The sequence below is a fragment of the Brevundimonas aurantiaca genome (assembly GCF_904830995.1).
GTDB classification, from domain to species: Bacteria; Pseudomonadota; Alphaproteobacteria; order Caulobacterales; family Caulobacteraceae; genus Brevundimonas; species Brevundimonas aurantiaca.
On record NZ_CAJGVD010000001.1, the window covers coordinates 1,007,756 to 1,118,663 of the forward strand.

At 66.8% G+C, this 110,908-nt stretch carries 112 protein-coding genes, 2 tRNA genes and 1 riboswitch (2 of these 115 cut by a window edge); of the genes, 65 read left to right on the forward strand and 49 right to left on the reverse strand.

What is annotated here, in order from left to right; all coding sequences use genetic code 11:
• A protein-coding gene (locus JMT67_RS05005; protein WP_182713536.1) for a TonB-dependent receptor crosses the window boundary here: on the reverse strand, positions 1-263 show its start. The gene continues 2,998 nt to the left of window position 1, outside the view; the window shows 263 of its 3,261 coding nt (coding positions 1-263); its start codon is at positions 261-263; its stop codon lies beyond the left edge, outside the window.
• 500 nt (positions 264-763) lie between these two features.
• Between JMT67_RS05005 and JMT67_RS05010 the strand changes: the two genes are divergently transcribed.
• Positions 764-1,666, forward strand: a complete 903-nt coding sequence (locus tag JMT67_RS05010) for an MBL fold metallo-hydrolase (RefSeq protein ID WP_201462855.1) — start codon at positions 764-766, stop codon at positions 1,664-1,666.
• 55 nt (positions 1,667-1,721) lie between these two features.
• Here the strand turns inward: JMT67_RS05010 and JMT67_RS05015 are convergent, their stop codons facing one another.
• Complete coding sequence (locus tag JMT67_RS05015) at positions 1,722-2,408, reverse strand: DUF1499 domain-containing protein (RefSeq protein WP_201462856.1); 687 nt, start codon at positions 2,406-2,408, stop codon at positions 1,722-1,724.
• 15 nt (positions 2,409-2,423) lie between these two features.
• The gene (locus JMT67_RS05020) at positions 2,424-4,058 is read right to left on the reverse strand and encodes a long-chain-fatty-acid--CoA ligase (protein WP_201462857.1); all 1,635 of its coding nucleotides are present in this window, start codon (positions 4,056-4,058) and stop codon (positions 2,424-2,426) included.
• 168 nt (positions 4,059-4,226) lie between these two features.
• Between JMT67_RS05020 and udk the strand changes: the two genes are divergently transcribed.
• The 8 genes from udk (at position 4,227) to JMT67_RS05060 (ending at position 9,219) form a co-directional block, all read left to right on the forward strand.
• Positions 4,227-4,874, forward strand: a complete 648-nt coding sequence (gene udk, locus JMT67_RS05025; RefSeq protein ID WP_054766158.1) for a uridine kinase — start codon at positions 4,227-4,229, stop codon at positions 4,872-4,874.
• Positions 4,875-4,958: 84 nt separating this feature from the next.
• Entirely contained in the window at positions 4,959-5,891 is a 933-nt protein-coding gene (locus JMT67_RS05030; protein ID WP_201462858.1) for an NAD(P)H-dependent flavin oxidoreductase, read from the forward strand.
• Positions 5,892-5,927: 36 nt separating this feature from the next.
• Positions 5,928-6,644, forward strand: a complete 717-nt coding sequence (locus tag JMT67_RS05035; protein ID WP_183214768.1) for a TorF family putative porin — start codon at positions 5,928-5,930, stop codon at positions 6,642-6,644.
• Positions 6,645-6,723: 79 nt separating this feature from the next.
• Positions 6,724-7,188 (forward strand): hypothetical protein, encoded by a 465-nt coding sequence (locus JMT67_RS05040; protein WP_183214769.1) that lies wholly within the window; start codon positions 6,724-6,726, stop codon positions 7,186-7,188.
• Between the two features lie 96 nt (positions 7,189-7,284).
• Positions 7,285-8,298 (forward strand): cupin-like domain-containing protein, encoded by a 1,014-nt coding sequence (locus tag JMT67_RS05045; protein ID WP_183214770.1) that lies wholly within the window; start codon positions 7,285-7,287, stop codon positions 8,296-8,298.
• Between the two features lie 208 nt (positions 8,299-8,506).
• On the forward strand, positions 8,507-8,719 hold the full coding sequence (locus JMT67_RS05050; protein WP_183214771.1) for a cold-shock protein: 213 nt from the start codon (positions 8,507-8,509) through the stop codon (positions 8,717-8,719).
• A gap of 42 nt (positions 8,720-8,761) precedes the next feature.
• Positions 8,762-8,935: a hypothetical protein gene (locus JMT67_RS05055; protein WP_152950636.1), complete on the forward strand. Its 174-nt coding sequence runs from the start codon at positions 8,762-8,764 to the stop codon at positions 8,933-8,935.
• Positions 8,936-8,958: 23 nt separating this feature from the next.
• Complete coding sequence (locus JMT67_RS05060) at positions 8,959-9,219, forward strand: hypothetical protein (RefSeq protein ID WP_201462859.1); 261 nt, start codon at positions 8,959-8,961, stop codon at positions 9,217-9,219.
• Between the two features lie 2 nt (positions 9,220-9,221).
• Here JMT67_RS05060 and JMT67_RS05065 read toward each other — a convergent pair whose 3' ends face one another.
• Together JMT67_RS05065 and JMT67_RS05070 are read right to left on the reverse strand one after the other, a co-directional pair.
• The gene (locus JMT67_RS05065) at positions 9,222-10,385 is read right to left on the reverse strand and encodes a cystathionine gamma-synthase (protein WP_201462860.1); all 1,164 of its coding nucleotides are present in this window, start codon (positions 10,383-10,385) and stop codon (positions 9,222-9,224) included.
• Between the two features lie 5 nt (positions 10,386-10,390).
• On the reverse strand, positions 10,391-11,791 hold the full coding sequence (locus JMT67_RS05070) for a pyridoxal-phosphate dependent enzyme (protein ID WP_152950640.1): 1,401 nt from the start codon (positions 11,789-11,791) through the stop codon (positions 10,391-10,393).
• 105 nt (positions 11,792-11,896) lie between these two features.
• Between JMT67_RS05070 and rnr the strand changes: the two genes are divergently transcribed.
• The 4 genes from rnr to rpmG all read left to right on the forward strand — a co-directional run bounded on the left by rnr (position 11,897) and on the right by rpmG (position 15,586).
• On the forward strand, positions 11,897-14,212 hold the full coding sequence (rnr, locus tag JMT67_RS05075) for a ribonuclease R (RefSeq protein WP_201462861.1): 2,316 nt from the start codon (positions 11,897-11,899) through the stop codon (positions 14,210-14,212).
• Entirely contained in the window at positions 14,209-14,922 is a 714-nt protein-coding gene (locus JMT67_RS05080; RefSeq protein WP_201462862.1) for an NUDIX hydrolase, read from the forward strand. The genes rnr and JMT67_RS05080 overlap by 4 nt, the downstream gene beginning before the upstream one ends.
• A 2-nt stretch (positions 14,923-14,924) precedes the next feature.
• Positions 14,925-15,332, forward strand: a complete 408-nt coding sequence (locus JMT67_RS05085; protein WP_191554245.1) for a DUF5990 family protein — start codon at positions 14,925-14,927, stop codon at positions 15,330-15,332.
• An 86-nt stretch (positions 15,333-15,418) separates the two neighbouring features.
• Positions 15,419-15,586 carry a 50S ribosomal protein L33 gene (gene rpmG / locus JMT67_RS05090; protein ID WP_003164451.1) on the forward strand — a complete coding sequence of 56 codons (168 nt, stop codon included), beginning with the start codon at positions 15,419-15,421 and terminating at the stop codon, positions 15,584-15,586.
• 79 nt (positions 15,587-15,665) lie between these two features.
• On the opposite strand, the gene JMT67_RS05095 is transcribed toward rpmG, so the two are convergent.
• Both JMT67_RS05095 and JMT67_RS05100 read right to left on the reverse strand, forming a co-directional pair.
• Entirely contained in the window at positions 15,666-17,027 is a 1,362-nt protein-coding gene (locus tag JMT67_RS05095; RefSeq protein ID WP_191554246.1) for a PleD family two-component system response regulator, read from the reverse strand.
• Positions 17,024-17,389 (reverse strand): response regulator, encoded by a 366-nt coding sequence (locus tag JMT67_RS05100; RefSeq protein ID WP_182713570.1) that lies wholly within the window; start codon positions 17,387-17,389, stop codon positions 17,024-17,026. Before JMT67_RS05100 ends, JMT67_RS05095 begins: the two co-directional genes overlap by 4 nt.
• A gap of 106 nt (positions 17,390-17,495) precedes the next feature.
• On the opposite strand from JMT67_RS05100, the gene JMT67_RS05105 reads away from it, so the two are divergent.
• From JMT67_RS05105 to JMT67_RS05115, 3 genes are read left to right on the forward strand one after another with little or no spacing between them, the layout of a single operon-like run.
• Positions 17,496-18,764, forward strand: coding sequence for a DNA polymerase IV (locus JMT67_RS05105; protein ID WP_201462863.1), 1,269 nt, complete (start codon positions 17,496-17,498; stop codon positions 18,762-18,764).
• Between the two features lie 8 nt (positions 18,765-18,772).
• Positions 18,773-20,068: a nicotinate phosphoribosyltransferase gene (gene pncB / locus JMT67_RS05110; RefSeq protein WP_201462864.1), complete on the forward strand. Its 1,296-nt coding sequence runs from the start codon at positions 18,773-18,775 to the stop codon at positions 20,066-20,068.
• Between the two features lie 36 nt (positions 20,069-20,104).
• Entirely contained in the window at positions 20,105-20,845 is a 741-nt protein-coding gene (locus JMT67_RS05115; RefSeq protein ID WP_201462865.1) for a polysaccharide deacetylase family protein, read from the forward strand.
• Positions 20,846-20,851: 6 nt separating this feature from the next.
• On the opposite strand, the gene JMT67_RS05120 is transcribed toward JMT67_RS05115, so the two are convergent.
• Positions 20,852-21,142 (reverse strand): hypothetical protein, encoded by a 291-nt coding sequence (locus JMT67_RS05120; protein ID WP_201462866.1) that lies wholly within the window; start codon positions 21,140-21,142, stop codon positions 20,852-20,854.
• A gap of 67 nt (positions 21,143-21,209) precedes the next feature.
• Positions 21,210-22,115 (reverse strand): hypothetical protein, encoded by a 906-nt coding sequence (locus JMT67_RS05125; RefSeq protein WP_201462867.1) that lies wholly within the window; start codon positions 22,113-22,115, stop codon positions 21,210-21,212.
• A gap of 103 nt (positions 22,116-22,218) precedes the next feature.
• Between JMT67_RS05125 and JMT67_RS05130 the strand changes: the two genes are divergently transcribed.
• Positions 22,219-22,677, forward strand: a complete 459-nt coding sequence (locus JMT67_RS05130) for a RidA family protein (protein WP_182713552.1) — start codon at positions 22,219-22,221, stop codon at positions 22,675-22,677.
• The gene (locus JMT67_RS05135) at positions 22,674-23,822 is read left to right on the forward strand and encodes a GNAT family N-acetyltransferase (protein ID WP_201462868.1); all 1,149 of its coding nucleotides are present in this window, start codon (positions 22,674-22,676) and stop codon (positions 23,820-23,822) included. The genes JMT67_RS05130 and JMT67_RS05135 overlap by 4 nt, the downstream gene beginning before the upstream one ends.
• 111 nt (positions 23,823-23,933) lie before the next feature.
• Here JMT67_RS05135 and JMT67_RS05140 read toward each other — a convergent pair whose 3' ends face one another.
• The 3 genes from JMT67_RS05140 to clpS all read right to left on the reverse strand — a co-directional run bounded on the left by JMT67_RS05140 (position 23,934) and on the right by clpS (position 28,396).
• Positions 23,934-25,658 (reverse strand): class I SAM-dependent methyltransferase, encoded by a 1,725-nt coding sequence (locus JMT67_RS05140; RefSeq protein ID WP_201462869.1) that lies wholly within the window; start codon positions 25,656-25,658, stop codon positions 23,934-23,936.
• Positions 25,659-25,749: 91 nt separating this feature from the next.
• Entirely contained in the window at positions 25,750-28,053 is a 2,304-nt protein-coding gene (gene clpA, locus JMT67_RS05145; RefSeq protein ID WP_152950651.1) for an ATP-dependent Clp protease ATP-binding subunit ClpA, read from the reverse strand.
• Positions 28,054-28,066: 13 nt separating this feature from the next.
• Positions 28,067-28,396, reverse strand: a complete 330-nt coding sequence (clpS, locus tag JMT67_RS05150) for an ATP-dependent Clp protease adapter ClpS (protein WP_054766176.1) — start codon at positions 28,394-28,396, stop codon at positions 28,067-28,069.
• A gap of 167 nt (positions 28,397-28,563) precedes the next feature.
• On the opposite strand from clpS, the gene JMT67_RS05155 reads away from it, so the two are divergent.
• A complete protein-coding gene (locus tag JMT67_RS05155) occupies positions 28,564-29,052 on the forward strand; it encodes a nuclear transport factor 2 family protein (protein ID WP_233455804.1) in 489 nt (162 codons plus the stop codon).
• Positions 29,053-29,111: 59 nt separating this feature from the next.
• Here the strand turns inward: JMT67_RS05155 and JMT67_RS05160 are convergent, their stop codons facing one another.
• Complete coding sequence (locus JMT67_RS05160) at positions 29,112-29,591, reverse strand: phasin family protein (protein ID WP_054766995.1); 480 nt, start codon at positions 29,589-29,591, stop codon at positions 29,112-29,114.
• Positions 29,592-29,834: 243 nt separating this feature from the next.
• Between JMT67_RS05160 and JMT67_RS05165 the strand changes: the two genes are divergently transcribed.
• Positions 29,835-31,265 carry a D-alanyl-D-alanine carboxypeptidase gene (locus JMT67_RS05165; protein ID WP_152950654.1) on the forward strand — a complete coding sequence of 477 codons (1,431 nt, stop codon included), beginning with the start codon at positions 29,835-29,837 and terminating at the stop codon, positions 31,263-31,265.
• A gap of 21 nt (positions 31,266-31,286) precedes the next feature.
• Here JMT67_RS05165 and JMT67_RS05170 read toward each other — a convergent pair whose 3' ends face one another.
• From JMT67_RS05170 to JMT67_RS05180, 3 genes are all read right to left on the reverse strand, one after another.
• Positions 31,287-32,975 (reverse strand): cisplatin damage response ATP-dependent DNA ligase, encoded by a 1,689-nt coding sequence (locus JMT67_RS05170; protein ID WP_054766179.1) that lies wholly within the window; start codon positions 32,973-32,975, stop codon positions 31,287-31,289.
• Between the two features lie 105 nt (positions 32,976-33,080).
• A complete protein-coding gene (locus tag JMT67_RS05175) occupies positions 33,081-34,898 on the reverse strand; it encodes an ATP-binding protein (RefSeq protein ID WP_183214786.1) in 1,818 nt (605 codons plus the stop codon).
• A gap of 83 nt (positions 34,899-34,981) precedes the next feature.
• Positions 34,982-35,287 carry a BolA family protein gene (locus JMT67_RS05180; RefSeq protein ID WP_054766996.1) on the reverse strand — a complete coding sequence of 102 codons (306 nt, stop codon included), beginning with the start codon at positions 35,285-35,287 and terminating at the stop codon, positions 34,982-34,984.
• 45 nt (positions 35,288-35,332) lie between these two features.
• Between JMT67_RS05180 and JMT67_RS05185 the strand changes: the two genes are divergently transcribed.
• Positions 35,333-36,001 (forward strand): J domain-containing protein, encoded by a 669-nt coding sequence (locus JMT67_RS05185; protein WP_054766181.1) that lies wholly within the window; start codon positions 35,333-35,335, stop codon positions 35,999-36,001.
• 12 nt (positions 36,002-36,013) lie between these two features.
• Here the strand turns inward: JMT67_RS05185 and JMT67_RS05190 are convergent, their stop codons facing one another.
• Together JMT67_RS05190 and JMT67_RS05195 are read right to left on the reverse strand one after the other, a co-directional pair.
• A complete protein-coding gene (locus JMT67_RS05190; RefSeq protein ID WP_191554256.1) occupies positions 36,014-36,691 on the reverse strand; it encodes an SDR family oxidoreductase in 678 nt (225 codons plus the stop codon).
• 40 nt (positions 36,692-36,731) lie between these two features.
• Positions 36,732-37,904 (reverse strand): N-acetylmuramoyl-L-alanine amidase family protein, encoded by a 1,173-nt coding sequence (locus JMT67_RS05195; protein WP_183214788.1) that lies wholly within the window; start codon positions 37,902-37,904, stop codon positions 36,732-36,734.
• Positions 37,905-38,414: 510 nt separating this feature from the next.
• Here JMT67_RS05195 and JMT67_RS05200 point away from each other — a divergent pair.
• From JMT67_RS05200 to JMT67_RS05210, 3 genes are read left to right on the forward strand one after another with little or no spacing between them, the layout of a single operon-like run.
• A complete protein-coding gene (locus tag JMT67_RS05200; RefSeq protein WP_201462870.1) occupies positions 38,415-41,081 on the forward strand; it encodes an Rne/Rng family ribonuclease in 2,667 nt (888 codons plus the stop codon).
• A gap of 58 nt (positions 41,082-41,139) precedes the next feature.
• Positions 41,140-42,540, forward strand: a complete 1,401-nt coding sequence (locus tag JMT67_RS05205) for a M48 family metalloprotease (RefSeq protein ID WP_152950658.1) — start codon at positions 41,140-41,142, stop codon at positions 42,538-42,540.
• Positions 42,541-42,568: 28 nt separating this feature from the next.
• Positions 42,569-43,354: a DsbA family protein gene (locus JMT67_RS05210; RefSeq protein ID WP_201462871.1), complete on the forward strand. Its 786-nt coding sequence runs from the start codon at positions 42,569-42,571 to the stop codon at positions 43,352-43,354.
• 44 nt (positions 43,355-43,398) lie between these two features.
• On the opposite strand, the gene JMT67_RS05215 is transcribed toward JMT67_RS05210, so the two are convergent.
• The 4 genes from JMT67_RS05215 to JMT67_RS05230 all read right to left on the reverse strand — a co-directional run bounded on the left by JMT67_RS05215 (position 43,399) and on the right by JMT67_RS05230 (position 47,003).
• Positions 43,399-45,420 (reverse strand): DUF3857 domain-containing transglutaminase family protein, encoded by a 2,022-nt coding sequence (locus JMT67_RS05215; RefSeq protein WP_201462872.1) that lies wholly within the window; start codon positions 45,418-45,420, stop codon positions 43,399-43,401.
• 104 nt (positions 45,421-45,524) lie between these two features.
• A complete protein-coding gene (gene tuf / locus JMT67_RS05220; protein WP_183217189.1) occupies positions 45,525-46,715 on the reverse strand; it encodes an elongation factor Tu in 1,191 nt (396 codons plus the stop codon).
• A gap of 52 nt (positions 46,716-46,767) precedes the next feature.
• Positions 46,768-46,841, reverse strand: a tRNA-Gly gene (locus JMT67_RS05225).
• Positions 46,842-46,919: 78 nt separating this feature from the next.
• A tRNA-Tyr gene (locus tag JMT67_RS05230) sits at positions 46,920-47,003 on the reverse strand.
• Positions 47,004-47,151: 148 nt separating this feature from the next.
• Between JMT67_RS05230 and rlmB the strand changes: the two genes are divergently transcribed.
• The 3 genes from rlmB to JMT67_RS05245 are packed head-to-tail and all read left to right on the forward strand — an operon-like array spanning position 47,152 to position 49,203.
• A complete protein-coding gene (rlmB, locus tag JMT67_RS05235; protein ID WP_183214794.1) occupies positions 47,152-48,036 on the forward strand; it encodes a 23S rRNA (guanosine(2251)-2'-O)-methyltransferase RlmB in 885 nt (294 codons plus the stop codon).
• Between the two features lie 31 nt (positions 48,037-48,067).
• Positions 48,068-48,877, forward strand: a complete 810-nt coding sequence (locus tag JMT67_RS05240; RefSeq protein WP_183214795.1) for a TerC family protein — start codon at positions 48,068-48,070, stop codon at positions 48,875-48,877.
• Positions 48,874-49,203: a rhodanese-like domain-containing protein gene (locus JMT67_RS05245; protein WP_183214796.1), complete on the forward strand. Its 330-nt coding sequence runs from the start codon at positions 48,874-48,876 to the stop codon at positions 49,201-49,203. The genes JMT67_RS05240 and JMT67_RS05245 overlap by 4 nt, the downstream gene beginning before the upstream one ends.
• Here JMT67_RS05245 and JMT67_RS05250 read toward each other — a convergent pair.
• Complete coding sequence (locus JMT67_RS05250; RefSeq protein WP_054766191.1) at positions 49,200-49,547, reverse strand: carboxymuconolactone decarboxylase family protein; 348 nt, start codon at positions 49,545-49,547, stop codon at positions 49,200-49,202. The genes JMT67_RS05245 and JMT67_RS05250 overlap by 4 nt on opposite strands.
• Before the next feature lie 65 nt (positions 49,548-49,612).
• On the opposite strand from JMT67_RS05250, the gene JMT67_RS05255 reads away from it, so the two are divergent.
• Entirely contained in the window at positions 49,613-49,927 is a 315-nt protein-coding gene (locus tag JMT67_RS05255) for an ArsR/SmtB family transcription factor (RefSeq protein ID WP_152950662.1), read from the forward strand.
• Positions 49,928-49,937: 10 nt separating this feature from the next.
• Here JMT67_RS05255 and metG read toward each other — a convergent pair whose 3' ends face one another.
• The 3 genes from metG to JMT67_RS05270 all read right to left on the reverse strand — a co-directional run bounded on the left by metG (position 49,938) and on the right by JMT67_RS05270 (position 53,500).
• Complete coding sequence (gene metG / locus JMT67_RS05260; RefSeq protein ID WP_054766193.1) at positions 49,938-51,638, reverse strand: methionine--tRNA ligase; 1,701 nt, start codon at positions 51,636-51,638, stop codon at positions 49,938-49,940.
• A gap of 54 nt (positions 51,639-51,692) precedes the next feature.
• Positions 51,693-53,039, reverse strand: coding sequence for an MATE family efflux transporter (locus JMT67_RS05265; RefSeq protein WP_201462873.1), 1,347 nt, complete (start codon positions 53,037-53,039; stop codon positions 51,693-51,695).
• Positions 53,040-53,101: 62 nt separating this feature from the next.
• A complete protein-coding gene (locus tag JMT67_RS05270; RefSeq protein WP_201462874.1) occupies positions 53,102-53,500 on the reverse strand; it encodes a DUF1489 family protein in 399 nt (132 codons plus the stop codon).
• A 103-nt stretch (positions 53,501-53,603) separates the two neighbouring features.
• Here JMT67_RS05270 and JMT67_RS05275 point away from each other — a divergent pair, with 103 nt between their 5' ends.
• A complete protein-coding gene (locus JMT67_RS05275) occupies positions 53,604-53,894 on the forward strand; it encodes a putative quinol monooxygenase (protein ID WP_201462875.1) in 291 nt (96 codons plus the stop codon).
• 7 nt (positions 53,895-53,901) lie between these two features.
• Here JMT67_RS05275 and JMT67_RS05280 read toward each other — a convergent pair whose 3' ends face one another.
• Positions 53,902-55,911, reverse strand: a complete 2,010-nt coding sequence (locus tag JMT67_RS05280) for an acetyl/propionyl/methylcrotonyl-CoA carboxylase subunit alpha (protein WP_201462876.1) — start codon at positions 55,909-55,911, stop codon at positions 53,902-53,904.
• Between the two features lie 99 nt (positions 55,912-56,010).
• On the opposite strand from JMT67_RS05280, the gene JMT67_RS05285 reads away from it, so the two are divergent.
• Entirely contained in the window at positions 56,011-56,622 is a 612-nt protein-coding gene (locus JMT67_RS05285) for a TIGR02466 family protein (protein ID WP_201462877.1), read from the forward strand.
• A 7-nt stretch (positions 56,623-56,629) separates the two neighbouring features.
• Here JMT67_RS05285 and JMT67_RS05290 read toward each other — a convergent pair whose 3' ends face one another.
• A complete protein-coding gene (locus tag JMT67_RS05290; RefSeq protein WP_201462878.1) occupies positions 56,630-56,968 on the reverse strand; it encodes a GIY-YIG nuclease family protein in 339 nt (112 codons plus the stop codon).
• A 9-nt stretch (positions 56,969-56,977) separates the two neighbouring features.
• Entirely contained in the window at positions 56,978-57,142 is a 165-nt protein-coding gene (locus tag JMT67_RS05295; protein WP_233455805.1) for a GIY-YIG nuclease family protein, read from the reverse strand.
• A 325-nt stretch (positions 57,143-57,467) separates the two neighbouring features.
• On the opposite strand from JMT67_RS05295, the gene JMT67_RS05300 reads away from it, so the two are divergent.
• Positions 57,468-58,193 (forward strand): hypothetical protein, encoded by a 726-nt coding sequence (locus JMT67_RS05300; protein ID WP_201462879.1) that lies wholly within the window; start codon positions 57,468-57,470, stop codon positions 58,191-58,193.
• Positions 58,194-58,196: 3 nt separating this feature from the next.
• Here the strand turns inward: JMT67_RS05300 and clpB are convergent, their stop codons facing one another.
• Both clpB and JMT67_RS05310 read right to left on the reverse strand, forming a co-directional pair.
• Complete coding sequence (gene clpB, locus JMT67_RS05305) at positions 58,197-60,785, reverse strand: ATP-dependent chaperone ClpB (protein WP_201462880.1); 2,589 nt, start codon at positions 60,783-60,785, stop codon at positions 58,197-58,199.
• Between the two features lie 149 nt (positions 60,786-60,934).
• Positions 60,935-63,223 (reverse strand): TonB-dependent receptor domain-containing protein, encoded by a 2,289-nt coding sequence (locus tag JMT67_RS05310; RefSeq protein ID WP_201462881.1) that lies wholly within the window; start codon positions 63,221-63,223, stop codon positions 60,935-60,937.
• 198 nt (positions 63,224-63,421) lie between these two features.
• Here JMT67_RS05310 and JMT67_RS05315 point away from each other — a divergent pair, with 198 nt between their 5' ends.
• On the forward strand, positions 63,422-65,059 hold the full coding sequence (locus tag JMT67_RS05315) for a serine hydrolase (protein ID WP_201462882.1): 1,638 nt from the start codon (positions 63,422-63,424) through the stop codon (positions 65,057-65,059).
• An 87-nt stretch (positions 65,060-65,146) separates the two neighbouring features.
• The gene (locus tag JMT67_RS05320) at positions 65,147-65,632 is read left to right on the forward strand and encodes a hypothetical protein (RefSeq protein WP_191559000.1); all 486 of its coding nucleotides are present in this window, start codon (positions 65,147-65,149) and stop codon (positions 65,630-65,632) included.
• 31 nt (positions 65,633-65,663) lie between these two features.
• Here JMT67_RS05320 and JMT67_RS05325 read toward each other — a convergent pair whose 3' ends face one another.
• The 3 genes from JMT67_RS05325 to JMT67_RS05335 form a co-directional block, all read right to left on the reverse strand.
• A complete protein-coding gene (locus tag JMT67_RS05325) occupies positions 65,664-66,410 on the reverse strand; it encodes a DUF4893 domain-containing protein (protein WP_201462883.1) in 747 nt (248 codons plus the stop codon).
• Positions 66,411-66,461: 51 nt separating this feature from the next.
• Positions 66,462-67,004 (reverse strand): DUF4893 domain-containing protein, encoded by a 543-nt coding sequence (locus tag JMT67_RS05330; RefSeq protein WP_224760981.1) that lies wholly within the window; start codon positions 67,002-67,004, stop codon positions 66,462-66,464.
• A 287-nt stretch (positions 67,005-67,291) separates the two neighbouring features.
• Positions 67,292-68,227, reverse strand: coding sequence for a DUF4167 domain-containing protein (locus tag JMT67_RS05335; RefSeq protein WP_201462884.1), 936 nt, complete (start codon positions 68,225-68,227; stop codon positions 67,292-67,294).
• A gap of 339 nt (positions 68,228-68,566) precedes the next feature.
• Between JMT67_RS05335 and JMT67_RS05340 the strand changes: the two genes are divergently transcribed.
• The gene (locus JMT67_RS05340; protein ID WP_233455806.1) at positions 68,567-69,817 is read left to right on the forward strand and encodes an NAD-dependent epimerase/dehydratase family protein; all 1,251 of its coding nucleotides are present in this window, start codon (positions 68,567-68,569) and stop codon (positions 69,815-69,817) included.
• 8 nt (positions 69,818-69,825) lie between these two features.
• Positions 69,826-70,719 carry an SDR family oxidoreductase gene (locus JMT67_RS05345; RefSeq protein WP_183214809.1) on the forward strand — a complete coding sequence of 298 codons (894 nt, stop codon included), beginning with the start codon at positions 69,826-69,828 and terminating at the stop codon, positions 70,717-70,719.
• Between the two features lie 9 nt (positions 70,720-70,728).
• Here JMT67_RS05345 and JMT67_RS05350 read toward each other — a convergent pair whose 3' ends face one another.
• From JMT67_RS05350 to JMT67_RS05360, 3 genes are all read right to left on the reverse strand, one after another.
• Positions 70,729-71,157 (reverse strand): J domain-containing protein, encoded by a 429-nt coding sequence (locus tag JMT67_RS05350; RefSeq protein ID WP_082382722.1) that lies wholly within the window; start codon positions 71,155-71,157, stop codon positions 70,729-70,731.
• A gap of 16 nt (positions 71,158-71,173) precedes the next feature.
• On the reverse strand, positions 71,174-72,010 hold the full coding sequence (locus tag JMT67_RS05355; RefSeq protein ID WP_054766206.1) for a division plane positioning ATPase MipZ: 837 nt from the start codon (positions 72,008-72,010) through the stop codon (positions 71,174-71,176).
• A 143-nt stretch (positions 72,011-72,153) separates the two neighbouring features.
• The gene (locus JMT67_RS05360) at positions 72,154-72,654 is read right to left on the reverse strand and encodes an SPOR domain-containing protein (protein WP_201462885.1); all 501 of its coding nucleotides are present in this window, start codon (positions 72,652-72,654) and stop codon (positions 72,154-72,156) included.
• 291 nt (positions 72,655-72,945) lie between these two features.
• Here JMT67_RS05360 and panC point away from each other — a divergent pair, with 291 nt between their 5' ends.
• Positions 72,946-73,806, forward strand: a complete 861-nt coding sequence (panC, locus tag JMT67_RS05365; RefSeq protein ID WP_182714817.1) for a pantoate--beta-alanine ligase — start codon at positions 72,946-72,948, stop codon at positions 73,804-73,806.
• A gap of 104 nt (positions 73,807-73,910) precedes the next feature.
• Here panC and JMT67_RS05370 read toward each other — a convergent pair whose 3' ends face one another.
• A complete protein-coding gene (locus JMT67_RS05370) occupies positions 73,911-74,666 on the reverse strand; it encodes a hypothetical protein (protein ID WP_183214812.1) in 756 nt (251 codons plus the stop codon).
• Between the two features lie 108 nt (positions 74,667-74,774).
• Between JMT67_RS05370 and JMT67_RS05375 the strand changes: the two genes are divergently transcribed.
• Both JMT67_RS05375 and JMT67_RS05380 read left to right on the forward strand, forming a co-directional pair.
• Positions 74,775-75,380 carry an LOG family protein gene (locus JMT67_RS05375; RefSeq protein ID WP_054766210.1) on the forward strand — a complete coding sequence of 202 codons (606 nt, stop codon included), beginning with the start codon at positions 74,775-74,777 and terminating at the stop codon, positions 75,378-75,380.
• A 253-nt stretch (positions 75,381-75,633) separates the two neighbouring features.
• Entirely contained in the window at positions 75,634-75,903 is a 270-nt protein-coding gene (locus JMT67_RS05380) for a CC_3452 family protein (protein ID WP_233455807.1), read from the forward strand.
• A gap of 17 nt (positions 75,904-75,920) precedes the next feature.
• Here JMT67_RS05380 and gltX read toward each other — a convergent pair whose 3' ends face one another.
• From gltX to JMT67_RS05395, 3 genes are all read right to left on the reverse strand, one after another.
• Positions 75,921-77,255 (reverse strand): glutamate--tRNA ligase, encoded by a 1,335-nt coding sequence (gene gltX, locus JMT67_RS05385; protein ID WP_201462886.1) that lies wholly within the window; start codon positions 77,253-77,255, stop codon positions 75,921-75,923.
• A 77-nt stretch (positions 77,256-77,332) separates the two neighbouring features.
• Positions 77,333-77,767, reverse strand: coding sequence for an RNA polymerase-binding protein DksA (gene dksA / locus JMT67_RS05390; RefSeq protein ID WP_054766213.1), 435 nt, complete (start codon positions 77,765-77,767; stop codon positions 77,333-77,335).
• Positions 77,768-77,941: 174 nt separating this feature from the next.
• Positions 77,942-78,367 (reverse strand): flagellar assembly protein FliX, encoded by a 426-nt coding sequence (locus JMT67_RS05395; RefSeq protein ID WP_054766214.1) that lies wholly within the window; start codon positions 78,365-78,367, stop codon positions 77,942-77,944.
• Between the two features lie 183 nt (positions 78,368-78,550).
• Between JMT67_RS05395 and JMT67_RS05400 the strand changes: the two genes are divergently transcribed.
• From JMT67_RS05400 to JMT67_RS05415, 4 genes are all read left to right on the forward strand, one after another.
• Positions 78,551-79,663 carry a flagellar basal body P-ring protein FlgI gene (locus JMT67_RS05400; protein WP_054766215.1) on the forward strand — a complete coding sequence of 371 codons (1,113 nt, stop codon included), beginning with the start codon at positions 78,551-78,553 and terminating at the stop codon, positions 79,661-79,663.
• A 2-nt stretch (positions 79,664-79,665) separates the two neighbouring features.
• Positions 79,666-79,977, forward strand: a complete 312-nt coding sequence (locus JMT67_RS05405) for a rod-binding protein (RefSeq protein WP_054766216.1) — start codon at positions 79,666-79,668, stop codon at positions 79,975-79,977.
• Positions 79,974-80,411, forward strand: a complete 438-nt coding sequence (locus JMT67_RS05410; protein ID WP_201462887.1) for a flagellar basal-body protein FlbY — start codon at positions 79,974-79,976, stop codon at positions 80,409-80,411. Before JMT67_RS05405 ends, JMT67_RS05410 begins: the two co-directional genes overlap by 4 nt.
• 78 nt (positions 80,412-80,489) lie before the next feature.
• A complete protein-coding gene (locus JMT67_RS05415) occupies positions 80,490-82,064 on the forward strand; it encodes an EAL domain-containing protein (RefSeq protein WP_201462888.1) in 1,575 nt (524 codons plus the stop codon).
• A gap of 4 nt (positions 82,065-82,068) precedes the next feature.
• On the opposite strand, the gene JMT67_RS05420 is transcribed toward JMT67_RS05415, so the two are convergent.
• Positions 82,069-83,313 (reverse strand): dipeptidase, encoded by a 1,245-nt coding sequence (locus JMT67_RS05420; RefSeq protein WP_201462889.1) that lies wholly within the window; start codon positions 83,311-83,313, stop codon positions 82,069-82,071.
• 220 nt (positions 83,314-83,533) lie between these two features.
• On the opposite strand from JMT67_RS05420, the gene hemF reads away from it, so the two are divergent.
• The gene (hemF, locus tag JMT67_RS05425) at positions 83,534-84,415 is read left to right on the forward strand and encodes an oxygen-dependent coproporphyrinogen oxidase (RefSeq protein WP_183214818.1); all 882 of its coding nucleotides are present in this window, start codon (positions 83,534-83,536) and stop codon (positions 84,413-84,415) included.
• Complete coding sequence (locus JMT67_RS05430; RefSeq protein ID WP_201462890.1) at positions 84,412-84,603, forward strand: hypothetical protein; 192 nt, start codon at positions 84,412-84,414, stop codon at positions 84,601-84,603. Before hemF ends, JMT67_RS05430 begins: the two co-directional genes overlap by 4 nt.
• A gap of 172 nt (positions 84,604-84,775) precedes the next feature.
• Here the strand turns inward: JMT67_RS05430 and JMT67_RS05435 are convergent, their stop codons facing one another.
• Positions 84,776-85,651, reverse strand: a complete 876-nt coding sequence (locus tag JMT67_RS05435; RefSeq protein WP_233455808.1) for a LysR family transcriptional regulator — start codon at positions 85,649-85,651, stop codon at positions 84,776-84,778.
• 79 nt (positions 85,652-85,730) lie between these two features.
• Between JMT67_RS05435 and JMT67_RS05440 the strand changes: the two genes are divergently transcribed.
• Positions 85,731-86,807 (forward strand): YeiH family protein, encoded by a 1,077-nt coding sequence (locus JMT67_RS05440; RefSeq protein WP_201462892.1) that lies wholly within the window; start codon positions 85,731-85,733, stop codon positions 86,805-86,807.
• Positions 86,808-86,997: 190 nt separating this feature from the next.
• On the opposite strand, the gene JMT67_RS05445 is transcribed toward JMT67_RS05440, so the two are convergent.
• Positions 86,998-87,729, reverse strand: coding sequence for a type 1 glutamine amidotransferase (locus JMT67_RS05445; protein WP_201462893.1), 732 nt, complete (start codon positions 87,727-87,729; stop codon positions 86,998-87,000).
• A 29-nt stretch (positions 87,730-87,758) separates the two neighbouring features.
• Positions 87,759-88,574 carry a 23S rRNA (adenine(2030)-N(6))-methyltransferase RlmJ gene (rlmJ, locus tag JMT67_RS05450; RefSeq protein ID WP_201462894.1) on the reverse strand — a complete coding sequence of 272 codons (816 nt, stop codon included), beginning with the start codon at positions 88,572-88,574 and terminating at the stop codon, positions 87,759-87,761.
• Between the two features lie 115 nt (positions 88,575-88,689).
• Here rlmJ and JMT67_RS05455 point away from each other — a divergent pair, with 115 nt between their 5' ends.
• Positions 88,690-89,712, forward strand: coding sequence for a DNA topoisomerase IB (locus JMT67_RS05455; protein ID WP_201462895.1), 1,023 nt, complete (start codon positions 88,690-88,692; stop codon positions 89,710-89,712).
• Positions 89,713-89,812: 100 nt separating this feature from the next.
• On the forward strand, positions 89,813-92,203 hold the full coding sequence (locus tag JMT67_RS05460; protein WP_201462896.1) for a TonB-dependent receptor: 2,391 nt from the start codon (positions 89,813-89,815) through the stop codon (positions 92,201-92,203).
• A 160-nt stretch (positions 92,204-92,363) separates the two neighbouring features.
• On the opposite strand, the gene cysS is transcribed toward JMT67_RS05460, so the two are convergent.
• Positions 92,364-93,815 carry a cysteine--tRNA ligase gene (gene cysS, locus JMT67_RS05465; protein ID WP_201462897.1) on the reverse strand — a complete coding sequence of 484 codons (1,452 nt, stop codon included), beginning with the start codon at positions 93,813-93,815 and terminating at the stop codon, positions 92,364-92,366.
• 105 nt (positions 93,816-93,920) lie between these two features.
• Between cysS and folE the strand changes: the two genes are divergently transcribed.
• The 14 genes from folE to JMT67_RS05535 all read left to right on the forward strand — a co-directional run bounded on the left by folE (position 93,921) and on the right by JMT67_RS05535 (position 107,339).
• Complete coding sequence (gene folE / locus JMT67_RS05470; protein ID WP_201462898.1) at positions 93,921-94,535, forward strand: GTP cyclohydrolase I FolE; 615 nt, start codon at positions 93,921-93,923, stop codon at positions 94,533-94,535.
• Positions 94,536-94,707: 172 nt separating this feature from the next.
• On the forward strand, positions 94,708-95,142 hold the full coding sequence (locus tag JMT67_RS05475) for a biopolymer transporter ExbD (RefSeq protein WP_054766227.1): 435 nt from the start codon (positions 94,708-94,710) through the stop codon (positions 95,140-95,142).
• A gap of 125 nt (positions 95,143-95,267) precedes the next feature.
• Positions 95,268-97,094: a gamma-glutamyltransferase family protein gene (locus tag JMT67_RS05480; RefSeq protein WP_201462899.1), complete on the forward strand. Its 1,827-nt coding sequence runs from the start codon at positions 95,268-95,270 to the stop codon at positions 97,092-97,094.
• Between the two features lie 30 nt (positions 97,095-97,124).
• On the forward strand, positions 97,125-97,466 hold the full coding sequence (locus tag JMT67_RS05485) for an MmcQ/YjbR family DNA-binding protein (protein ID WP_182714860.1): 342 nt from the start codon (positions 97,125-97,127) through the stop codon (positions 97,464-97,466).
• 57 nt (positions 97,467-97,523) lie between these two features.
• A complete protein-coding gene (locus JMT67_RS05490; protein WP_201462900.1) occupies positions 97,524-98,408 on the forward strand; it encodes an alpha/beta hydrolase family protein in 885 nt (294 codons plus the stop codon).
• 35 nt (positions 98,409-98,443) lie between these two features.
• Positions 98,444-99,286, forward strand: a complete 843-nt coding sequence (locus JMT67_RS05495; protein ID WP_201462901.1) for an aldo/keto reductase — start codon at positions 98,444-98,446, stop codon at positions 99,284-99,286.
• Between the two features lie 15 nt (positions 99,287-99,301).
• Complete coding sequence (locus JMT67_RS05500) at positions 99,302-99,964, forward strand: Pr6Pr family membrane protein (protein ID WP_201462902.1); 663 nt, start codon at positions 99,302-99,304, stop codon at positions 99,962-99,964.
• 8 nt (positions 99,965-99,972) lie between these two features.
• The gene (locus JMT67_RS05505) at positions 99,973-101,502 is read left to right on the forward strand and encodes a UbiD family decarboxylase (RefSeq protein WP_201462903.1); all 1,530 of its coding nucleotides are present in this window, start codon (positions 99,973-99,975) and stop codon (positions 101,500-101,502) included.
• A 33-nt stretch (positions 101,503-101,535) separates the two neighbouring features.
• The gene (locus tag JMT67_RS05510; RefSeq protein WP_152950700.1) at positions 101,536-102,150 is read left to right on the forward strand and encodes a hypothetical protein; all 615 of its coding nucleotides are present in this window, start codon (positions 101,536-101,538) and stop codon (positions 102,148-102,150) included.
• A gap of 90 nt (positions 102,151-102,240) precedes the next feature.
• Positions 102,241-102,849 carry a hypothetical protein gene (locus JMT67_RS05515; RefSeq protein WP_201462904.1) on the forward strand — a complete coding sequence of 203 codons (609 nt, stop codon included), beginning with the start codon at positions 102,241-102,243 and terminating at the stop codon, positions 102,847-102,849.
• 47 nt (positions 102,850-102,896) lie between these two features.
• A complete protein-coding gene (locus tag JMT67_RS05520; RefSeq protein ID WP_407645719.1) occupies positions 102,897-104,738 on the forward strand; it encodes a M14 family metallopeptidase in 1,842 nt (613 codons plus the stop codon).
• A gap of 3 nt (positions 104,739-104,741) precedes the next feature.
• Positions 104,742-105,149 (forward strand): MAPEG family protein, encoded by a 408-nt coding sequence (locus tag JMT67_RS05525; protein WP_054766237.1) that lies wholly within the window; start codon positions 104,742-104,744, stop codon positions 105,147-105,149.
• Between the two features lie 43 nt (positions 105,150-105,192).
• Positions 105,193-106,548 carry a TldD/PmbA family protein gene (locus JMT67_RS05530; protein WP_201462905.1) on the forward strand — a complete coding sequence of 452 codons (1,356 nt, stop codon included), beginning with the start codon at positions 105,193-105,195 and terminating at the stop codon, positions 106,546-106,548.
• Positions 106,545-107,339, forward strand: a complete 795-nt coding sequence (locus tag JMT67_RS05535; RefSeq protein ID WP_201462906.1) for a 3'(2'),5'-bisphosphate nucleotidase CysQ — start codon at positions 106,545-106,547, stop codon at positions 107,337-107,339. The genes JMT67_RS05530 and JMT67_RS05535 overlap by 4 nt, the downstream gene beginning before the upstream one ends.
• Before the next feature lie 3 nt (positions 107,340-107,342).
• Here JMT67_RS05535 and JMT67_RS05540 read toward each other — a convergent pair whose 3' ends face one another.
• Positions 107,343-107,696, reverse strand: a complete 354-nt coding sequence (locus JMT67_RS05540) for a hypothetical protein (RefSeq protein ID WP_201462907.1) — start codon at positions 107,694-107,696, stop codon at positions 107,343-107,345.
• Positions 107,697-107,766: 70 nt separating this feature from the next.
• Between JMT67_RS05540 and JMT67_RS05545 the strand changes: the two genes are divergently transcribed.
• Together JMT67_RS05545 and JMT67_RS05550 are read left to right on the forward strand one after the other, a co-directional pair.
• Positions 107,767-108,012 (forward strand): DUF4170 domain-containing protein, encoded by a 246-nt coding sequence (locus JMT67_RS05545; RefSeq protein WP_152950705.1) that lies wholly within the window; start codon positions 107,767-107,769, stop codon positions 108,010-108,012.
• 52 nt (positions 108,013-108,064) lie between these two features.
• Positions 108,065-108,280: a hypothetical protein gene (locus tag JMT67_RS05550; RefSeq protein WP_054766242.1), complete on the forward strand. Its 216-nt coding sequence runs from the start codon at positions 108,065-108,067 to the stop codon at positions 108,278-108,280.
• 12 nt (positions 108,281-108,292) lie between these two features.
• On the opposite strand, the gene JMT67_RS05555 is transcribed toward JMT67_RS05550, so the two are convergent.
• The gene (locus JMT67_RS05555; protein ID WP_201462908.1) at positions 108,293-108,958 is read right to left on the reverse strand and encodes a fused DSP-PTPase phosphatase/NAD kinase-like protein; all 666 of its coding nucleotides are present in this window, start codon (positions 108,956-108,958) and stop codon (positions 108,293-108,295) included.
• Positions 108,959-108,989: 31 nt separating this feature from the next.
• Positions 108,990-109,961, reverse strand: a complete 972-nt coding sequence (locus JMT67_RS05560; RefSeq protein WP_201462909.1) for a DMT family transporter — start codon at positions 109,959-109,961, stop codon at positions 108,990-108,992.
• 97 nt (positions 109,962-110,058) lie between these two features.
• A riboswitch (FMN riboswitch) is annotated at positions 110,059-110,202 on the reverse strand.
• A gap of 95 nt (positions 110,203-110,297) precedes the next feature.
• Between JMT67_RS05560 and JMT67_RS05565 the strand changes: the two genes are divergently transcribed.
• Together JMT67_RS05565 and JMT67_RS05570 are read left to right on the forward strand one after the other, a co-directional pair.
• On the forward strand, positions 110,298-110,810 hold the full coding sequence (locus JMT67_RS05565; protein WP_183214836.1) for a hypothetical protein: 513 nt from the start codon (positions 110,298-110,300) through the stop codon (positions 110,808-110,810).
• A gap of 32 nt (positions 110,811-110,842) precedes the next feature.
• Positions 110,843-110,908, forward strand: the 5' end (the start) of a protein-coding gene (locus JMT67_RS05570) for an ABC transporter ATP-binding protein (RefSeq protein WP_201462910.1). It continues 1,758 nt past the right edge of the window; the window shows 66 of its 1,824 coding nt (coding positions 1-66); its start codon is at positions 110,843-110,845; the stop codon falls past the right edge of the window.

A 110,908-nucleotide genomic window follows, 5' to 3' on the forward strand; every position in this document is an offset into this window, starting at 1 on the left:
CCCTGATCCGTCGATGTCACCGTGACGGTCGCGCCCGCGACAGCGGCGCCAGAGGTATCCCTAACATTGGCCGCGATGGCGCCCTGCGTGGCGGAAGCCTGCGCAAGAGCGTTCGTGGGCGCAACCAAAACGGTGGCGGCCGGGACGATGGCGGCCGCGAACATCGCCACGCCTCCAATCATCGTGCCCGTCAGCAGACGCTCTCGAATTGTTTGGGTTTTCAAATCAAGTCCTCCAAAACGCAACTCGCGGCGACGGCTCACGAGTTGCTCGATATGCCGCGCCCCCATGCGCGCGGATCGAAGGAGACCTTAGTCAGTGAACCCATCGAAGCTACGACTATTACGCCTCCGTAACCTATTAGTCGTGAGATTGTCTCAATAAGGCCACACCATGACCGTGAGCGCCACTAAGAAGCCATTTTGCACCTCGTAGCGTTCTTTGGGCATGGATTATCCTCTCATCCCAAAATTGCAGAACAATAATGGCTTCCAAATGAGCTAAGTGCAAAACTCCACGACGTTGAGATGGCACCTCTGGGTGTACGCTACCGCTCCACCGCCACCCTCGACGCATAAGGCGCCGGCTCGGGCGTGCACGACGCTGTGACGAGTTGCGCCGCCATGAGACACAGCAGCGCCGCCGCGATAGGCTGGAGCCGATTTGAGACAGCGAAGGCGATCGAACGAGCCATGATGGGCGCTCCGGCGAAGGTTACCGAGGAGTTAAGGCAAGGGTCGCGCCAGAGGACGGGGGCGGCGGCGTGATTCCCTTCGTTCGCGATTTCGACTTCGCCTATGGGCGGCGCGATCAGGTCTCGCCGCTGATTCAGCGGGTGATCGCCGACAATCCGGGCCCCTTCACCTTTACGGGGACGGGGACCTATATCGTCGGGCGGGCGGAGCCGGAGGCGCAGGTGGCGGTGATCGACCCCGGCCCTGTGGACGAGGCGCATCTCGCCGCCCTGCTGACGGCGGTGGCGGGACGTGTAGTGAGCCACGTCCTCGTCACCCACACCCACCGCGACCACGCCCCCCTCGCCCGCCCCTTCGCCGATCGTACGGGGGCGACGATTCTCGCGGCGCGGCCCCCGCTGCGAGAAACCCACGCCTCGGGCGCGCTGGATGAGGATGAGGATGCGGACTTCGCCCCCGACAGGGTGCTGACGGGCGGCGAACGGATCGAGGGCGACGGCTGGACGCTGGAGGCCCTGTTCACGCCCGGCCACGCCTCAAACCATATGGCGTTCGCTCTACGGGAGGAGAACGCCCTGTTCAGCGGCGACCACGTCATGGGCTGGTCCACCACGGTGGTGGCGCCGCCGGATGGAAACATGCGCGACTATATGGCCAGCTTGGACGCCGTGATCGCGCGGAACTTCACCACTCTCTGGCCCACGCACGGCGCCCCTGTGACGAACCCTGGGCCCTTTCTGTCAGCCTATCGCGCCCACAGGCTGGAGCGCGAGGCCCAGGTGGCGGCGCGGTTGAGGGCGGGCGACCGAACGGCGGCGGAGATGACGCCGATTCTCTACGCCGCCGTGGATCAGCGGCTGTGGCCGGCCGCCGCCCTGTCGGTCCTGGCCCATCTGATCAAATTGGTCGAAGACGGGACGGCGACCGTTTCGGGCCCGCCCAGCGTGACGGCGGAGTTTCGTCCGGCCTAGAGCCTGATCCGTTGAGGAGGAACCGCTGCGCGGTTCCGTCCGAAACGATCATGCTCTAGCGGACTTCCTCCTCCAGGGCCGCGACGATCTTGCCCATCAGACGGCAGGTTGCGCCGCCGTCGGGGCGCGGATCGCGCGCTGCAACTCGAATGTCGGTCCGTCCGGGCCGGATGCGGATCACCGCGTCATAGGCGAAGCCGAACCAGGCGCCCTCATGCACCCCCTCGACCTCGAAGGTCGCGGCGCGAACCACTGGAAAACCAGCGTCCACCAGGGCCGATACCGCCTGCTGCGCCAAGATCTGCGAGGGAATGGAGCGGGCGGCGGGACAGGCCTGCATCCCCTGAACGTCATTCGCGCGAGGATGAAGGGCGGCCAAACGGCTGAAGGCCGGTGGTTCTTCCACACTGGTGCTGACGTCACGCGGCGTAGGCTGGGCCAGCCGTGCGCCTTGATAGAGGAAGACGCCCAGGACGCCTCCCGCCAGGACCAGAGCCGTGACGGCATAGACCCAACGGCGACCGAGGTCCCGCAGAGCCAGGACCGTCACGGTCAAGGCTGCGCCCAGACCGACCCAGGCCATGCCCCGCCCCACCGTCCAGGTCAGCAGATCATAGGTGACCGCCCGATCGACCCCGCCGAACAGGGTCGCCGCCATGGCCGCCACCGCCAGGACCGGGGCCGCCGCCGTTACGGCGGTCAGGACAGGGATCAAGGCGGGGACGGGCTTGGTCGATCGCATCGGCGCTCCGGCAGGTCAGGCGGGCTGAACGTCGGGCAGACGATAGTCCTTCATCCGCTCGCGCAGAAGCTTCTTGTCGATCTTGCCTGTGGCGCCCAGGGGGATCTCGTCCAGCGCCACCACGTCGTCGGGCATCCACCATTTGGCGATCTTGCCCTTCAGGAAGTCGAGATGCTCCTGCTTGTTCAGGATCTCTCCCGCCTTCAGCTTGACCAGCAGGACCGGGCGCTCGTCCCATTTGGCATGAGGGGCGCCGATCACCGCCGCCAGTTCGACCTTGGGATGGCCGACGGCGATGTTCTCGATCTCAATGGAGCTGATCCACTCCCCACCCGACTTGATCACGTCCTTTGACCGGTCGGTGATCTGCATGAAGCCCAGCTCGTCGACGGTCGCGACGTCGCCCGTATCGAAGAAGCCGTCTGAGTCCAGAATCGAGCTCTCCTCACGGAAATAGGCGCGGGCGACCGTCGGCCCCTTGACCATCAAATGGCCGAAGGTGGCCCCGTCATGCGGCAGGCTCTGACCCGCGTCGTCCTTCAGCGCCAGTTCTATGCCCAGTGGGGGCGTACCCTGTTTGGTGCGGTATTTCAGCTGTTCCTCGAACGGCAGGGCCGCCGTCTCCGGCGTCATGTTCGACAGGGTGCCGATCGGCGAAGTCTCGGTCATGCCCCAGCCCTGGAGCACTTCGACGCCATAATCGTCGTGGAAGGCTCGGATCAGGCTTTCCGGCACGGCCGAACCGCCGATCAGCACGCGCTTGACCGTAGAAAGCTTCAATCCGTTCTGCCGCATATGGGCCAGAAGCCCCTGCCACACGGTGGGCACGGCGGCCGAGAAGGTGACGCCCTCGGTCTCGAGCAGCTCATACAGAGCCTCCCCGTCCATCCGGGCGCCCGGCATCACCAGCTTGCAGCCCGATGCGGGACCGACGAAGGCGATGCCCCAGGCGTTGGCGTGGAACATGGGCACCACCGGCAGTATGACGTCGCTGGTCTTGCCCCCAACCACCGAAGCTTGCAGGGCCATGAAGGTGTGCAGGAAGTTGGAGCGGTGCGAATACAGCACCCCTTTGGGATTCCCCGTGGTGCCGGAGGTGTAGCACAGGCCGCAGGCGGTGTTTTCCGGGAAGTCGCCCCACAAGACGTCGGCGGACTGGTCAGCCACGATCCTTTCATAGGATTCTGCGCGCGGCAGCCGGGTCTGCGGCATGTGGGCGTCGTCGGTCATGATGATGACCCGCTCGACCTTCGGGATGTGAGGCAGAATCGCTTCAAGCAGCGGCACGAAGGTCAGGTCGGTGAAGATGACCCGGTCCTCGGCGTGGTTGATGATATAGACGAGTTGCTCGGGAAACAGACGGGGGTTCAGGGTGTGGCACACCGCGCCTATGCCCATGACGCCGTACCAGGTCTCGATATGGCGGTCGGTGTTCCAGGCCAGGGTGGCGACGCGATCGCCGGGCTCGATACCCCAGGCTTTCAGGGCGTTGGACACCCGCTTGGCCCTGTCGTGAATCCGGCTGTAGGTGGTGCGGACGATGGGGCCTTCGACGGAACGGGTGACCACTTCGCGGTCGCCGTGCCAGTTCTTGGCATGGTCGAGGATCTTATCGACCGTCAGAGGCCAATCCTGCATCAATCCCAGCATGTGCGTCTTCCTTGTCCCTTGATGCGTCTGCTCGCCCGCGACGCTTGATGAGACGCTATAGGGGTGATCAGCGATAAGCAATGCGAGCCCGGCGCGCCGTCGCGCGACCGATCGCCCCGTCGGACCGGCGCTTGGCGATGCGCCGGCCGGCGCCGTAGAAGGCCGTCCATGGCCATATTGATCGCAATCACGGGGGGCTCCGGCTCCGGTAAGAGCACGCTGGCGGAGGCGCTTGTGTCCAGCCTGCCCGACGGGGCGGCCGTGCTGGTGCGCGAAGACTCCTATTATAAGGACGCCGCCGCCCTGCCCGGCTTCGACCCCGCGACCTTCGACTTCGACGATGTAGCCGCGCGCGACCATGCGCTGATGATCACAGACCTGAAGGCGTTGAAGTCGGGTCGGGGCGTGACCGCGCCCGTCTATTCCTTCATCCATCATGGACGCGAGCCGGGCGGCGAACCGATCCCGCCAGCCGAGGTGGTGATCGTCGAAGGCACCCATGTGCTCTGTACGCCCGAGCTGACCGCCCTGTTTGACATCCGGGTCTTCGTCGACACCCCCGCCGACATCCGCTTCATCCGGCGCCTGCTGCGCGACCAGTCCGAGCGGGGTCGGTCGGCGGATTCGGTCGTGGCCCAGTATCTGGCGACCGTGCGGCCGGGCCATGAGCGGCTGACCGAGCCGTCGCGCACCCACGCCGACTTCATCGTCGCCGACGCCACCGCCGCCGTCCGGCTGGAAGATCCGCAGGCCGTGGTTCGTCTGGCCGCGCCCGTCCTGGCCCATCCCCTGCTGGCGCCTTTCCTGACAGACTGAAGGTTTCGGTCGGACTTCGGAACGGATTGCCTTACGCCACGACAGCCCGGTATGCGTCCTGAAACGAAACTGAAGGAGACGCCTGTGGCCATTCCCGCTTCGCTTCAAAAAGGCCTGACCCTGCCGGTCATCTCCTCCCCGATGTTCCTGGTCTCGGGGCCGGATCTGGTGGTCGAGGCCTGCAACGCCGGGATCATCGGAACCTTCCCGTCGCTGAACCAGCGCACCACCGAGGGCTATCGGGACTGGCTGCAGGAGATCAAGGGTCGCCTGTCCCCCGACGCCGCCGCCTTCGGCGTCAACCACATCGTCCACCCGACCAATCCCCGGCTGATGGCCGACATGATGGTGTCGGTCGAGGAGAAGGTGCCCCTGATCATCACCTCCCTCGGCGCCGTGCGCGACGTGGTGGATGCGGTTCACGGCTACGGCGGCGTGGTCTTCCACGACATCGCCAACATTCGTCACGCTCGAAAGGCGGCCGAGGCGGGCGTCGACGGCCTGATCCTGGTGGCCAACGGCGCGGGCGGCCACGCGGGGATCATCAATCCGTTCGCCCTGATCAACGAGGTTCGGTCCTTCTACGACGGGACCATCATCCTGGCCGGCGCCATCTCCACGGGCCAGGACGTGGCCGCCGCCCTGATGATGGGCGCCGACTTCGCCTATATGGGCACCCGCTTCATCAACACGACCGAGGCCCTGGCGCCCGAAGCCTACAAGCAGATGGTCATCGACAGCGGCGCGACCGACATCGTCCACACCCCTGCGGTCTCGGGCATCCCGGCCAACTTCATGACCAAGTCCCTGGTCGAAAACGGGATCGATCCCAAACACCTGCCCGAGCACAAGCTGGACATGGGCGACGAGGCCAAGGCCTGGAAGACGGTCTGGTCCGCCGGCCAGGGCGCCGGGGCCATCCACGACGTCGTTCCGACCGCCGAACTGGTCGCCCGCCTGCGACAAGAGTTCGCTCAGGCTACGGAACAGTTTTCAGCCCGCTTCCCGACAGGCTAAGGGGCTCTTTCGCGCGGTTCGCGCGTTGGAGCCCCCATGATCCGAAACACACGCGCCGCCCGCCTCGTCCTAGCTGCGACCTTCGCAGCTGTCGCCGCCCCCGTGCTGGCCCAGTCGTCGGACCCGTCTTCGGGCCCGTCCTCATCCTGGTCGTTCGAGGTCGGCGCAGGGACGGACAACCGCTCAAAGGCCGCCTCCAAGTCGGGCAATAACGGCTATGTCTCCGCCTATGCCGCCTGGGAGAGCGCCGACGGCCTGATCTATGTCTCGCCCGGATTCCAGACCATCCAGGCGGGCGGCTCGAACATCGAGACGGACTGGATCGTCGGCTATCGGCCTGAGGCCTTCGGTTACGCCTTCGACCTCAACGTCGCTTACAAGCGCCGCCTCGATGTCGAGGCCGGCTATGACGCCGACGGCGTGGAGCTGAGCGCCGTGGTAAGCCGCGCCGTCGGACCCGCCCAGGCCGCCCTGCTGGTCCAGTACGCACCCGACGCCCCCGGTTCGACCCGGTCCTATGTCTGGGTAGAGGCCGAGCTGGGTTGGGCCTTCACGCCCCGCCTCGACGGCTCGGCCGCCTTGGGCCGACGTGAACAGGACAACAGCCCGGACTATGCAGGCTGGAACGTGGGCGTGACCTACGCCCTGACCGACGCCCTCGACCTCGACCTCCGCTACCACGACACCGACGCTCATACCTTCGGCGAGCAGTACGAGGACGCCCTCGTGGCCCAGGTCGCCTACGCCTTCTGACCCGCGCCCCCGCCATAAGAATAGCGCCGTTCTTGACGACAGAATGTATATCTGAGACCGTCGTGACCGGAGGGTTCAAATGAAAATCGCATTCGTATTCGGCGCATGTGCCATGCTCGGCGCTTCAGCGGCGTCAGCCCAATCCGGCTTCCCGCAATTCACAGATGAAGGCTCCGTCCGAGCTCAGCAGAATGAACGTCGCCAGCCGGGTCAAACGGCCGCTCAACAATTTGAGGCAAATCGACGGCTTCAATCCTACTCCCCCGCCGAACGCGACCGCATTCGCCGCCAGGCGCAGCGCTTGATGAGTCAGACAACAGAGCCCTGCGACGTCTCGAATGCTGTAAAGGTTGGACGCACCGAGGATCGCCGCGACCTTTTCGAAGTCGCTTGTGCCAGCGGCCTTGGTTACGTATTGGTGAGCGGCGCTCGGGTGACAATCTACGATTGTCAAAAACTGGCTGAGGCTGCGCGCCTTGTGAGAGCCTCGAACGCTAATGCGGACGTGGGCACTCAATGCACATTGCCTGAGAACGGCGGCTGAACGTTGTTTTGAGCGGGTCATCCTACGCAATGCTCAATGCCTCTCGTCCAATAGTCGCCTCGTCTCCTGAAGCAATACGTGGACACACAAGATTATATGACCCACGTCATTCCGGTATACTCGAACGTTAGCCGCGACGTTTTCGAAACGCAGATCGTTCCCACGGGCCGGCCAGCTATAATGCGGGGGCTAGTGTCGAACTGGCCTATGGTATCGCTAGGCTTGAGATCTCATCGAGAGCTCTACAATCATGTCCGAGCGGCAGCCACATCCGACCCGACCGTAATCTGGACTGGCTCGCCGGAAATCAAGGGACGTTTTTTTTATAGCCACGACTTGAGGGGCTTCAATCACGCCCAAGAAAAGGCGCCACTTGCCGTTCTGCTGGACAGGTTAATGCGGCACCACGATGATCCCGAGCCTCCCGGATTCTATGCTGGCGGCGTGCCTCTCGCTAGCCATCTTCCGGCGCTCATGCCGGAGACTCCCATGCCTCTGTTGGACGGCAAGGGCGAGCGGCGAGTTTCGCTCTGGATCGGAAACCGTGTCAGGACGGCAGCTCATTGGGATTTGCCACAGAACCTGGCATGTGTAGTCGCGGGTCGGCGTCGCTTCACACTCTTCCCGATCGAGCAAATCCGGAATCTTTACTTTGGACCCGTTGATTTTACTCTCTCGGGCCAGCCAATCAGTCTTGTTGATTTCATAGAACCAGACCTCGAGCGCCACCCTCGGTTCGCAGAGGCGATGCAGCACGCACAAGTCGCCGAACTTGAGCCCGGCGACTGCTTGTATATGCCCAGCCTTTGCATACACCACGTCGAATCCCTGGACCCATTCAGCGCAATGATCAACTTTTGGTGGCGTGATGCACCAGCCTACACCGAAGCGCCTATATTCAGTCTTCTACATGGTCTGCTGACACTTCGAGATTTGCCCCCGCGCGAAAGACAAGCTTGGCGCGCAGTCTTTGACCACTACCTGTTCCGCCCGGATGGTGAGGACCCAATGGCGCACATACCGCAAGATGCGCAGGGGCTGTTCGCCACTATGACGCCAGAAATAAAGCGGCGCCTGAAAGCAACGCTTGTATCTCATCTGTCGCGCTGAGCTCCAAGGTTCCGCACCACGTCCCTGTTTCGAAGCCATGCTCCTTGATTCTCCGCCGTGAGCGCCCATATCAACAGTGTCGATCTCTCTGCGTAACGCCGCTGCTCCTTTTGCATCACGCGCCGAGGTCCAAACGCCGATCCCATTCAGACCCGACAGGCCGACCAGGGATTCCTCCCTGCGGCCAACGCCAGACGGAGGTCTCCAAATGGCTACCGGCACTGTAAAATGGTACAATCCCACCAAGGGTTACGGCTTTATCGCCCCCGATGACGGCGGCAAGGACGTCTTCGTCCACGCCTCGACCGTCGAAACCTCGAGCCTCGGCTCGCTGAACGAAGGCCAGAAGATCGGCTACGAAATCGAGCGCGACCAGCGCTCCGGCAAGGAATCCGCCGGTCGCCTTTCGGCGGCGGAGTAGGACAAGCTTCTTGGCTCGCCTGCCATCGCTTTCGACGGCGAGGTGACGAAGCTCCTGCCTCTGGGCGGCCGGAAGGTCCGCCTGGACAACGGCCACATCGTCACGGTCCTGCCGACCCTGGGCGCGCCGAACGGCGTGTCGCTGCTCGGCGACCGTGTCGTGGTCGAGATCGCCTTCAATCAGCTGAAGGGCTGGCGCCTCGCGCGCCGGCCCTGAAGCCATTCTGCACGGATGACGACATGACCCCGCTCGCCGACATGATCCCCACGATGACCGACGCCGATCTGACCACCCTGCGCGCCAACGCCGCTCGTCTGGTCGAACACGGCGCCTCCACCCAGGTGATGGCCGCCAGCGACATCCTGCCGGTCATCGACGACGAACTGGCCCGCCGCGCCGCCCTGCCCAAGCACGCCAAGGCTCCGCCTGCGAAGCGCGCCGCCCCCAAGAAGAAGCTGCCCCCCGTCACCGGCCACCAGACGGCTCTGCCGTCCGGCTGAGATCAGCCCAGGGCCTGATCCAGATCGGCGATCAGGTCCTCGACGTCCTCGACGCCGACCGACAGGCGGATCAGGTTGTCGGTCACGCCGCCCGCCTCGCGCACCTCCTTGGGCACGCTGGCGTGGGTCATGATGGCCGGGTGGTTCACCAGGCTTTCGACCCCGCCCAGCGACTCCGCCAGGGTGAAGACCTCGACCCGCTCCAGCACCCGCTTGGTCCGCTCCAGGTCGCCGTCCAGGATCACTGTAACCATGCCGCCGTAACCGCCGCGCATCTGGCGCGCCGCCAGTTCGTGCTGCGGATGGGCGATCAGGCCGGGGTAGATGACCTTGGACACGCCCTTGCGGGTCTCCAGCCAGCGCGCCACCGTCAGGGCGTTCTCGCAGTGCGCTCTCATCCGCAGCGCCAGGGTCTTCAGGCCCCGGTTGGCCAGGAAGGCGTCGAACGGCCCCATGACGCCGCCGACCGAGTTCTGCAGGAACTTGATCCGCGTCGCCAGCTCGGGATCGGCCGTCACCAGCACGCCGCCTATGATGTCCGAATGGCCGTTCAGATATTTGGTCGCCGAGTGCATCACCACATCCGCCCCCAGGCTCAGCGGCTGCTGGCAGAAGGGCGTGGCGAAGGTGTTGTCCACGATCAGCAGCAGGCCATGCGCCTTGGCCACCGTCGACAGGGCGGCGATGTCGGCCAGTTTCATCAGCGGGTTGGTCGGCGTCTCGACCCACAGCATTTTCGTCTTGGGCGTGATGGCCGCCTCGACCGCGGCGATGTCGCTCAGGTCCACATAGGTGAAGTCCAGCCCCATGCTCCGCCGTCGCACCCGCTCGAACAGCCGCCACGAACCGCCGTACAGGTCATCGCCGGTCACGACGTGATCGCCCGCGTCCAGCAGCTCCAGCGCCGTCGAGGTCGCCGCCATGCCCGAGCCGAAGCCGAACCCATGCGTGCCGCCCTCCAGGTCCGCGATACAGGCCTCGAACGCCTCGCGCGTCGGGTTCTTGCCCCGCGCGTATTCATAGCCTTTGTTTACGCCCGGGCTTTCCTGGGCGTAGGTCGAGGTGGCGTAGATCGGCGTCATCACCGCGCCCGTGGTCGGGTCGGGATGCTGCCCGGCATGGATGGCGCGGGTCGAGAAACCCTGGCTGTTCTTCTTGTCGGCCATGGTTCTTACCGGTTCAGGCTGAGGTGGTTGATCAGGTCGGTGCGGGTGATCAGGCCCACGAACTTTTCGCCGTCCAGCACGATGGCCACCCGATCACGGTCGAACAGGGGGATCAGGGCGTCCAGCGGCTCATTAACCTGGACCGTGTCCAGATCGCGCGTCATGGCGTCGGCGACCGGCTTGGCGAACCGCTCCTTGCGGGTGATCTCGTCGGTGTTCATCACATGGACCAGATCGCTCTCGTCCAGAATGCCGACCAGACGCCCGTCCTCGATGATCGGCAGCTGGGAGACGTCGGCGCCCTTCATCCGCTTGAAGGCCGTGTCCAGGGTGTCGCCCGGCCCGGCCACGACCACGTCGCCCCGCTCGTACTTGCGGTTGATCAGGTCCGACAGGTCGCCGTGCAGCTCGCGCTCGCCCAGGCCCTGATCCGCCAGCCAGGCGTCGTTATAGACCTTGGACAGATACTTGGCCCCGGTGTCGCAGACGAAGGTGACGCAGGTCTTGGGCTCAGTCTGTTCGCGGCACCAGCGCAGGGCCGTGGCGATCAGAGTGCCCGAAGACGATCCGGCCAGAATGCCTTCCTTCAGCAGCAGTTCGCGCGCCGTGGCGATGGCTTCCGCGTCCGGGATCGAATAGGCCTTGTCGATCAGGCTCATGTCCGCCGTATCGGGCACGAAGTTCTGACCGATGCCCTCGACCGTATAGCTGCCGTCCGGCCCCGGCACGCCGTCGTTGACGATGCCGGCCAGGGTCGATCCCACCGGATCCGCCAGAATAATCTGCGCCTTGGAGCCGACGCTCTTCAGGTAGCGCGCCACGCCGGTGATCGTCCCGCCCGAGCCGATGCCGGCGACGAAGGCGTCGATGTCGCCGCCCGTCTGTTCCCAGATCTCCGGCCCCGTCGTCTTCACGTGGGCCTCGGCGTTCGACTGGTTGGCGAACTGGTTGACGTAATAGGCGCCGGGAATGGCCTGGGCCAGGCGCTCGGCCATGTCGGTATAGTAATCGGGGTGACCGTGCGGCACATCCGACCGGGTGAGGCGAACATCGGCGCCCATGGCTCGCAGATGCTGGATTTTTTCCTTCGACATCTTGTCCGGAATGACCAGCAGCACCTTATATCCCCGAGCGCGGCCGACCAGGGTCAGGGCCAGGCCGGTATTGCCGGCCGTCGCCTCGACGATCGTGCCGCCTTTCTTCAGCCATCCCTCGCGTTCGGCCGCATCCAGCATCTCGACGGCGATCCGGTCCTTGATCGAGCCGCCGGGGTTCTGGGACTCCAGTTTCAGCAACAGCCGGCACTTGCCGGTGTCGATCTTCGTCACCTCCACCATCGGCGTCTTGCCGATCAGATCCAGCGGCGACTTCACGGTCGCGCTCAGGGCGGGGGCGGTCAGGGACATCGAAGACTCCGGTTCGGGACGCAGCGAGGCTGAGGCCTCACATTCACATGGTCAACTCACGCAAGATTTGACCCAAGGGCGCGGTTCCGCGCTACGAAAGACGCAATGACCAAATCACCCAAGAGGCCGCCCGCCGGTCTCCCCGACAAAGACACCCTCCTCGCCTTTCTGCGCGAGGCCGGATCGGCCGAGAAGACCGATATCGCCCGCCACTTCGGCCTGAAGGGCGGCGATCGCCGGGCCCTGCGCGAAATGATCCGCGAGCTGGAGGCTGAGGGCCGGCTGGGCAAGCGCGGCCGCAAGGGCTTCTCAGAAGCCGGCGCCCTGCCCCCCGTCGGCGTCGCCGACGTGATCGAACGCGACGGCGACGGCGAACTGTACGTCCGCCTGGTCGAGGCCGGCGCCGATGCGCCCCGCGCCCTGTTGATGCCTGACAAGGCAAAGCCCGGTCCCGCGCCCGGCCTGGGCGACCGGCTTTTGGTCAAGTTCCAGCGCGGCGACGACGGCTGGGAGGCGCGACTGATCAAACGGCTGGACGCCGGGACGAACCGTGTCCTGGGCGTCATCCGCAAGTCGGCGCGCGAGACCCGCGTCGAACCGGTCGACCGTCGCTCCAAGGACGTGCTGCTGGTGCCCCAGGCCCAGTCCGGCGATCTGCGCGACGGCGATCTGGTCCTGGCCGCCATTGAAAAGGGCGACCAGCGCTATGGGCCCAAGCGCGGCAAGATCCTGGAACATATCGGCAAGGAGGACGACCCCCGCGCCGCCTCCCTGATCGCCATCCACGCCCATGGCGTGCCGACCGGCTTCTCCGAGGCGGTGGAGCGCGAGGCCGAGGATCAGGAACTGCCGACGCTGAAGGGGCGCGAAGACCTGCGCGAAATCCCCTTCATCACCATCGACCCCGCCGATGCGCGCGACCATGACGACGCCGTCTACGCCGCCCGCGACGAAGATCCGAAGAACCCCGGCGGCTGGATCGTCTGGGTCGCCATCGCCGACGTCGCCGCCTACGTCCGGCCGGGCAGCCAGCTGGACCGCGAGGCGCGCGACAAGGGCAACTCCACCTACTTCCCCGACCGCGTCGAGCCGATGCTGCCCGAGGTGCTGTCGAACGGCCTGTGCAGCCTGAAGGAAGGCGAGAACCGCGCCTGTCTGGCGGTACGGATGGTGTTCGACAAGGACGGCCGCAAGACCGGCCACAAGTTCGTGCGCGGTCTGATGCGGTCGCACGCCAAGCTCAGCTACGAACAGGCCCAGGCCGCCATCGACGGGCAAACTGACGACACGACCGGCCCGATCATGGAGACCATCCTCTATCCGCTGTGGAACGCCTACCACGCCATGCTGAAGGGCCGGCTGAAACGCAGTCCGCTGCAGATCGAATCCGCCGAGCGCCGCATCCGTATGGCCCCGGATGGCGGCATCGCCTCCATCGAAAAGCGCGCCTCTCTGGAGGCGCACCGGCTGATCGAGGAGATGATGATCCAGGCCAACGTCTGCGCCGCCGAGACCCTGGAGCAGAAGAAGACGCCCCTGATCTACCGCGTCCACGACGCGCCCAGTCAGGAGAAGATCTTCAACCTGGCCGACTTCCTCTCGACCATCGGCAAGCCGTGGAACAAGGGCGAGCCGGGCACGACCAAGCGGTTCAACAAACTGCTGGACGAGACCCGAGACGGCGAATACGCCGATGTGGTCAATGAGGTAGTGCTGCGCACCCAGATGCAGGCTGTCTATTCGCCGGACAATGTCGGCCACTTCGGCCTGAACCTGGACCGCTACGCCCATTTTACCTCGCCGATCCGGCGCTATTCCGACCTGATCGTCCACCGCGGCCTGATCCGGGCGCTGGGGCTGGGCAAGGATGGACTGACCGACCGCGAGATCGCCGAACTGCCCGCCATCGCCGAGGGCGTCACCATGACCGAGCGCCGGTCGATGGCGGCAGAGCGTGACGCCATGGACCGCTATATCGCCGCCTTCCTGGAGGACCGCGTCGGCGCCGCCTTCACCGGACGGATCACCGGGGTGACGCGCTTCGGCCTGTTCATCCGGCTGGACGAAACCGGCGCCGACGGCCTGGTGCCCGTCTCGACCCTGGGCAGCGAATATTTCGCCCATGACGACCGCGCCCATGCCCTGGTCGGCGAACGCACCGGCAAGCGCTTCACCCTGGGCCGGATGGTCGAGGTCAGGCTGGTGGAGGCCACGCCCGTCACCGGCGGCCTGGTGTTCGAAATGCTCAGTGAGCCCGAGGCCCGCGATCCCAACGCTCCAGCCCCACGCTACGGCGTCCGGGGACGAGGCGGCGACGGCCCGCCGATGCGCGGCAAGACCCGGCCGGGCGGCCCCAAGCCCCGCAACGGCTCCAAACCTTCGGGCGGGCTGAAGGGCGTGCGTAAGGGCAAGCGGAGGTGACCCCCTTCGACGCCGCGCAGGACCTGACCGACGCGCCTCGCGTCGGCGGCGCCCAACGCCCCAAGGACGCGGCGACATTGATCGTGACACGGGGCGGGTCGCGGCCTGAGGTGCTGATGGGGCGGCGGGCGCCGGGCCATGTCTTCATGGCGTCGAAGTGGGTGTTTCCCGGTGGGCGGATCGACCGGGCGGATTTCACCGCCGCCTCGACCGGCGCCTTGGCGTCAGACGTCGCGCGTCGGCTGGAGGTTGAGGTTCCCGCCCGCCGCGCCCGCGCCCTGGCCCTGACGGCGATCCGCGAGACCTTCGAGGAGACCGGGTTGATCCTGGGGCGCGCCGCGCCCTCCGCCAGCGTCGCTGGACCGTGGCGCGAATACCGCCAAGCGGGCGCCCTGCCCGATCTTTCGGTCCTGTCCTACATCGCCCGCGCCGTTACGCCGCCCGGCCGCACGCGCCGGTTCGACGCTCGTTTTTTCATGGCCCCAGCCGAGGCCCTGCTGACGCCCGAGCCGACCGCAGGGTCGGGCGAGCTGGACGAAATCGCCTGGTTGCCGCTGGAAGACGCCCGCGCCTTGGATCTGCCCGCCATCACCCGCTTCGTGCTGGGCGAACTGGCCGAGCGGCTTGGCCAGGATCGAACCAGCCCCGACCGCCCCCTCCCCTTCGTCCGCATGGTGCGCGGCCGCCACATCGTCGATCACAGGGACTGACCATGCCCAGCGCCATCACCCTGCGGCTGACCACAGCAGACCCGGTCCCAGGCGTCGCCTACAGCCTGCAGGACAAGGCCAACACGCCGGTCAAACCCCGTATCGCCGGTGACGGTCCGATCAGTTTCGACGTCCCCGTGACCCTGTCCGACGACGGGCGGCTGACCGGCCCCTTCGTCCGGCGCGAGGGGCCGTTGCGCCGCTTCATCTATATCGCCATCGGCACATCGGCTGGACAGCACGGCGAATGGAGCCGTCGCGCCAAGATCGATGTCCACGACATTCCCGCCGCCCTTCTGGCCCAGGCCCGCGCCGGTCAGACGCTTGAGGTGATTCTGCCCGGCCGTGCCCGCGACGGCGGCCCCGCCTGCGCGACTGTGCGGCCTCTTCAGCCGTGGACGGCCGTCTGAGATTGGGCCGTTGACTTTGGATCGAGTCTGAGTATGTTCCGCGCCTCTTATTTTAAGCGGCTTTCGCCGTCGCAGAGGTAATTCCGATGGCCAAACCGGCTTCCATCAAGATCCGCCTGAACTCCACGGCCGACACCGGCTTCTTCTACGTCACCAAGAAGAACGCTCGCACCATGACCGAGAAGATGGTCGTCAAGAAGTACGACCCGGTCGTGCGCAAGCACGTCGAGTTCAAGGAAGGCAAGATCAAGTAACGCCTTGATCCGCTGACAAAGGAAAACGCCCGGCTGGTCGCAGCCGGGCGTTTTTCGTTGCGGCTAAGCCGTTGCGACGTCAGACCGCGCGCGCGACGACCTTGTTGCGGCCGCCGGCCTTGGCTTCATAAACGCCTTCATCGGCCCGCTTCAGCAGGGCCTCGGGCGTGTCCCCGGCGCCGGTGGTCGCGGCGACGCCGATCGACAGGGTGATGGTCAAAAACTCCTCGCCGCCCATCACGCGGAACGGCGCTGCGGCGATGTCGCGGCGAATACGCTCGGCCACCATGCGGGCGTCCTCCAGACCCGCGCCCGGCATGACCACCACGAATTCCTCCCCGCCCATACGGCAGGGCAGGTCCACGGCGCGCACATTGGTGGCCAGCCGGACCGCAAACTCGGCCAGAACCTCATCGCCGGCGTCGTGGCCGAAACCGTCGTTGACCGCCTTGAAGTGGTCGATATCCAAGACCAGCACAGCCACCGGCGAGCCGCCGTGTGTGGCGCGCCCCACCAGGGCCTGCAGCTGGCCGGCCATGTAGCGCCGATTGTGCAGGCCCGTCAGAGAGTCGGTGACGGCCATTTCCAGACTGCTGTCCAGCTTCTGGCGCAGGAAGTCCGTATAGCGTTTGCGCCGGATCTGGGTGCGGACACGGGCGGAAAGCTCCTCGGTGTCGATCGGACGCGGCAGGATGTCGGTAGCCCCCAGCTCCAGCGCCTTGACCATCCGAGGTCGCTCGCCAGGCTCCACGATTGCGAGGACCGGCGCGCGCCGCGCATCGCCGGACTTCAGCATGGCGACGACCCTTAATCCGTCGAAACTCTGGGCCGCCACATTGACGATGATCAGATCCAGCGGCCCCTTGGCCGCCGCAAGCGCCGCCTGGGGGTCGGTCTCCACCACCACGCGGTGTTCGCGGCCCAGTTCCGCAGCGACCGCTGCGGCCTGGCTTTCGTCGTCATCGACGATCAGAACCCGGCCGCCTTCGGTTCTCAGACGCGCTGCAGCCTCGTCGCCCACGCCCATGCGCCGGCTGCTTTCCTCGCGCTCGCGCAGTTCGTCCATCACCTGCTTCAGCCGCGTCAGCGACTTGACCCGCGCCAGCAGCACCACATCGTCGATCGGCTTGGTCAGAAAGTCGTCGGCCTCGGCCTCCAGACCGCGAATCCGATCGGCTCGGCCGTCCAGGGCCGTCACCAGCACCACCGGAATGTGGCGCGTCTCAGCTCGCGCCTTCAACCGCCGACAAGTCTCGAAACCGTCCATGCCAGGCATCATGACGTCCAGCAGGATCAGGTCCGGCTGCTCTTTCGCCGCCAGGGTCAAGGCCGTCTGACCGTCGTGGCAGGTCAGCACGTCGTAATATTCGATGGTCAGCTTGGCCTCGAGCAGACGCACATTCACGTCCACATCATCGACGACCAGAATTCGCGCGCTCATCCCAGATGCTGCCGAATGGTCTGGAGGAAGTGCATGACCGATATCGGCTTGGAGATATAGGCCTCGCAACCGCCCTGACGAATCCGCTCCTCATCGCCCTTCATGGCGAAGGCGGTCACGGCGATGACGGGAATATGGTTCAGCTCCTCGTCGTCCTTCAGCCATTTGGTGACTTCGAGACCCGAAATTTCAGGCAGTTGAATATCCATCAGGATCAGGTCCGGATGGTGCGCGCGCGCCAGGGCCAAGGCCTGCAGCCCCTCTCGGGTCTGCAAGGTCTCGTAGCCCTGGGAATCGAGCAGATCATGAAAAAGCTTCATGTTCAGCTCGTTATCCTCGACGATGAGGACTTTCTTGGACATCATCACCTGACCTGGGTCGCCGGCGAATTGGCGACGCCGCGTTGAACGTCATACTGCCTGCCCAGTCTTAAGTTGGGGTGAAGCCAAGGTTACGGAGACCTTAAGCGTGGCCATAAAGGCCGTTTGTCGCGACTGTCTGTGGACCGGAACCGACCCCGCCGGGCCGCCGGATCGGCGCTGCCCGTCGTGCGGATCGCGCCGCATCGTCGCCCACACGGAACTGGATCGGTTGACGATCGCGCACATAGACTGCGACGCCTTCTACGCCTCGGTCGAAAAGCGCGATCGGCCCGAGCTTCGCGACCGGCCGGTGATCGTCGGCGGGGGAAAGCGCGGCGTGGTTTCGACCGCCTGCTATGTCGCCCGCCAATATGGCGTCGGCAGCGCCATGCCGATGTTCAAGGCCCTGAAGGCCTGTCCCGATGCCGTGGTGATCAAGCCGGACTTCGCCAAATACGTCTTTGAGTCAGATCGCATCCTGGGCGCCCTGGGCCGGCTGACGCCCCTGATCCAGCCGCTGTCGCTGGACGAGGCCTGGGTCGATCTGTCGGGCACGGAGCGACTGAACGGCGGGCCTCCGGCCTTTCAATTGATCCGGTTTCAGAAGCAGATCGAGGAAGAGACCGGCCTGACCGTCTCGATCGGCCTGGCGCCCAATCGCTTCCTTGCGAAAATGGCCTCGGAGATGGACAAGCCGCGAGGCTTTTCCGTCATCGGCGCAGGGGATGCCCAGGCCCTGCTGGCGCCCCGCTCCGTCACCGCCCTGCCCGGCGTCGGCCCGGTGTTCGGCAAGGCGCTGCGCAGCGACGGCTACGCCACCATCGGCGATCTGGCCCGGGCCGACGTCCGCGACCTGGTCAAACGCTATGGGGAGTCCGGTCTGCGCCTCTACGACCTGGCCCACGCCCGCGACGCCCGCGCCGTGAACCCGGAGCGGGACCGCAAGGGCATGAGCGCCGAGACCACCTTCAATGAGGACCTCAGCACGGCCGAGGCGCTGGAGGCCGAGCTCTGGCCCCTGTGCGAGAAGCTGGCTTCAAAGGCGCGGCGCGACGGCGTCGCCAGCCGCGTCCTGGTGCTGAAACTGCGCCGCACCGACTTCAAGATCGTCACCCGGCGGATCAGCCTGGCCGAACCGGTCCAGACCGCCCGCGCCCTGTTCGCCGCCGGTCGCGATCTGCTGCGGCCGGAACTGGGGCCGCCCTATCGGCTGATCGGTATCGGCATGGCGGATATTCAGGATGCCGAAGACGCGCCTGTCGGTCTGTTCCAAAGCGCCGAGACCCGCCTCCTGAAGACCGAACGGGCCATCGACCGGCTGCGAGAAAAGTTCGGCAAGGACGCCGTGGTGGCGGGTCGGGCGCTTAAGACCTAAGAGGGCGCATGGACCTCGCCAAACGCGCCTTCGACCACGGGTTCCGCCTGGACCCGATCGTCCGCAGCCTGCTGGACACCGATTTCTACAAATTGCTGATGTTGCAGATGATCTGGCGTGAACATCGCGACACGCCCGTCGTCTTCCAGGTCATCAACCGCACCCGGTCGGTCCGTATGGCGGACGAGATCGACGTCGCTGCACTGCGCGACCAGCTGGACCACGCCCGCACATTGCGCTTCACCAACAAGGAATTGGTCTGGCTGGCGGGCAACAGCTTCTATGGGGTGAAGCAGATCTTCTCGCCGGACTTCATCGCCTGGCTGACCGACTACCGCCTGCCCGACTACGACCTGTCGGTTCAGGACGGCCAATATGTCCTGACCTTCTCCGGCGCCTGGGCCGAGGTGACCCTGTGGGAAATCCCCGCCCTGGCCATCCTCAACGAACTGCGCTGCCGCACAGGGCTGCGTCGGCTGGGACGGTTCGAACTGGACGTCCTCTATTCGCGGGCCAAGACCCGGCTGTGGTCCAAGGTCGAGCGGCTGCGCATCCTGCCCGACCTCGCACTGTCCGATTTCGGCACCCGTCGTCGCCACGGCTTCCTGTGGCAACGCTGGTGCATTCAGGCCCTGAAGGAAGGTCTGGGCCGGTCCTTCATCGGCACCTCCAATGTGCTCCACGCCATGGAGAACGATCTGGAGGCCATCGGCACCAATGGCCACGAACTGCCGATGGTCCTGGCCGCCCTGGCCCCCGACGACGCCAGCCTGGCCCAGACGCCCTATGCTGTGCTGGACGAGTGGCGGCGGCACTACGGCGGCAATCTGCTGGTCGTCCTGCCCGACGCCTTCGGCACCGAGGCCTTTCTGGATCAGGCTCCCGACTGGGTCGCCGACTGGACCGGCTTCCGCCCCGACTCGGCCCCGCCGATCCCGGCGGGCGAACGGCTGATCGACTGGTGGCGCGAACGGGGCCGCGATCCGCGCGAGAAGCTGCTGATCTTCTCCGACGGCATGGACATCGACGGCATCGAAGCGGCCCACGCCCATTTCCATGGCCGCACCCGGCTCAGCTTCGGCTGGGGCACCAATCTGACCAATGACTTCCGCAAGTGTTCGCCCGCTTTCGCCCCCGAGCTTGAGCCTATCTCCCTGGTCTGCAAGGTGGTCGAGGCCGGGGGGCGCCCCGCCGTCAAACTGTCGGACAATCCGGAAAAGGCCGTGGGCGATCCGGCCGAAATCCAACGCTATCGCCGCGTCTTCGGCGAGCGCGGCCTGACCGCTCGACCCGTTGCGGTCTGAAACCCGGCCTTAAGCCCGATCCGCGATAAGGGCGACATGAACGCCTTCGTCGATAAGATGCGCCGCCGCGCCGGCCGTTATCTGGATGTCCGCCCCGTGACCATCCGGTCCCCGCGAGGCGTGCTGAGCCTGTCGTTCGACGACATCCCCGCCTCCGCCTGGCTGGAGGCCGGGCCGGTGCTGGCCCAGCACGGGGTGAAGGCCACCTATTATGTCTGCGGCGGTTTGGCGGGCGGGCGCAATCTGGATCTGCCGCAGTTCGAGACCGCACACCTTCAGGCCCTGCACGCGGCGGGGCACGAGGTCGGCTGCCACACCTATGAACACGTCTCGACCCTGCGCCTGTCGCCAGCCGAACTGGACGCCAGCCTGGCCCGCAACGCCGCCTGGGTGTCGGAACGGCTGGACGGCTATCGGATGCAGACCTTCGCCTATCCGTTCGGCGACTGCGCCCTGGGGTCCAAGGCGGTGATTGAGCGGCGCTTCCTATGCGGCCGAGGCGTGCGCGACGGGATCAACACCGGCCGCGTGGATCGCAATCTGGTGCAGGCCATCGGCCTGGAGAGTCGTCGCCTGCCCGGCTATGATCTGGAACAGCTTGTCGCAGACACGGCGGGCTCTAGAGGCTGGCTGATCGCCTACGGCCACGACGTCAGCGACGCGCCCACCCCCTATGGCTGCCGCCCCGAAGACATCGACCGGCTGATCCGGCTCGCCAAGGCCGCCGGGCTGGACATTCAACCCGTGGCCTCGGCCTGGGGCCGCCTTACCGACTGAAACGGCTTAGAAAACGCCCACGGCGCCCTCGGCCCAAATCAGCAGAACCGCCAGGACCACTGCGGCGCAGACGGCCAGAGCCAAAGAACGACGTTTGATCAAAGCCAGCGTCAGTTCGATCAAGGCGCCCGCCCCGACCAGCAAGACGCCCGCGAACAGGAAGTCCGACGCCGTCCAGGCGACCTCGCGAGTGAACTGCATGGCCACCAGCGGCGCCGATAGGGCCAAGGCCACAAGGCCCCAGCCGACCAAACGCAGAGGATGCGTCCCGCCCGCACGCTTCGCCGCCATCGACATGCCGTCGCTCCAATCCGAAAATGTCAGCACACTAATCGATAATCGGGCTATCGAACATCGCCGGCTCTCAGACGAGGGCGACGGCCTTGCGCCGATCCGCCCAGGCGATCAGTTCCTTCCTCGGCCAGACCATCAGCCATGACCGCGCGGTGTAATCACCGCTGTCGATCAACGCCTTTCGCGACGCAGAGGCTGTTGCCGCCCGCTGTGTGTGAATCTCGCCCGGCCCTTGATGCACCATAAAGGCCCCGCCCTTCAGCGGGTTCAGCCGCAGGTGCGCCAGGCGGGGGCTGATCTCGGTCAGGGGCGGGTCGTAGAACCAGCTGGAGCCGATCATCCCCGCCAGCTCCGGTCGCGTCCGACAGATTTCCGCCGCCGTGGCCCAGGCGTCGTTCCAACCCTCCTCGTTGAAGCCGCGTAGCCAGCGGCTCTCGGTATGGACCTCCAGCCAGGGCTCGCGTTTGGCGCCCGCCTTCAGATAGCGGAACAGCGGGCCTAAGCCCCAGCCGTCGCGCACATGTTTGATGATCTGTCCCGGCCCCACCGGCGAACTCAGGTCGATGACCTGGCTCTTGGCCGCCGGCACGCTGAGCGCCAGGCTGAAGCGAACATCCTTGGCCCAGTGGTCGAAGTCGTAATCGCCCTCCGCCTGGGTCAGGAAGGCCGCCAGCTGTTCGATCCAATAGGGATAGAGGGACAGCACTTGGGGCGGCAGAGCCAGGGTCGCGACCCGATCCGGCAAGCGCAGGGCCCAACTGGCGATGAGGCCGCGTCGAACCGCGTCAGAGGCGGATGCGCCCAGAACGGCGTCCACCGCCCTGGCCGGCATTTCGAAATCCCAGTGGGGCGCGGCCTCTGCGGCCTTGGCGGCGGCGGGCTCCATGGCTGCATCAATGTGCGCCCAGTCCGACGGCGAAAGGCGCGCCAACACGGCCTGAAAGGCGGCGACGTCAGAGGTCAGGTGCAGATCCATGAGCGCCATCCTGGCATATGGCGATTGGCGAAGGCTTAAGACGCCGGACGGGTGACGCCGCCCTTGCGCCGCGCTAAACCGCCGACCAGATCAAGGAGCCCCCATGACCATCGAATCCCGTATCGCCGAACTCGGCATCACCCTGCCGGAACCCGCCAAGGCGGTGGCCAACTATGTGCCCTTCGTCCAGTCGGGCGCGGTCGTCCATATCTCGGGCCAGCTGTCGAACGACGCCTCGGGCGGGATCAAGGGCACGGTCGGCGTAGACGTGACGCCGGAACAGGCCGCCGCCGCCGCCCGCCTGTGCGGGATCAACCTGCTGGCCCAGATCAAGGCCGCCTGCGACGGCGACCTGTCCAGGGTCGTGCGGATCGTGAAGCTGGGCGGCTTCGTCCAGGCGGGACCGGAATTCGAGGCCATTCCCGCCGTCATCAACGGCTGCTCGGACCTGATGGTCGAGGTGTTCGGCGACGCCGGCCGCCACGCCCGTTCCGCCGTCGGCGTCTACAAGCTGCCCCTCGGCTTCGCCGTCGAGGTGGACGCCGTCGTGGAGATCCGTTGACCTTCACACTGACGGTTCACGACGGGATCGCCGACATCGGCCGCGAGGCCTGGGACGCCTGCGCGTGTCCCACCGGCGATCCCTTCGTCTCCTACGATTTTCTGCACGCCTGCGAGGCGTCCGGCAGCGCCGCGCCGCACCAGGCTTGGGCGCCGCGACACCTGGCCCTGCGTGACGAGGATGACGCCGTCCTGGGCGTCATGCCCCTCTATCTGAAGGGCCACAGCCAGGGCGAATATGTCTTCGACCACAGCTGGGCCGACGCCTATGAGCGTGCCGGCGGTCGCTATTACCCCAAGCTGCTGGGCGCCGTGCCCTTCACCCCGGCGACCGGCCCACGCTTCCTGAACCACCCGGATACGGACGCGGCCGCCGTGCGCCAGGCCCTGCTTCAGGGCGCCCTGACCCTGGTCGAGCGGCTGGGCGTCTCGTCCCTGCACGTCAACTTCCCGACCGAGGTCGAATGGACGGATATGGCCCAGGCCGGCCTGCGGCTCCGCCAGGACATCCAGTTCATCTGGCGCAACACCGACTATAGGACCTTTGACGACTTCCTGGCCGCCCTGTCGGCCAACCGCCGCAAGACCATCCGCCGAGAACGTCGCGACGCCCAGGCGGGTCTGGACATCCGCATCCTGACCGGCGCCGCCATCACCGAGGCGCATTGGGACGCCTTCTTCGCCTTCTACATGGACACGGGCGACCGCAAATGGGGACGGCCCTATCTGACGCGGGACTTCTTCAGCCGCGTGGGCGCGACCATGGCGGACCGGATCGCCCTCGTCATGGCCTTCCGCGACGAAAGGCCCATCGCCGGCGCCTTGAATTTCATCGGCCGCCACGCCCTGTACGGCCGCCAGTGGGGCGCGCTGGAAGACGTGCCCTTCCTCCATTTCGAGCTCTGCTATTATCAGGCGATCGAGTTCGCCGTTGCGCGCGGCCTGTCCCGCGTCGAGGCGGGCGCCCAGGGCGAGCACAAGATCGCACGCGGCTATCTGCCCTCCCCCGTCTACTCCGCCCACTTCATCGCCGACCCCGCGCTGCGCGGCCCGGTCGCCGACTATCTCCGTCGCGAAGGCCCCGCAGTGGAGGCGCAGAGGCGAGAGATGACCGAGGAACTGTCGCCCTTCAAAAAAGAAAACTGACCCTCTCCCGCTTGCGGGAGAGGTGGCCCGTCGTTCGCGAATCGAACCAGGGTCGGAGAGGGGGAGTCTTGTTTGGCTGGAAGAAGACTTCCCCCATCGTCAGCCGTCTCGCTACGCTCGACGAGCTGACACTTCCCCCGCAAGCGGGGGAAGGTCCACCCAGGCCGGCTTCTGGGCCCACAGATGGTACATGCCGGCGAACAGGTTGGGGTGTTGTGCCTCCAGCTTGTCCCATAGGTCCAGGTCCAGCGGATCGGCGCGCCCGAAGGCCGAACGGAACGCCGACTGAGCCTCGGGCAGGGCGTCGAAACCGATAAGGCGGAGACCAGCGACGGCCAGCAGATCGTCCAGTTGGGGCGGCGTGTAGCAATGTTCTTGCACGTGGAAGACCAGATCACGGCATCCGCTGAGGCTGTAGAAGTCCGCGCTTTCCTTCAGCGCCGCCAAGGGCTCGTCGTCCGGCAGGGCCAGGACATGGGCGCGGAACGCCCGGATGTCCGCATCGACGGGCGTCCACCCCATCTGCCGGATCAGGTCATGCGCCGCCCGCACCACCGCCCGCGCCCGCTCGCTGTAGAGCCCCAGCCGCACCACGCCTCCGGGCCGCAGAACGCCCGCCAGCCGCGCGAGCCCGTCCTCCGGTCGCGCCATATGGTGGATCACCCCGGTGCTGGTGACGACGTCGAACCGCGCCTGAACCTGGTCCAGCTGCAGGATGTCGCCCTGAACAAACCGGATCTGCGTCAGACCCAGGTCTTCGGCCACCCGCATGCCGTGGGCCAGGCTGGCGCGGCTCAGGTCCATCGCGGTGATCGCCAGCGAAGGGTCCATCCGCGCCAGGTCGATGGGCTCGAAGCCCGTGCCGCATCCGGCGATCAGCACCATCTCCACACGATCGCCGAAGGCCTTACGATCCAACCCCGGCAAGACTGAAACGGCTTCACGAAGCGGCCGAGGTCGCGGCGAAGGCGGCGCCGACCAGCGCGGATAGGGGTTGGCTTCGTACTGATCCTTGACCGCTTCGGAGACCGCGTCCTCGCAGTCGGGCGTGAAGGCGGGAACCGTCCGGGCCAGATTCCGCTCGCGCGCCGGTTCGTCAACGGCGCGCCGGATCAGTTGAGCCTGGATCTCGCCCTCGCCCAGGGCGGACACGTCTGCCGGGGTCGGCGGTCTGTACAGGATAGCCGCCACACCCTCAGCCTGCCGCGCCGAAGCGACATATTCGGACGCGAACCCGTTGACGCCCAAGGCGGCGATCAGAACGCCTATCGCGGCGTTCGGCCTGCCCCCTTCCACCGACATCTCTGCCAGGGCATCGCGCACGGCCTCCAGCCGAACCTCCATGGCCGGGCTGACGTTCACGCACCGCGACAGGAAGGCCAGCCACAGCGGATCGCGGCCCGTGTCCGACAGCATCGACGCCGATCCATCGAACCGCGCCTGCTTCAGCAACAGGGTCTCGGCGGTCACCCGCGCCAGCGTCTGCGGGTCGACGGCTGGAGAGGCCAGGCACGTCTGCAGGTCGCGATCCAGCACGGCGTTCCAAGCATTGGGCGTCAGGCCCGCCAGCAGACGCGCGAAAGTCGGCTCTGTCCGCCGCCGCAGCACATCATCCCCGACCGCCGTAGCGCGGCTGAGCAGTTGAGCCGCCGTTCCGGGATCGCCGTGCTCGGCCAGGAACAGACCCAGACCCGACAGTGCGGGGGCGAAATCCGGCGCCGCTTTCAGACAGGCCTTGTAGGCCGCAAAGGCGCCGTGCAGGTCCCCGTCCGCCTGCCGCCGCTCGGCCTGGGCGAGCAAGGCCGCCGCCTCTTCAATCTGTTCAACCTGCCCCATCGACCCAGTATGCCGCCGCCGAGCGCGCCGCGCATGAAAAAAGGCCCGGGCGTCTCCGCCCGGGCCTTCCGCTCGTCGTCGCTCGGGCTGATCAGGCCGTCTCTTCTTCCTCCGACTTCGCCGGAACGCCGCCGGCGCTCTTGATGTCGAAGTCGATCTTGCCGTCCTTCAGCTGGACCTTGACGTGTCCGCCGCGCGTCAGACGCCCGAACAGGATGTCGTCGGCCAGCGGCTTCTTGATCGAATCCTGGATGACCCGCGCCAGCGGACGCGCGCCGTACAGTTCGTCGAAGCCGTTCTTGGCCAGCCAGTCGGCCGCCTCGTCGGTCAGTTCGATGGTGATGTTGCGGTCCGCCAGCTGGGCTTCCAGCTGAAGGATGAACTTGGTCACCACCGAGCGGATCGTGTCGGCCTGCAGCGGCTTGAAGGCCACAATGGCGTCCAGGCGGTTCCTGAACTCCGGCGCGAACAGACGCTGGATGGCCTTTTCGTCCTCGCCCTCGACCTTGCCGCGGCCGAAGCCGATGGAGGCGCGGGCATTGTCGGCGGCGCCGGCGTTGGTGGTCATGATCAGGATGACGTTCCTGAAGTCCACCTTCTTGCCGACCGCGTCGGTCAACAAGCCGTTGTCCATCACCTGCAGCAGGATGTTGTAGACGTCCGGGTGCGCCTTCTCGATCTCGTCCAGCAGCACCACCGAATGGGGATGCTGATCGACGGCGTCGGTCAGCAGACCGCCCTGGTCATGGCCGACATAGCCGGGAGGCGCCCCGATCAGGCGGCTGACGGTGTGCCGCTCCATGTACTCGGACATGTCGAAGCGCTGCATCTCGATGCCGAGGGTGGAGGCCAGCTGACGCGCCACCTCGGTCTTGCCGACGCCGGTCGGACCGCTGAACAGGAAGCTGCCGATCGGCTTGTTCGGATCACGCAGACCCGCCCGCGCCAGCTTCATCGCCGCCGACACCTGTTCGATCGCCTGTTCCTGACCGAAGACCACCCGCTTCAGATCGACCTCCAGCTCGCGCAGGCTCTCGGTGTCCGACTTGGACACCGACTTGGCCGGGATGCGCGCCATCTTGGCGATGACGGCCTCGACCTCCTTCTGGCCGATGACCTTCTTGCGCTTGGATTCGGTCAGCAGCATCTGCGACGCCCCGGCCTCGTCGATCACGTCGATCGCCTTGTCCGGCAGTTTCCGGTCGGTCATGTAGCGCGCCGACAGCTCGACCGCCGTCCGCACGGCGCTGTCAGTGTAACGAACCTTATGGTGCTGTTCGTAATAGGTTTTCAGACCTTTCAGGATCTTCACCGTATCCTCGACCGTCGGCTCGTTGACGTCGATCTTCTGGAAGCGGCGCACCAGGGCGCGGTCCTTCTCGAAGTGTTGGCGATACTCCTTATAGGTCGTCGATCCCATGCAGCGCAGCGAACCCGAAGCGAGGGCCGGCTTCAGCAGGTTCGACGCATCCATGGCCCCGCCCGAGGTCGCGCCGGCGCCGATCACCGTGTGGATCTCGTCGATGAAGAGCACGGCGTTGTCGTGGTTCTCCAGCTCCTTGACCACCTGTTTCAGCCGCTCTTCGAAGTCGCCGCGGTAGCGGGTGCCGGCCAGCAGCGCGCCCATGTCCAGCGAATAGATGGTGGCGTCCTTCAGGACGTCGGGCACCTCGCCGTTGACGATCTTGCGGGCCAGACCTTCGGCGATGGCGGTCTTGCCGACCCCGGGATCGCCGACCAGCAGCGGATTGTTCTTGGTCCGGCGGCACAGGATCTGGATCGAGCGTTCGACCTCGGCCTGACGGCCGATCAGGGGATCGACCTTGCCCTGGCGCGACTTCTCATTGAGGTCGACGCAATAGGCTTCCAGCGCCTCGCCGCCCTGTTTGACCGCCGACTGGTCTTCGGCCTCCTCAGGCGAGGCGCCCTTGGCCGGACGGGTCTCGCCGGCGCCGGCCTTCTTGGCGATGCCGTGGGCGATGAAGTTGACCGCGTCATAGCGGGTCATGTCCTGCTCTTGCAGGAAGTAGGCGGCGTGGCTCTCGCGCTCCGAGAAGATGGCGACCAGCACGTTTGCGCCGGACACCTCTTCGCGACCCGAGGACTGGACGTGGATGACCGCGCGCTGGATCACGCGCTGGAAGCCCGCCGTCGGCTTGGCGTCCTCGCCGTCCGCCGTCGCGAGGGCGGCTAGATCATTGTCGACATAGAGGTTCAGCGCCGCCTTCAAGGCCGACAGATCGACATTGCACGCCCGCATGACATTGGCGGCGTCCGGGTCGTCGATCAGGGCCAGCAACAGGTGTTCGAGCGTGGCGTACTCGTGCCGACGCGCATTGGCGTAGCCGACGGCGCGGTGCAGGGTTTCTTCGAGAGGACGGGAAAATGAAGGCATAGGGAGGCTCCTCTCAGTCCTTTTCCATCGTGCATTGCAGAGGGTGCTGGTGGCGGCGCGCGGTTTCGATGACCTGCGCGACCTTGGTCTCGGCGACTTCATAGGTGTAGACGCCGCAGACCCCCACGCCATGCTGATGCACATGCAGCATGATGCGGGTGGCTTCTTCTCGGCTCTTCTGGAAGAACCGCTCCAGCACATAGACGACGAATTCCATCGGCGAATAATCGTCGTTCAGTATGAGCACTCGGTAAAGCGAGGGCTTCTGAAGCTTGGGCTTTGTTTCGGTGACGACGGCGGTTCCTTGTCCGCCGCCTGTTTCACCGGGCCTTTGTATGGGCATTCGTGTTCCGTATCGGGGAGTCGTCTTGTCTATCAGATAGGGAATGATGGACTGATTTGAAGCGGCGTCCAGTCACGGCTTTCGTGAGCGGAGGCTGACGAAAGATTCACGTGATCCCGCAACCCTTTCGCCACAGGTTGGGACATCCCCAATCAAAGGTCGCCCCCATGTCCGTCGCCCTCGCCGCCGCGCCATTGGCCGCATTGGCGCTGCTCGCCGCCCCCTCGCCGGGCCAGACCCAGCGCGAGTCGGTCATGGCGGCGGACGCCCGGCTCTTTTCCGTCTTCTTCGAAGCGTGCGACCCTGCGACCCTGCGGACGCTCGTTACGGACGATTTCGAATTCTTCGACGACAGGGGCGGTCGGGTGGCGACGGATGCGGACGGTTTCGTGGCCCAGTACGCCGATCGGTGTCAGGACCGCCTTGCGCCGGACGCCTGGCGGTCTCGACGCGAAGCGCTTGCGGACGCGGTGGCGGTCTATCCGATCGAAAACTACGGCGCCGTCGAAACCGGCGAACACGTCTTTTATGAGAGGCGCGGGGACGGCCCCGAAACCCGCGTCGGCCGCGCCCGCTTCACCCAGATGTGGAAGCGCGAGGGCGAGACCTGGAAGCTGGCGCGCGTCTTCAGCTACGACCACACGCCCCTGCCCTGAAGACAAAGAAAAGGCCCCGAGGCGAACCTCGGGGCCTTCGAATGCTTCGATCGCCAGACTTAGCGGGCGGCCTGGAAGGTCTCGACCGAGGCGGTGACGCGCTCATTGATGGGCTTCAGGCTGTCCTTGACCGTCGTGGTGACGATCTCGTTGGTCTTGGCCAGTTCGGACATATAGCGTTCCATGGACTTCTTGGCCCAGGTCGTCTGAAGTTCGAAGAACTCCTGGACCGAGCGGGCGGTCGACAGTTCCTTGGCGGCGGCGACGCCGTCTTCCCAGCTCGTCTTGGCGAAGCCCAGGGCCTGTTGCGACAGGGCTTCGGCGCCCTTCTGGGCGACGGTGGCCGACTCGACCACGGCGTCCAGGTTCTTCTTACCGTGGGCGTTCAGTTCGGTCAGCGAGGCGACGGATTTGTCGATGCCTTCACGCAGCGCCTTGGCGCCGGCGGCCTGGAATTCGGCGGCATGGGCCTGAGCCTGGTTTTGGGCCTTGGCGGCGGAATCGGCGGTCTTCTTAATGGTTTCGGCGGTGTCGGCCATGGTCATGTTTCCGATTGGTTAGGGGGACGGCGCAATCTAGTTGACCCAGGGTCATCCCCTTTATGCTGCACAAGCGAACAAAAATCAAGGATCATTGTGCATTGCACCATTTCGTGACTCGCTCTTCAAATTCGCGTTGATGATCGGTTAACCACCCTGAAACCCGCCTCTCCTATGCTAGACCTCCAATCGCGTCGGCCGGGGGGCCTGTCGCACCCTGCTCACCGAGGGTCGTATCCGCCCATGCTGTCACTGTTCCGCCGTGGTCTCTTCGCCGTTCTCGCCCTGTCGCTGGTGTTCAGCGCGAACGTCCGGCCGATCGAAGCCCAGGCTCAAAGCCAGGAAAACAGCCGCTACGCCGCCATCGTCATAGACGCCGCCTCGGGCGAGGTTCTGTTTTCGCGCCATGCCGACGCCCGTCGTTATCCGGCCTCCCTGACCAAGATGATGACGCTCTATTTGACCTTCGAGGCCCTGTCTCAGGGCCGGGTCAAGGCTGACGACGTCCTGACGGTTTCGCCCCACGCCGCCTCCCAGCCGCCGTCGAAACTCGGCCTGGCGGCGGGCCAGACCATCACCCTGGACGACGCCATGCGCGCCACCGCCGTGCGGTCGGCCAACGACATGGCCGTCGCCATCGCCGAACATGTGGGCGGTTCCGAAAGCCGGTTCACCAGCCTGATGACGCAGAAGGCCCAACAGTTGGGCATGACCCAGACGCGCTATTTCACCGCCAACGGCCTGCCCGATGCGCGCCAGGTGACCTCAGCCCGCGACCAGGCCATCCTGGCCCGCGCCATCATGCGAGACTTTCCCCAGTACTACAGCTATTTCGGCCTGCATGACTGGGCCTACAACGGCCGCAGCTATCGCAACACCAACGGTCTCCTGCCCACTGGAAACGGCTATGACGGGATGAAGACCGGCTATACCAACGCCTCGGGCTACAATCTCGCCGCCTCTGCGGTGCGCGATGGACGTCGGCTGATCACCGTCGTGCTGGGCGGTCGCTCCAGCGCCAGCCGCAACGCCCATGTCGCCGAACTGATGGACACCGGCTTCGAGGTCGAACGGCGGCGGGCGCAGGGCGAGTCGATCCAGATCGCCCAGTCCTTCTTCGAACAACGCGGCTTCGGCGTCGGCTCCGAAGCCCTGTCGCCCAGCGCCCCGGTGGCCTACGCCGCCTTGTCGGATGACGAAGACGCTATCGGCGGCGAAACCTCGGCCGTCGCCTATACGGCGGCCCCGGCCCCGGCGGCTTTGCCGACACGCGTCACGCCCGCCCCTTCGGAACGACGCGCCGCCGCCGACACAGCCGGTCGGGCGCCCGCCAACCTCACCGCCTCTCTGAACGGTGGATCCGGCGGTGCGGCGCCTGCGCGCCGAACCACGCCGCCGCCCGCCCGCGAAGCCGCAAGGGCCGCCCCATCACGCGCCTCAGGCCGGTGGGCTGTTCAGGTCGGCGCCTTCAAGGATGAAAAGGTCGCTTCCGACTGGCTGACGGAGGTCAATCGCCGCTTCCGCACCCAATTCGCCAACGCCGAACGCAATGTTCAGACGGCGGGCGAATGGTACCGGTCGCGCTTCACCGGACTGACCGAGGACGCCGCCAAGGCGGCGTGCGAGGCTCTGTCGGAACGTCGCGTCACCTGCATGGTCGTGCGCCCGGACTGACGCCGCAACCGGCGCGGGTCGTCAACTCCGAGCCACCCGTCCGCCGCCGCTTTCCAGGGCGTCCAGAAGATCCATCACCCCGTCCAGGGTGTCGGCTTCGCGCGCCGGCTTGTCCCAGCGGATTCGGCTGATGCGGGGAAAGCGCATGGCGACGCCGGACTTGTGCCGCGACGATCGTTGAAGGCCCTCGAATGCGATCTCCAGCACCAGGCCGAAATCCCGTTCTGCCCGAACCGACCGCACCGGTCCGAACCGCTCGACGGTATGGTCCCGCACGAACTTGTCCAACTGCTTCAGCTCTTCGTCGGTAAAGCCGAAATAGGCCTTGCCGACGGGGGTCAGCGCACCGGCCTCGGTCCAGACGCCGAAGGTGTAGTCTGAGTAGAAGCTCGACCGTTTGCCGTGACCGCGCTGGGCGTACATCAGAACGGCGTCGATGACGTGGGGATCACGTTTCCACTTGAACCACGGCCCCTTTGGTCGGCCGGCCACATAGGGACTGTCCCACCGCTTCAGCATCAAGCCCTCGGCCGCCGCCCCGACCGGCGGATCGGCCCGCAGCCGCGCCAACTCCGTCCAGTCTGCGTAATCGACCAGAGGCGAGAGATGCAGGCGCGCCTCGGGATGGGCGCCGACCAGCGCCTCCAGCCGGGCGCGGCGGTCTCTGAGGGGCAGCGCCCGTAAATCGCCGGTCTCATCGGCCAGCAGATCATAGGCGATGACGGCGGCGGGAAAGGCGGCCATGGCCTTGGCGTCGACCGTCTTGCGGTTCAGCCTTTGCTGCAGATCGCCGAAGGGCGCCACGGCCCCGTCCCGCCAGACCACCAGTTCGCCGTCCAAGGCGCCCGCGAAGGCTAGGGTCTCCATCACGTCAGGAAAAGCGGCTGAAATCTCGTCGCCGGTGCGCGACCACAGTTTGCGCACACCGCCCTCGACCACCGCCTGAACGCGGATGCCGTCCCACTTCCATTCGGCGGCGTAGTCGGCTGGATCGAGCCGCGGCAGATCGGCCGTCTCATCGACGGCCACGGCCAGCATGACCGGCCTGAACCGTCCGGGCGCATCGGGGCTCGGCCGTTCGGCGCGACCTTCCAGCCAGGCGAACAGATCGGCGTAAGGCGGGTCCACAGCATGCCAAACCTCCTCCACCGCCGATACATCCACCGGCTCCAGGACCGCACGCGCCTCCCCGCCTTCCGCCTTAGGAGGTGCAACCGCTTCGGCGGGGCGCATCATGGCCGCCGCCGTCTTGGCCAGGCGCGCCGACAGACCGACCCGCAGTCCGCCCGTCATCAGCTTCAGCAAGGCCCATCGCCCCTTCGGCTCCAGAGCGTCCAACCAGGTTTCCAGCAAGGCTCGAACCTCGGTGCGGCCCGCAGCGCGCAGCGCGTCCACCACCTCGCCCAGTTCGGGTTCGCGGTTGGGGCGATGATCCGATTGACCGGGCCAGATCAGGGCGACGGTCTCGGCCAGGTCGCCGACATAGTCGTAGGACCAGCCGAACAGGGTCGCATCGACCCGCCCTTCGACCGCCTTTCGGATCATGGCCGGCTTGGCGGCGTCGAAGGTCAGATCCCCCGTCAGGGCCGCCAAGGCCCAGCCCCGATCCGGATCGGGGGTCGCCTTCAGATAGTCCCGGACCAGCACCAGTTTGGCGTTGCGCGACGCCGTCAAAGACAGGCGATCCAGAAGTTCGGCGAAGGCGCGCATGATGATCCAGTCTGCCCGCGGCGAGCGGCGCCGTCAGCCAAGAACGAAGAAGGCGACGGAGGTTTCCCGCCGCCGCGCCTTGCGCGCCCCCTTAAATCAGTCGCGTCAGGCTGCGGCCGACTGGCTCGGCGAATCCTCGGCGGCGCTCAGGGCTGCGCGCCCGCCGGCGGCACGGCCCATCATCTCCGCCAGGGCGGCGAAGTCGATCGGCTTGGTCAGATAGGCGTCCGCGCCGGCCTCCAGCCCGGCTTCGTGATCCTCGCTGCGGGCTGAGGCCGACAGCACGACGATCGGCGTGTCGGCGTTCGGCCCGTCTCCGTCCCGAATGCGCCGAGTCGCCGTCAGCCCATCCATGACCGGCATGTTGACGTCCATGATGATCAGATCGAACGGCTGTTCGGACGCTGCCTCTACGGCCAACTGTCCATTCTCCGCCGTGACGGCGGCGTGGGAGGCCGTGCTCATCCAGGCTTCCAGGATCATGCGGTTGACGGGGTGGTCCTCGACCACCAGCACCCTCAGCGCAACCCCTTCCTCGACCTCGGCCTCTACGGCGCCGGTCGCGACAGGGCGAACCCATTCCACGACCTCGGCCTCTACGGTCAGGGTGAAGCACGATCCGCGCCCCACCTCGGAGTCCACCGTGATGTCGCCGCCCATGATGTTGGCCATGCGGCGTGCGATGGTCAGACCCAGGCCCGTTCCGCCGAAGCGCCGCGTGGATGAGGCGTCCACCTGGGTGAAGGGCTGGAACAGCCGGGCCAGATCCGCTTCGGATATGCCCGATCCGCTGTCCGTCACCGAGAATTCAAAGCCGACGCGCCGATCGGAGATGCGCGTGCCGCGGACGCGATAGAGAATTTCGCCGCCGTCGGTGAATTTCACGGCGTTGGACAACAGGTTCTGCACGACCTGACAGACGCGCAGCGGATCGCCGCGCACGACCGCCGGAATCTCGCCTTCCAGTTCAGACGCGAACGTCAGACCCTTGGCCTCGGCCTGGGCCTCGAAGGGTCCGGTGATCCGACGGTGAAGGTCCTCCACCACAACATCGACGACCTCGAAGGTCATCTTGCCGGCCTCGATCTTGGTCATGTCGAGAATGTCGTTCAGCAGCGACAGAAGGTTGTCGCCGGAGTTGCGGATGATCGACAGATATTCGCGCTGGGCGGCCTCCAGTCGAGTTGCGCTGAGCAGCTGCGCCGCGCCGAGGACGCCGTTCATCGGCGTTCGCAGCTCGTGCGAAATGACGCCGAGGAAGTTGGACTTGGCCTGGTTCGCCGCATCCGCCTTGTCGCGGGCGGCCTCCAGCTCTTCGATGAGATGGGCCTGGTGGGCTTGGAAGGCCTCGATCCGGCTCTCGCGCAACATGGTCATGGTCACCAGCACGAACAGCACGGCGACCACGCACGGCAGCACCGCAATCATCGACCAGAACTGAGGCTCGCCCCAGCAGCTCAGCAACATGATCGCCGCCGCCGCCCCATAGGGCGACGAGACGATGATCGCGTGCAGCGGCGAATTACGAAGCTGGGCGAAGACCAGCACATAGCCGCAAATGATGAAGCCGACCGCCAAAGCCTGGCCGAAAACCGCGCCGGAGTACCAGGCCATCAGGGGGGCGACGGCCCAGGCGGCGGTGGTGACGGTCGCGACCGCTGGGAAGACCATGCCCCAGCCTGCCTCCACCCGATCACGCAGCTTGTGCTCAACCACGCCCCGGATCGTGCCGGCCCCCAGGGTCATCACGAACCAGATCAGAGCTTGCCACCAAGGGGCGGTGCCCAACAGCGCCAGGGCCCAGGAGGCGATGATGACATAGCGCAGATACTGGGTTTGCAGGATGGCCGTCAGGGCCTGGGCCGGGTCGCCCGCGCGCCGATCACCGGGAAATGTCTTAGCAACACCGTCCGATTCAACCATATGAACCCGCCCCCACGTTCTTTGTAAGGCGCGACGCTAGTACGAAGGTTCTAAGACGGAGTGAACGCTGGTCTCCGCCGCAATCAGACGCTGTGAACGGCCTCCGCCGGCGTCAGGGCCTTTATGGACAGGGCGTGTACAGGCCCGGCCAGTTCGGCGCGCAGCAGGTCGTTGATCCGGCGCTGGCGCAGCACTCGCGAAACGCCCTCGAAGGCGGACGACACGATCACAAGGTTGAAATGACTCTCCCCACCCGGCTGGGCGTCCATGCCGCCCTCGTGATGGTGGCCGGCGTGCCGCCAGCTGTCGTCCTCGATCTCAAGACGTTGCGGCGACAACGCAGCGGTCAGTTTTTCACGGATAATCGTCGCCACGGGCCCGTCTGACATGATCGTTTCCTTGAAGAGGTCCAAATCCGAACTACACTTCGTGTGATGTCCGCCTCCTTTCAATACAAGCCGCGATTCACCGACATTCGCGTGAAGCCGCCAAAGGCCGAGGAGGAAGCGGCCCAGGCGGATGTTTTGCATCTCAAGCCCGGCGAAAAGCCGTGCCAGTGGCCGGACTGCCGCCGCGCCGCAACCGCCAAGGCGCCCAAGTCGCGCGAACGACTGAACGACTTTTATGAGTTCTGCCAGGCCCATGCGGGTGAGTACAACAAGGGCTGGAACTTCTACGCCGGCATGACCGAAGGCGAGATTCGCGCGGCTCAGGAAAACGAGGCCATGACGGGCGGACGCCCGACCTGGGAGATGAAGGCGGGTCGATTCACGCGCGAAGCCGCCGCCTTCTCGGCGAAGATGGGTACGTCGAACACCACAGGCGCCGGCTCATGGCGCGACAGTTTCGGCCTTTTCGGCCGTCGCGGCGATCAGGCGCCCCAGTCGCCGACCGAGGATCGGCGCGTCGGCAAGCTGGAGCGCGGCGCCTTGGCCGATCTGGACCTGGAGCCCGGCGCGGACAAGGCGGCGGTCAAGGCCCGCTACCACGAGATGCTGAAGCGCTTTCATCCCGACACCAACGGCGGGGACCGCGGCGCCGAGGCCAAGCTACAGCGGGTGATCAAGGCCTGGAAGACGCTGAAGAAGGCGGGCCTGGCCTAGGACAGCTCGCCCCTAGTCGGCGTAGATCATCTTTCGCGTCATCCCGCCGTCCAGGGTCAGCACCTGTCCTGTGACGAACTCGGCCGCCGCCAGATAGAGCACGGCCTGGGCGACGTCCTTCGCCCGCCCCACCCGACCGACCGGATGCTGCTCATGGTCGGCAGCGGTCACATCGTCAGGATCAGCGACCCACCCCGGCGCGATCGCATTGACCCGCACCTTTGGCCCCAGGCTGATCGCCATGGCGTGGGTCAGGGCGACAAGGGCCCCCTTGGCCGCGGCGTAGGCTTCCGTCTCCGGCTCGGACATGAAGGCGCGGGTCGAAGCCATGTTGACCACGCTCGCCCCTTCCTTCAGGCGGGGAATGACTGCACGGCTCATCAGAAAGGCGCCGGTCAGGTGACTGTCGAGGGTGAGGCGCCATGCCTCCAGCGACAATTCGGCCAACGGACCATTCGCGGGATCAGCGATGCCGGCGTTGTTGACCAGAAGATCGAGCTCGGACCACCCCAGATCCTCGAAGGCGGCGGCGACCGAGGCTTCGTCGCCGACGTCGCACAGGATCTGCCGCGTGCCCGGCGCGGCGGCCTTCTTGTCGAATGAGACGACCTGCCAGCCTTCGCTGGCCAGAGCCTGACATATGCCGGCGCCGATCAGGCCGGCGCCTCCCGTGACGATTGCTCTCTTCATGATCCGACAACCGCCAAGCGCCGGCTTGGTTGCCGACCGGTCAGGGCTGACCGGCGGGTCCGTCGGTGGAGGCGGTCACCAGGGCCGCGGCGGGCTCGCGGAAATAGCGGTCGATGCCGTCGGCGACCGACCTCATCAGGCGGCGACGCGCCCGTTCGTCGGTCAACAGCCGTTCGTCCTCGGGATTGGTGATGAAGCCCATCTCCAGCAGAACCGCCGGCACATCCGGCGCCAGAAGCACGGCCAGGCCCGCATCGCGATGGCTGCGGCGCAGCAGCGGATGGTCCGAGGCCTCCAAATGCGTCAGCAGCACACGGGCGAACTGGGCCGACCGGTTCTGGGTCGCACGCTGGGTCATGTCCAGCAGGATGCGGTCCACCGAAGGATCGCGGCCGGGCAGATGCAGTTCGCGATGCCAGTTGTCGCTCCGCGTGAACTCGCGCACCGCCCGTCCTGCGCCCTGTTCGGACAGGGTGTAAACGCTGGCGCCCCGCACGGCCGGGTCCGTCCCAGCATCCGCGTGCAGCGAGATGAACAGATCCGCGTCGGCCCGACGCGCAATGGCGACACGGCGATACAGATCGACATAGGTGTTGGTTTCGCGTGTCAGCAGAACGCGATACCGGCCCGTGCGCTCCAACTCGGCCTTCAGGGTCAGGGCCGCGGCAAGAGTCACCTCACTCTCACTCACCTTCGCGCCGCTTGCCCCCGGATCGCGGCCGCCGTGGCCCGCGTCGATGACGACCAGCGGTTTTTCGGCACGTCGGGGAGCCGGGGTCGGCGAGACACGCGGCGCAGCGGGGCCGACGGCGCCTCCGTTCGCCTTTAGATCGACCACATAGCGATAGTGGGCCACCCCGTCGCCAGGCGGCAGAAGAAAGCGTCGCTCGATCTGGCTGTCGCGCGCCAGCTCCAACTCAACGCGAGAGGCGCCGCCGACCGCCGTCACCTGATAGGCGCGGACAAGGCCCGATCCGCCGCCGTTCAGGCCGCGTCCCGGCGCCACTCCGGCCAGAGCCAGGGTGATCCGTCCGCCGTCTCCCGCATTGATCACGCGCCCCTGTGTGGACTTGTCCAGATCAATGACTACACGGGTCCGATCCCGGTCGGCGCCGAACCGCACGGCCAGCACGTCGCCCTGGGCGCCCCAGGCGAAACCGCGCGTCGCAAACAGGACGCAGGCGCAGATGACCACGAAGGCCAGGGCGGTCATCGCCCATTCCTTCGCGCCCCAACGGCTCATCCCTGTGACAGCGCGACCACCCATGACGCCTGCAAACCACTCCTACTGCGACTTCGGATCCATCATGCCAGAGGCTCGTATTCAGGGGGTTAAGGCCGAACACCTTTTAATTCGCATGCAGCGTGACTATGCTGTGGTCCGTCCGCGAAACGATCGCGCCCTTTCGCCCTTGCGAATGGGGGCGCGCCCTCCTCGCGGCGCTGACTTTCACCAATCCGAGAACCGCCCCGGCGTCGCCGATGGTTCGAAGAGCGGACCAGGGTCGCGGCCTTCCCCCCAGGTTTGGCGCGCCCGGTTCAGGACCGACGACCTCCATGGGCCTTTCCGCCTGCCTTCCCCTACGGCTTGACCAAGCCTCTTTCGCCCTCCTCGGCGAAGGGAAGTCGCACGCGCCGGCCCCTACCCCCATTCGGCGAGCCGCCATGACCCTGCCCGGTGTTCCGGGACGGTCGGCTTGTGCGCGCCAGAGAGAGACTTTCCATGTCAAAGACCATGCTGATCGACGCGGCCCACCCGGAAGAAACCCGGGTCGCGATCGTAGACGGACGCCAGATTGAGGAATTCGATTTCGAATCCCGCGCGAAGCGCCAGCTTCGCGGCAACATCTATCTTGCCAAGGTCACTCGCGTAGAGCCCAGCCTACAGGCCGCCTTTGTCGAATACGGCGGCAACCGTCACGGCTTTCTGGCCTTCAACGAAATCCACCCGGACTACTACCAGATCCCCGTCGCCGACCGCGAAGCCATCATGGCCGAGGCGCATGACGACGAGGACGAGGACGATCTGGATCGGGAATCCACCGGCGACGACGTCGATCCGGAGGCCGCCCTGGCCGACGAAGAGCGGCTGAAGCGCCGGCTGATGCGCCGCTACAAGATCCAGGACGTCATCAAGCGTCGCCAGATCCTGCTGGTGCAGGTCGTCAAGGACGAGCGCGGCGCCAAGGGCGCAGCCCTGACCACCTGGCTGTCGCTGGCCGGCCGCTACTGCGTCCTGATGCCCAACACCGGCAAGGGCGGCGGCATCAGCCGCAAGATCACCAACACCTCGGACCGTCGCCGGCTGAAGAGCGCCGTCGCGGCCCTCGACGTGCCCAAGGGCATGGGCCTGATCATCCGCACCGCCGGCGCCAAGCGCACCAAGGCCGAGATCAAGCGCGACTATCAATATCTGCTGCGTCTGTGGGAGACGATCCGCGAGACAACCCTCGCCTCCCACGCCCCCTCTCTGATCTACGAAGAAGAGAACCTCGTCCGGCGCGCCGTGCGCGACATGTTCGACAAGGACTTCGACGGCATTCAGGTCGAGGGCGTCGAGGGCTTCAAGGAAGCGCGCGACTTCATGCGCGTGCTGATGCCCGCTCAGGCCAAGAAGGTTCACCTGTACCGCGGCTCGCGCCCCCTGTTCGCGGCCAACGGCATCGAAGAACTGCTGACCCAAATCCACCAGCCGGTCGTGCCGCTGAAGTCGGGCGGCTATCTGGTCATCAACCAGACCGAAGCCCTGGTGGCTATCGACGTCAACTCGGGCCGCGCCACCAAGGAACGCAACGTCGAACAGACGGCGTTCAAGACCAATCTGGAAGCGGCGGAAGAAGCCGCCCGCCAGCTGCGCCTGCGCGACCTCGCCGGCCTGGTCGTCATCGACTTCATCGACATGGATGAAGGCAAGAACAACCGCGCGGTCGAGCGTGTGTTGAAGGAGGCCCTGTCGACCGACCGCGCCCGTATCCAGATGGGCCGCATCTCGCCCTTCGGCCTGATGGAGATCAGCCGCCAGCGTCGTCGCCTGGGCGTGATCGAGGGCGCAACCGAGGCGTGCCCGCACTGCCAGGGCACCGGCCGCATCCGCTCAGCCGAATCCGCCGCCTTGATGACCCTGCGCGCTGTCGATATCGAGGCCGGCAAGAACGGCGCGGGCGTCGTGGTGCTGAAGGTCTGCACCGCCGTCGGCCTTTACATCCTGAACCACAAGCGCGCCTATCTGCAGTCGCTGCTGGAGCGTCGCGGTCTGAACGTCATCGTCCAGATCGACGACAGCCTGGGCCAGGGCGAACACAATATCGAGCGTACCGAGACCAACGAGGACTTCGTCGCGCCCGAGATCGAGATGCCCAACCTCGACGACGATTTCGACGCCTCCCTCTATGAAGACGAGGATGAGGAGGACGACGAAGAGATCATCACCGACGACGAGGACGACGATCTGGACGCCCTGGACCGCGAGGACAGCGACGATGACGAGCCGCGCGAGCGGGCCGAACGTCACGACGGGGGCGGTCGCGGACGGAACCGTCGCCGTCGTCGCGGCGGGCGTCGCGACGAGGAGGGCGGGGAAACGGACACCGCCGATACGATGGATGTCGCCGACGCCTCGGACGATGAGGACGATGAGAACGGTCGCCGCCGTCGCCGTGGCCGCCGCGGCGGGCGCCGGGGGCGCGAGGGCGGCGAGCGCGACGTCTACAGCTGGGTGCGCGGCCGCACGCCGTCGCTGGACAATCCCTATGTCTGGTTCGATCCGCTGAATCCGGGACGGCCAGAGCCCCGCTCCGACCGTGCTGAGCGCGGCGATCGCCCCGCGGCGGCCGAGGCCGAGGTTGAAGGTCTGAACGTCGTCGCTGCGGCAAGCGGCGGCGAAGAGGGCGGACGGTCGCGGCGCCGTCGCAGACGCGGTCGGGGCCGAGGCGGCGACGCCCAGGACCTCAAGGCGGACGCCGCCGTCGCCGAAACCGCCGACGAGACCCCGGAGGCGGCGGTCCTGACCGAGACCGTCGCCGCCGAGGCTCAGCCGGAGGCGCAAGCCGAACCGCAATCCGCCGTACAGCCCGAGCCGCAGCGCCGTCGCGTGCGCCGCAAGACCGCCGCCGCCCCAGCCGTCGCGACGCCGGCCGAGGCGGAGGTCGAGGTCGAAGTCGAAAGCGAAACGCCAGCCGCCGCCGTCACGCCTGAGCCTGAACCGGTCCAGCCGGAAGCGACGCCGACGGCGGTCGAGGCCGACCAGCCGGTGCTGACGGCCGCGACGGCGGAGTTGGAAACCTTCGAGGCGCCCAAGCCCGAGGTCGATATCGAAGCCATCATCGCCGAAGACCCCAATCAAATCGTCGCCCCGCCTGAAAAGCCCAAGCGCGGGTGGTGGCGCCGCTGATCGGTCACGATTAAGCTGTCAGGATGCAGGCGGGGGCCGGTCGTTTTTGGAGTACGCCATGACGTGGCTTCCCCGATCCGCATCCCGCCTTCTGACCGCGGCGGCGGTGGGCTTTGCAGCCCTCGTCGCCGCCGGTCAGGCCTCGGCCCAGAGCCTGATCCGCGACACCGAGATCGAGGGGATCATCCGCGAATGGGTCGATCCGGTCTTCGTCTCCATGGGTCTGAACCCGTCCGACGTCGAGGTTCTTCTGGTCAATGACAATGAGCTGAACGCCTTCGCCACGCGCGGGCGGATCATGGGCGTGAACACCGGCCTGATCCTGCGGACCAAGAACCCCAATGAGCTGTTGGGCGTGATGGCGCACGAGGCGGGCCATATCAAGAACCGCCACACCCAGCGCGACGGGGCCCAAAACGCGGCCAAACAGCCGATGTTCATGACCATGGCCCTGGGCGCCCTGGCCATCGCCGCCGGCGCGCCGGATGCGGGCGTCGCCCTCTTGGGCTCCAGCCAGTATTTCGGCACGATCGGTGCCCTGCAATATATGCAGAGCCAGGAGGGCGAGGCCGATCTGACCGGCGCACGCGCCCTGGAGGCGGCCGGTGAATCCGGCGCGGGCCTGGTGTCCTTCTTCGAGAATTTCCGCGCCCAGGAGGTCTTCTCCGACGCCCGCCGCTATCCCTATTTCCGCAGCCACCCCCTGTCGTCGCAGCGGATCGAATCCCTCCGGCGTTTCGTGCAGGACCAGCCCCATTACGACCATCGCGACAGTCCCGAGCGGATGGCCCAGCACGCCCTGATCCTGGCCAAGATCCACGCCTTCATGGACCCGCCCAACACCACCCTGCGGGCCTATCCGTCTTCCGATGTCAGCCTGCCCGGCCGCTACGCCCGCGCCATCGCCTGGTATCGGGACGGCCAGACCGACAAGGCGCTGACGGCTGTGGACGCCCTGATCGCCGAAGACCCTCAGAACCCCTATTTCGCGGAACTGAAGGGCCAGATCTATTTCGAAGAGGGCCGCCCGACCGAGGCCGTAACCGCCCACCGCGAGGCGGTGCGGCTGAAGCCTGACGCCCCCCTGCTGCGGATCAACCTGGCCCACGCCCTGATCGGCACAGAGGACCCCAAGAACCTCGACGAGGCCATCGACCAGCTCAAACACGCCACGGTCGCCGAGCGCGAGAACACCATGGCCTGGCGTTTGCTGGGACAGGCCTACGCCGCCCAGGGCAAGGAGGGCGAGGCCCGGCTGGCGACCGCCGAATACTATTTCGCCGCCGGCCAGGAACAGCAGGCCACCCAGTTCGCCCTGCGGGCCCGCAGCATGCTGGACCCCAACTCCATTGAATGGCGCCGGGCGGTGGATATCGTCCTGGCGTCCGGCGCGACGCCCGATGATCTTTTGGACCTCGATCGCCGCGAAGCCGGCCGTCGTCCCGCCACCCTGAACTGATCCCCCTCCCCGCCTGTTGCGAGACTTCATGACCCACGACGCCCCCGCGCCCGAGACACCCGCCGCTCCGCCCGCCCCGGCCCGCCGGATGAACGGGGCCGTCGCCGGCTATGTCGCCCTGGGGGTGTCGGTGGTCGCCCTGGGCCTGGCCGCCGCGCCCTATCTCGGCGGCGGGTCCAGCGATGTCCGCGCCTATCTCCTGGAACATCCCGAAGTCCTGCAGGAAGCCAGCCTCGCCTTGCAGGCCAAGGAGGGGCAGGCCCGGGTCGATGAAACCAACCAGGCCGCCGCCGCCAACGCCGCGCTTCTGGCCCCCGACCGCCGCGACCCCGCCTTCGGTCCGGCCGACGCCAAGGTCACGGTGATCGAATTCTTCGACTTCCGCTGCCCCGGCTGCAAGGCGGTGGCGCCCCAGTACCGCGCCCTGATGGCCGCGCATCCGGACGTCCGGTTCGTCTTCAAGGATTGGCCGATCCTGGACCGGGGAGAGGACATAACCTCGCAATACGCCGCCCGCGCCGCCCTGGCCGCCCATCAGCAGGGCAAGTATCTCGAGGTCTATGACGCCCTGATGACCGAGCGGGCCCTGACGCCAGAGGCCATCGACCGCATCCTGGTCGAACACGGCGTCGATCTGGCCCGCGCCAGGGCGGCCCTGGCGGCGCCTGACACCACCCGCCACATCGCCGACATCCACACCACGGCCGCCGCCCTGAAGCTTCAAGGCACCCCGACCTTCTTCGTCAACGGCAAGGCCGCCGCCAGCATCGACCCGGCCGAAATCGCCCGCATGATCGAGGCTGCGAAGCGATGAGGTTCAGGGCGCCAGCGGGCTGAAGCCCGACAGCACGCCGCGGATCAGGCGGCCTGCAGCAGCAAGCGCAGGGCGCCGAAGGCGAAAACCAGCCCAAGCACCAACAACCAGCTTTTCCAGCCCGTCGCGCCGGTCGACGGGCTCTTCAGCTTTCCGGACCTGTTGGTGGCGAGGTCGAAGCTGACGCCGTTGGACGCCCGCATTTTCTGCAAGAAGGCGAAGTAGTCCTGAACCGCCTCGACCGGAACAATGCGGCGTTCGACATCGACTTCGATCAGATGTCGCCCCTTGTATTCATCCAGCCATCTGAACTCGCTGACGCCGTGCACGCCTGGCCCCTCGAAACGCAGCCGCCACGGCGTGATCTGTGGTTTTATGGGGAAGACGAAGAGGCGTTCCGTCCTGACGATGCGCGGCGATCCCAGATCGATGGGCTGGTCGCGGCGGGGACGGTACTGGGTCTTCAAGGTCTCTCCGACCACGTCGTCGCGGGACTCGAAACGGACGCCCTTGTCGCCCCCTTCATTGACCGCATAGGGCCTGTGAACCCGATAATGCTCAAGGACCTCCAGCCGGTTGGCTGCGGGATCGTCGCTCCAGATCAGCGGCTCCAGCTCCGATAGCTCGCCATAGGCCGACTCCAGCCCTTCGCGCATCCGCAGGCTGACGCCGTCAGCCCCCTCGTTCTCACGCCAGCGACGCATGTCGTCGGCGCGCCAGTCTCGATAGACGGTCCTGAGCTTGAGCTCGGCCGGATCAGTGGCCTTGTGACCGAAGGTCCAGTGCTCCGTGGTCTCGCAGATCATTTTTCGTGCCGCTTCCGGAATCTTCTCCAACTCCGCATCTTCGGCCAGCGGCAGGCCGACCTTGTAGGGCGGGCGCGTCAGATGGGAGAGGCTTCCGAACTGCGGCGAACAGGTCGGGTCGAACCACCAGGCCTGTCCGTCGACCTCCACCCGCACGATACAGTGGTCGAAGGCCGTTGCATGGGGCAGCGCCTCGGCCAGCCCCTCGCGCAACTGCGTATTCACCAGGGCGGGACAAGCCTTGAAGCCCAGCCGCGTGAGAATGGCGACGAGAAGACGAGACGCGTCCTTGCAGTCGCCATACCGGCTGTCCCAGATGTCCCTGATGGTGCGTGGACGAAAACCGCCCGCGCCCACGCCGATCGAATGATACCGCAACAGGCGCTGGACATATCTCAGCGCCTCCGCGACGCGCCCCTCAGCCGTGTGGGGTGCGGCGGCCATTTCGGCGACCGCGTCTTCCAGGCCCGCCGGCAGAACGTCCGTCGCATAGGCCTCGCGAAACAGGTCGGAGACGTCCGACCAGGTCATGCTGTCGGCGATGTGGACCTCGGCGTGGCCGACAAAGGATGCGGGCGTATCCGCGTCATAGATGTAGACCGGCGCGTCGATCATGCGCCAGCGCAGTTGGCGCACCCCGTCCTCGACCGTGTCCTCGACCGGCGGAACCGCGCCCCGGGTCTGCATCGCGAGGCGCCGGTCCTCGGGAGCGCGAAGGCGGCAATCCGTCTCGATCGCAGGCGACGACCACTGTAGGCGGAAGTGCTGACTTAGGCGTCCTGCCAGGGCTGGATTGGCCCCGACGATGCTGAAGGCTGTTTCGACGACATCGCCGATGCGCACATCGGGAATGATCATGTGCGCCGTCAAACGACCGTCGTACATGGCCCGTTCGAGGTTCAACTCCCGCCGCAGCAGTTCAAACGCCGCCGGACTGGCGGCCTCCCGGCGCACTCCATCCCGCAAGACACTGGCGGTATGGACGACTAGATGTTCGTGAGCGGGATCAAACGTAATCTCGAAGCTGGCGCAGGTCTGAAGGCCGTCGCCGCCGGTCACCTTCTGCACCAGGCGGGAGCTATAGACGGGAACAGGTCCGCATACGTCCACCAGGGTCTCAGACAGGATGTAGCAGACGCCCCTCTTGCTCAGCGCAAACGGATCCCGATCGCCCAGGTCGATCGCACGCTGCGGAAACGTCTGTGGCGGCGGGGCGAACCTCAGCCGCGCGGTCTTATAGTCCTCGTCTCCGTAAGCCATTGGATCTCCCCCAGGCTTCACCGTAGAGCAACGGGACCGAAAGCAAAACGGCCCCCGGATTTCTCCGGGGGCCGCTGAGGTCTTCGGGTCGTTTGGACCGTCGATTACTCGACGATCTTGGCCACGACGCCGGCGCCGACGGTGCGGCCGCCTTCACGGATGGCGAAGCGCAGGCCCTGGTCCATGGCGATCGGGGTGATCAGTTCGACGTTCAGCTCGGCGTTGTCGCCGGGCATGATCATCTCGACGCCTTCCTTCAGCTTCACGATGCCGGTCACGTCGGTCGTGCGGAAGTAGAACTGCGGACGATAGTTGGTGAAGAACGGGGTGTGACGGCCGCCCTCTTCCTTGGTCAGGATGTAGGCCTCGGCCACGAACTTGGTGTGCGGGGTGATCGAACCCGGCTTGCACAGAACCTGACCGCGCTCGACGTCTTCACGCTTGGTGCCGCGCAGCAGAACGCCGACGTTGTCGCCCGCCTGGCCCTGATCCAGCAGCTTGCGGAACATTTCGACGCCCGTGCAGGTCGTCTTCTGGACCGGACGGATGCCGACGATCTCGACTTCTTCACCGACCTTGATGATGCCCTTCTCGACGCGACCGGTCACCACGGTGCCGCGGCCCGAGATCGAGAAGACGTCTTCCACCGGCATCAGGAACGGCAGGTCCACCGGACGTTCCGGCTGCGGGATGTAGCTGTCGACGGTTTCCATCAGGGCCAGGATGCGCTGCTCGCCGATCTCCGGGTTCACGCCGTCGGTCGCGGCCTTGGCCGACCCCTTGGTGATCGGGATCTCGTCGCCCGGGAACTGGTACGAGCTCAGGAGCTCGCGCACTTCCATCTCGACCAGCTCCAGCAGCTCTTCGTCGTCGACCAGGTCGACCTTGTTCATGAAGACCACCAGGGCCGGCACGCCCACCTGACGAGCCAGCAGAATGTGCTCGCGCGTCTGCGGCATCGGGCCGTCAGCGGCCGAAACCACCAGGATCGCGCCGTCCATCTGCGCCGCGCCGGTGATCATGTTCTTCACATAGTCGGCGTGGCCGGGGCAGTCGACGTGCGCATAGTGACGGTTCGCCGTCTCATATTCCACGTGCGCCGTGTTGATCGTGATGCCGCGCGCCTTCTCTTCCGGCGCAGCGTCGATGTCGGCGTAGTTCATCGCCTTGGCGCCGCCGGCCTTCGCCAGCGTCATCGTGATCGCCGCCGTCAGCGTCGTCTTGCCGTGGTCAACGTGACCGATCGTGCCGATGTTGCAGTGCGGCTTCGTGCGTTCGAACTTTTCCTTGGCCATGGCCAAACTCCTGATGGCCCGGGTTGAGGGGCGCGATGCTGATCTAAAAACCTGGAGCGGGTAGACGGGATCGAACCGACATCCTCAGCTTGGAAGGCTGCTGCACTACCATTGTGCTATACCCGCGCGGAGACTGCGGAAGTTCCGGGGAACGCCGCAGCCGATTCCTCTCCGTCGTCCTGATCCGTCGTGTTCGAAGGCGCGTGGTGGGGGAAGAAGGACTCGAACCTTCGAAGCTTACGCAGGGGATTTACAGTCCCCCCCCTTTGCCGCTCGGGACATTCCCCCAACGCGCCTTGTCGAACCGCCGGACCCCTCGTTCCGCCCATAATCAAGCGGGACGAAACAAAAGCCTTCGGCATGTCGCCTCCTCTGCGATAGAGGGGGCGCCCAGACCCGAAAGCCCTTGGGGCTCCAAATCGGAGGGCGTCTTATAGTGTCGTCGAAATCAGAACGCAACGACCGTAGAAGCGGTAAAAAGCCAATCCCAGCAAACCCATCTTCCGGCCCGCGGGAAAGGGGCCAAAAGCCTGTCACAAAAGGCTTTTCCGGCCGAGAGGATGCCAGCCGAACCCCGCGTTCGCCCGATCGCGGCAAGGCGGACGCCGATAATTTTCTGTGGGGCCGTCACCCCGTCCTCGCCGCCCTGGCGAATCCGGCGCGGCGCGGCATGGGCCGGTTGCTGGCCACGCCCGAGCGCGCCGCCGAAATCGAGGAGGGCCGATTGGCGCATGGCCACAAGATCGAAGTGGTCGAGGGTCAGATCCTGACCCGCATGCTGCCGCCCGGCGCCGTCCATCAGGGTCTGGCCTTCAAGGTCCAGCCGCTGGAAGGGGTGTCGCTGGACGATCTGGCCGATCCGGCCCAGGGGGTCATCGTCATGCTGGACCAGTTGACCGATCCGCAGAACGTCGGCGCCGTCTTCCGCTCGGCCCTGGCTTTTGGGGCGCGAGGAATCGTCGTTCAGGATCGCCATGCGCCCGCCCTGGCCGGCGCCCTGGCCAAGGCGGCGGTCGGCGCCACCGAACGCCTGCCCCATGCGCGAGTGACCAATCTGTCGCGCGCCCTGGAAAGACTGGCGGATCTGGGCTGGCGCGCGGTCGGCCTGGACGGTTCGGCCGAGCAGACGCTGGAAGAGGCGCTGGACGCCCAGCCGACGGTCCTGGTCATGGGTTCCGAAGGCGACGGCATCCGTCGTCTGGTGGCCGAACATTGCGACGTCCTGGCCAAGATCCCCATGCCGGGCGGATTCGAGAGCCTGAACGTCTCCAATGCGGCGGCCGTGGCGCTTTATGAGGCTGCGCGCGCGCAACGCGGCTGACAGACGGCGCGGGCGAGGTTAAGGAGCCGCCATGGAAATCCTCTCTTCTCCCGAACTCGCCAGCCAAGCGACCGCGCTGGGCCAGGTTCTGCTGATGGATCTGGTCCTGGCCGGCGACAACGCCGTCGCCGTCGGCTTGGCCGCCGCCGCCCTGCCCCAGGAACAGCGCAAGAAGGCCATTCTGATCGGCCTGGCCGCCGCCGTGGTCATGCGCATCGGCTTCGCCCTGATCACCGTGCAGCTGCTGGCCCTGGTCGGGCTGCTGCTGGCGGGCGGTCTTCTGCTGCTTTGGGTCTGTTGGAAGATGTGGCGAGAACTGCAGGAGCAGCGCACCCACGATCAGGCCGAGGCGGAAAAGGAGCTGGAGCTCGCCCTGAGCATCGAGCACGGCACCGGCCCCTCGCCCGAAGAGCTGGGCGTCAAGCGCAAGTCCTTCGGCGCCGCCCTGCTCCAGATCATGATCGCCGACATCACCATGTCGCTGGACAATGTGCTGGCCGTCGCCGGCGCCGCCCACGAACACCCTTGGATCATGGTCTTCGGCCTGATCCTGTCCATCGCCCTGATGGGTGTGGCGGCGACCTATATCGCCCGCCTGCTGCACCGCTTCCGCTGGATCGGCTATTTCGGTCTGGTCGTGGTTCTGTACGTCGCCCTGCATATGATCTGGGACGGCGCGCGTCAGGTGGTGGTCCGCACCGGCCATATGGATGAGTTCAACGCCTCGGCGCCGGCCTTCATCGAGATAAGTCCCGAGGAAGCGGCCAAACACATGGGCCAAAAGCGGATTGAGGACAGTTCCGCCCCTGCGCCCGCCGCCCCGACTGCGCCCGCCGCATGACGGTCGCGACGGTCGATGTCGAAACCGCCGCCGCCTGGCTGCAAGCGGGCGAAGCCGTGCTGATCGACGTGCGCGAGGCGGACGAGTTCGCCGCCGCCCACGTCGAGGGCGCGATCCTGGCCCCGCTCAGCGCCATGCCCGCAGCCTGGCAGGCGCTGGACCTTCCGGCCGACCGCAAGATCGTGGTCATGTGCCTGAAGGGCGGTCGCAGCCATCAGGTCTGCGCCTTCATCGGCCCGACCGGGCCGGAGGGTCAGCCGCTGTTCAACCTGACCGGTGGGATCCAGGCCTGGTACGCCGCCGGTCTGCCGATCATCGAGGGTTAGTCGGCCTCGGCGAACTGGTCGTAGGCGCGCAGGGCGTCGGCGGCGTACATCAGGGCCGGGCCGCCGCCCATATAGACCGTCATGGCCATGACTTCGGCGATCTCGTCGCGCGTCGCGCCCAAATCCTTCAGCGCCTTGGCATGAAAGCCGATACAGCCGTCGCACCGCTGGGACACGCCGATCGCCAGGGCGATCAGCTCTTTGGTCTTCTTGTCCAGGGCGCCGTCGGCGGTCGCCGTCTTGGCCAGTTCCGAAAAGGCCTGCATCGGCCCCGGCTGCGCCCGGCGCAGTTCACCGATATAGGCCGAGATATCGCGCGTCAGCGCCGTATAGTCCTTGGCCATAACGGCCTCCTTTTCAATTTCGATATTTATGATATGATCGAAATATGAAATGTAAAGACCTACCGATGACCGCTGTCTTCGACGGCCTTCCGGCCCGAGCGGATCAGGCGGCGGCGTTTCTGAAGGGGCTGGCCAGTCCGCACCGGCTGCTGATCCTGTGCGCCCTGGCCCAGGGAGAGCGCAACGTCTCCACCCTGATCGCCGAGACCGGCATGGCCCCTACATCCATGTCCCAGCATCTGGCCAAGCTGAAGGACGAGGGGGTGATCGACGTTCGCCGCGACCACCGCACCCTGACCTATTTCATCGTCCATCCGGCGGCGGTTCAGGTCATGGACGTGCTGCACGCCCATTTCTGCGGGAGCCTCCAGGCGGACTGAGGCGGTCGCCCTACTCCGCCCCGCCGAAGCGTTCGGACCATTCCGCGACCTGGGCGTCTTCGATCTTGGCGAACAGCACGCCCTGAGCCTCGACCTTGCCGCCGACCGGCAGACGGTTCAGCAAGTCCTCGTCCGCTGCGGGCCAGCTGAGATCGGTCGAACCGACCGAGGCGGCGATCTTCTCAGCCGAGAAGGGCAGGATCGGCGCCGCCAAACGGGCGAACAGGGCCACCAGGTTCAGGCCGGTGCGCACGCCCACCGCCGCCCGGTCGCGGTCGGTCTTCAGGGCGGTCCAGGGGGCGGCGACCTGCAGATATTCGTTGCCCAGCACCCAGGCGGCGCGGATGGCGACGGCGGCCTTGCGGAACTCCATCGCCTCGAACTGTTCGGTCGCCTCGGCCACGGCGGCCCGAATGTCGGCCTCCAGCTGGATCTCGACCGGACCGGGTTCCCCGCCCTCCGGCACGACGCCGTCGAACTTGGACTCGGCGAACTTGACGATCCGGTTGACGAAGTTGCCCAGAACGTCAGCCAGATCCTTGTTGGTCGAGGCCTGGAAATCCTCCCAGGTGAAGGCCGAATCCGCGTGTTCCGGCCCATAGGCCGTCAGGCGCCAGCGCCAGTAGTCGGCCGGCAGCAGCTCCAGCGCCTGGTCCATGAAGACGCCGCGCTTCTGGCTGGTCGAGAACTTGCCGCCGTACCAGTTCAGCCAGTTGAAGGCCTTCAGCTGGTCCACCGTCTTCCACGGCTCGCCCGAGCCGATGATGGTCGCCGGGAAGCTGACGGTGTGGAAGGCGACGTTGTCCTTGCCCATGAACTGGACATAGCGGACGTCCTCGGCCCCCTCGTCCAGACGCCACCAGTCGCGCCAAGTCCGGCCCGCGGCCTCGGCCCACTCCTCGGTCGCGGCGATATATTCGATGGGGGCGTCGAACCAGACGTAGAAGACCTTGTCCTCCATGCCGGGGCGGGGAAAGCCGTCCTTGGTCACCGGCACGCCCCAGGCCAGGTCGCGGGTGATGCCCCGGTCGATCAGCCCCTCGTCCAGATGCTTGTAGGCGATGGACTTGGCCAGCGTCTGCCAGCCGGTCTTGCCGTCGACCCAGGCGCGGATCTGGGGCTCGATTTTGGTCTGAAGCAGATAAAGGTGGCGGGTGTCGCGCACCTCCAGATTCCGAGAGCCCGACACCGACGAATAGGGGTCGATCAGGTCGGTCGGGTCCAGCAGCCGGCCGCAGTTGTCGCACTGGTCGCCGCGCGCGCCGACATGGCCGCAGTGGGGGCAGGTGCCCTCGACATAGCGGTCGGGCAGGAAACGGGCGTCGTCGATCGAATAGATCATCCGATCCACCCGCTCCTCGATCAGGCCGTTCTTCTCCAGGGCCTCGGCGAAATGCTGGGTCAGGCGATGGTTCTGCGGGTTGGACGACCGGCCGAACCAGTCATAGCTGAGGCCGAAGGCCTGGCCGGCGGCCTTTTGGATCTCGTGCTGCTCGTCGCAATAGGTGCGGACGTCCTGACCGGCGGCGGCGGCGGCCAGCTCGGCCGGGGTGCCGTGCTCGTCGGTGGCGCAGATATAGAGGACCTCATGGCCTTGAGCCCGCTTGAACCGCGCCCAGACGTCGGCCGGCAACATGGAGCCCGCCAGATTCCCCAGGTGCTTGATGCCGTTGATGTAGGGCAGCGCCGAGGTGATGAGGATGCGGGCCATGATCGTCCAGGAGTTCGGGGAAGCGCAGGGATATAGAGCGGCGGCGCGGTTTCCTCAAACGCCTTGCGGCAGACGGCGCGCAATACGGATGAATCGCCCCGTCAACAGGGTCGAGGAGGCAAGGCTGGCGATGACCACCGCCCACACCAAGCCGTTCACGCCCATTTGGTGCGCGAGGACCCAGCCCAGCGGCATCATCACAGCCCCATAGGCGGTGAAATGCAGGATGGTCGGCCACCAGACGTCGCCCGCCGCGCGGTTCGCCTGGGCGGCCACCACCTGGATTCCGTCCGCGACGAAGAAGAGGGTCGCCAGCACCAGGGCCGGGGCGGCGATGGCCAGGAGCGCCGGATCGCGGTTATAGGCGCCGACGATTAGATGGGCGCTGGGCCAGACCGCCAGGGCGACGACGAAGGTCAGGGCCGTGACGACGCCCAGGCCGACCAGACCGGCGCGCAACACCCCTCGCCCGTCGCCGGCGCCATAGCTGCGTCCCACCAGCACCGCCGTCGCCGAGGACAGCCCCATGGGCAGCATGAAGACAATGGCCGAGACGTTCAGCACCACGGCCCAGGCCGCCGTCTCGGCCGCGCCGATCTGGCCGGCGAAGAAGGTGAAACCGGAAAAGGCCCCGACCTCGATAAAATAGGAGGCGCCGGCGCCCAGGCCGACCTTGACCTGTTCCCGCGCGGCCTTGGGATCGCGCTCGGGCTTGTCGAAGACGCCGAGCGCCCGCGCCTCGGGCAGGCGCAGGATGTAGATCACCAGAAAGAGCGCCAGGGCCGCCCGCGCCCCGAAGGTCGCCCAGGCCGAGGCGAAGGCGCCGTTGAAGCCGATCCCCAAAAGATCCGGCACCAACAGCAGGTTCAGCGTCAGATTGACCCCATTGGCGACCCACATGGCGACCATGCCGGGCTTGGGCCGCCCCAGGGCTTCCAGGAAGAATTGGCCCGTCACCGAGATCAGATAGAAGGGCATGGACAGGGCGAAGACGATCAGGGCGGGGCTCGCCCCCTCGGCCAGACCGTCTTCCAGGCCCATCTTGCCGAGTCCCCAGGGTCCGACCACGATCAGGGCGATCATGGAGACCACGCCGATCTGCAAAGAATAGGTCAGGCCCCGGCGCAGCACCGAGCCGACCGCGTGCCGCCGTCCCTCGCCCAGCATCCGCGCGGTCATCACCTGAACGCCCAGCATCAGACCGACCGCCGTCGTCACCACGATGGACGTCGGCGCCCAGGCCAGAGAGTGGAAGGCCAGTTCGCGGCTTGAGAAATTGCCGACGACAATGGCGTCGGTCAGACCCATGGTCATGATGCCGATCCGCGCCAGGATCACCGGCCAGGCCAGGTTCAGCAGGTCGTGGAAGGCGGTGCGGGTCTGGGAGCTGAGCGCGATCATCGGACGCGGCACAGGCCATGCGGGATCGTCGGGGTCAACTCCCAAAAACTCTGAGGTCTTGGCTACCAGGCGCCCAGTTCACGCAGTTGACGGACCAGCTCCTCCGGCGCCTCGCCGGCGTCCAACGTGTCCAGATCAGGCGGGACGTCCTTGGGCTCGAAATAGCGCCAGCCCTGGAAGGGCCGCCGCGCCAGGGGCGCCGTGCGGATCACCCGAGGCTCCAGCATGATCTCGCACCGGCTCTGCTTGCCCTCGCCCAGGGTCGTGATGTCCAGAACCGGCTGGCGACAGACGATCACGCCCTTCACCACCCAGTACAGCGACCCGCCGTCCTCGATCTCCGCGGCGCGTTTGGGCGTCATCCGGGTGTGGACCACCAGAGGCCCGCCCTTGGCGGCGCGGCGTTCCAGCCATTCGACGTCGGGAACCCCGACGCCCAGCTTGATGATGTGAAGCGGCATGGCGACCACGTAATCTCCCCTAGAGGTCTTGGCCAGTTTCTCTTTACGCTCAAGCTTTAGGCTTCGTCTGGCGCCTGATTATTCACGGCGCAACGGAACGCTCATGTACGGATTGATCACACGCCTGACGGCGTATCCCGGCCGCCGCGACGAGTTAGCGCTTCTGCTGACGGACCCGGCGGTGAAGAGGCACGGCTGTCACTCCTATGTCGTCGCCCATGATCTCAACCACCCGGACGCACTATGGGTGACCGAGGTCTGGGTCGATCAGCCCACCCACCAGTCCTGGAGCCTCTACGTGCGGGAAAGCGGCATGTTGCGAACCGTCTATCGGCTGATGGCCAAGATGGACGACCCCATCCTGACCCGACCCCTGGGCGGGATCGGGCTTTGAACCGCAGTCAGTCCGTCGCCTTGACCACCGCCAGCACCGCCGCCTCGACGACCTGATCGCCGACGGCGGCGACGCTTTCGACCACCCCGTCGAACGGCGCGGTCAGGGCGTGCTCCATCTTCATCGCCTCCAGCACCACGACAGGCTGGCCCTTGGTCACGGCGTCGCCCGCCTTGACCGGGGCGGCGACGACCTTGCCCGGCATGGGGGCGCGAAGAGAGCCGTCGGAGGGGACGCCCGCTGTCGTCGAGGCGGCCTTGTGGGGACGAACATTCACCGACAGGCCATTGTCGAAGAGGACGGCATCCCCCTCCCCCTCACCGAGCCGGAAGCCAAGGCGGCGACGGTCAGGACCGGCTTCCATGCCAGATCGAATTCCTTTCAGCCGGTTGCCGGGCACCTTCTTCACTCGTAGAGCGCCATCACCGCAATCGACCGCATAAGACCATTGCTCCGCACCCGGCGAAATCGTGGCAGAGCGGCGGACGCCATCCGCGTCGATCACCAGAAGAGACGACGGAGACGCATTGAGGCGGAACCCGAACAAGTCGCTGACGCGCGTATCCCAAGCGTCGGCGTTGTCACGATTGACGAACCGCCAAGTCATTTCTTCCGCCACCAACACCGCGCCGGCCGCAACAGCTTCATCGGAAGCCGCAGGGACAAGAGCCGCCTCCTCCGCCGCGATAAAGCCTGTGTCCACATCCCCCGCCACGAAACGCGGATGGTCTAGGCATCGCGCCAGGAAGCCCGCATTGGTCTTGACCGGCCAAACCTCGACCTCGCCCGCCGCCTCGGCCAGGCGCGCCGCAGCCGCCTCGCGGGTGTCCTCATGGACGATCAGCTTGGCGATCATCGGGTCGTAGAACTGGCTGACTTCGGCGCCCTGTTCCACACCCGTGTCGACGCGAATCCCGTCGGGCATGACGAAATGCTCCAGCCGCCCGATGGACGGCAGGAAGCCGGTCGCCGGATCCTCGGCATAGAGGCGGGCCTCCATGGCCCAGCCGTTCAGGCGGATCTGATCCTGCTTCAGCGGCAGGGGCTCGCCCGCCGCCACCCGGAACTGCCATTCGACCAGGTCGACGCCGGTCACGCTCTCGGTCACCGGGTGCTCGACCTGAAGCCGGGTATTCATCTCCATGAACCAGACGCCGTCCGCCTTCAGCCCGTCCGAGGCGTCGGCGATGAATTCGATCGTCCCGGCGCCGACATAGTTGACCGCCTTGGCCGCCTTGATCGCCGCATCCGTCACGGCGGCCCGAACAGCCTCGCTCATGCCCGGCGCCGGCGCCTCTTCGATCACCTTCTGGTGGCGGCGTTGCAGGGAGCAGTCCCGCTCATACAGATGCACGACCTCGCCGTGCCGGTCTCCGAACACCTGCACCTCGATATGGCGCGGGCGGGTGATGTAGCGTTCGATCAGCACCCGGTCGTCGCCGAAGGCGGCCGCCGCCTCGCGCCGGGCGCTGGCCAGGCCGGCGGCGAAATCGGCCGGATCATCGACCCGTTTCATCCCCTTGCCGCCGCCGCCCGCGACCGCCTTGATCAGCACCGGATAGCCGATCCGCGCCGCCTCGGCCGTCAGGGTCTCTTGCGACTGGTCCGCGCCCTGATAGCCGGGCGTCACCGGCACCCCGGCCTGGATCATCAGTTCCTTGGCCGCGTCCTTCAGCCCCATGGCCCGGATCGAGGCCGGGTCCGGCCCGATCCAGATCAGCCCCGCCGCCGCCACCGCCTCGGCGAAGTCGGCGTTTTCGCTCAGGAAGCCATAGCCGGGGTGGATGGCCTCGGCCCCCGTCGCCTTGGCCGCCGCCAGCACCTTGGCCCCGTCCAGATAGCTCTCACGCGCCGGCGCCGGCCCGATCAGCACCGCCTCGTCCGCCGCCCGCACATGCAGGGCCTGGGCGTCGGCCTCGGAATAGACGGCGATGGTGCGAATCCCCATCCGCTGGGCGGTGCGGAAGACGCGACAGGCGATTTCGCCGCGATTGGCGACAAGGACGGACTTGAACATGCCCCGGTCTTAGCCGGATCGTGCGCCCCTGCCCAGCGCTTCTCCCCGGCTGCGACGGCGAGGCCTTGCGCCCCGCGCCAGACCGGCTATCCCGGCCCCATGTCCCTGCGCCCCCTCTTCGTCACCCAGGTCTATGAAGCCTCCCTCGCCGAGGGACGCGGCTGGCCCGCCTTCAACGCCCAGCTGATCGAGGTGGTCCGGATGATGGCCGAAGAAGACGCCGCCGGCCGCCGCTGGTGCCGCGACAACGCCTATCGCGGCTACACCTCCTACGCCTCTCTCAACGACCTGCCCCAGCGCTTCCCCGAGTTCGCCGAGCTGAAGCGCCACCTGGACCGCCACGCCCTGGCCTATGCCCAGGCGCTGAATTTCGACCTGGCCAGGAAGCCGCGTCTGGACAATCTGTGGGTCAATATATTGAAGCCCGGCGGCGGCCACACCAGCCATATCCACCCCCACGCCTTCCTGTCCGGCACCGTCTATATCGACGTGCCCGACGGCGCCTCCGCGCTGAAGCTGGAAGACCCCCGCCTGCCCTTCATGATGGCCCGCCCCGGCCTCACCGACGACGCCCCCGAGGCCGAACGCCCCTTCGTCTATCTGCGGCCCCAGGCCGGGACGGTGCTGATGTGGGAAAGCTGGCTGCGCCACGAGGTGCCGACCAACCAGGCCAAGTCCGACCGGATTTCGATCAGCTTCAACTACGCCTGAGGCCAGGTCAGTCTTCGACCGGCGGCGTCCAGTTCGGATCATTGACCGGATACCAGCCCTCGGCCAAATCCCGCCAATCTGGATTCGTCGCCTCGATCAGCTTCAGCTTCCAGTCGCGCAACCACTTCTTGATCCGCTTCTCGCGACGAATGGCCTCCACCACCCAGGCGTGCTGCTCGAACCAGACCAGCCGGGTGCAGCCATAGGCCTTGCCGAAGCCGTCGAAGGCGCCGGTCCGATGCTTCCACACCCGCGCCGTCAGGTTGGCGGTCATGCCGGTGTAGAGCGTGCCGTTCCGCCCGCTGGCCATGATATAGGTGGCGATGAAGGTCCGATGGGTCGGCATTCGCACAACCTATACGACGCTCTCACTTCCGTCATCCACGCCGAAGCCGTCGAAGGCGCCGGTCCGATGCTTCCACACCCGCGCCGTCAGGTTGGCGGTCATGCCGGTGTAGAGCGTGCCGTTCCGCCCGCTGGCCATGATATAGGTGGCGATGAAGGTCCGATGGGTCGGCATTCGCACAACCTATACGACGCTCTCACTTCCGTCATCCACGCCGCCTCCCCCTTTCGTCATCCTCCGGCGAGCGCAGCGAGACCGGGGGACCCAGCGGCGCGCGAGAGCGCGAACCTGTCGCGGGCCAGGTGCTCCAGCATCGTGCGGCGGAAAGATTTCGCCTGACGGCGCCGCTGGGTCCCCCGGTCTGCGCCGCGAAGACGCGGCTTGCCGGAGGATGACGAAAGGGAGATCATCAGCCATGGGCGAGCCAAGTGACGACTGTAGAATTCTCGTGTTCGTGCGGCCTTCAAACGTCAAACCAACCAGGTCTCTAGCTCACAGAATGAAGACCTTCCTTCTTACAGGGGAAGGAACGGAATGCCTCGATCACAAGCAGTTTTCCGTCCATCACAAGGCAGGAAAGATAGCTGATTACCTCCTTTGGAATCGTCAGTTCATCGCGGAACTCAAGCAAATCGAAGGCTATCCCGCAGCGCGGATGACCAAGCTAATGAACGAGGCACTTCGCCAAGAGCCGCGCATCTTCATTTTTGGCACCGTGAATATGCAGCGCGTTTTGGCAGACCGAGAAAATGGTGCCGAGATAAACGAAATGATGATGTCGATCGGCGGGCGCCCGGTTCGAAAAATGCTCCAACAGGCCGACCTTCAAATCAAAGACACCCGCCTAAAACTGCAACTTTCCAACGCAGCCGGCTTAGCAGTTGTCCTAATCGACGAACCGCAGAAGATTGACGCGGCTGTCGCTGCCAATGCTGTGCGCGTGGCTCTTCAGGCCAATGAGCCAGCTATTCGAGAAATCGACTACGTTTGGGTTTCCATTGAAACTCATCAGGTCGCACTCCCCGATGGGAGATTGGGATACCCAGAACTGTGCATCTGGCGTGCAAACAGACGCTCAGTGATGGAAAGACATATGATGGGTGAGATGATCGAAGCTTGGGCTCAGTTTAACGACGTGGAAATCGAAAATCTCGATCACACGGCCGGCTGGCAAACCCTGACCCCAGTGGGGTCAGGGTGGCCGTTATCACTTCGGCTTGAGTAGCCCCTAATGCACCCGCGCCTTCCCGATCTCCAACCCACCCTCGCCGGCGGTGACCGCAATCACCCCGCCGTCCTCGATCTCGCCGGCCAGCAGCTTGCGCGCAATCGGGTCCACCAGCTCCTTCTGGATCACCCGCTTCAGCGGCCGCGCCCCATAGGCCGGGTCGTAGCCGCGGTCGGCCAGCCAGGCCAGGGCGGCGTCGTCCAGGTCCAGCGTCATGCGGCGGTCGGCCAGCAGTTTTTCGAACCGTGACAGCTGGATCCGCACGATCCCGCCCATCTGTTCGCGGCCCAGGCGGTGGAACAGGATGATCTCGTCGATCCGGTTCAGGAACTCGGGCCGGAAGTGGGCGCGGACGGCGTCCATGACGAAGGGGCGGACGGCCTCCACATCCTCGCCCTCGCCCTGATCGGCCAGATACTGGCTGCCCAGATTGGAGGTCATGATGATCAGGGTGTTGCGGAAGTCGATGGTCCGCCCTTGCCCGTCTGTCAGGCGGCCGTCGTCCAGCACCTGCAGCAGCACGTTGAAGACGTCGGGGTGGGCCTTTTCGACCTCGTCGAACAGGACGACCTGATAGGGGCGGCGACGCACGGCCTCGGTCAGGGCGCCGCCCTCGTCATAGCCGACATAGCCGGGAGGGGCGCCGATCAGGCGGCTGACGCTGTGCTTCTCCATATATTCGGACATGTCCAGCCGGGTGATGGCCGCCTCGTCGTCGAACAGGAAGTCGGCCAAAGCCTTGGTCAGTTCGGTCTTGCCCACGCCGGTCGGGCCCAGGAACAGGAAACTGCCCAGCGGCCGGTTGGGGTCGTTCAGACCGGCGCGGGCGCGGCGCACGGCGTCAGAGACGGCGGCCAAGGCCTCGTCTTGGCCCACCACGCGGGCGGACAGGGCCTCCTCCATCTTCAGCAGTTTTTCGCGCTCGCCCTCCAGCATCTTGTCGACAGGCACGCCGGTCCAGCGGCTGACGACGGCGGCGATCTGTTCGGCGTCGACCACCTCCGGCGTCAGGGGGCCGGATCTGTCGGCCTCGTTCGCCTCGGCCTCGGCCAGCTGTTTCTCGATCTGGGGGATCTGGCCGTAGGCGATCTCGGACGCGCGGCCGAGGTCGCCGGCGCGCTGGGCGTTGGTCAGTTCCAGACGCAGACGGTCCAGGGTTTCGCGCAGCTGGGCGCCCTGACCGACCTTTTCCTTCTCGGCCTTCCACTGGGCGGTCAGGTCGTCGGACTGGCCTTCCAGATCGGCGATCTCGTCCTCCAGCTTCTCCAGCCGGTGCTGGGAGGCCTGGTCGGTCTCCTTCTTCAGGGCCTCGCGCTCTATCTTCAGTTGCACCAGGCGGCGGTCGATCTCGTCCAGGGCCTCGGGCTTGGAGTCCACGGCCATGCGCACGCGGCTGGCGGCCTCGTCGATCAGATCGATGGCCTTGTCCGGCAGGAAGCGGTCGGTGATGTAGCGGTTCGACAGGGTGGCGGCGGCCACGATGGCGCTGTCGGAGATGCGGACCCCGTGGTGGACCTCGTACTTCTCCTTCAGTCCACGGAGGATCGACACCGTGTCCTCCACCGTCGGTTCGGAGACGAAGACCGGCTGGAAGCGGCGGGCAAGCGCAGCGTCCTTTTCGACGTGCTTGCGGTACTCATCCAGCGTGGTGGCGCCGACGCAGTGCAGTTCGCCGCGCGCAAGCGCCGGCTTCAGCAGGTTGGAGGCGTCCATGGCGCCGTCGCCCTTTCCGGCGCCGACCAGGGTGTGCATCTCGTCGATGAACAGGACGATCCCGCCCTCGGCCGCCGAGACCTCGGACAGGACGGCCTTCAGCCGTTCCTCGAACTCGCCGCGATACTTCGCGCCGGCGATGAGGCTGCCCATGTCCAGCGCCATGACCGTCTTGTCGCGCAGCGATTCGGGCACGTCGCCGTTGACGATGCGCAGGGCCAGGCCCTCGACGATGGCGGTCTTTCCGACGCCGGGCTCGCCGATCAGGACGGGATTGTTCTTGGTCCGCCTCGCCAGGACCTGGATGGTGCGGCGGATCTCTTCGTCGCGGCCGATGACGGGGTCGATCTTGCCGTCGCGGGCGGCCAGGGTCAGGTCGCGGGCGTAGCGTTTCAGGGCGTCGTAGCCGTCTTCGGCGGCGGCGCTGTCGGCGGTCTTGCCCTTGCGGACCTCGGCGATGGCGGCCTCCAGCTTGTCGGCCGTGACGCCCGAGGCCTTCAGCACCTCGGCGGCGGTTCCGCCCTCCTTGGCCAGGGCCGCCAGCAGGCGTTCGGTGGTGACGAAGGCGTCGCCGGCGGATTTTGAGGACTCTTCGGCGGCGGCGAAGACGCGGGCGGTGTCGCCGTCCAGATAGAGCTGACCCGAGCCGCCGGTGACCTGGGCGCGCTTCTTCAGCGCGGTTTCGACATCGGCCTCGGCGCGGCGGGCGTCGCCGCCGGCGGCGGTGATCAGGTTGCGGGCCAGGCCGTCGCGTTCCTCAAGCAAGACCTTGAGCAGGTGTTCGGGCGCGAACTGCTGATGGCGACGGGCCAGGGCCAGCGACTGGGCGGACTGGACCGCCTGTTTGGCGCGGTCGGAATAGAGATCGAGATTCATAGGTGTCCCCTCATCAGGCGGATTTCGCCCGCGCCGCCCTTTCAGGAAGCGACGACACGGGTCTGTGAAATCCAGATGGTGTGACCCGTCGGGCACACAAGGGGTGGCGGGCGGGAGATTTCACCCCGCCCGCGCTTCGCCGTCATGTCTCAGCCGCCTGTCGGACCGGTCGAGAAGTCGAACTGTTCCGGCTGGCGGCGCGGCCCGCCGAAGTTCCAGGTCAGGCCGACGTAGAAGGCCCGCAGCTTGATGTCCTGCTCCGAGCGTTCGCGGAACTGCGGCGTTTCATAGATCGTCGTGGTGTTGAAGGTGTTGAACAGGTCGCGCGCGGTGAAGTTGAACGACAGCTGCTCGTTCAGCTTGCGACGATAGCCCAGATTGACCATGCCGCCGGCCTCGCGCCGCCCTTGGGCCAGAAGACTGTCGCCCTGCCAGAAGCTGGACAGTTGGACGAAGTCCTTGGCCGTCGGCTGCCAGTTCAGGCTCAGACGCCCGCTGGCCAGTGTCGCCTCGCGGTCTCCGCCGCCGACCACGGCGCCCGAGTCGATCTCCTGACGGAAGACATTGACCCCGGCGCTGTAGCGCAGGGTCGACAGCAGCCGCCCATTCGCCGTCGCCTCGACCCCCACGTCCTGGCGCGAGCCCAGGTTTTCGGGCCGGGTCAGGAAGACGCCGCCGCCGATGTCGGTCGCCACGTCGGTAAAGGCCTTGTCGGTGTTCCGCAGATAGGCCGTCGCCTGATAGAAGCTCTGGCCCTTGCGCATCTGCCACATGGCTTCGAAGCTGTCGGTCTCCTGCGGCTCCAGGTCCGGATTGCCGGACCGGACGTTCAACGGGTCCTGATAGGCGACGAAGGGGTTTAGCTGGCCGGGCTGGGGCCGCTGGATGCGGCGCGAATAGCTGGCGCGCAGGGTCTGTTCGGCCGACAGCTGATATTGCAGATGGGCCGTCGGATAGGCGCGGAAATAGTCCTGGGACGCCGAGGCGCCGCCGGTCAGATCCTTGATCTCGATGTCGGCCTGTTCCAGGCGCAGCCCCAGCTGGGCCGACAGCTTCTCGCCCAAAGGACGTTCGTAGGTGGTGTAGAGGGCGTGCACCGTCTGCTCGGCCTCGAACCGGTTGTTCAGGGCCGGGACGGGCGTCAAGGCGGCCTCGGACGGGCCACGCAGGAAGCCGGCGTCCTGCTCGGGCCGCTGAAGGTTCAGCTCATAGCCCAGGCGCAGCTTGCCGCCGTCCGACATCGGGCGGGTATAGGCGCTGGTGAAGCCCCAGGTGACCTGATCGACCTCAGTCCGAGTGCGCTCGTACAGGGCCGCCGCCGCCGGCGTCAGGAAGGTGGTCAGGGCCTGGCTGGTGTTTTCATTGCTGTTGGAATCGTAGCGCAGTTCGTTGGACCATTCATGGCCGTCGCCGTCGAAGCGGCGCAGCACCCGGGCCGTGGCGCCCCAGTTGGCGAAGTCAAAGTCCGACGATCCCTCGCGCCGATAGGCGTTCGTCACCGCCCCTCCCGCGTTGCGTGTTTCGAACAGGCTGGAGGCCGAGCCCGTGCCGTCGAAGGCGACGCCGCGCAGTTCGCCGGTCAGCTGGGTCTTGTCGTCCAGCTTGTATTCGGCGGTGAAGCGGCCGAAGGCGCCGTTCTGCTCGGACTCGATCGGCTGATCGACGGTGGTGGTCGAAACCACGGCGCCGGTCGTCGGGTCCAGTTGCTCGCGCGTCCGGGTGAAGCTCAGCTCCGTCGGATCGGACCGATAGCTGACGTCGCCCGACAGGGTCAGCCGGTCCTTCTGCCACGATCCGCTGAGGCCAGCGTTCCAGCGGCCGTTGTCGCCGACATTCGCCCGCACCGAGCCGGTGGATTGCGTGCCCGGCTTGGGCGCCGTCGGCTTGGTGATCAGATTGATGACTCCGCCCGACCCCTCGGGGCTGTAGGCGGCCGAGGGATTGGTCATCACCTCGATCCGCGCATATTGGCTGGCGGGCAGTTGGATCAGCGCCTGCCCGCGACCGGGGCCGGTCAGAATGCCGGACGGGCGGCCGTCGACCAGTATGGTGACATTGGCGTCGCCGCGCAGGGAGACATTGCCCTCCGAGTCCACATCGACCGAGGGCACGTTGCGCAGGGCGTCGGCCAGGCTGCCGGAGGTCGCCTGCAGATCATTGGCCAGGCTGTAGCTGACGGAATCGATCGAGGTGCGGACGTCGTCGGCGCGCGCCGTCACGGTGACGTCGCCGACCGAGGCGGGCTGGTCGGAGGCCGGCTGGCCGGAGGCGGGCGGCGTCTGCCCGGCCGGCGTCTGCCCAGCCGGCGTCTGGGTCGGTCTCTGCTGAGCCGGCGCGGGCGTCTGCGACGGCTGCGGCGTTTGCGCCTGGGCCAGGGCGGCGGCGGGCAGCACGGCCCAGGCCGCGCCGAGCAGCAGAACAAGTTTGGACGACGTCATCCCCGATGATCCTGAAGGTGCGGCGGACGGCTTCCGACGCTTATCGATAATCGTTGCGTATCGAGCCTGCTTTGCAATGCAAAGTTACATCTTGGACAGGTCCATTACACCTTCGTCATCCTTGCTCCGAAAGCGATGGGTGACGCGCGCGAAGCGGCGCGTTAGCGTATCGCCGCATCGAGAGTTGGAGCCCGCGCCTTGCCCCTGAACCTGACCCGTCGTCGCGCCCTGGCCGGCGCCCTCCCGCTGAGCCTCGCGGCCCGCCCGGCCCTGGCCTGGAACGCCGCCAACGACGATACGGCCCTGGCTGAGGCGATCGACGCCTATGTAAAAAAGGCGATGGCCGCTTGGCCCGACCAGCCCGCATTGGGAATCGCCGTGGTCAAGGACGGCGCCGCCGTGCTGACCCGCGGCTATGGGGTGAAGGTTCAGGGCAAGCCGGCCGTCGCCGATGAACACACCCTGTTCGCCATCGCCTCCAACACCAAGAACGTCACCGCCGCCGCCCTGGCCATTCTGGTCGATGAGGGCAAGGTCAAATGGGACGCGCCGATCAAGACCTATCTGCCCGATTTCCGGCTGGTCGATCCTTACATCACCGACCACATCACGGTTCGCGACACCTTGAGCCACCGCGCCGGTTTCGGCCTGGGCGCCGGCGATCTGCTGTTCTGGCCCAACAGCGACCGGACCCGCGCCGAGGTCTTGGCCCAGGCCGCCTTCGTGCCGATCGAGGACGGGTTCCGCGCTCGCTACCATTATTGCAATCTGATGTTCGTGGTCGCGGGGGCGGTGATCGAGGCCGTCTCGGGCCAGACCTGGGAAGACTTCATCCAGACGCGGATTCTGGACCGCGTCGGCATGAGCGAGACCGTGCCCCTGGCGCGCCTGGCTGACCCGGCCAAGTCCGCCCTGCCCCACGGCCGGGTCGGGCCGCCGCTGCGCTATCAGGGCGCCATGACTCCGATCGCGGATTCGATCGTGGAGGTCTGGAATTGGGACTCGGCCGCCGCAGCCGGCGGAATCTGCACCACCCCGGCCGACTGGGCCAAATGGATCGCAGTGCGCCTGAACGACGGGCGGCTGCCCGACGGGACGCGCCTGTTCTCCGAAGAGTCCGCCAGGGAAATGTATCGCCCCAACATCATCGTCGGCAACTCGCCGGGCCCGACGGCGGAATTGCCCAACCGCTCCATCGCCTCGACCTACGCCTTGGGCCTGCAGGTTCAGGACTATCGCGGCGAACGGCTGATCAGCCACGGCGGCGGATCGCCCGGCGGCATTTCCGCGACCGTTCTGATCCCCGGCCGCAAGGTTGGGTTCAGCATCTTCTCCAACGCGGAAGAGAGCTTCCTGCTGCGGGCTCTTCGCTCAGGCATCGCCGACATCTGCATGGGCAAGATCGACAAGGACTGGATCGCCGATTCCAAGCGACTGGAGGCCGAGGGCAACGCCAAGTCCGTCGCGGCCGCCGCCGAGATCGACGCCAAACAGGCGGCGGGCGCGCCGCCCTCCATGCCTCTGGACGCCTATGCCGGAACTTGGCGGGATCCCTGGTATGGCGACATCGTCATCGCGCCCAAGACCCGAGGGCGGGGGCGCGACCGCAAGCCGGGCTTGTGGCTGACCTTCACCCACACCCCGGCCCTGCAAGGCTGGTTAGAACCCTATGACGGCGAGACCTTCCGCACCCGCTTCCCGGACAAGCGGGAGGAAGACGCCTTTGTGACTTTCGACATCCAGACCGCCAAACCCGCCACGGCGACGATGAAGGGCGTCTCGCCGGACATCGACTTCTCCTACGATTACCAGGATTTGAGACTGACGCGGATTTGAACGTTCGGCCTGTGACCTAGGCGCGCAAGGGCGGAACGCCTAGAACCAGCAAACGCTGTCCTTCCATCAACCCAAAGGAGGACAGCCATGTCGAATTCAGAAACGCCCCGCGCGCTAGACCGCGAAGAAGCGGACATGGTCCGGCAAAGCCAGGCCCTGGACGAGCGGTCGCCGGCAGAACTGCGGGAATTGATCGGTCGGCTTCGGGCGCGCCGAGACAAGGCGCAGCGCCAAATCCGCACCCGCGCCCGTTCGGCTCAAGCGCGAGGCGAAACCGCCGGGGCCGACACCGGCGCGCGGGAGAAGAAGGCGCTGCTGACGGAGGCGATCGCGCGCGTCGCCGAAGCGATGGACGCCCGTCGGAGCGAGGGCGACGGAGAGACCAAGAGGGCGACCGACAATCTTCGCGACGCAGTCCGGCGCAAGGCTGAGAACCCGACTTGGACCGGCCCCGAGGACCGCACGGCGGATCAAGGACCGATCGAAACTCCAAACACCAAGATCGCCCCCTCGGGCGCCCTGCACGCCGAGGGCATGCGGGCCGCTATTTCGCGCTCGACCGGTAATCGTTGACCCCAGAGACCTGAAGCCCCGCCTGCGGACTTCAGGTCCTGATTTCCAGCAGCTCCAGCTTGGCTTCCTGCTTCGGCCAAGGGAGGACAAGCCGCCAGCGGCTCTGGCCGATTCGCTCCAGAACGCCCACCTGATCGCGTTCCGGACGATCGCCATAGGCGGGAAAGCCGGTCTCGGCGTCGCTGAGGGCCTGGGCGCCGATATAGACGAGGCGACGATCCATGTCGGGATAGAGCAGGCCCTGAGTCCGCTGCGACCCCGTCGTCTTGGTCAGAACCAGATCCCCGCCGGGGGTCGTCTCCACCGAACAGGCGAACCAGGGATAGTCGACATAGGCCAGACCGGTTCCCTCCCCGCGCCGCCCCAGCTTGATCGTGCGGCACCGATAGGTTCCAGGCGGCGGTTGGAGGCGGTCCGGCAAGGCGGCGTTGGGGTCGACCAATGGCCCCAGGGCCTCGACCTCAGAGGCGAAGCCGGCGGCCTCGGCCTCGGCGCGGGCCATACGCCAGGCCTGGTCCAACCGACCGAGCAGGCTGGCGTCGGCCGCCGAGGCGACCTGACGCCAATCGTCGCTTCCGCCTTGAAGCCCGCCTTGAGCTGCGGAAGGTGCGGCTGCGGCGGCGGCTGTCGCGGGCGGCGCGACGCGCGGGGGGACGCCTTTGGCGGGCGCGCTGACGGCCGGCGAGGTTTCGGCGCGGCTGCCCGGACTGTTCTCACCGCAGGCGGACACCGCCAAGCCGAGAAGCAAGGGCGCAAAGAAGGTCGGGGTGCGGCGCATGATCGGCGTCTCCATCGGTTCAGGAGACGAACGGTCAAGCCGCCGCGCGGTTCAGTCGGTCTTGGCCGGAACCAGTTCGATCAGGTCCAGGTTCGACTCATACTGCGGCCACGGCAGCACCAGACGCCAGCGCGCCTCGCCGATCCGTTCCAGAACGGCGACCAGATCGCGATCACTGTTGCGGCCATAGGAGTTGGCGGCCGGTTCCTGGGCCAGGGCCATGGACCCCAGCAACAGCATGTGCCGGTCGTTCTCGGGGAACAGCAGGCCCGAAGGCCTTTGAGAGCCGGTCAATTTGGTGAACTTCAGGCCGCGCGGCGTCTGTTCGATGCGACAGGCGAACCAGCCGTAAACCACATAGCCCAGTCCGTCCTCGCCGCCCTGGGAGCCCAGTTTCACGGTGCGGCAGCGGTAGTCGCCGGTCGGCGGGGTCACGCCGGGGCGTGCGGCGGACGGATCGATCAGATCGCCCAGACTGTTCAAATCGCCCGAACCGCGCTGGCGTCGCGCCTGTTGCAGGGCCAGATCCCAGGCGGCGTCACGACGCTGATAGCGATCCCGATCGGTCGAGGTGATGACGCCGCGCCAGTCCATCAGAACCCGCCCGTTACGGAAGAAGGCGGCGGCGGGGGCGGAGGCGGCGGCGGGGTGGAGGCGCAGGCCGCCAGAGCGAGAAGGCCCGCCAGAGCCAGACCGCCCTTCGGCCCGGCCCCTGAGGCCAGGCGTCTAAGCGAGGGACAAGGCGGACGTATCTGGCGCATCAACGCTTCCCTGTGAAAAGGCGTCCGAGGGGACGGACCTTGCGGCGAAGTCGGTCTTTTAGGCCCTTGGTCGGCGGCCCGCGTCAAGACCGCAGCCGCAGATCACGGCTTGGCGGGGGATCAGCCTTCGCTCTCGGCCGCAGCCTCGGCCTTGCGGCGGGGCGCGCGGCGGCGCGGGGCCGGCTCGCCCTCCTCGACCGTCGGAGCGGCGGCGGACGAGCGGGTCAGAAAGCCGGGCAGAGCCGTCGGAGTCTCATCATCGCCCGTTTCGGCTGCAACGGTGGGACGGCGCGACCGGCGCGCCGGCCGCTCGTCCGGCTGAGGGACTTCGCTCTGATCCGAGACCGGAGCCGCCGACTCGGTCTGGGCCGCGGCGGCGGCGTCATCGGCGACCGCTTCGATCGGGCGGCCCTCGCCCGACTGGCCTTCGCCCTGGGTGTCGAATCGGCGCTGACGCTCCTCGCGACGCCGCTCCCAGCGCTCACGGCGGGTTTCACGGCGACCGCCGCCTTCGCCCTCAGCGCGCATCTCGCCGTCGTCACGCGACGACTGGCCGTCGCGGTCGCGGTTCTGGTCGCGGTCGCGATTGTAGTCGCGCTCCCGGTTTTGATCCCGGTTCTGGTCGCGGTTTTGGGACTGCTCCGCGCGCTCCGCCGCTTCCTGAGCCTGGCGATCCGCCGCCTGCTGCGCCGCCATGAAGGCTGCGGCCTGAGCGCCGGATTCGTCTTCGAAATCGATGTCGAAGCCCTGGTTCGACAGTTCGCGCGCGGCGATGTCGGAGAAGGAGCGTTGGGGCTGAAGCGCGCGCAGAACCCGGTAATAGTGTTCGGCGTGCTGTTGGTAGTTCTCGGCCAGCACCCGGTCGCCGCTGGACGCCGCGTCACGGGCCAGCTGCTGATAGCGCTCATAAACGGTCTGGGCGTTGCCGCGGACCTTGATGTTTTCGGGGCCTTGCGAATCCCACGAACGATTCGGATTGGCGTTGTTGGCGTTATTGGCGCCCGCCTTGTTCCGATTGCGTCCGCGCTGACGCTTCATGCCCTTGAAATCTCTCATTCGCGCTACCGTGTGCAGGGATGGAGCCAAGCCGTCGGGCCGGGTCCGTCCGTTTCGTGGTTCCGTTTCGCTCGGGGCCGATCCCCGATTGTCGATCTGTCGGAATGCCTTGTCGCCCGCATGGTGCGCCGGCCCTGTGGGGACCGACCGTCATGGCCGGCTCAAGCCGCGAACAGCCGGGCGAAAACCCGTAAAGCTGCGTTTGAGTGGGAGACGAGAGAGACTTAGCGTGTGCGCCGTCCCTTTCCAAGGGGTTTTCGACAAAGCGTCGCACCTTGGGCCACGGCTCCGCTTTGCCGACAGCCCTCGGGTGGGCTAGGCAGGCTCTTTAAGGCGACGATGAGGCTTTCTCCCATGCGGGTTCTGGTTCTAGGCGGCGACGGCTTCTGCGGCTGGCCGACGGCCCTGCATCTCTCGGCCCAGGGCTGGGACGTGACCATCGTCGACAATCTGAGCCGGCGGAATATCGACAATGAGCTGGAGGTCCAGTCGCTGACGCCGATCCGCACCATGGGCGAGCGGATCAAGGCCTGGAAAGAGGTGTCGGGCCGCGACATCGGCTTCGTCAACATGACTGTGGGCAAGGAGTTCGACCGTCTGGTGGCCCTGATCCGCGACCTGACGCCCGACAGCGTGGTCCATTTCGCCGAACAGCGCGCCGCCCCCTATTCGATGAAGTCGGCGCGGCACAAGCTGTACACCGTCGACAACAACATCAACGCGACCAACCACCTGCTGGCCGCCATCGTCGAAAGCGGGCTTGACGTGCATCTGGCCCACCTGGGCACCATGGGGGTCTATGGCTACGGCACTGCGGGCCTGCGCATCCCCGAGGGCTATCTGAAGGTGACGGTCGAGACCGACAACGGCCCGGCCGAGCAGGAGATTCTGTTCCCGCCGAACCCCGGCAGCATCTATCACATGACCAAGACTCAGGACGCCCTGCTGTTCCAGTTCTACGCCCGCAACGACGGCCTGCGGATCACAGACCTGCATCAGGGCATCGTCTGGGGCGCCCAAACGGCCGAGACCAGGCTGGACGAACGTCTGATCAATCGCTTCGACTACGACGGCGACTACGGCACGGTGCTGAACCGGTTCCTGATGCAGGCGGCGGTCGGCTATCCGCTGACCGTGCACGGATCGGGCGGCCAGACCCGGGCCTTCATCCACATTCAGGACACGGTGCGCTGCGTCGAACTGGCGCTGAACAATCCGCCCAAGCGCGGCGATCGGGTCAAGATCCTGAACCAGATGACCGAGAGTCGGCGTGTGCGCGACCTGGCCCGGATGGTCGCCGACATGACCGGCGCCGAAGTCCACAATGTGCCCAACCCCCGCCAAGAGGCCGACGAAAACGATCTGGTCGTCGCCAACGACCAGTTCCGGGAACTGGGGCTGAAGCCGATCACCTTGGCTGAAGGCCTGATGCAGGACGTCACAGAGATCGCCCGGCGCTACGCCGATCGCGCCGATCTGAACCGCATCCCTTGCGTTTCGGCCTGGAACCAACGCCGCGCCAAGGCGCTGGAAAGCCAAGCGCGGCCGTGCGCGAGTTCGCCCGGTTCGCCCAACATTCTGACCGCCTGAGCCTGCCGATGAACCGCCCCGTCACCGCCCCCTCCCTGCTGGTCTTCGGCGGCGGCTACCTGGGGCGGGCGGCGGCGCGCGAAGCCTTGAAGCGGGGCGGTCAGGCGACAGCCACCTCTCGCGATCCTGAACGCCGGCGTTCCCTCGCGGCGGAGGGTGTTTCGGCCATCGACCCTGCGGACGCCGACGCCCTCAGGACCGCGCTGGAGTCGGCGACGGCCGTGCTGATCACAGCGGCGCCGGACGCCCACGGCTGTCCGGGCCTGCGCGCCCTGGCGCCCGTCGCTTCCCAGGCTTGGCCGGATTGGATCGGCTATGTGTCATCAACCAGCGTCTATGGCGACCGAGCCGGCGGCTGGGTGTTCGAGGACGGGCCGCTGAACGCCGCCAGCCTGGAGGGCGCCCGTCGAGTGCGGGCCGAACGCGACTGGCTGGACGGGGCGCAGGGCATGGGGCTGACAGTCCAGATTTTCCGTCTGCCCGGTTTTTACGGCCCCGGTCGCAGCGTCATCGATCGGCTGAGAGACGGCACGGCGAGACTCGTTCGGAAGCCGGGCCAGGTGTTCAACCGCATCCATGTCGATGACGTGGTGTCGGCCTTGTTCGCCTCCATGGACCGGCCCAGGCCCGGCGCCGCCTATAATCTGACCGACGATGAGCCCTCGCCCGCCAACATGGTGGTGGAATGGGCGGCCGACCGGATGGGCCTGCCCCGTCCGCCGGAAGTCGATTGGACCGATGACAGCGTCAGCGAGGCGATGCGCCGCTTCTATCTCGATTCCAAGCGGGTCTCGAACGCCCTGGCCAAGGCCGAACTGGACTGGCGACCGGCCTATCCCAGTTGGCGGGAAGGCCTGGAGGCCTTGCTGGACGCGCCGCCGCCGCTTCGCCTGGTCAGCTGATCGCGCGTCTCAAGCGCCTCTGTTCTTCTTCAGGAGGCGGTCCCGCGCCGCATTGACTCGGATCGCCAACCCGGCCGTGCCGCCTTGGTCGGGATGGACGCGGCTCATGGCGTGTTTCCAAGCCGCGCGAATCTGCGCCTCGTCCGCGTCCGGAGGGACGCCGAGCACTGCGCGCGCCTCGGCCTCGGTGATCGGCTCGGAACGTACGGGCGTCCGCATCCGCGACGACCAGACCAGATAGAGGCCCGCCGCCGCGAGGCCTGCGCCCCACAGCCAAGCGCCCCTGAAGGCCGCCAAAGCCCCGCCGGCCAGAAGCGCAGACGCGAGCAGGGTCGCCGTCACCCGCCAATGGGCCCGACCACGTCTTTCCGTCTGTCGTCCCAGTCGCACCAGGGCCCAGACGGCGACGGCCGCCAGGGCCAGCCCAATCAGAGCCACGCGGTCATCCGACCTTTCAGGCCGCCACGTCCAGCGGCGCCAGGGCCTGTTCCAGACCCATGGCCTTCATCAGATTGCGCAGCTCCTGGCGGGCCGCGACGTGGGCCAGGGACACCGCCACCGGCCGCACCTCGTTCGACAGGTCCGCAACCGTCAGGCCGAAGGGGAACAGCTCGCGATAGATGACCCGATCACGCAAGCCCGGCCCGACGCGGAAGCCGACCCGCTTGGCCAGCTTGTTCATCCGCTCTTCCAGTCGCTTGCGGTTGCGCGCCTCGGCGACGGCGAGACGGTTCGTCACGACCAGCCAGTCGATGGTCGCTTGCCGGCCCTGGGTGATCGCCCGGACCTTGCGGGCCTCCCAGACGCTTTCGGAATAGATGGAGGGCTTCAGCAGCTCCAGCGAGACTGGGTCCACCTCGCCCAGCAGGTCGAAGTCGACAAAACTGTCGTTCATGGGGGTCACGATCTGATCGGCGCGCGCATGGGCGGCGCTGGACACCGCCGTGTCGCCGCCGGGGGTGTCGATCAATATGGCGTCCACGCCTGCGGCCGCAGCCTCGGCGAAGGCCTTTTCGAAGGCCGCGATCTGCTCATCTGTCCCGCCCTTGGCCAAGGCCTTGCCGTCGCCCATGTCGGGCATGAACGGCTGGGGCAGCGTTTGGCCGTTCGCGGCCAGCCAAGCCTGACGGTTGGTGAAGAAGCGCTGCATGGAGCGCTGGCGCAGATCCAGATCGATGATCGCCACCGTCCGCCCCGCATGCAGCAGGCCGGTGACGATGTGGATCGCCAGGGTGGACTTGCCCGCCCCGCCCTTCTCATTGCCGAGGACGATCACGTGTGGCTGCGTCATGGAGGAAACCCTCTGTGGCGGCCGACGCGACTCAGTGCAGCGCGGCCTTCGGACGCCTTAGACTCGGCGCACAGAGGCCAAACGTCAACGCGGCGTTAACGGCCATCTGTGGACTTTGCTCTGGTGGAAGGGACGCCCGCCGGTCAGCCGGCGCGACGGCACCAGGGATCGGCCACCTGGGCGGCCGCGCACAGGGCGCTGGCGGTCTCGGTTGGAATAGGCCCAACCCGCAGCCGGGTCAGACGACGACCGGCGACCTCGACGTCCTCGAATCGCGGCGAAAAGTCGGACAGATCCGCCTGGGTTCTCAGCCGCGCCCAGGCGGCCCGCGCCGCAGCTTCGCTGGAAAAGGCGCCCAGCTGGATCAGTCGGCCCTCCGCCGACGAGGTCGGCCGCGGCTCCGACCGGATGACGGCGGGGCGCAGAACCGGCCTGTCGGCACGATCGACCGCCTCGACAAGCGCAGGAGCGGCGGCGCGCATGGCGGGCTGGCCGGCCGGTTGGACCATCCGCGTCCCCGCCCCCCTTAGACCGGGCTCCCGGTCAGGCTCGGGTTCCGTCCGCCTTTCGTCAGCGCCCAGCCGCCCCGCCATGGCGTCGCGGGCGTCCCACATCTCATAGGGCGTCATCAGGGCGATTTTCACGGGCGAGAATTTTGCAGGCCGCAAACCCTGAGTTTCGGCGCGAGTTTTTTGCGCAGCTGCGGGCCTGGGGGCGTCCGGGTCCATCGGAATCTCGATCGCAGCGATCCGATCGGCGGCGGACTGGAAGGAATGACGGTCGCCCTCGACGGCCCCGCACCCGGCAAGCCCGAGGGTGAGGGCGATCAGAACTGGACGGGTCGCTGCTGCTGGCGTCATAAGCACCACCCTAGTGGCCAGGGCTTGAGGTCTGGTGCATCGACACGCTTAAGGCACAAGGTTAACCGGTTCACCATGACCCAGCCCGCTTCGCTCCTCGTCGTTCGTTCCGTCGCGGAACTGCGCGCCGCGGTACGCGACTGGAAGAGACAAGGCCTGACGGTGGGCCTGGTTCCGACCATGGGCGCCCTGCATGACGGCCATCTGGCCCTGGTGCGCGAAGCCGTTCAGCGCGCCGATCGAGTGGTGGTCTCCAACTTCGTCAATCCGACCCAGTTCGCCCCGACCGAGGATCTGGCCCGCTATCCACGCCAGCAGGCGGAGGATGCGCGGCTGTTGTCCGGCGTCGGCTGCCCTCTGATGTTCGCGCCCGCGCCAGAGGACATGTACCCCGAAGGCTTCGCCACCAGCATCGCCGTGACGGGTCCGGCGATGGGCCTGGAAGGCGATTTCAGGCCTCAGATGTTCGGCGGGGTCGCCCTGGTGGTGACCAAGCTGTTCAACCAGGTTCAGCCGGACTTGGCCGTGTTCGGCGAGAAGGACTATCAGCAGCTGATGGTGATCCGGCGCTTCGTCCGCGACCTGGATCTGCCGATCGACATCGTCGCCGTTCCGACCCAGAGGGACGAGGCCGGCTTGGCCCTGTCGTCGCGAAACGCCTATTTGTCGCAAGACGAATTGGCCGTGGCCCGCCGGCTCAACCGCATCCTGGCGGCGGCGGCAGCCGATGCCGCGTCGGGGCGTCCCCTGCCCGGCGTCGAACGAGACGCCTATGCCGCCGTGCTGAAGGCCGGCTTTGAGCGCATCGACTATGTGGCGGTCCGGCGGGCCGAAGACCTGTCGGTCTTTCGCGACGGCGTGGTCGACGCCCCCGCGCGCATTCTCGCCGCCGCCTGGCTGGGCAAGACGCGGCTTATCGACAACCTGGCCGTCTGAAAAAAAGAGCCCGACGCAGGCGCCGGGCTTTGAATGGAAGTTCGGTGATGGTGTGTCCCAGAACGGGACAGATTCATCTGTCCGCCGCTTCGGTTAACGAAGTCCTAACCGCCGCGATCCGGCAGCCATGTGGTCTGACGACCGCTCGGTCCGGTCGGCCAGGTCAGCCGCCATCCGTCGCCGGCCCGTTGCGACTGAAAGTCCGCCTGAGAACCGACGCCGGGATAGTCGAACCGTTCGCCGTCCACGACGATCGACGCTGCACCCCCGTCGGGGGCCGTCGCACGCCAGCTGCCGCCGGTGCGGCTCAGGACCGGCGCCCGCCTTCCGTTGATCGTCACCTCCGGCGGCGGTCCGTTCGCGCGACCGGAGACGATCAGGACCGCGCCGTCGGAATCCACCGCATCCAACCGACCCCGGCCGTCCAGCCGGGTCGTGGGCTCTCCGGCCGCGATCAGGATGATCGGCCCCGCTCCGCCCTGCAGAAGCACCAAGGTCTCGGGCGAGGGCGCGGCGTCCTCCCCGATCTGCACCTCCGGCCTCAGCCGCATGTCGCCTGGCGTCAAGGGCGCCCGGAGTTCGAACCGGCCGGCGGCGTCTGCGCTGACCGCCACGGCCGCTCCGTCCCCCGCGCGAAGCACGACTCGGGCGTCGGGCGCCGCCGCGCCTCGAACCACCACCTGTCCCCCCTCGCGCCGAGCGGCGTCAACCGTCGGCGGCTGCGTCCAGGGCGATTCCACCGGGGCGCCCGGCTCGGACGCGACGGCGGCGTCCTTCTTTTCCGAACAGGCGCTCAAGGTCGGCGCCACAAGGACCAGAGCCGTCGATAGGGCCGCCTTGGCGACGATCCAGCGTTTCATCCTTGGTTCCGACACGATATGGCTGGCGCCCAGCGGCCGAGAGTCTGTTAGCTCGATCGCCGCCCGTTTGGCCATGGCCGACGGCGCATCCGTTCATTTCGAGGCCTCATGTCCCTGCCCCCTGTTTCGATCCAGCCTTTCGAAGGCCCCTCCGTCTGCCTGTTCTGCGGTTCATCCGACCGGGCCGATCCCGCCTATATCCAGGCCGCGCGAGACTTCGGCAGGGCGACGGCCGAGGCGGGGTGGCGTCTGGTCTACGGCGGCGGCGGAGTGGGTCTGATGGGCGCCTCGGCGCGCGGGGCCCATGAGGCGGGCGGACGCGTGCTGGGCATCATGCCGGCCTTCCTTCGCAGCCGGGAGCGCCTGTTCGACGAGGTCGAGACGGTCGTCGTGACCTCCATGCATGAACGCAAACAGCTGATGTACGACCAGTCTGACGCCTTCGTGGTCGCTCCGGGGGGCATCGGAACCCTGGAAGAGGTCGTCGAACTGCTGTCCTGGAAGCGGCTGGATCTCCATCAGAAGCCCGTGGTCTTCCTGAACCTAAACGGCTTCTGGAACGGCTTTTTCGATCTGATGCGTCACAGCGTCGACGAGGGGATGACGCCGGCCGACTTCCTGAACGCCTGGACGGTGGCGGACACGGTGGAGGCTGCGCTGGAGCAGATTCAGACGGATCCCATGGACGGGGCGCGTATCTATGATCGCCGATAGGTGATCGCCGATCACAATCGACGCCGCGCATCTTGACAGTTTTTATCGAAAACTGACATTGACGCCCGACGGCACGACGCCGTTCTTCAATTCGGAGAGTTTTCATGCGCGTCCTGCTGATCGCCGCCGCCGTTTTCGCCGCNGCGGCTGAACAAGGCGGCCCTGGTCGGCATGGGGGTGGCCTTTGTCGGCGTGGCCTGGATGACCCTGGACGCCCATGCGCTTCAGGACTGGAAGGCCATTCTGGTCGCCATTGCGGCGGGGGCCGCCCGGGGGGGGGGCGCGCGGGTGCCCCGGGCCACCCCCCCCGCCTCGCCCCGCGCGGCCGGCCCCCGCCCGCCCGACCATCATCGACGGCGCGCGCTGGTCCTGCGAGGGCTCGGCCTGCACCGCCTCGGGCGGCACGGAACAGCCTGCGACCCGCGCCTGCCGCCGCGTGGTGCAGAAGTTCGGCCCGGTGACGGCCTTCTCCTACAAGGGCAAGACGCTCAGCGCCGAAGAACTGGCCGCCTGCAACGCCTGATCCAGGCGTGAGGCGGCTTAGGCCGCCTCGCCTTTCAGGCGCCGCTGGATGGTTTCGCGACCGATCAGCGGCGCCAGGGCCGCCATGTCCGGTCCGTGCGCCTGGCCCGTCAGCGCCAGCCGCAAGGGCATGAACAGGGCCTTGCCCTTGGCGCCCGTCTCGGCCTTGACGGCGTTGGTCCAGGCGGACCAGGCCGTCTCATCAATGACCTCGGGCAACAGGCCGGCGGCGGTTTCGATGAAGGCTCCGTCCTCGATGACCGGCTGGATCGGCCCCCGCACGACCTTCGCCATTTCAACCACATCGGCGAACTTGTTCAGATTGCCCCGCACCACGGACCAGAAGGTCTCGCCTAGATCCGCGTCCAGAGCCTGCAGCCGGGGTTGAGCCGAAGCATAGTCCATGACGTGCAGCGCCTGGGCGTTCAGCCGGTCCAGATCGGCCGTGTCATACCGAGCCGGCGACCGGCCCATCTTGGTGAAGGCGAAGGTTTCGCCCAGGGCCTGAACCGATGCGGCGACCTCCAAGGGGTCGGAGGTGCCGATCCGGCCCAGATGGCTGGTGATGGCGATCGGCTCGTAACCCTGGTCGCGCATCTCGCTGATCGACAGGGAGCCCAATCGTTTCGACAAGGCCGCGCCGTCGGCGCCGACCAGCAGGGGCATGTGGGCGAAGCCGGGAACCGTCGCCCCCAGGGCTTCGAAAATCTCGATCTGGGCGCCGGTGTTGGTGACGTGATCCTCGCCCCGGATGATGTGGGTGATGGCCATGTCGATGTCGTCCACCACAGACGGCAGGGTGTAGAGGAACAGGCCGTCCTCGCGGATCAGAACCGGGTCGGACATGGAGGCGGTGTCGACCTCGGCGTGGCCGCGCGCGAGGTCTTCCCAAGCGACCCGCTTGCCCCCCAGCTTGAACCGCCAATGGGGACGACGGCCCTCGGCCTCATAGGCCGCCTTCTGCGCGTCGGTAAGGTCCAGCGCGGCGCGGTCGTAGATGGGGGGCAGGCCGCGCGACAGCTGCACCTTGCGACGGCGGTCCAGTTCGTCGGCCGTCTCATAGGCGGGATAGAGCCGGCCCGACGCCTTGAGCTTGGCGGCGGCCTCCTCATAGCGGTCGAAGCGCTTGGATTGATTATAGCGCTCGTCCCAGGTCAGCCCCAGCCAGGTCAGATCGTCCTCGATCCCCTGCTCGAACTCCGGCGTGGAGCGCGCCAGGTCGGTGTCGTCGATCCGCAGCACGAAGGATCCGCCCTGCCCTTTTGCGAACAGCCAGTTCACCAGGGCGGTGCGGACATTGCCGACGTGCAGCTTACCCGTCGGCGACGGGGCGAAACGAACCTTGACGGACATGAAGACCTAGACCTCAAAAGCGAGGCGGCTAGGTCGCGCCGCAACCCCGCGAAGTCAAGGCTTGGGTCCCTCGAACTTCAGTCGTCCCGGTGAACCCGCTCGCGGCGTTCGTGGCGCTCCTGCGCCTCGACCGACAGGGTCGCGGTGGGGCGAGCCTCCAGACGACCCAAGCCAATGGGTTCGCCGGTGTCCTCGCAATAGCCGTAGGAGCCGTCCTCGATCCGCCGCAGGGCGTCGTCGATCTTGGAGATCAGCTTGCGCTGCCGATCGCGGGTCCGCAATTCCAGGGCGCGATCCGACTCCGAAGAGGCGCGATCGACCAGATCGGGATGGTTTTCCGTCTCCGCCTTCAGGTTGACGACCGTCCCCTTGGACTCGCGAAGGATTTCATCCTTCCAGTCCAGCAGCTTCTTTTTGAAGTAAGCCAGTTGCCGCTCATTCATGAACGGCTCGTCGTCCGACGGGCGGTAAGGACCGGTTTCGTCGGACACAACGGACGCCAAGGCGCTCATCCCACTCACGCTCTCTAATCACGCCCCCCTGTGGCGTAGGGGCCGTATAGTCAGCCCGACGAGTCGCGGCAACGGCGTTCGCGATTCCGTGATCATGATTCCGTGAGCGCCTTGATGAAATAGGAACCCAGCTAAGGCCCCGTCCTCGATCTTGAAAAGCCGAAGCTTTTACGATCAAGCCTCGCCGCGACGCAGTTCGGCCTTGGCCAGTTCCACAGCGGCGCGCAGGTCGATCTGATCCAGCACGGCGTTCAACCCCGCATCCCCGCCATCGGGGCGCTCTTCGCGCAGATTGCGGGCCAGCCGTTCCAACAAGGCGGGATCGCCCTCGCCGGACAACAGAGCCAGTTTCATCTCGTCGAGCCGGTCCAAAAGCCCTGCGCCCCGCTTGATGGCGCGCCGACGTTTTTCCAGCGGCCCCTCCACGCCTTGGAGGGCCATCAGGGCCGAGACGTCGGCGACGCTCGTCGGTGCGGCGGCGGCTGAAGCGGCGGTGGGCGCGGACGCCCCACCGGCTTGACCGAGCGAAAAGCCGCTGGCCGAGCGGGCGGACTTGCCGCTGGTCGGGGCTTGGGGGCCCGTGGTCCCTGTGACCTTCATCCGCGCATGCTCCGGCTCATGATCACATCCTTGAGGAACGGAGTGACCGTTTGGTTAACAGCTGGGCAGAATCTGCCCTCACCATCCACCCGCAAGCCGCCACACCACCATATTTTCAACAGCTTAGATCACGGCACGATCCTGGCATAAGGCATCAGAAGAAGCCTCAGAGACGTCCGACCCATGCAGAATCTGCTCGCCCGCCTCGTCACGCCCTTGGCCGTCCTGGCCCTGGGCGTCAGCGCGTCCGCGGCCGCAGCCCAGTCGCGGATCAAGGACATCGCCGCCGTTGAAGGCGTTCGCGGCAACCAACTGGTCGGCTACGGCATGGTCATGGGTTTGAACGGCACCGGCGATTCGCTGCGCAACTGTCCCTTCACCCGGCAGTCGCTGGAAGGCATGACCGAGCGGCTCGGGGTCAATATCCGCGGGGCCAACGCCAACACCAAGAATATGGCCGCAGTCATGGTCACGGCCGAACTGCCGGCCTTCGCCACGCCGGGTTCGCGTATTGACGTCAACGTCTCCTCCATGTGCGACGCCAAGAGCCTGCTGGGCGGATCTCTGGTCGTGACCAGCCTTCAGGGCGCGGACGGCCAGGTCTATGCGGTGGCCCAGGGCTCGGTCCAGACGGGCGCCGTCTCGGCCTCCGGGGGATCAGGTTCTTCGGTGACGCGGGGGGTGCCGACGGCCGGCCGGATCGCCTCGGGCGCCTCCGTCGAGCGCGAGACCGGCTTCGAAATGGCCAATATGAATGAGGTCCGGCTGAATCTGCGCAATCCGGATTTCACCACCGCCCAGCGCGTCGCCGCCGCCGTCAACGCCGCATTCCCCGGCACGGCCCTGGCCGAGAACGGAACGGTCGTGGCCCTGCGGGCGCCCGGACAGATGGGCATGGCCGGCTTCATCAGCCGTGTGGAAAACCTGCCCGTCACCGTCGATTCACCCGCCAAGGTCATCATCGACGAGGTGAACGGCGTCATCGTCATGGGCGATGCGGTGCGGATCTCGCGCGTGGCCATCGCCCAGGGCAATCTGACCATCTCGGTCGATGAACAGCCCTTCGTCAGCCAGCCCGCCCCCTTCAGCCAGGGACAGACGGCGGTCGTGCCCAGCACCCAGGTCAATGTCGAGGAAGACCTGGGCACCCAGATGCGGCTGGTGGGCGGCGGAACCAGCCTGTCCACCCTGGTGAACGGCCTGAACGCCCTGGGGGTCAGCCCCAGGGACATGATCAGCATCCTGCAGGCGATCAAGGCGTCCGGCGCCTTGCAGGCCGAGATCGAGGTGATGTGAGCATGACGGACCTGTCCGCCCCCGCCGAACTGATCCGCCCCCTGCCCGCCGCTGCGACGGCCGCAGCCGGCGCGAGCCGCGAGAAGATCAAGGCCACGGCGGAAGCCTTCGAGGCCAGCTTCCTGTCTCAGATGCTGAAACCGATGTTCGAAGGCCTGTCGACCGACGGCCTGTTCGGCGGCGGTCAGGGCGAGGCGACTTGGCGCAGCTTTCTGCTGGACGAAATGGCCAAGAAGACCGTGGCCGCCGGCGGGATCGGCCTGGCCGGGCCGGTGATGAACGAAATGCTGAAGATGCAGGAGGCGCGGCCATGAGCGACGCTGAACTGGCCGGGGCGCGCGTGCGCCAACTGCTGGAACTGACGCGGCGCCTGACCGAGCGTTTGGCGGCCGAGACGCGCGCCTTCCAAGAGGGGCGCCCCCAGGAGGTCGCCAAGGGATTGGCCGAAACCCAGGAGATGGCCAACCTCTATCGCCGCGACTCCGCCCATGTGAAGGCCAACCCCGCCCTTCTGGCCGACGCGCCTTCGGCTGATTGGTCCGCTCTGATCGAGGCCACCCGCGCCTTCGACGCCGTCCTGGCCCGTCACGCCGGCGCTGTTGAGGCCGCCCGCCGTATTTCCGAAGGCCTGGTGCGGGCCATCGCCCATGAGGTCGCAGCCGCCCGAACGCCGGCCGCCGCCTATGCCGCCGATGGGCGGGCGGCCATGGGCGACGGACGCGCGGTGGCGTTCAACCGCAAGGCTTAAGCGACATTTTTTGAATTCTGCGGACGTCGTTCCCGCCGTGTTGCCGGTTTTTTAAGCGACAGGGGTCACAGTCGCCCCATGCCGATCACCACGCGCCTTTTGGGACTTGCCTTTGCGTCCGCCGACGCCCTGGTGGAAATCGACGCCCAAGGGCGCGTCGGCTTCGCCCTGGGCGCGGGCCCCGCTGCGGGACAGGACGTCGGCGCCCTGTGGACCGGCAAACCCCTGAGCGAACTGCTTCATCAGGGCGATCATGTCCTCCAGACGCTGATGAACAGCAAAGCGGGCGCCCGCAGCGCGCCCCTGCAGATTCTTCTGACCGCCGGCGCCGACCGAGTGCGACGCGCTTCGATCCGCGCCTTCGTCCTGCCCCAGCTGGCGCCCGCGATATCCTGCGCCATCGCCTATGAGGGTCCGGCCATCCCGCTGGGCGAACTGGACGTTCCGCCGCTGATCGACGCCGAACGCTTCCTGATCGACGCGCCCCGCATCATCGACAATTCGCGCGATCTGGCGTTCGGCTTCCTGGACGTTCACGGCCTGGAGCAGCTGCCGGAGGCGCTGGCGGACCGGGTTCAACGCCGGATCGAGGCCACGCTTCAGTCGGCCGCCGTTCACGGATCCTCCGCCGCCCAGATCACCCAGGAGCGTTTCGCCCTCTTGCGGCCGGAAACCGACAAACGCGACCTGGCGGCGGAAGTGGTCGAGGCCGGACGGGCGGAGGGCGCCGAACTGGCCGCCGAGAGTTTCACCGCCCCCGTTCCCCAGGGGGCGGACAGCCTGTGCGTGCTGCGCGCCATGCGTTTCGCCATTGAGGGATGTCTGAAGGACGGCGGCCTGGCCAATCCTCAGATCGCCTTCACCGAGTCCCTGAAGCGGACCTTCCGCGACGCCGAGGCGTTCCGCGGCGTGGTCAAGGCTCGAGACTTCCAGGTCCACTATCAACCGATCGTCCGACTGGACTCGCGGGCGGTCCACCATTTCGAGGCCCTGGCGCGGTTCAATACCCCCAACGGCCCGGCCGAAGCCATCCGCATGGCTGAAGAGCTGAAAATGATCGAGGCCTTCGACCTGGCAGTCGCCGAGAAGGTGCTGAAGCGGATGCGGGCGCCCGGCGCCGGCCTGCTCAAGATGGCGATCAATGTCTCCGGCGCGTCGCTTGGCGACGACACCTATGTCGAGAACCTGCTGAAGATGACCTCCGGCTCGACGGAAGAGCGCAAACGTCTGATCGTGGAAGTGACCGAAACCTCGGCCCTGGCCGATCTGGAGGCGGCGAACCGGCGGCTGACCGCCCTGCGTGAGACCGGCATCAAGGTCTGCATCGACGACTTCGGCGCCGGCGCCACCTCCTATGACTATGTCCGCAAACTGCCTGTGGATGCGGTCAAGATCGACGGGGATCTGGTGCGCGGTCTGAGCGATCCCCTGACCGAGGGTTTGATCCGGGGCGTGGTCGAACTGTGCCGGTCGATGAAGCTGGAAACCATCGCCGAGATGATCGAGACGGACCCGGTCGCCGATCAGTTGAAGAGCCTGGGGGTCGAATACGGCCAAGGCTGGCTGTTCGGCCGCGCCGAGGCCGAGCCGCGCACCCAACTGGCCAGCGCGGCGCCGATCCGACGCCGGGGCGCGGTCGAAGCCTGGGGCTGACCGCCTATCCGGCAGTCGGCTTGGCCAGCGACGGCCGCTCGCCGGCCTTGGCGGCGGCGGTCGCCTCAACGGCGCGCATGACGCGCAGCAGGTTCTCGCCCGCCAGCTTGCGGATGTCGGCCTCGGTCCAGCCGGCGTCCATCAGGGCGGCCAGGATGCGGGGATAGGCGTCCACCCCGGTCATGCCCTCAGGCAGGCTGCCGATGCCGTCGAAGTCGGCGCCCAGGCCGACGTGGTCGATCCCCGCGACCTGACGCACATGCTGGATGTGGGCCACCACGTCGGCCAGGGTCGCCTGGGGCGTCGGATGGGCGGCGGACCAGGCGGTCAGACCGGCCTCGACGGCGGTCGGATCGCCGGGGTTCAGGGTCTTCAGCCGCGCCTCCTCGCCCGCGCGGTCGGCGTTCCACGCGCGGACCCGTTCGGAGACGAAGCCGGGGGCCAGGTTGATCATCACGATCCCGCCGTCCTCGGGCATCATCCGCAGCACCCGGTCAGGCACGTTGCGGGGGTGGGCCGTGATCGCCCGCGCCGAGGAGTGGGAGAAGATCACAGGGGCCTCGGACACCCGCATGGCGTCCAGCATGGTGTCCTCGGAGACGTGGCTGAGGTCCACCATCATGCCCAGGCGGTTCATCTCACGCACCACATCCTCGCCGAAGGGGCTGAGCCCGCCCCATTTGGGGGCGTCGGTCGCGCTGTCGGCCCAGGTGGTGGTCTTGGAGTGGGTCAAGGTCATGTAGCGGGCGCCGGCGCGGTAGAACTCGCGCAGCAGGGCCAGGGAGTCGTTGATCGAATAGCCGCCCTCCATGCCGATCAGGCTGGCGATCCGACCCGAGGCGAAGACGGCGTCGACCTGGTCCGCGGTGGTCGCCAGGCCGAAGACGTCGGGGTGGGCGGCGATGATCCGCTTGGCCGTGTCGATCTGTTCGAAGGTCTCCTCGACCGCCTCGAGCGGGGTCAGGCTGGCGGGGACGTAGACCGACCAGAACTGGCCGCCGACGCCGCCGGCGCGCAGGCGGGCGATGTCCGTGTGGAGCGGGGTCGTCGCCTCCAGATCGGTCGTCAGATCAACGGCGTAGACGTCATTGCCGTACTGCTGGCGCAGGGCCCAGGGGAGGTCGTTGTGGCCGTCGATCAGGGGCGTGGTCTTCAGAATCTCCAGCACCCGGGCCTCGCTGGTCGTTTGGGCTTGGACGGAGGTGGCGAAGGCGGCGACGGCGACGCCGGCCAGAAGACGACGGATCATGATGCGACTCCCTGATGTCGCGACGCACACTGGCAGACGGATCTGGAGAAAAGAACCCTCTCCCGCTTGCGGGAGAGGTGTCGCGTCGATCGGCGAAGCCGATCCGGCGACGGAGAGGGAAGTCTCGCCCCGTAAGAAGACTTCCCCCATCGTCAGGTGTGTCGCTACGCGCCACGACCTGACACTTCCCCCGCAAGCGGGGGAAGGTCTAAGAGACGGCATGAGCGACGCCGCCTTTTCCGATCCGCTCGACCTGAAGAAGGTCGAGACCCGCGCCTGGTTCGAGCATCTGCGCGACCGCATCCATGCGGCCTTCGAGGCGCTGGAGGATGCGGCGCCGGCCGATCTGTTTCCGGGGGAGCCGGGGCGGTTCGTAAGGACGCCCTGGGCCCGCGAGGCAGGCGGCGGGGGCGTCATGGGGATGATGCACGGCCGGCTGTTCGAGAAGGTCGGGGTCCATGTCTCGACCGTGCACGGCTCCTTCCCGGCCGACTACGCCAAGACCGTGCCCGGCGCGGCGGAGGATCCCCGCTTCTTCGCCACCGGGATCAGCCTGATCTGCCATCCGGTGAGTCCCCGGATTCCGGCCGTGCATATGAACACCCGCTTCATCGCCACGACCCAGAGCTGGTTCGGCGGCGGGGGCGATCTGACGCCTGTGCTGGACGCGGATCGGCGCCAGGACCACCCGGACACCCTGGCCTTCCACGCCGCGATGAAGGCGGCCTGCGACGCGCACGATCCCGACTGGCACGCCAAGTACAAGGCCTGGTGCGACGAGTATTTCTTCCTGCCGCATCGGCAGGAGCCGCGCGGGACGGGCGGCATCTTCTATGACCACCACGACAGCGGCGACCACGACAGGGACTTCGCCTTCACCCGCGACGTGGGCCTGGCCTTCCTGGACGTCTATCCGAAGATCGTCGCCGGGCGGATGGGCGAGGCCTGGACGCCGGAGGAGCGCGAGGAGCAGCTGGTGCGGCGCGGGCGCTATGTGGAGTTCAACCTGCTGTATGACCGTGGCACCATGTTCGGCCTCAAGACCGGCGGCAACGTCGATTCGATCCTCAGCTCCATGCCCCCGGTGGTGAAATGGCCGTGAAATCCCCCCTTGCGAAGATCCTGCTGCGCCCCCTGGCCACCTCGATCCTGTTTGCGGTGCTGTACGGGGTCTATCTGACCCTGTCGAAACAGCCGCAGATCCCGCTGACCCTTTTTGTGGTGATCGGCTTCTACTTCGCGGCGTCGCTGCTGCTGGAGCGGTTCGTGTTTCCCCGCTTCGGTCTGTAGGCGGCCGCAACATACACCTGTCATCCTCGGGCTTGACCCGAGGACCGGATGCGGATCGGGCTGTGCGCCCGCCGCTGGCGCAATGCGGCGGACAGCCCGGTCCTCGGGTCAAGCCCGAGGATGACGGGAGTGTGTGGCCCAGAGCGGAATGAGGAGCCCAGGGCCCGTCCGCTCACCCCATCGCCGCCGTGAAGGCGTCGCCCGCGCGGCTGCGGTAGCGTTCGGCGTGGCGCAGCAGGCGGAAGGGGCGTTCCGGCAGGGAAAAGGCGGCGGTGACCAGGCGGCCGGCGGCGACGGAGGCGTAGGCGACGCTTTCGGACAGGGCGGTGGCGCCGGCCCCGGCCTCGGCGGCGGCCAGGACGGCCTCGTTCGACGGCAGGGTCATGGCGACGGGCAGATCGGCGGGATCGATCCCGGCCTGACGCACCGCCTCCTCCAGGGTCGAACGGGTGCCCGAGCCGGCTTCGCGCAGCACCCAGGGGGATGTGGTCAGATCCTGAGCCGACAGACGGCGCAGGCCCGCCCAGGGGTGGTCCGGCGCGACCACGACCGCCAGGCGGTCTGAACCGATCCGGGTCTGTTCCAGCATGGGGTCGTCGACCGCGCCCTCGACCAGGCCGATCTCGGCCTCGCCTCCCAGGACGGCGGCGGCGGCCTGGCGCGTATTGCCGATCTGGACGTCCAGCTCGATGCCCGGATGGGCGGCGTGGAAGGCCACCAGGCGACGGGGCAGCCAGTAGGAGGCGATGGTCTGGCTGGCGAAGACGGTCAGGCGGCCACGCCGCAGGGCGCTGAGGTCCGCCAACGCCGCCTCGGCCGCCGCCGCGCGGGCCAGCACGGCCTTGGCCTCAGGCAGGAAGGCCTGGCCGGTCTGGTTCAGAACCACGCCCCGTCCCACCCGATCGAACAGATGGACGTCGTGCTCGGCCTCCAGGGCCGCGATGGCGTTGGAGACGGCCGACTGGGTCAGGTTCAGCGCCCGCGCCGCCGCCGTCACATGCTGACGCTCGGCCACGGCGACGAAGATGCGCAGGCGCTCCAGGGTCACAATCAATCTCCAAATCGGATTGAAACGACCATAACAATCCGTTGGACCGAGGTCGAGCGGGCGCGCATCAAGCGGAACCATGAAGTCCGCCGCCTCTGCCGCCGTCGCGACCCCGTCCCTGCCCCGCCCCGTCGGCCTGGCGGCGCGGCTCGGCGCGTTTGCCCGTTCGGTCTGGCCCGGCCTGATGATGAGCCTGGTGGTCGCCCTGGCGGCGGTGGGCCTGGGCGGCCTGGAACGCGAGGCGGTCGGCAAGGTCTGGCTGGAGCCGCTGGTCCTGGCCATTCTGCTGGGAGCCGGGGTGCGGGCGGCCTGGACGCCGGATGAGCGGTTCAGGGTCGGGATCGATTTCAGCGCCAAAATTCTGCTGGAGGTCGCCGTGGTCCTGCTGGGCGCCTCGGTCAGCGCGGCGACCCTGTCGTCGCTGGGCCTGGGGTTCGTGGCCGGGGTCTTCGCCCTGGTGGCCGCCGCCATTCTGGTCGGGTTCGGGATCGGCCGTCTGCTGGGACTGACGCCGCGCATGGCCCTGCTGGTGGCGTGCGGCAACGCGATCTGCGGCAACTCGGCCATCGCCGCCGTGGCCCCGGTGATCGACGCCGATGGCGAAGAGGTGGCCGCCTCCATCGCCTTTACCGCCGTGCTGGGGGTGGCGGTGGTGCTGGCCCTGCCGCTGCTGGGCGGACTGATGTCGATGAGCGGCCTGCAATACGGCGCCCTGGCGGGGCTGACCGTCTACGCCGTGCCCCAGGTGCTGGCGGCCGCCGCCCCGTTCGGCGCGGTCGCGACCCAGACGGGGACGGTGGTCAAGCTGGCGCGGGTGCTGATGCTGGGGCCGGTGATCCTGGTGCTGTCGCTGATCTTCCGGGACCGGGCGGCGGGCAAGACGGCGCCGGGTCTGCACCGGCTGCTGCCGTGGTTCATCGTCGGTTTCCTGGCGATGATCGCGCTGCGGAACCTGGACCTGATCCCGCAGGCGGTGCTTGAGCCGATGGCGGCGGCGTCCGGCCTGCTGACCGTGGCGGCCATGGCGGCGCTGGGGCTGCAGACCAACATCCGGGCCGTGGCGCGGGCCGGCGGGCGAGTGGCGGCGGCCGTGGTCTTGTCGCTCGCGGCCCTGGTGGGGCTGAGCTTGGGGCTGATCGCGGTGCTGGGGGTTTAGCCCTTCCACTTTCGTCATTCTCCGGCAAGCCGCGCCTTCGCGGCGCAGACCGGGGAACCCAGCGGCGCTGAAGGCGAAATCCATCCGCCACTCGCTGTTTGAAGCCAGTATCCGCGACAGGTTCGCGCTCGCGCGCGCCGCTGGGTCCCCCGGTCTCGCTACGCTCGCCGGAGGATGACGAAAATAAGGATCAAATCCCGCTGCCCTGCTCTTCCACCGGCGGCGGGGTCAGCAGCAGGAAGGCGCGGATCCAGGCGGTGAGGACGGCGCGGTCGTTGGGGCGTTTCAGGCTTTCGAGGGCGGCGTCGGCCAGGGGTTCGGGGATGCGCGAACCGCGCCGGGTCTCGACCAGGGCGGCGGCGTAGTCGGGCTGGAACTCCGGGTGGCACTGGAAAGAGATGGCGTCTTCGCCCCAGGCCAGGCCGGCGTAGGGGGTGAAGCCGCTGGAGGCGATGACGCGGGCGTCGGCCGAAATGGCCACGACCTGATCCTGGTGCGAGACCGGAATGGCGATGGTGCGGGCGCGGGGGTGCATCCAGGGCTCGTCGCTGAGGACGTCGTAACGGTGCAGGCCGACGCCCCAGCCCTTGTCCGATTTCACGACTTCGCCGCCGAAGGCGTGGGCCAGGACCTGGTGGCCGAAGCAGATGCCGACGATCCGGGTCCGCCCCCGCGCCGCGCGCAGCCAGTCGACCAGCTGAGGGATCCACGGCAGGTCGTCATAGACCCCGGCGGCCGAGCCGGTGACGATCACCCCCTGAAAGGCGGAGGGGTCGGACGGCAGATGCCCGGACTGGACGTCGAACCGGGTGGTCGGGACGTTTTCGCCCAGGAGGGCGCGGAACCGGGCCGGATAGTCGTCGAAACTGTCCTTCAGGGCCTCGGGCGGATGGCCGGTTTCCAGAATGGCGATACGGGTCATGACCCGACCATAGACGGGCCGCGCGCCGATCAGAAGGACCAGATTTCAGCCCGGCCGCCCGCATCGCCCAGACAATCGGCCACCCAGCCGCACACCTGGCGGGCCGCGTCCTCGGCGCCCGGCGGCGGATTGACGATCACGAGGGCGCAGCCGTTCATCTTCATCGGATTGGTCAGGGGCCGCAGGCGGGCCTCGGCGACCAGGGTCGGGCCGGCCCGGCCTTCCAGCCGCCGGGTGAAGGCGTCGAAGGTCTCCAGATCCTTCAGCGGGGTCCAGACGGCGATGGTCGCTGCGGGATCGCGGCGAATCACCGCCAGGGCGGTTTCGGCCGAGCGGATATAGTCGTCGGGCTTCTCGAACGGCGGGTCGATCAGGATCAGGGGCGCCTTGGCCCGCGCCGCCTCGGCCGTGGCCAGGGCGTAGCCGTCGCCCTCGCGCGCCTCGGCGTTGGGGCGCTCCGCCAGGGCTTGATCCAGCAGGGCGCGGACGGGCGGGTTCAGCTCATAGCCGACATAGGTTCCGCCCGCCCCGAGGGCGTCGGCGATCAACACCGGCGAGCCAGGATAGAAGCGGGCGCCGCCGTCGGGATTCAGCGCCGCCACCCGATCCGCCAGGGCCTGCATCAGCGGCGGACGATCCGGGCCGGTCATCAGGCGCGCGACCCCGGCCTCGGCCTCCTTCGACCGGGCGGCGTCGCCGGACAGGTCATAGAGGCCGGCGCCGGCGTGGGTGTCGAGCACCGTCAGCGGTCCTGCCGCCGCGCGGGCCTTCACCAGCCACAGGACCAGGGCGTGTTTGACCAGGTCGGCGAAATTCCCGGCGTGGAAGCTGTGGCGATAATTCATGCCGCCTCGTGTCGCGCCGGGCGCGCGGGGTCAAGGGGAACTCTCGGGCGCGGCGCCGCGTTGGTCGCCGGTCTGAGGCAAGCCGCTGAAAGGCCGATGAAAAGGAAACGCCGGGATGGCGGACGGATCGCATGGCTTCGACCCGGTGGTCGAGGTTCCGCAGGGGCTGAGCTGGTGCAGCGACGAAAACCCCGGCCTGACCCGCCGACGCGCCGGCAAGGGCTGGTCCTATCGCGATGCGCAGGGGCGGCCGGTGAAGGATCCCAAGGTGCTGGACCGGATCCGCGCCCTGGCCATTCCGCCCGCCTGGACCGATGTCTGGATCTGCCCCAAGGCCAACGGCCACATCCAGGCGACCGGCCGCGACGTGAAGGGACGCAAACAGTACCGCTATCACAACGACTGGAGCACGGCCCGGTCGGAGAACAAGTTCGACAGGCTGCCGGCCTTTTCGCGCGCCCTGCCGAAACTACGGGCGCAGGTGGAACATGATCTGGGCCTGCGCGGGCCGGTGAAGGCCAAGGTTCTGGCCACCGCCGTGCGCCTGCTGGAGATCACCCTGATCCGGGTCGGGAATGCGACCTACGCCCGGCAGAACCGCAGCTATGGGCTGACCACCCTGAACAAGCGGCATCTGGAGGTGGACGGCGCCGCCCTGACGTTCGAGTTCCGCGGCAAGAGCGGCAAGGACCACCGCGTCAGCGTCCGCGACCGGCGGCTGGCGCGGGTGGTTCGGACCCTGGAGGAGCTGCCGGGGCGGCAGCTGTTCAAATACCGGGACGCCGAGGGGAACCTATGCCCCGTCACCTCGGACGATGTGAACGCCTATATCCGCGCGGCCATGGGCGACCAGTTTTCGGCCAAGGACTTCCGCACCTGGGCGGGCACGGTCTCTGCGGCGCGGGCCCTGCGCGAGATGGAGCCCCCGACCTCGCCCACCGACGCCAAGCGGAAGATCACCGTCTGCGTCAAGGCGGTGGCGGGCCTGTTGGGCAATACGCCGACGGTGTGCCGGGCCTCCTATGTCCATCCGACAGTGATGGCCCTGTTCGAGAGCGGCGCGTTGAAAACCGCCCTGCCCGGACCGGACGCCAAGGGGTTCGAGACGGCGCTGATCCGGCTGCTGAAGGCGAGTTGAGGAGCGCACCCCCAGCGGCGCTATACACTGGTGTGAGAAATTCCTAGTTGATTAGTAGATTTAATTAGGGCGCATTCCCTTCGGATCACAGGAGGGGAACATGTCTGTCGTCACCAGGGCGTCCGCCCGCACTCTGGCTTCGGTTGCGGCCATGACGGCTTGCCTCAGCGTACCCGCCGTCGCCCTGGCGGAGGCGGAGGGCGCCGCTGCGGATTCGACGCAGGCGCGACAGTCCGCCACCCCGACTACCGCCAGCCTGGGCGACATCGTCGTCACCGCACGTCGGCGGGACGAACGGGCGCAGGACGTGCCCATCGCCCTGACTGTGGTGAACGAGGAATTGCTGGACAGGACCGGCGCCTACAACGTCGGCCAGATCACCCAGTTGGCCCCCAGCGTGCAGTTGCTGACCTCGAACCCGCGCAACACCGCCATCACCATCCGGGGCCTGGGGGCCAGCTATGGCCTGGCGAACGACGGGCTGGAACAGGGCGTCGGAATCTATGTGGACCAAGTCTATTACGGCCGGCCGGCGACGGCGACGCTGGACTTCGTCGATCTGGACCGGATCGAGATCCTGCGCGGACCGCAGGGGACGCTGTTCGGCAAGAACACCACCGCCGGCGCCCTGAACATCACCACCCGCGACCCGTCCTTCACGCCCGAGGGCCAGGCCGAGCTGAGCTTCGGCGACTATGGCTTCCTGCAGGCCAAGGCCAGCGTCTCAGGCCCCATTGTGGACGACAAGGTCGCCGGGCGGTTCTCGGTGGTCTCGACCCGGCGCGACGGGGTGCTGGACAATGTCACGACCGGAACCAAGCAGAATTCCCAGGACTCGATCAGCCTGCGCGGCCAGTTGCTGTTCCAGCCGACGGACCAGCTGCGGGTGCGGCTGTTCGCCGACTACGCCGACCTGACGCCGGAATGCTGCACACAGGTCTATGTCACGGCAGGCCAGACGCTGAAGCCCGCCGCCCAGCAGTTCGCCGCCCTGGCGGCCGGGCGCGGCTACGCCCCCGCGAGCACCAATCCCTATGACCGGTTGGCGGACGTCGACAGCGGCATTCAGGCCGATCAGATCCATCGCGGTGTCTCCGCCATCGTCGATTACGACTTCGGCTGGGCCACCCTGACCTCGGTCTCGGCCTGGCGGGCGTGGGATTGGGGGCCGCAGAACGACCGCGACTATACGGCGCTGGACATCGTTCGGCAGTCGGCCAACCCGTCGTGGCAGGACCAGTGGAGCCAGGAACTGCGCCTGTCCTCGAACGGGAACCAACGCATCGACTGGACCGGGGGCCTGTACGCCTTCCACCAGGCGGTGGAGACGCACGGGGTAACGGAATACGGGGCTGACGCCACCTACTGGCTGCTGAGCCCCAGCCTGCCGAACGCCCTGCTGGACGGCTATACTGTGTACAACGACAGCCGGATCGAGACGGATTCCTACGCCGTCTTCGGCCAGTTGACCTGGAACATCACCGATCGGCTGCACCTGACGCCAGGGCTGCGCTACACCTACGAGGAGAAGTCGGGAGCCTATGCGGCCACGACGACCGGCGGCTTGGTCACGACGGACGCCACCCTGATCTCGCGCAGGCTCGGCATCGCCCGGCCCCAGGCCTATGACGCCGAAATCTCGGACGACGACCTGTCGGGTCAGGTTTCGCTGTCCTACGACTTCAGCGACGATGTCCTCGTGTATGGCAGCGCGGCGCGGGGCTACAAGTCGGCCGGGATCAACATGGCCGGCATCCCCAACCTGCCGAGCGGCCAGCCGTCTCTGACCAATGCGGTGGTCAAGCCCGAGGTGGTGACGACCTATGAGCTGGGGCTGAAAACGCAGGGCTTCGACCGGCGGGTGACGGCCAATCTGGCCGCCTATCGCACCGATGTGGAGGACTATCAGGCCAATGTGGTCGACAGCGGTCCCGGCGCCCTGCGGGGCTATCTGGCCAATGCCGAGAAGGTGGTGATCCAGGGGGTTGAACTGGACGCCGTGGCGCGGCCGAACCAGAACCTGGATCTGTACGCCAACGTCGCCTGGACCGATGCGAAGTACGATTCCTTCGCCAACGGCCCCTGCCCGCTGGAGCGGATCGGAACCTCGACCGTGGCCTGCGACCTGTCGGGCAAGGGCCTGCCGGGTGTGTCGCCCTGGGCGGCGTCGGCGGGCGGCGAAGTGCATGGCGATGGGGGCTTCCTGGGCCTGCCGGGTCAGTTCTACGGCGGGGCGGACGCCAGCTTCCGCTCGACCTACAACTCCGACGCCTCGGTCTCGCGCTATACCGAGATCGAGGGCTATACGATCCTGAACCTGCGGGCGGGCTTCCGAGCCGATAACGGCTGGGAGGCGTCGCTTTGGGTCAAGAATGCGCTGGATGAGGACTATCTGCAGTTCGTCAGCGTCCAGTCGGGCAACTCGGGCCTGGTGATCGGCAACCCCGGCGATCCGCGCACGGTCGGGATCACGCTGCGGGCGCGGTATTGATCCAGCACTCCGCCACCCTCGGGCTTGTCCTGAGGGGCTACGGATCGAGCTGATTCAAAACATATGAGGGGCGCACAGATCGTGCGCCCCTCTTCCGTTTCGAGCGGTGTTCGAGGTGGGCCCTCGGGACAAGCCCGAGGGTGACGGGAGGGAGGACGGTTTACCCCTTCACGCGCCAGGTGGCGCCGTCGGGGCCGTCCATGACGACGACGTTGAGGGCGTTCAGGCGGTCGCGGATGCGGTCGGCCTCGGGCCAGTCCTTGGCGGCGCGGGCGGCGGCGCGTTGTTCGAGCAGGGCCTCGACCTCGGCCTTCAGGGCGGGATCGCCGCCCTCGAACCAGGCGTCCGGCGTCAGCGACAGCACGCCGAGCAGGCCGGCGGCTTCTTTCAGGCTCCAGCGAGCCATGGCGACGTCATTGATGTCGGCCTCGCCGTCATTGAGCAGATCGCGCAAGGCGTTCGCCAGCCCGAAGAGCTGAGCTATGGCGCCCGGCGTGTTCAGATCGTCCTCCAGCGCGTCCAGCACTGGATCGAGCGCGTTCTCGGCCAGCTCCAGCTCGGCCTCGTCCAGCGTGGCCGGATCGAAGTCGGCCAGGGCTGCGTCGGCGTCGCGCAGGACGCCGTAGAGTCGGTCCAGATTCTTGCGGCTCTGTTCCAACAGTCCCTGGTTCCAGTCCAGCGGCTGGCGGTAGTGGGCGCTCAGCAGCGCCCAGCGGACGACCTCGCCCGGCATGGACTGGACCAGGTCGTGCAGCAAGAGGACGTTGCCGATCGACTTGGACATCTTCTCGGCGTCCACGGTCAGGAAGCCGTTGTGCATCCAGTAGCGGGCGTAGTGGTCGTGGGCGTTCTCGGCGTGGGCGCAGCCGTGGGCGCAGACGCCCTGGGCGATCTCGTTCTCGTGGTGGGGGAAGGCCAGGTCGACGCCGCCGCCGTGGATGTCGATGGGCAGGCCCAGGGTCTGTTCGATCATGGCCGAGCATTCGATGTGCCAGCCGGGGCGCCCCTCGCCCCAGGGGGAGGGCCAGGCCGGTTCGTCCGGCTTGGACGGCTTCCACAGGACGAAGTCGTGGGGGTTCTTCTTGTAGGGCGCGACCTCGACCCGGGCGCCGGCGATCATGTCGTCCAGGTTCCGGCCCGACAGGGCGCCGTAGGACGGATAGGCCGAGACGTCGAACAGGACATGCCCCTCGGCCGCATAGGCGCAGCCGGCGTCGATGATGGCCTGAATCTGATCGACAATGGCCGGTATATAGTCGGTGACATGGGGGGCCAGGTCGGGCGGCGAGACGTTCAGCAGGGCCATGTCAGCGAGATAGGCGGCCTCGTACCGGGCCGTGACCTCGCCGATCGGCACCCCCTCGCGGGCGGCCTTCTGGTTGATCTTGTCGTCCACGTCGGTGACGTTGCGGGCGTAGAGCACCTTGTCCGCCCCGTACTGCCTTCGCAGCAGCCTTGCCAGGACGTCGAACACCACCGGCGGGCGCGCATTGCCGATATGGGCGTAGTCATAGACCGTCGGGCCGCAGACATAGAGGGTCACCCGGTTCGGATCGCGCGGTTCGAACAGGCGCTTTTCACGGCGCAGGGTGTCGTGGATGTGCAGCGGCATGGAGCGGTCTTCGGCAGGTTTTCTTGCAGGACGGAGGGTCCGTCCCATATAGCGGCCTGAGATACAACCGGGCGCCCTCGCCCGCCCCGGCCGGAAATCCAGTCCATGAGCGTCACCCCCGCCAAACCCGTCCTCGTCAGCGATGCGGCTGTGCAGCGTCCCAGCCGCGAACAGGCGCTGGAGGCGGTGCGGACCCTGATCGCCTGGGCCGGCGACAATCCCGACCGGCCAGGCCTGATCGACACGCCCAAGCGGGTGGTTGACGCCTATGAGGAGTGGTTCGACGGCTATGAGGCCGACGCGGCCAAGGAGCTGAGCCGCACCTTCGAGGACGTGACCGGCTATGACGACATGGTCATCCTGCGCGAGATCGAGGTGGAGAGCCACTGCGAGCACCACCTGGCCCCCTTCCTGGGCAAGGCCTATGTCGCCTATCTGCCCGGCGAGAAGGTGGTGGGCATCTCCAAGCTGGCGCGGGTGGTCGAGATCTTCGCCCGGCGGCTGCAGAATCAGGAAACCCTGACCAACGACATCATCGAAGCGATCGAATCGCAGCTTCAGCCCAAGGGCGTCGCGGTCATGATCGACGCTGCCCACCAGTGCATGACCACCCGCGGCGTGCATCACCGGCACGTCTCGACCGTCACGACCCGCTTCACCGGCGCCTTCAAGTCCGATCCCGCCCTGGCGGAGCGTTTCCTGAAGCTGGCGAAGGGCTGAGCCGGCGACCCTGTCGCATATGGCTGTCGCATATAATTGACGTGCAGGAAGGCGCGATCGTTTAGAAGCGCTTTACAAGCGGCGATCGGAACGCCAAGAACCGATCAAGCTTTCGGGCGATCCATAGGGAATGTCGGCGCATATGACGGCCGGCGAGTAACGGAGACGGTGCATGGCTGCGAAGATCGGTGGTTCCGGCGGGGACAAGCACACCATCGAACAGACGGCGGATATCAACATCACGCCGTTCATCGACATTCTGCTGGTGCTGATGATCATCTTCATGGTCGCCGCGCCGATGGCGACGGTCTCGATCCGCCTGGACCTGCCGCCGGCGCAGCCGCCCACCAATCCGACCGAAGAGAAGGAACCGGTGTACATCACCATCCAGGAAAACGGTCAGCTGTTCATCGCCGACCAACAATCCTCGATCGACAATCTGGCCGCCGACGTCTGCACCGCCCTGGGCGGCGGCGCCTGCCAGGAAGAGCGCGTCTTCGTCCGCGCCCAGCCGGAAGTGAAATATTCGCAGTTCATGGAAGTCATGAACAAGATGCAGGAGAACGGCTTCTTCAAGGTCGGCCTGCTGAACGAAGACATCGAATAGGACCTGGGTCTATCCAGGATCAGGGCCGCGTTCCGAAAGGGGCGCGGCCTTTTTCTTTGCGGTGAAGCTTGTCGGACGCGCCAGAGGCAGACTTGATAAGCCCCGGCTGTTCGAGGAGTCCGCCCATGCGCCGTCGCACCTTCCTATCCGCCCTGCCCGCAGGAACCCTGGCCGCCGGCGCCCTGGCCGCGACCGGGACCGAGGCGAGACAGGCGGCGGGTGCTGCCCCCTCCCCCGCCCGTCCGGCTGATCCCTATGCGGGGATCGGCATCGGAGATCGGGTCACGGGACCCAGGTTCACGGGCCGCTCAACCGTCTGGGGCATCAACGGGGCGGCGGCGACGGCCCATCCGACCGCCAGCCTGATCGGGATCGACACCCTGAGACGTGGCGGATCGGCCATAGACGCCGCCATCGCCATCAATGCGGCCCTGGGCTTTCTGGAGCCGGTGGCCAACGGCATCGGCGGCGACGCCTATTGCATGCTGTGGGACCCGAAGCAGAAGAAGGTGGTCGGGCTGAACGGGTCCGGCCCCAGCCCGCGGGGCCTGAGTCTGGAGACCGCGCGGTCCAGGGCCATCGACGGCTATCTGCCCCGCTACGGCGCGGTGACGGTGAACGTGCCGGGCACGGTGGACGCCTGGTGGAGCGCGCACCAGCGCTACGGCAAGCTGCCGTGGATGGATGTGCTGCTGCCGGTCGCCGAGCTGTGCGAACAGGGCGTGCCCGTGCCGCAGGTCATCGCCTACTATCTGGAACGCAACATGGCGGCCTTTGATCGGGCGCGGATCCCGATCGAGGAGCACGACAACAGGAAGCGCATCTGGGCCACGGGCGGGGCGACGCCCAAGGTGGGCGAGGTCTTCGCCAATCCCTTCCTGGGCAAGACGCTGCGGATGATCGCCGAGGGCGGACGCGACGCCTTCTATGACGGCCCCATCGCCGACCAGATCGAGGCCTATTTCAAGCGGATCGGCGGCTGGATGACCCGCGCCGACATGGCGGCCCACCACACCGAATGGGTCGAGCCGATCCAGACCAACTATCGCGGGGTGGACGTCTTCGGCCTGGGGCCGAACACCCAGGGCCTGTCGACCAACCAGATCCTGAACATCTGCGAACAGTTCGACCTGAAATCCATGGGCTTCCAGTCCGCCGCCTCTCTGCACGTCCAGGCCGAGGCCAAGCGGCTGGCGTTCGAGGACCGGGCGCGCTGGTTCGCCGACGACCGATTCTCCAAGACGCCGGTCGAATGGCTGAACTCCAAGGCCTATGCGGCCGAGCGGGCCAAGCTGATCCGGCCCGATCGGGTCATGGACCGCGTCATGCCGGGCGACGCCCCGCACCACGGCGACACCACCTATTTCAGCGTCGCCGACGCTGACGGGATGATGGTCAGCTGGATCCAGTCCAACTATCGCGGCATGGGCTCGGGCCTGGCGCCGGACAATGGGGCCGAGCCGCTGGGCTTCATGTTCCAGGACCGGGGCGAACTGTTCGCCCTGACCGACGGCCATCCCAACATCTATGCGCCGGGCAAGCGGCCGTTCCAGACCATCATTCCCGGTTTCGCGGTCAAGGACGGCGAGCCCTGGATGGCGTTCGGCGTCATGGGCGGCGCCATGCAGCCTCAGGGCCAAGCCCAGATCATCATCAACATGGTCGACTATGGGCTGGAGCCCCAGGCGGCGGGTGATGCGCCGCGCTGGCAGCACTATGGCTCGTCGGAACCGACCGGCCAGCCGCAGGAAGGAACCGGGGTGTTGCACCTTGAGAGCGGCGTGCCCGAGGCGACCAAGGCGCAGCTGCGGGCCATGGGCTGGACCTTGGGCGAGCCGGACGGCGGCTTCGGCGGCTATCAGAACGTGATGAAGCAGATGAACCCGGGCGGGCGCTGGACCTATGGCGCGGCGACCGAAATGCGCAAGGACGGGATCGCCCTGGCCTATTGAGGTTGGGCCTATTGAGATTGGCGTTCGGAAATGACCCACGAAGAGGTGCGTGCTCTGCTGCTGTCCTTTCCCGGCGTCGAGGACGGCGTCTCCTATGGGGAACCGTCGTTCAAGGTGGCGGGGAAGTTCTTCACCTGGCTGCGTCCGAAGCTGGACGACAGTATCGTGGTGCACCTGGATAATCTGGACGAGCGGGATTTGCTGATCGAGATGGACCCCGACGCCTTTCATTTCACGGACCACTACCGCGACTATCCGATCGTGTTGGCCCGCATCGCCCATGTCGATCCCGTCTGGCTGAAGGCGGCGCTGTGGAAACGGTGGCGCAAGGTCGCGCCGAAGCGCCTGGCAAAGGCCCATGACGCGGCTTGACCTGACGTCGGGGAAATAAGTCAGGGTCCGTTGAAAATAGCAACGGACGGAAACGACATGGGGCTGACGGTCGAAGACCGGTCGATCAAGGCCGAGGACGGCTGGCCGCTGGAAGCGACCCTGTTTCGGGGCGACAGGCCGAGAATGGCGGTGCTGGTCTCGGCCGGAACGGGATTTCCGCGCGGCTTTTACGCCCGGTTCGCGCGGTGGATGGCCGAACGGGGCGGCGTGGTTCTGACCTATGACTATCGCGGCGTCGGCGGGTCGCGGCCCGAGGATCTGGCGGCCATGGAGATGGACTATCCGGACTGGGGTCGGCTGGACATGCCGGCGGCGCTGAAGGCTCTGAAGAAGGCGGCGCCGGGCCTGCCGATCTTCCATGTCGGACACAGCGTCGGGGGTCATTTCGTCGGCTTCATGCCCAACCAGGGCGAGATCGCCCGCCACGCCTTCGTCTCGGTCGGGACCGGATGGTGGGGCGGACACCACCGAACCTATAATCCGATGGAGCTGTTCTTCTGGTTCGGTTTCGGGCCGCACCAGCTGCGCCGCCACGGCTATATCCGCGCGGGCCGGCTGTGGCGCGGGACCGACCTGCCGCGCGGGGTGTTCGAGACGTGGAGGCGGTGGTGCCTGAAGCCCGCCTATTTCCTGGACGAGCTGAGGTCCGGCGCTCTTGAGCCCCAGGGGTTCGACAAGGTTCGGGCGCCGATCCGGTCCTGGATCTTTCCCGACGACCCCATCGCCACACCGGACACAGGCGCGGCCCTGCTGAAGGCCTATCCCAACGCCTCGTCCCAGATCGTGGTGCGACGCTCCCAAGACTACGGCGCCCGACGGATCGGCCACGAGGGCGCCTTCCGCAAGGGACTGGAGCCGCTGTGGCAGGAAATTCTGGATTGGTTCGACGCAGGGGTTTCGAAGGCTGGACCCGGCGCCTAACTGTTCGGCTCCCCCAGTGAGAAGGTGTTCCCCCCATGGCCTATGGCGATCAGCCCACCCTCAGCGTCGACGGCGTCGAGATTCCCCTGCTCGGCTTCGGCACCTGGCAGCTGGAGCCGGCGGACGCGCGCCGGATGGTCGCCGAGGCCCTGCGGATCGGTTATCGCCACATCGACACGGCCTGGATCTACAAGAACGAGAAGGCGGTGGGCGAAGGCATCCGGGATTCGGGCGTGCCGCGTGAGGACATCTTCCTGACCACCAAGATCTGGGTCGAGCATTTCACCCATGACGCCCTGCTGAAACAGGCCGAGGAATCGGCCGAGAGCCTGGGGACCACGCCGGACCTGCTGCTGCTGCATTGGCCCAAGCCGACGCCGACCTTCGAAGAGACCCTTGGCGCGCTGAACCAAGCCAAGGACCGGGGACTGACGCGCAACATCGGCCTGTCCAACTTCCCGTCCAAGGAATTCCGGCAGGCCCAGGCCCTGTCCAAGGCGCGGCTGATCACCAATCAGGTCGAACACCATCCCTATCTGGGCGTTGACGCCCTGGTCGCGACGGCGGCCGAGCTGGGGTCGTCGATCACGGCCTGGTCGCCCCTGGCCCAAGGCAAGATCGCAGACGACGCCACGATTTCCGAGATCGCCCAGGCCCATGGCAAGGCCAACGGCCAGATCACCCTGCGCTGGCTGATCCAGAACCGGACCATCGCCATTCCGCGCACGACGAAGGAAAGCCGGGCGCGCGAGAATTTCGACATCTTCGACTTTGAACTGTCGGGCGAGGAGATGCAGCGGATGGACGCCCTGGACCGGGGCGAACGGCTGGGCGACTGGCTAGACCCCGCCTACGACTGGGACAAGTCCGCCGCCTGATCAGAGGAGGCGCGCATGTTGCGGGAAAGAGATCGGCCGCGTCTGTGGCGCGCCGCCTTCGCCGTCATCGGCTGGGCGGCGCTGGCGTTGCAGTATCTGCTGATGGCGGGGCCGGCGGACGGCTGGGCGGTGGCGACGCGGACCGTCCAGTACTTCAGCTTCTTCACGATTCTGACCAATATACTGGTCGCCCTGGCCCTGACGGGGCCTTTGCTGAAACCGACATGGCCCCTGGCCCGCTGGACGGCGTCGCCGACCTTTCGCGCCGCCGTGACGACCTACATTCTGATCGTCGGGCTGGTGTATCATTTCATGATCGCCCCCTACTGGCGGCCGGAGGGGCTGACCTTGGCCGTCAATCTGGTGCTGCACTACCTCATGCCGGCCGCCTTCCTGCTGGACTGGCTTTGGTTCACGCCGAGGGGCGCGTTGCGGTGGATCGACCCGGTGAAGGCCCTCGGATTTCCGCTGATCTTCGGCGCATGGACCCTGGGTCACGGGCTCGCCACCCACTGGTGGCCCTATGGGTTCGTCAATGTTGACGCCCTGGGGCTGGGCCGGGTGCTGGCGACGTTCGGCGGGCTGCTGGTCTTTTTCCTGCTGGTCGGATCGGCGCTGGTCGGGATGGACCGGGTCTTAAGCCGAACGAGGCGTGACAGTTCGGCCCCGGCGCTTTAGGCGGAGCCATGGCCTATAAATCCCTGCGTGACTTCATCGACCAGTTGGAAGCCGACGGCGAGCTGGTGCGGGTGTCCGAACCCGTCTCCACCGTGCTGGAGATGACCGAGATCCAGACCCGGCTGCTGCGCAACGGCGGCCCGGCGGTGCTGTTCGAAAAGCCGGTCATGCCGGACGGGACCATAAGCCCCATCCCCTGCCTGGCCAATCTGTTCGGCACGGTGAAACGGGTCGCCATGGGGGTGACGCTGGAGGGCAAGAACCGCACGACGGCGGGCGAGCTGCGCGAGGTCGGGGAACTGCTGGCCTTCCTGAGAAATCCGACGCCGCCGCGGGGCTTAAGCGACGCCATGGAGATGCTGCCCCTGGCGCAGACCGTCATGTCGATGCGGCCCAAGACGGTGAAAAAGGCGCCGGTGCAGGAGGTGGTGCTGAAGGGCGACCAGATCGACCTGACCGCCCTGCCCGTCCAGACATGCTGGCCCGGCGAGCCGGCGCCCCTGATCACCTGGGGTCTGGTCGTGACCAAGGGGCCCAGCGAGGATCGCGAGGACGACTTCAACCTGGGCATCTATCGGATGCAGGTCCTGGGCAAGGACCGGGCGATCATGCGCTGGCTGGCCCATCGCGGCGGGGCCCAGCACTACGCCCGGCACAAGAAGGCGCGGCCCAAGGAGCCCCTGCCCTGCGCCGTCGTCCTGGGCGCCGATCCGGGGACCATCCTGGCGGCGGTGACGCCGGTGCCGGACACCCTGTCGGAATATCAGTTCGCGGGCCTGATGCGCGGCGCCAAGGCCGAGCTGGTCCCGTGCAAGACCGTGCCGTTGATGGTTCCGGCCCAGGCCGAAATCGTGCTGGAGGGCCACGTCCTGCTGGACGAGTTCGAGGACGAAGGCCCCTATGGCGACCATACCGGCTATTACAACTCGGTCGAAAAGTTCCCGGTCTTCAAGGTCAGCGCCGTCACCATGCGGCGGAACCCCATCTATCTGACCACCTTCACCGGACGGCCGCCGGACGAGCCCAGCGTGTTGGGCGAGGCGCTGAACGAGGTCTTCATTCCCCTGCTGCGCCAGCAGTTCCCCGAGATCGTCGACTTCTGGCTGCCGCCCGAGGGGTGCAGCTACCGGATCGCGGTGGTGTCGATGAAGAAGGCCTATCCGGGCCACGCCAAGCGGGTGATGCTGGGCGTCTGGAGCTATCTGCGCCAGTTCATGTACACCAAATGGGTCATCGTCGTGGACCACGACATCGACGCCCGCGACTGGAAGGACGTCATGTGGGCCATCTCGACCAAGATGGACCCGGCGCGCGACATCACCGTGATCGAGAACACCCCGATCGACTATCTGGATTTCGCCAGCCCCGAGAGCGGCCTGGGCTCCAAGATCGGCCTGGACGCCACGGACAAATGGCCGCCCGAGACCAAGCGCGAATGGGGCGAGGAGATCCGGATGGACCAGGCGGTGGTCGAAAGGATCGACGCCATCTGGGACACGCTAGGCCTGCCCGGCGACAAGACGTCGATCTGGAAATAGGGCGGAAGCCTTGATTCACGCCGAGGGGGCGATGTGAGCGCGTTCGAATTCTTCTTCAGCTTCTATGGGCTGATCCTGGGCCTGTCGGTGGCGGAACTGCTGGGCGGGTTCGCGCGGACGCTGAACCGTAATCCAAGGCCGCGCTTCGGCCTGTTGACGCCGCTGCTGGTGGTGTTCGCCGCATTGGATGTGACCACCTTCTGGTTCCAGGCCTGGATCATCTTCCGCCCCGCCCCGTTCAATCTGGCCCTTCTGATGCTGGGCCTGGTGATCGCAGGCCTGTTCTACATCTCGGCCACCCTGGTCTTTCCGCGTGACGAGGATCAGGTCGAGGATCTGGACGCCCATTTCTGGCGCAACAAGCGCACCATCCTTCTGCTTCTGCTGAGCGCCAATGTCATTGTCGCCAGCCTGATCGTCGGCGTCGCGGCCGCCCAGGGCGAACTGCATCTGGTGGCCAAGAGCTGGTTCTTCTGGTTCGGCGTGAGTCTGTTCACCGGTCTGACGCTGATCGCCGCCCTGGCGCGCCGCCCCTGGATCGTGAAGGCGGCGCTGATCGCGCTCTTGGCCTATTATGGCCTGAACATCAGCCGGGCTGCGGCGCCCCTGGTTGAAAAGGGCGGCTGGTCCCTGGTGGCGAAGGAATAGTCCGCCGATCGCGGATCGGCCGCCGAGGCGCGCTTGCCAAGACAAGCGCGATAACTCCATATCTGGGCGTGGCGTCAGATCGGGGGACAGGTGAGCGCGTTCGAATTCTATTTCAGTTTCTATGGCTTAGCGCTCGGGTTGTCGGTGGCGGTGATCGCCACGGGCCTGGCCACGGCGATCCAGCATCGCACGACCCTGCGCATCGGCTGGCTGACGCCCCTGTTGGCCCTGTTCGTCGGCCTGGACATCGCCACCTTCTGGGACGCCGCCTGGCACACCTTCCGCGACGCCCCGTTCAGCTACGGCATGCTGGTGATCGGCCTGGCGATCGCCATGGTCTATTTCATCGCGGCCTCCCTGGTCTTTCCGCACCAGATCGAAGACGGGATGGACCTGGACGATCATTTCTGGGGCAACAAGAGGATCGTGCTGATCCTGACCACCGTGGCCAATACGCTGATGGTGGCGGTCTCGATCTCTCAAATACTCGGCAAGCCGGGTGCGGCGATGCTGCTGATCAACTATGCGATCGCCTATCCCCTGTATCTGGTGCTGGTCGTTCCGGCGGCCCTGACCCGCAGCAGGCGGACCTTCGCCATCCTGCTGGGCCTGCACGTCGCCATCTATTTGATCTTGGCCTGCATGCCGGCGACCCTCGCCGTCCCCACCCCGGCCACGCCCGCCGCCGCCGCCGGCTGAGGCCCGCAGGCTTGCCATAAGGACCGGATCGGTCGAGGACTTCATCCATGCGTCACGCGCTTCTGTTCGCCGCCGTCGCGGCCCTAGTCTCGAGTCCCGCCATGTCCCAATCGCCGGGCCGTCCGCCCGTTCTTTCCAATATCGCGCCCTGGGACCAGCCCTTCCTGCCGCCCGCGCCGGCCTGGGACGGGGCGTCGAAGGCCCTGCTGCGCGATGCGAGCGATCCCTGGGTGACGCCGTTCGAGGCCGATCGGGGCCATGACTTTTCGCCGAACTATGTCGATACCCGCGCCTGGTTCGACCGACTGGACGCCGCCAGCGACCTGATCCGGATCGAACAGTTCGGCGTCTCGCCCGAGGGGCGGCCCATCTATGCGGTGATCGCCTCCAAGGACGGGGCGAACTTCGATCCGGCCAAGCCGGTGCTGATGATCCAGGCGGGCATCCATCCCGGCGAGATCGACGGCAAGGACGCGGGCATGATGGTGCTGCGCGACATCGCCTTTTACGGCAAGGACGCCCTGCTGGACCGGGTCAATCTGATCCTGATCCCGATCCTGAGCGTGGACGGGCATGAGCGCGCCGGCGCCTATTCCCGGCCGAACCAGCGCGGGCCGCGCATTCAGGGCTGGCGCAATACGGCGACCAACCAGAACCTGAACCGCGACTATCTGAAGCTGGATCAGGCCGAAATGCGGGCGGTGCGGGGCCTGATCCTGAAGTACCGGCCGGACCTCTATGTGGACGTCCACGTCACCGACGGCCTGGATTACCAGTACGACGTCACCTACGGCTTCAACGGCGAGGACGGATCGTTCAGCCGGTCCCCCAACAGCTCGGCCTGGCTGGATTCGGTGTTCAAGCCGGCGATGAACGCGGCCCTGGAGCGCCAAGGCCATATCCCCGGCGAACTGGTGTTCGGCATCGACGACGACGAACCGAAGAAGGGGCTGTCGGACGGCGGCCTGGGCGAACGCTACTCCAACGGCTGGGGCGCCGCAGCCCATGTGCCGACGATCTTGATCGAAAACCACAGTCTGAAACCGCACGAACAGCGGGTGCTGGGGACCTATGTCTTCATCGAGGAGGCGATGCGGCTGCTGGCCGATCAGGGCGCGGCGCTTAAGGCGGCGACCGATCAGGACCGGGCCCTGCGGCCGGCGCAGATCCTGGCGAATTTCGAGGCGGAAGAGACCCCCTCCTCCACTCGCCCGTTCAAGGGGATGCTGTACGAGATGTATCACAGCCCCGCCTCGGGTCGCGACGAGGTGCGTTGGCTTGGCCAGCCCGATCCCGAGCTGTGGCGAATGCCCTTCTACGGATCCAAGCCGACGCTGACCCTGAACCGCCCGACCGCCTATTGGGTGCCGAGCTATCGCACCGACATCATCGAGCGGCTGAAAATCCACGGCGTCGAGATGGAGACGCTGGCGGCGCCGCGCACGGTGAACCTGTCGATGCTGCGGCTGGTCGAGCCGAAACTGGCGACGCGGGCCAACGAGGGCCACGTCCAGGCCTCGGTGAAGACGGTCGAGGTAGAACGCCGCGACTGGACCTTCCCCACCGGCTCGGTGCGCGTGCCCACTGACCAGCCGCTGGGCGACGTCGTCGTTCTGCTGCTGGAGCCGCAGTCCAGCGAGAGCTTCTTCGCCTGGGGCCTGTTCCCCGAAGTCATGAGCCGGGTCGAATATATCGAGGCCTACGCCATCGCGCCCCTGGCCGAGAAGATGCTGGCGGCCGATCCGGCGCTGAAGGCCGAGTTCGAGGCCAAGCTGGCGGCCGAACCGGCGTTCGCGGCTGATCCGCAGGCGCGGCTGGCCTGGTTCTATAGGCGGACGCCCTTCTATGACGACCGCTATCTGCTCTATCCCGTCGGGCGCGAGGACTGATCCATGACCACCCCCATGATGTACGCCGTCCAGGCCGCCGCCCTGTGGAGCGGCCTGCTGATCCTGCTGCTCCTGGTTCTGTCGGGCATTGTGGTCAGCGGCCGCCGCAAACATATGGTGTCGCTGGGGGACGGCGGTATCGCGGACCTCGCGGCCGCCACCCGCGCCTTCGGCAATTGCGCCGAATACGCCGCGCCCGGCATGATCGCCATGCTGCTTCTGGCCGCCGTCGGAGCGCCCGCCTGGATGGTGCATGGCGTGGGGGCGACCCTGTTCGTGGGGCGCTCGGCCCATGCCCTGGGCCTTCTGTTCCAGACGGGGCCCTCGCTGGGTCGGGTGATCGGCATGCTGCTGACCTGGGTCGCCCTGCTGACGGCGGCGGTCGGATTGATCGCCTTCGCCGTGGTGTGAGGCGCGAGGTTGCGACGCAGCAAAGGGTCCGCCATATCGGGGCATGACTGAAGCCCGCGACGCCTCCGCCTCCGCCGATCTTTTGCATGACATCGTCCAGGCCGCGCTGAAAGCCGGCGCGGACGCCGCCGAGGCGGTCAGCGCCGACCGAAGCGCCCTGTCGGTCGGGGTGCGCAATGGAAGGCTGGAGGACGTCGAACGCGAAGAGTCGCGCGATCTGGGCCTGCGGGTCTTCGTCGGACAGCGGCAGGCCTCGGTTTCCGCCTCGGACCTGTCGCCGGCGACTCGCACACGTTTGGTCGAACGCGCGGTGGCCATGGCGCGGCTGGCGCCGGAAGACCCCCACGCCGGTCTGGCGCCGCAGGATCGGCTGGCGCAGGCGCCCTTCGCCGAACTGGACCTGTTCGATCCCAGCGAACGCAGTGCGGAAGCGCTGGAGCAGGCCGCCGCCGAGGCAGAGGCCGCGGCTTTGGCCGTGAAGGGCGTCGCCCGGTCCGAGGGCGGACATGCGTCCTGGTCGTCCAGCCGCTGGCGACTGGTGACCTCGCATGGATTCGACGGGGACTATCAGGGCTCGGCCTTCTCCCTGGGCGTCGGAGTGATCGCCGAGAAGGACGGAGCGATGGAGCGCGGCGGCGAGAGCCGCTCGACCCGGCATCTGTCGGACCTGCCGGGCGCCGAGATCATCGGGCGGACGGCGGGCCAACGCGCCGCAGCCCGAACCGGGGCGCGCAAGATCGCCTCGACCACCGCCCCCGTCATCTTCGACAACCGCATGGCCGGCCAGATCGTCTCCCCGGCGATCGGCGCCGTTTCGGGGCCGTCGATCGCGCGCGGCACCTCCTTCCTGAAGGACCGGATGGGCCAGAGGGTGTTCGCCGAAGGCGTGACCCTGATCGACGATCCATTCCGGCCGCGCGGCCTGGGATCGACCCCGTTCGACGATGAAGGGGTCGTGGTCGAGCGCCGCGCCCTGTTCGACGACGGTGTGCTGACCACCTGGCTGCTGAACAGCGCCTCGGCCCGGCAGTTGGGGCTGGAGTCCACCGGCCACGCCTCGCGCGGCCTGGCGGGATCGGCGGGGGTTTCGACCCACAATCTGCACATGGAGCCGGGCGAGCGCGACCTGGCCGGGCTGATGGCCGACGCCGGGACCGGGCTTCTGGTCACCTCCATGTTCGGGCCGTCGCTGAACGGAAACACCGGCGACTGGTCCGCCGGGGTGTCGGGCTTCTGGTTCGAGAACGGCGCGATCGCCTATCCTGTCAATGAGGTGACGGTGGCGGGCAAGCTGCCCGACCTCTATCTGCGGCTGGTCCGGGGCTCGGACCTGGAGTTCCGGGGCAGTTTCAACGTGCCGAGCCTGATGTTCGACGCGGTGGCCATAGCGGGCAAATGACGGAGCTGGACGCCGACCTCGAACTGATCCGCCAGGCGGCGATCGACGCCGGGGCCCTGGCCGTCGCCGAACGCGAGGCGGGGCTGAAGATCGAGTCAAAGGCGGGCGGCTCCCCCGTGACCAGCGGCGACCTGGCGGTGGACGCCATGCTGAAGGACCGTCTGTTGGCCGCCCGGCCTGACTATGGCTGGCTGTCGGAGGAGACGGCGGATTCGCCGGACCGCCTGTCGAGGCGACGGATCTTCGTGGTGGACCCGGTGGACGGCACGGTGGCCTATATGAAGCGCCAACCCTGGTGGTGCACGCCGATCGCCGTGGTCGAGGACGGCCAGGTCGTCGCCGCCGTCATCCATGCGCCGGAGGTTCAGGAAACCTATGCGGCGGTTCGGAACGGCGGCGCCTGGCGCAACGGCGCCCCGGTGCGGGCCTCGGACGTGGACACGCTGGACGACGCCTCGGTGCTGGGCGACGCCCGGATGATCGAGGGGCCGCACTGGGACGAGCCCTGGCCGCCGCTGCGGTTTTCCAAGCGCAACGCCCTGGCCTATCGGATGGCTCTGGTAGCGGCCGGCGCCTTCGACGCCGCCCTGGCCCTGACGCCGAAATGGGATTGGGACGTGGCGGCGGGCAGTCTGATCGCCGAAGAGGCGGGAGCGCGCGTCACCGACCACCACGGCCGCCCCTGGCGGTTCAACCGGGCCGATCCACGCCAGGCCAGTCTGGTCTGCGCCGCCCCGGCCCTGCATCCGCTGATCATACGGCGCTGTAAAAACGTGCCGCTTTCGACCTGAAACCTAGGCGGCCGGCTCTTCATGCAGGTCGAGCCGACGCTGAATACGGCCCACATCGTCTCGCATTCGGTCCAGAGACACCTGGAGGCGAGCGTCAGTCTCCGCCAACCCGGCGATATCGCGCCGCACGGACGTCAGCCCGATTTCGACGCCGGAGACTCGTTCCTTCAACTCACGCAGATCAAGCGCCAGCGTATCGATCTTGGCGTCGATCCGCCGCAGGAACACCAGCGTCAGATTTTCCGGATCACTGCTCATGACCGCATAATGCCCCAAGCTGCGATGACGGGCAAACGGGAGCGCGGCTGTAAAAACGTGCCGCTTTCGGCTTAAGGCAGGGTCTGAAAACCCCGTCATACATTGATCCTTAGGCGTTCTCGGCCTATGCCCCGGCCAAAGCCCCACCCGAGCCTTTCAAGGACATCCGATGGTCGACCAATCCTCCGTCCCCACGCAACTGCTGCACCTAGTCATCGGCGGCGAACTGCGCCACCCGAAGGAGCCCGTCTTCCGCGACCTGTCCCAGGTCGAGTTCGTCGGCGCCTACGGCAGCTATGACGAAGCCAAGAAGGCCTGGAAGGCGCGCGCCCAGGCGACCGTGGACAATGCCCATATGCGCTATTTCATCCTGCACGCCCACAAGCTGATCGACCCGCGCGGCGACGCGGCCTGAGTGCGACCTCAGGGAGCGGGAACCCGTTCCCTGACACGGACGCTGAACGACCGTGATCAACCTGGAACCCCAACAGATTTTTCAACTGGTCAGCCTGCTGGCTGTCCTGGCCCTGTTCAGCTTTTCGCTGCGGGGCCACATCGGCTATGCGCGCTGGTTCAAGCGGTGGGAGGCCGAACGCAAGGCGCGACGGGACGCCGAACTGGCCGCCGAGGCGCGCCAGGCCGGCGAAGACGACGAAAGACCGAAGACCGGCCCCTGGGGCTGACGGTGTCGGCCCCTACTCCCGCCTCAGCAGCTTTTCGGTCAACAGCGTGCCCCACCACCCGGCCTTGAACTCGGCGCGGATGGCCTTGGGATCGTAGTCGGGACTGTCCACCCAGTCGATGAAGCTGACGCCCTGCGGCTCGACCTCCTTGACGTACTTCTCCAGCGTAAAGTCCAGAACGCCGGTCAGCCCTTCGCGCGAGTGCAGATATTTCTTCGACAACTGCTTCATGGCGACCGATATGGGCTCGCCCAGATGAAAGTGGCGATAGAAGACCGCCATCATCCCGGCCCGGTCCGCGCCGGACTTGCAGTGGATCAGGACCGGATAGTCGATGGTCTTGAATAGGTCGCGCGCCCGGTGAATGCGATCCCTCTGGGGCGGGTCGCGCGAATCCAGTGGCGCGTCGATCAAGGTCAGGCCCAAGCGGTCACAGGCCTCCTTCTCCAGCCAGTAATAGCCCTCGTCCCGCTCGCCCCGCAGATTGATGACGGTCCTGACGCCCTTGGACTTCCAATAGGCCAGTTGGCGCGGCGACGGCTGGTTGGTGCGGACAAGGTCCGGCCCCAGCCAGTGGGCGTTGGAGAAGACCAGGCGCAGAAAGGCGTGATCCGCCCAGAAATAATGCCAATGGGCCCGGAAACGGCCCATTGCGGTCGAAAGGTCAAAGCGCGCCATGGCCGCCAGATAGCGATCCGGGGCCGCCGCGTCATCCTCCGCTTGCGACCGGGGCCGTCGCCGCCCCGTCTTGCGGCCTCCGCCCCTCGATCCAGAAGATGAACATCGAGGCTCCGACGATCAGGGCGGCGCCGGGCCAGAACCAGATCGAGGGCGTCTGACCCAGCAGAAGCCAGCCGACCAGGCCGGCCAGCGGCGCCTTGAGATCCGCGAAGGGCTGCAGATAGGCGGCGTCGGCCATCCGGTAGGCGAAGGCCAGCAGATATTGCGCCGCCGCCGTCAGCCCCCCCAGAGCCAGCAACAGAAGCAGGCCTGCGCCCTGAGGCAGGGCGAAGGGCAGGTCCGTCGCCACCCCGGCCGGCAAGGCGAAGGCGAAGGCGTTCGCCAGCAACAGAAGCGCCAGATGGTTGGGCGTGATCAGGACCAGCAGGGAGAGGGTCAGGGTTTCGGGCGTCTCCTCCCTCGCCAGCCAGCGGGTCATCACATCGGTGACGGCCCATAAGGCGGCGGCCAGGACCGGGGTCAGGGCGGCCCACCCCAGGCTTTCGGACCCGACCCCCGAAACGATCACGGCGCCGAGAAAGCCGACCATGGCCGCGACGATCCGGGGGCTCGACACCCGCTCGCCCAGACACAGGGTCGAGCCGATGATGACGAACAGGGGGCCGGTCGCCAGCAGGGTCACCATCTGCCAGATCGGCACGCCCGAGGCGAAGCCGTAGACGAAGACATGGACGCCCAGGGCCGAGGCGAAGGCGCGGATCAGATGGGCCAGAGGACGGCGCGTCCTCAGCCTGTTCAGGCCGATCCGCAGAACGATGGGCAGCATCAGGACCGAGGCGATCAGATACTGCCAGAAGGCCATTCCGGTCGAACTCATGCCGAACCGTTGGGGCAAAAGGGATTGCAGGATATTGCCGCAGGCGAAGACGAGACTGGCCGACAGCATCAACAGCGCCCCCAAGGCGGGGGCGCGAAGCGAAGACGAGGAAATCTGGTTCAATTGGTCGTCCTTTCCGTAACCAGTTTTCCAGGGTTACGGGCGACGACGCGCCGCGCCCGCCGCTCAGCAAGAGCGACGCACGCCGCGAGGCGTTGGGTCCCGTTCTCTTTCATCCGGACTATACCGTCGGCCCCGGAATCGCACCGGATCTGCTGACCTCCCCAAGCGGGGGGAGCGCTCGCGGGCTTGGCGTCGCCGCCTTACCGCCGGTGGGGAATCGCACCCCGCCCTGAGAACACCGCAGGCGAACCTGCCGGCCCTACTTAGAAAGGGGCCGCTTGATCTTCAACCACCTGGGCGTTCAGACATCCAAGCTCCTCACCCCGAAAGGCCGCCATGAAGATCTTCGCCGCCGTCATCGCCGTCGCCTTGCCGGGCGGCGCCGTCGCCCAGAGCACGCCGCCTGAAGACCCGTCCCTGATCGCCTATCTGCAACAGCGCGCCGGCGAGGCGGCGGACACGACCCGCTACACCGCCGCCCTCACCCCCGACGGCAAGACGGCTTTGGTCTATCTGACCGGACCGACCTGGTGCGGATCGGGCGGATGCCGCCTGCTGGTTCTGGACCGCGACGGGTCCTCCTATCGCTCGGTCGGCGAGATCAGCGTGGCCCGCGCGCCCATTCGTCTTCTGGAACGCGAGGATCACGGCCGGCGCGCTCTGGGCGTGCAAGTGGCGGGCGGCGGGATCATCCAGGGCTATGAGGCCGCCGTGCCGTTCGACGGGCGACGCTACGCCTCCAATCCGACCGTCCCCCCGGCGATGAGGATCGATGATGCCCCGGGCGAAACCCTGATCCGGGCCGACGAGGCGGGGCGTCCGCTGACGCCGGCGCCTGACAAGCCTTGACTTGAGGGGCGGCTCAGACGACCGAAGGGCCGATGAGCGAGCCCGCCCCCTCCATGCCCCTGCGCGCCCTGCTGGCGCGGATCTGGCGAGACTATCTG

Bases quoted from the DNA above. Each gene is read 5' to 3' on its own strand.
- JMT67_RS05270 (WP_201462874.1), bottom strand. From the start codon at position 53,500: ATGCCGCTTCACATCATCAAGCTGGGCGTCGGGGTTCCCGACGTCGAA.
- JMT67_RS05140 (WP_201462869.1), bottom strand. From the start codon at position 25,658: ATGGGGCAGGTTGAACAGATTGAAGAGGCGGCGGCCTTGCTCGCCCAG.
- JMT67_RS05160 (WP_054766995.1), bottom strand. From the start codon at position 29,591: ATGGCCGACACCGCCGAAACCATTAAGAAGACCGCCGATTCCGCCGCC.
- panC (WP_182714817.1), top strand. From the start codon at position 72,946: ATGACCCAGCCCGCTTCGCTCCTCGTCGTTCGTTCCGTCGCGGAACTG.
- JMT67_RS05475 (WP_054766227.1), top strand. From the start codon at position 94,708: ATGGCTGCGAAGATCGGTGGTTCCGGCGGGGACAAGCACACCATCGAA.
- JMT67_RS05020 (WP_201462857.1), bottom strand. From the start codon at position 4,058: ATGCTGGGATTGATGCAGGATTGGCCTCTGACGGTCGATAAGATCCTC.
- JMT67_RS05190 (WP_191554256.1), bottom strand. From the start codon at position 36,691: ATGAAGAGAGCAATCGTCACGGGAGGCGCCGGCCTGATCGGCGCCGGC.
- JMT67_RS05120 (WP_201462866.1), bottom strand. From the start codon at position 21,142: ATGTCGATGGCGGCGAAGCGTGCGGGCGGGACGCATCCTCTGCGTTTG.
- JMT67_RS05200 (WP_201462870.1), top strand. From the start codon at position 38,415: ATGTCAAAGACCATGCTGATCGACGCGGCCCACCCGGAAGAAACCCGG.
- JMT67_RS05195 (WP_183214788.1), bottom strand. From the start codon at position 37,904: ATGACCGCCCTGGCCTTCGTGGTCATCTGCGCCTGCGTCCTGTTTGCG.
- JMT67_RS05095 (WP_191554246.1), bottom strand. From the start codon at position 17,027: ATGAGCGCGCGAATTCTGGTCGTCGATGATGTGGACGTGAATGTGCGT.
- JMT67_RS05070 (WP_152950640.1), bottom strand. From the start codon at position 11,791: ATGTCCCTGACCGCCCCCGCCCTGAGCGCGACCGTGAAGTCGCCGCTG.
- JMT67_RS05045 (WP_183214770.1), top strand. From the start codon at position 7,285: ATGACCCACGTCATTCCGGTATACTCGAACGTTAGCCGCGACGTTTTC.
- JMT67_RS05505 (WP_201462903.1), top strand. From the start codon at position 99,973: ATGGCCTATAAATCCCTGCGTGACTTCATCGACCAGTTGGAAGCCGAC.
- pncB (WP_201462864.1), top strand. From the start codon at position 18,773: ATGGACCTCGCCAAACGCGCCTTCGACCACGGGTTCCGCCTGGACCCG.
- JMT67_RS05530 (WP_201462905.1), top strand. From the start codon at position 105,193: ATGACTGAAGCCCGCGACGCCTCCGCCTCCGCCGATCTTTTGCATGAC.
- JMT67_RS05065 (WP_201462860.1), bottom strand. From the start codon at position 10,385: ATGGCCGACAAGAAGAACAGCCAGGGTTTCTCGACCCGCGCCATCCAT.
- JMT67_RS05340 (WP_233455806.1), top strand. From the start codon at position 68,567: ATGAGGCTTTCTCCCATGCGGGTTCTGGTTCTAGGCGGCGACGGCTTC.
- JMT67_RS05050 (WP_183214771.1), top strand. From the start codon at position 8,507: ATGGCTACCGGCACTGTAAAATGGTACAATCCCACCAAGGGTTACGGC.
- JMT67_RS05245 (WP_183214796.1), top strand. From the start codon at position 48,874: ATGACGGTCGCGACGGTCGATGTCGAAACCGCCGCCGCCTGGCTGCAA.
- JMT67_RS05405 (WP_054766216.1), top strand. From the start codon at position 79,666: ATGACGGACCTGTCCGCCCCCGCCGAACTGATCCGCCCCCTGCCCGCC.
- JMT67_RS05115 (WP_201462865.1), top strand. From the start codon at position 20,105: ATGAACGCCTTCGTCGATAAGATGCGCCGCCGCGCCGGCCGTTATCTG.
- hemF (WP_183214818.1), top strand. From the start codon at position 83,534: ATGAGCGACGCCGCCTTTTCCGATCCGCTCGACCTGAAGAAGGTCGAG.
- JMT67_RS05355 (WP_054766206.1), bottom strand. From the start codon at position 72,010: ATGACGCAGCCACACGTGATCGTCCTCGGCAATGAGAAGGGCGGGGCG.
- JMT67_RS05265 (WP_201462873.1), bottom strand. From the start codon at position 53,039: ATGATCGCGCTCAGCTCCCAGACCCGCACCGCCTTCCACGACCTGCTG.
- folE (WP_201462898.1), top strand. From the start codon at position 93,921: ATGAGCGTCACCCCCGCCAAACCCGTCCTCGTCAGCGATGCGGCTGTG.
- JMT67_RS05165 (WP_152950654.1), top strand. From the start codon at position 29,835: ATGCTGTCACTGTTCCGCCGTGGTCTCTTCGCCGTTCTCGCCCTGTCG.
- JMT67_RS05495 (WP_201462901.1), top strand. From the start codon at position 98,444: ATGGCCTATGGCGATCAGCCCACCCTCAGCGTCGACGGCGTCGAGATT.
- JMT67_RS05210 (WP_201462871.1), top strand. From the start codon at position 42,569: ATGACCCACGACGCCCCCGCGCCCGAGACACCCGCCGCTCCGCCCGCC.
- JMT67_RS05180 (WP_054766996.1), bottom strand. From the start codon at position 35,287: ATGTCAGACGGGCCCGTGGCGACGATTATCCGTGAAAAACTGACCGCT.
- clpS (WP_054766176.1), bottom strand. From the start codon at position 28,396: ATGCCCATACAAAGGCCCGGTGAAACAGGCGGCGGACAAGGAACCGCC.
- JMT67_RS05345 (WP_183214809.1), top strand. From the start codon at position 69,826: ATGAACCGCCCCGTCACCGCCCCCTCCCTGCTGGTCTTCGGCGGCGGC.
- rpmG (WP_003164451.1), top strand. From the start codon at position 15,419: ATGGCCAAACCGGCTTCCATCAAGATCCGCCTGAACTCCACGGCCGAC.
- JMT67_RS05100 (WP_182713570.1), bottom strand. From the start codon at position 17,389: ATGTCCAAGAAAGTCCTCATCGTCGAGGATAACGAGCTGAACATGAAG.
- JMT67_RS05255 (WP_152950662.1), top strand. From the start codon at position 49,613: ATGACCGCTGTCTTCGACGGCCTTCCGGCCCGAGCGGATCAGGCGGCG.
- JMT67_RS05480 (WP_201462899.1), top strand. From the start codon at position 95,268: ATGCGCCGTCGCACCTTCCTATCCGCCCTGCCCGCAGGAACCCTGGCC.
- tuf (WP_183217189.1), bottom strand. From the start codon at position 46,715: ATGGCCAAGGAAAAGTTCGAACGCACGAAGCCGCACTGCAACATCGGC.
- JMT67_RS05320 (WP_191559000.1), top strand. From the start codon at position 65,147: ATGTCGAATTCAGAAACGCCCCGCGCGCTAGACCGCGAAGAAGCGGAC.
- JMT67_RS05540 (WP_201462907.1), bottom strand. From the start codon at position 107,696: ATGACGGGGTTTTCAGACCCTGCCTTAAGCCGAAAGCGGCACGTTTTT.
- JMT67_RS05280 (WP_201462876.1), bottom strand. From the start codon at position 55,911: ATGTTCAAGTCCGTCCTTGTCGCCAATCGCGGCGAAATCGCCTGTCGC.
- JMT67_RS05300 (WP_201462879.1), top strand. From the start codon at position 57,468: ATGAAGACCTTCCTTCTTACAGGGGAAGGAACGGAATGCCTCGATCAC.
- JMT67_RS05445 (WP_201462893.1), bottom strand. From the start codon at position 87,729: ATGACCCGTATCGCCATTCTGGAAACCGGCCATCCGCCCGAGGCCCTG.
- metG (WP_054766193.1), bottom strand. From the start codon at position 51,638: ATGGCCCGCATCCTCATCACCTCGGCGCTGCCCTACATCAACGGCATC.
- udk (WP_054766158.1), top strand. From the start codon at position 4,227: ATGGCCATATTGATCGCAATCACGGGGGGCTCCGGCTCCGGTAAGAGC.
- JMT67_RS05400 (WP_054766215.1), top strand. From the start codon at position 78,551: ATGCAGAATCTGCTCGCCCGCCTCGTCACGCCCTTGGCCGTCCTGGCC.
- JMT67_RS05085 (WP_191554245.1), top strand. From the start codon at position 14,925: ATGCCCAGCGCCATCACCCTGCGGCTGACCACAGCAGACCCGGTCCCA.
- JMT67_RS05370 (WP_183214812.1), bottom strand. From the start codon at position 74,666: ATGAAACGCTGGATCGTCGCCAAGGCGGCCCTATCGACGGCTCTGGTC.
- JMT67_RS05520 (WP_407645719.1), top strand. From the start codon at position 102,897: ATGCGTCACGCGCTTCTGTTCGCCGCCGTCGCGGCCCTAGTCTCGAGT.
- JMT67_RS05125 (WP_201462867.1), bottom strand. From the start codon at position 22,115: ATGGATCTGCACCTGACCTCTGACGTCGCCGCCTTTCAGGCCGTGTTG.
- JMT67_RS05375 (WP_054766210.1), top strand. From the start codon at position 74,775: ATGTCCCTGCCCCCTGTTTCGATCCAGCCTTTCGAAGGCCCCTCCGTC.
- JMT67_RS05415 (WP_201462888.1), top strand. From the start codon at position 80,490: ATGCCGATCACCACGCGCCTTTTGGGACTTGCCTTTGCGTCCGCCGAC.
- JMT67_RS05060 (WP_201462859.1), top strand. From the start codon at position 8,959: ATGACCCCGCTCGCCGACATGATCCCCACGATGACCGACGCCGATCTG.
- JMT67_RS05035 (WP_183214768.1), top strand. From the start codon at position 5,928: ATGATCCGAAACACACGCGCCGCCCGCCTCGTCCTAGCTGCGACCTTC.
- JMT67_RS05205 (WP_152950658.1), top strand. From the start codon at position 41,140: ATGACGTGGCTTCCCCGATCCGCATCCCGCCTTCTGACCGCGGCGGCG.
- JMT67_RS05555 (WP_201462908.1), bottom strand. From the start codon at position 108,958: ATGGCGCGCTTTGACCTTTCGACCGCAATGGGCCGTTTCCGGGCCCAT.
- JMT67_RS05185 (WP_054766181.1), top strand. From the start codon at position 35,333: ATGTCCGCCTCCTTTCAATACAAGCCGCGATTCACCGACATTCGCGTG.
- JMT67_RS05325 (WP_201462883.1), bottom strand. From the start codon at position 66,410: ATGCGCCGCACCCCGACCTTCTTTGCGCCCTTGCTTCTCGGCTTGGCG.
- JMT67_RS05535 (WP_201462906.1), top strand. From the start codon at position 106,545: ATGACGGAGCTGGACGCCGACCTCGAACTGATCCGCCAGGCGGCGATC.
- JMT67_RS05295 (WP_233455805.1), bottom strand. From the start codon at position 57,142: ATGCCGACCCATCGGACCTTCATCGCCACCTATATCATGGCCAGCGGG.
- rlmJ (WP_201462894.1), bottom strand. From the start codon at position 88,574: ATGAATTATCGCCACAGCTTCCACGCCGGGAATTTCGCCGACCTGGTC.
- JMT67_RS05410 (WP_201462887.1), top strand. From the start codon at position 79,974: ATGAGCGACGCTGAACTGGCCGGGGCGCGCGTGCGCCAACTGCTGGAA.
- cysS (WP_201462897.1), bottom strand. From the start codon at position 93,815: ATGCCGCTGCACATCCACGACACCCTGCGCCGTGAAAAGCGCCTGTTC.
- JMT67_RS05175 (WP_183214786.1), bottom strand. From the start codon at position 34,898: ATGGTTGAATCGGACGGTGTTGCTAAGACATTTCCCGGTGATCGGCGC.
- JMT67_RS05490 (WP_201462900.1), top strand. From the start codon at position 97,524: ATGGGGCTGACGGTCGAAGACCGGTCGATCAAGGCCGAGGACGGCTGG.
- JMT67_RS05485 (WP_182714860.1), top strand. From the start codon at position 97,125: ATGACCCACGAAGAGGTGCGTGCTCTGCTGCTGTCCTTTCCCGGCGTC.
- JMT67_RS05565 (WP_183214836.1), top strand. From the start codon at position 110,298: ATGAAGATCTTCGCCGCCGTCATCGCCGTCGCCTTGCCGGGCGGCGCC.
- clpB (WP_201462880.1), bottom strand. From the start codon at position 60,785: ATGAATCTCGATCTCTATTCCGACCGCGCCAAACAGGCGGTCCAGTCC.
- JMT67_RS05275 (WP_201462875.1), top strand. From the start codon at position 53,604: ATGTACGGATTGATCACACGCCTGACGGCGTATCCCGGCCGCCGCGAC.
- JMT67_RS05440 (WP_201462892.1), top strand. From the start codon at position 85,731: ATGAAGTCCGCCGCCTCTGCCGCCGTCGCGACCCCGTCCCTGCCCCGC.
- JMT67_RS05395 (WP_054766214.1), bottom strand. From the start codon at position 78,367: ATGAAGGTCACAGGGACCACGGGCCCCCAAGCCCCGACCAGCGGCAAG.
- gltX (WP_201462886.1), bottom strand. From the start codon at position 77,255: ATGTCCGTCAAGGTTCGTTTCGCCCCGTCGCCGACGGGTAAGCTGCAC.
- rnr (WP_201462861.1), top strand. From the start codon at position 11,897: ATGACCAAATCACCCAAGAGGCCGCCCGCCGGTCTCCCCGACAAAGAC.
- dksA (WP_054766213.1), bottom strand. From the start codon at position 77,767: ATGAGCGCCTTGGCGTCCGTTGTGTCCGACGAAACCGGTCCTTACCGC.
- JMT67_RS05500 (WP_201462902.1), top strand. From the start codon at position 99,302: ATGTTGCGGGAAAGAGATCGGCCGCGTCTGTGGCGCGCCGCCTTCGCC.
- JMT67_RS05170 (WP_054766179.1), bottom strand. From the start codon at position 32,975: ATGCGCGCCTTCGCCGAACTTCTGGATCGCCTGTCTTTGACGGCGTCG.
- JMT67_RS05310 (WP_201462881.1), bottom strand. From the start codon at position 63,223: ATGACGTCGTCCAAACTTGTTCTGCTGCTCGGCGCGGCCTGGGCCGTG.
- JMT67_RS05215 (WP_201462872.1), bottom strand. From the start codon at position 45,420: ATGGCTTACGGAGACGAGGACTATAAGACCGCGCGGCTGAGGTTCGCC.
- JMT67_RS05545 (WP_152950705.1), top strand. From the start codon at position 107,767: ATGGTCGACCAATCCTCCGTCCCCACGCAACTGCTGCACCTAGTCATC.
- JMT67_RS05240 (WP_183214795.1), top strand. From the start codon at position 48,068: ATGGAAATCCTCTCTTCTCCCGAACTCGCCAGCCAAGCGACCGCGCTG.
- JMT67_RS05455 (WP_201462895.1), top strand. From the start codon at position 88,690: ATGGCGGACGGATCGCATGGCTTCGACCCGGTGGTCGAGGTTCCGCAG.
- JMT67_RS05290 (WP_201462878.1), bottom strand. From the start codon at position 56,968: ATGCCGACCCATCGGACCTTCATCGCCACCTATATCATGGCCAGCGGG.
- JMT67_RS05285 (WP_201462877.1), top strand. From the start codon at position 56,011: ATGTCCCTGCGCCCCCTCTTCGTCACCCAGGTCTATGAAGCCTCCCTC.
- JMT67_RS05040 (WP_183214769.1), top strand. From the start codon at position 6,724: ATGAAAATCGCATTCGTATTCGGCGCATGTGCCATGCTCGGCGCTTCA.
- JMT67_RS05250 (WP_054766191.1), bottom strand. From the start codon at position 49,547: ATGGCCAAGGACTATACGGCGCTGACGCGCGATATCTCGGCCTATATC.
- JMT67_RS05525 (WP_054766237.1), top strand. From the start codon at position 104,742: ATGACCACCCCCATGATGTACGCCGTCCAGGCCGCCGCCCTGTGGAGC.
- JMT67_RS05335 (WP_201462884.1), bottom strand. From the start codon at position 68,227: ATGAGAGATTTCAAGGGCATGAAGCGTCAGCGCGGACGCAATCGGAAC.
- clpA (WP_152950651.1), bottom strand. From the start codon at position 28,053: ATGCCTTCATTTTCCCGTCCTCTCGAAGAAACCCTGCACCGCGCCGTC.
- JMT67_RS05330 (WP_224760981.1), bottom strand. From the start codon at position 67,004: ATGGACTGGCGCGGCGTCATCACCTCGACCGATCGGGATCGCTATCAG.
- JMT67_RS05155 (WP_233455804.1), top strand. From the start codon at position 28,564: ATGTCCGTCGCCCTCGCCGCCGCGCCATTGGCCGCATTGGCGCTGCTC.
- JMT67_RS05460 (WP_201462896.1), top strand. From the start codon at position 89,813: ATGTCTGTCGTCACCAGGGCGTCCGCCCGCACTCTGGCTTCGGTTGCG.
- JMT67_RS05130 (WP_182713552.1), top strand. From the start codon at position 22,219: ATGACCATCGAATCCCGTATCGCCGAACTCGGCATCACCCTGCCGGAA.
- JMT67_RS05420 (WP_201462889.1), bottom strand. From the start codon at position 83,313: ATGATCCGTCGTCTTCTGGCCGGCGTCGCCGTCGCCGCCTTCGCCACC.
- JMT67_RS05015 (WP_201462856.1), bottom strand. From the start codon at position 2,408: ATGCGATCGACCAAGCCCGTCCCCGCCTTGATCCCTGTCCTGACCGCC.